This is a genomic window from Sneathiella limimaris (genome assembly GCF_012932565.1).
GTDB classification, from domain to species: Bacteria; Pseudomonadota; Alphaproteobacteria; order Sneathiellales; family Sneathiellaceae; genus Sneathiella; species Sneathiella limimaris.
This window is the reverse complement of record NZ_JABBYJ010000001.1, coordinates 2,590,311-2,703,167: the sequence shown is the minus strand read 5'-3', so window position 1 is coordinate 2,703,167 and position 112,857 is coordinate 2,590,311. Positions and strand designations below refer to the sequence as shown.

Annotated in this window: 114 protein-coding genes, 2 tRNA genes, 1 pseudogene and 3 riboswitches; of the genes and pseudogenes, 50 read left to right on the top strand and 67 right to left on the bottom strand. The window is 48.1% G+C overall.

The window, feature by feature from the left end; translation table 11 throughout:
- The first annotated feature begins 88 nt into the window (after positions 1-88).
- A riboswitch (cyclic di-GMP riboswitch) is annotated at positions 89-169 on the top strand.
- A 30-nt stretch (positions 170-199) separates the two neighbouring features.
- Positions 200-769: a VPLPA-CTERM sorting domain-containing protein gene (locus HH301_RS13130; RefSeq protein WP_206378300.1), complete on the top strand. Its 570-nt coding sequence runs from the start codon at positions 200-202 to the stop codon at positions 767-769.
- 72 nt (positions 770-841) lie between these two features.
- On the opposite strand, the gene HH301_RS13125 is transcribed toward HH301_RS13130, so the two are convergent.
- The 3 genes from HH301_RS13125 to HH301_RS13115 all read right to left on the bottom strand — a co-directional run bounded on the left by HH301_RS13125 (position 842) and on the right by HH301_RS13115 (position 3,261).
- Positions 842-1,468: a hypothetical protein gene (locus tag HH301_RS13125; protein ID WP_169569347.1), complete on the bottom strand. Its 627-nt coding sequence runs from the start codon at positions 1,466-1,468 to the stop codon at positions 842-844.
- A gap of 196 nt (positions 1,469-1,664) precedes the next feature.
- Positions 1,665-2,099 carry an acyl-CoA thioesterase gene (locus HH301_RS13120; RefSeq protein ID WP_169569346.1) on the bottom strand — a complete coding sequence of 145 codons (435 nt, stop codon included), beginning with the start codon at positions 2,097-2,099 and terminating at the stop codon, positions 1,665-1,667.
- 4 nt (positions 2,100-2,103) lie between these two features.
- Positions 2,104-3,261: an iron-containing alcohol dehydrogenase gene (locus HH301_RS13115; RefSeq protein WP_169569345.1), complete on the bottom strand. Its 1,158-nt coding sequence runs from the start codon at positions 3,259-3,261 to the stop codon at positions 2,104-2,106.
- A 451-nt stretch (positions 3,262-3,712) separates the two neighbouring features.
- On the opposite strand from HH301_RS13115, the gene HH301_RS13110 reads away from it, so the two are divergent.
- The 3 genes from HH301_RS13110 (at position 3,713) to HH301_RS13100 (ending at position 6,099) form a co-directional block, all read left to right on the top strand.
- A complete protein-coding gene (locus tag HH301_RS13110) occupies positions 3,713-4,273 on the top strand; it encodes a PAS domain-containing protein (protein ID WP_169569344.1) in 561 nt (186 codons plus the stop codon).
- Positions 4,257-5,384 (top strand): methyl-accepting chemotaxis protein, encoded by a 1,128-nt coding sequence (locus tag HH301_RS13105; protein ID WP_169569343.1) that lies wholly within the window; start codon positions 4,257-4,259, stop codon positions 5,382-5,384. The genes HH301_RS13110 and HH301_RS13105 overlap by 17 nt, the downstream gene beginning before the upstream one ends.
- 148 nt (positions 5,385-5,532) lie before the next feature.
- Positions 5,533-6,099 (top strand): hemerythrin domain-containing protein, encoded by a 567-nt coding sequence (locus HH301_RS13100; RefSeq protein WP_169569342.1) that lies wholly within the window; start codon positions 5,533-5,535, stop codon positions 6,097-6,099.
- Positions 6,100-6,107: 8 nt separating this feature from the next.
- Here the strand turns inward: HH301_RS13100 and betA are convergent, their stop codons facing one another.
- Positions 6,108-7,796: a choline dehydrogenase gene (gene betA, locus HH301_RS13095; RefSeq protein WP_169569341.1), complete on the bottom strand. Its 1,689-nt coding sequence runs from the start codon at positions 7,794-7,796 to the stop codon at positions 6,108-6,110.
- A gap of 186 nt (positions 7,797-7,982) precedes the next feature.
- On the opposite strand from betA, the gene HH301_RS13090 reads away from it, so the two are divergent.
- Both HH301_RS13090 and HH301_RS13085 read left to right on the top strand, forming a co-directional pair.
- The gene (locus tag HH301_RS13090; protein WP_169569340.1) at positions 7,983-10,844 is read left to right on the top strand and encodes an ATP-binding protein; all 2,862 of its coding nucleotides are present in this window, start codon (positions 7,983-7,985) and stop codon (positions 10,842-10,844) included.
- A 109-nt stretch (positions 10,845-10,953) separates the two neighbouring features.
- Positions 10,954-12,024, top strand: coding sequence for a carbohydrate kinase family protein (locus HH301_RS13085; protein ID WP_169569339.1), 1,071 nt, complete (start codon positions 10,954-10,956; stop codon positions 12,022-12,024).
- Here the strand turns inward: HH301_RS13085 and HH301_RS13080 are convergent, their stop codons facing one another.
- Positions 12,025-12,723, bottom strand: a complete 699-nt coding sequence (locus tag HH301_RS13080; protein WP_169569338.1) for a GntR family transcriptional regulator — start codon at positions 12,721-12,723, stop codon at positions 12,025-12,027.
- Positions 12,724-12,913: 190 nt separating this feature from the next.
- On the opposite strand from HH301_RS13080, the gene HH301_RS13075 reads away from it, so the two are divergent.
- From HH301_RS13075 to HH301_RS13060, 4 genes are all read left to right on the top strand, one after another.
- On the top strand, positions 12,914-13,999 hold the full coding sequence (locus tag HH301_RS13075) for a TRAP transporter substrate-binding protein (protein ID WP_169569337.1): 1,086 nt from the start codon (positions 12,914-12,916) through the stop codon (positions 13,997-13,999).
- Between the two features lie 62 nt (positions 14,000-14,061).
- The gene (locus tag HH301_RS13070; protein WP_169569336.1) at positions 14,062-14,565 is read left to right on the top strand and encodes a TRAP transporter small permease subunit; all 504 of its coding nucleotides are present in this window, start codon (positions 14,062-14,064) and stop codon (positions 14,563-14,565) included.
- Complete coding sequence (locus HH301_RS13065) at positions 14,565-16,115, top strand: TRAP transporter large permease (protein ID WP_169569335.1); 1,551 nt, start codon at positions 14,565-14,567, stop codon at positions 16,113-16,115. The genes HH301_RS13070 and HH301_RS13065 overlap by 1 nt, the downstream gene beginning before the upstream one ends.
- Before the next feature lie 62 nt (positions 16,116-16,177).
- Complete coding sequence (locus HH301_RS13060; RefSeq protein WP_169569334.1) at positions 16,178-17,383, top strand: CaiB/BaiF CoA transferase family protein; 1,206 nt, start codon at positions 16,178-16,180, stop codon at positions 17,381-17,383.
- Here the strand turns inward: HH301_RS13060 and HH301_RS13055 are convergent.
- Positions 17,380-18,384: a nickel/cobalt transporter gene (locus tag HH301_RS13055; RefSeq protein WP_169569333.1), complete on the bottom strand. Its 1,005-nt coding sequence runs from the start codon at positions 18,382-18,384 to the stop codon at positions 17,380-17,382. The two genes, HH301_RS13060 and HH301_RS13055, sit on opposite strands and share 4 nt — an antisense overlap.
- Positions 18,375-19,028, bottom strand: a complete 654-nt coding sequence (locus tag HH301_RS13050) for a DUF1007 family protein (protein WP_169569332.1) — start codon at positions 19,026-19,028, stop codon at positions 18,375-18,377. The genes HH301_RS13055 and HH301_RS13050 overlap by 10 nt, the downstream gene beginning before the upstream one ends.
- 167 nt (positions 19,029-19,195) lie before the next feature.
- Between HH301_RS13050 and HH301_RS13045 the strand changes: the two genes are divergently transcribed.
- Positions 19,196-19,726: a SixA phosphatase family protein gene (locus HH301_RS13045; protein WP_169569331.1), complete on the top strand. Its 531-nt coding sequence runs from the start codon at positions 19,196-19,198 to the stop codon at positions 19,724-19,726.
- Between the two features lie 77 nt (positions 19,727-19,803).
- Here the strand turns inward: HH301_RS13045 and HH301_RS13040 are convergent, their stop codons facing one another.
- The 5 genes from HH301_RS13040 to doeB form a co-directional block, all read right to left on the bottom strand.
- Positions 19,804-21,174 carry an aspartate aminotransferase family protein gene (locus HH301_RS13040; RefSeq protein WP_169569330.1) on the bottom strand — a complete coding sequence of 457 codons (1,371 nt, stop codon included), beginning with the start codon at positions 21,172-21,174 and terminating at the stop codon, positions 19,804-19,806.
- Between the two features lie 38 nt (positions 21,175-21,212).
- Complete coding sequence (locus HH301_RS13035) at positions 21,213-22,712, bottom strand: NAD-dependent succinate-semialdehyde dehydrogenase (protein ID WP_169569329.1); 1,500 nt, start codon at positions 22,710-22,712, stop codon at positions 21,213-21,215.
- A gap of 136 nt (positions 22,713-22,848) precedes the next feature.
- Positions 22,849-23,325, bottom strand: a complete 477-nt coding sequence (locus HH301_RS17905) for a winged helix-turn-helix transcriptional regulator (protein ID WP_169569328.1) — start codon at positions 23,323-23,325, stop codon at positions 22,849-22,851.
- Between the two features lie 5 nt (positions 23,326-23,330).
- Entirely contained in the window at positions 23,331-24,332 is a 1,002-nt protein-coding gene (locus HH301_RS13025) for a cyclodeaminase (protein ID WP_169569327.1), read from the bottom strand.
- Positions 24,333-24,349: 17 nt separating this feature from the next.
- Positions 24,350-25,369 (bottom strand): N(2)-acetyl-L-2,4-diaminobutanoate deacetylase DoeB, encoded by a 1,020-nt coding sequence (gene doeB / locus HH301_RS13020; RefSeq protein ID WP_169569326.1) that lies wholly within the window; start codon positions 25,367-25,369, stop codon positions 24,350-24,352.
- A 117-nt stretch (positions 25,370-25,486) separates the two neighbouring features.
- On the opposite strand from doeB, the gene eutB reads away from it, so the two are divergent.
- Positions 25,487-26,461, top strand: a complete 975-nt coding sequence (gene eutB, locus HH301_RS13015) for a hydroxyectoine utilization dehydratase EutB (RefSeq protein WP_169569325.1) — start codon at positions 25,487-25,489, stop codon at positions 26,459-26,461.
- An 18-nt stretch (positions 26,462-26,479) separates the two neighbouring features.
- Here the strand turns inward: eutB and HH301_RS13010 are convergent, their stop codons facing one another.
- From HH301_RS13010 to HH301_RS13000, 3 genes are all read right to left on the bottom strand, one after another.
- Positions 26,480-26,908, bottom strand: a complete 429-nt coding sequence (locus HH301_RS13010) for a hypothetical protein (RefSeq protein WP_169569324.1) — start codon at positions 26,906-26,908, stop codon at positions 26,480-26,482.
- Between the two features lie 187 nt (positions 26,909-27,095).
- Positions 27,096-27,341 (bottom strand): hypothetical protein, encoded by a 246-nt coding sequence (locus HH301_RS13005; RefSeq protein ID WP_169569323.1) that lies wholly within the window; start codon positions 27,339-27,341, stop codon positions 27,096-27,098.
- Positions 27,342-27,504: 163 nt separating this feature from the next.
- Complete coding sequence (locus tag HH301_RS13000; protein ID WP_169569322.1) at positions 27,505-28,683, bottom strand: M24 family metallopeptidase; 1,179 nt, start codon at positions 28,681-28,683, stop codon at positions 27,505-27,507.
- 340 nt (positions 28,684-29,023) lie between these two features.
- Here HH301_RS13000 and HH301_RS12995 point away from each other — a divergent pair, with 340 nt between their 5' ends.
- Positions 29,024-29,752, top strand: coding sequence for a GntR family transcriptional regulator (locus tag HH301_RS12995; protein WP_169569321.1), 729 nt, complete (start codon positions 29,024-29,026; stop codon positions 29,750-29,752).
- Positions 29,753-30,283: 531 nt separating this feature from the next.
- On the opposite strand, the gene HH301_RS12990 is transcribed toward HH301_RS12995, so the two are convergent.
- A complete protein-coding gene (locus tag HH301_RS12990; RefSeq protein WP_169569320.1) occupies positions 30,284-31,393 on the bottom strand; it encodes an MBL fold metallo-hydrolase in 1,110 nt (369 codons plus the stop codon).
- Positions 31,394-31,947: 554 nt separating this feature from the next.
- Between HH301_RS12990 and HH301_RS12985 the strand changes: the two genes are divergently transcribed.
- The 4 genes from HH301_RS12985 to HH301_RS12970 all read left to right on the top strand — a co-directional run bounded on the left by HH301_RS12985 (position 31,948) and on the right by HH301_RS12970 (position 36,030).
- Positions 31,948-34,029: a bifunctional diguanylate cyclase/phosphodiesterase gene (locus tag HH301_RS12985; RefSeq protein ID WP_169569319.1), complete on the top strand. Its 2,082-nt coding sequence runs from the start codon at positions 31,948-31,950 to the stop codon at positions 34,027-34,029.
- A gap of 108 nt (positions 34,030-34,137) precedes the next feature.
- Entirely contained in the window at positions 34,138-34,770 is a 633-nt protein-coding gene (locus HH301_RS12980; protein WP_169569318.1) for a hypothetical protein, read from the top strand.
- A 52-nt stretch (positions 34,771-34,822) separates the two neighbouring features.
- Complete coding sequence (locus HH301_RS12975; protein ID WP_169569317.1) at positions 34,823-35,164, top strand: hypothetical protein; 342 nt, start codon at positions 34,823-34,825, stop codon at positions 35,162-35,164.
- Positions 35,165-35,280: 116 nt separating this feature from the next.
- On the top strand, positions 35,281-36,030 hold the full coding sequence (locus HH301_RS12970) for a DODA-type extradiol aromatic ring-opening family dioxygenase (RefSeq protein ID WP_206378299.1): 750 nt from the start codon (positions 35,281-35,283) through the stop codon (positions 36,028-36,030).
- A gap of 9 nt (positions 36,031-36,039) precedes the next feature.
- Here the strand turns inward: HH301_RS12970 and HH301_RS12965 are convergent, their stop codons facing one another.
- From HH301_RS12965 to HH301_RS12945, 5 genes are read right to left on the bottom strand one after another with little or no spacing between them, the layout of a single operon-like run.
- The gene (locus HH301_RS12965) at positions 36,040-36,387 is read right to left on the bottom strand and encodes a 5-carboxymethyl-2-hydroxymuconate Delta-isomerase (RefSeq protein WP_169569315.1); all 348 of its coding nucleotides are present in this window, start codon (positions 36,385-36,387) and stop codon (positions 36,040-36,042) included.
- A gap of 10 nt (positions 36,388-36,397) precedes the next feature.
- Positions 36,398-37,861 carry a glutamine synthetase family protein gene (locus tag HH301_RS12960; protein ID WP_169569314.1) on the bottom strand — a complete coding sequence of 488 codons (1,464 nt, stop codon included), beginning with the start codon at positions 37,859-37,861 and terminating at the stop codon, positions 36,398-36,400.
- A 54-nt stretch (positions 37,862-37,915) separates the two neighbouring features.
- The gene (locus HH301_RS12955) at positions 37,916-39,244 is read right to left on the bottom strand and encodes a Rieske 2Fe-2S domain-containing protein (RefSeq protein ID WP_169569313.1); all 1,329 of its coding nucleotides are present in this window, start codon (positions 39,242-39,244) and stop codon (positions 37,916-37,918) included.
- Between the two features lie 48 nt (positions 39,245-39,292).
- Entirely contained in the window at positions 39,293-40,540 is a 1,248-nt protein-coding gene (locus HH301_RS12950; protein ID WP_169569312.1) for an NAD(P)/FAD-dependent oxidoreductase, read from the bottom strand.
- Positions 40,537-40,872, bottom strand: a complete 336-nt coding sequence (locus tag HH301_RS12945) for a 2Fe-2S iron-sulfur cluster-binding family protein (RefSeq protein WP_169569311.1) — start codon at positions 40,870-40,872, stop codon at positions 40,537-40,539. Before HH301_RS12945 ends, HH301_RS12950 begins: the two co-directional genes overlap by 4 nt.
- 241 nt (positions 40,873-41,113) lie before the next feature.
- On the opposite strand from HH301_RS12945, the gene HH301_RS12940 reads away from it, so the two are divergent.
- Complete coding sequence (locus HH301_RS12940) at positions 41,114-41,881, top strand: IclR family transcriptional regulator (protein ID WP_169569310.1); 768 nt, start codon at positions 41,114-41,116, stop codon at positions 41,879-41,881.
- A gap of 53 nt (positions 41,882-41,934) precedes the next feature.
- Here the strand turns inward: HH301_RS12940 and HH301_RS12935 are convergent, their stop codons facing one another.
- Positions 41,935-42,777 (bottom strand): ferredoxin--NADP reductase, encoded by an 843-nt coding sequence (locus tag HH301_RS12935; RefSeq protein ID WP_338091378.1) that lies wholly within the window; start codon positions 42,775-42,777, stop codon positions 41,935-41,937.
- Positions 42,778-42,979: 202 nt separating this feature from the next.
- Between HH301_RS12935 and HH301_RS12930 the strand changes: the two genes are divergently transcribed.
- A complete protein-coding gene (locus tag HH301_RS12930) occupies positions 42,980-43,525 on the top strand; it encodes a hypothetical protein (protein WP_169569308.1) in 546 nt (181 codons plus the stop codon).
- 190 nt (positions 43,526-43,715) lie between these two features.
- On the opposite strand, the gene HH301_RS12925 is transcribed toward HH301_RS12930, so the two are convergent.
- Complete coding sequence (locus HH301_RS12925) at positions 43,716-44,138, bottom strand: PaaI family thioesterase (RefSeq protein WP_169569307.1); 423 nt, start codon at positions 44,136-44,138, stop codon at positions 43,716-43,718.
- Between the two features lie 196 nt (positions 44,139-44,334).
- Between HH301_RS12925 and HH301_RS12920 the strand changes: the two genes are divergently transcribed.
- Together HH301_RS12920 and HH301_RS12915 are read left to right on the top strand one after the other, a co-directional pair.
- Entirely contained in the window at positions 44,335-45,981 is a 1,647-nt protein-coding gene (locus HH301_RS12920; protein WP_169569306.1) for a hypothetical protein, read from the top strand.
- 321 nt (positions 45,982-46,302) lie between these two features.
- Entirely contained in the window at positions 46,303-48,123 is a 1,821-nt protein-coding gene (locus tag HH301_RS12915) for a PAS domain-containing sensor histidine kinase (RefSeq protein WP_169569305.1), read from the top strand.
- Here the strand turns inward: HH301_RS12915 and bluB are convergent.
- Together bluB and HH301_RS12905 are read right to left on the bottom strand one after the other, a co-directional pair.
- Complete coding sequence (bluB, locus tag HH301_RS12910) at positions 48,120-48,806, bottom strand: 5,6-dimethylbenzimidazole synthase (RefSeq protein WP_169569304.1); 687 nt, start codon at positions 48,804-48,806, stop codon at positions 48,120-48,122. The genes HH301_RS12915 and bluB overlap by 4 nt on opposite strands.
- A gap of 49 nt (positions 48,807-48,855) precedes the next feature.
- A riboswitch (cobalamin riboswitch) is annotated at positions 48,856-49,035 on the bottom strand.
- 60 nt (positions 49,036-49,095) lie between these two features.
- Positions 49,096-50,016 carry a LysR family transcriptional regulator gene (locus tag HH301_RS12905; RefSeq protein WP_169569303.1) on the bottom strand — a complete coding sequence of 307 codons (921 nt, stop codon included), beginning with the start codon at positions 50,014-50,016 and terminating at the stop codon, positions 49,096-49,098.
- Positions 50,017-50,131: 115 nt separating this feature from the next.
- Between HH301_RS12905 and HH301_RS12900 the strand changes: the two genes are divergently transcribed.
- A complete protein-coding gene (locus HH301_RS12900) occupies positions 50,132-50,323 on the top strand; it encodes a hypothetical protein (RefSeq protein WP_169569302.1) in 192 nt (63 codons plus the stop codon).
- A gap of 92 nt (positions 50,324-50,415) precedes the next feature.
- On the top strand, positions 50,416-51,615 hold the full coding sequence (locus HH301_RS12895; RefSeq protein ID WP_206378298.1) for a serine hydrolase domain-containing protein: 1,200 nt from the start codon (positions 50,416-50,418) through the stop codon (positions 51,613-51,615).
- A 52-nt stretch (positions 51,616-51,667) separates the two neighbouring features.
- Here the strand turns inward: HH301_RS12895 and HH301_RS12890 are convergent, their stop codons facing one another.
- Positions 51,668-52,231 carry a hypothetical protein gene (locus HH301_RS12890; RefSeq protein ID WP_169569301.1) on the bottom strand — a complete coding sequence of 188 codons (564 nt, stop codon included), beginning with the start codon at positions 52,229-52,231 and terminating at the stop codon, positions 51,668-51,670.
- Between the two features lie 179 nt (positions 52,232-52,410).
- Positions 52,411-53,934 (bottom strand): hypothetical protein, encoded by a 1,524-nt coding sequence (locus HH301_RS12885; RefSeq protein ID WP_169569300.1) that lies wholly within the window; start codon positions 53,932-53,934, stop codon positions 52,411-52,413.
- A gap of 332 nt (positions 53,935-54,266) precedes the next feature.
- On the opposite strand from HH301_RS12885, the gene recA reads away from it, so the two are divergent.
- The 3 genes from recA to HH301_RS12870 all read left to right on the top strand — a co-directional run bounded on the left by recA (position 54,267) and on the right by HH301_RS12870 (position 56,277).
- Positions 54,267-55,346 (top strand): recombinase RecA, encoded by a 1,080-nt coding sequence (gene recA, locus HH301_RS12880; RefSeq protein ID WP_169569299.1) that lies wholly within the window; start codon positions 54,267-54,269, stop codon positions 55,344-55,346.
- Between the two features lie 121 nt (positions 55,347-55,467).
- Positions 55,468-55,884, top strand: a complete 417-nt coding sequence (locus HH301_RS12875) for a lipocalin-like domain-containing protein (RefSeq protein WP_169569298.1) — start codon at positions 55,468-55,470, stop codon at positions 55,882-55,884.
- A 12-nt stretch (positions 55,885-55,896) separates the two neighbouring features.
- A complete protein-coding gene (locus HH301_RS12870; RefSeq protein ID WP_169569297.1) occupies positions 55,897-56,277 on the top strand; it encodes a VOC family protein in 381 nt (126 codons plus the stop codon).
- Between the two features lie 15 nt (positions 56,278-56,292).
- Here HH301_RS12870 and HH301_RS12865 read toward each other — a convergent pair whose 3' ends face one another.
- The 3 genes from HH301_RS12865 to HH301_RS12855 form a co-directional block, all read right to left on the bottom strand.
- The gene (locus HH301_RS12865) at positions 56,293-56,910 is read right to left on the bottom strand and encodes a hypothetical protein (RefSeq protein WP_169569296.1); all 618 of its coding nucleotides are present in this window, start codon (positions 56,908-56,910) and stop codon (positions 56,293-56,295) included.
- 185 nt (positions 56,911-57,095) lie between these two features.
- Positions 57,096-58,310 carry an NADP-dependent isocitrate dehydrogenase gene (locus HH301_RS12860; protein ID WP_169569295.1) on the bottom strand — a complete coding sequence of 405 codons (1,215 nt, stop codon included), beginning with the start codon at positions 58,308-58,310 and terminating at the stop codon, positions 57,096-57,098.
- Positions 58,311-58,416: 106 nt separating this feature from the next.
- Positions 58,417-59,001, bottom strand: coding sequence for an LOG family protein (locus HH301_RS12855; RefSeq protein ID WP_169569294.1), 585 nt, complete (start codon positions 58,999-59,001; stop codon positions 58,417-58,419).
- Between HH301_RS12855 and HH301_RS12850 the strand changes: the two genes are divergently transcribed.
- From HH301_RS12850 to HH301_RS12835, 4 genes are all read left to right on the top strand, one after another.
- A complete protein-coding gene (locus HH301_RS12850; RefSeq protein WP_206378297.1) occupies positions 59,000-59,401 on the top strand; it encodes a hypothetical protein in 402 nt (133 codons plus the stop codon). The genes HH301_RS12855 and HH301_RS12850 overlap by 2 nt on opposite strands.
- A 63-nt stretch (positions 59,402-59,464) precedes the next feature.
- Entirely contained in the window at positions 59,465-59,932 is a 468-nt protein-coding gene (locus tag HH301_RS12845; protein WP_169569293.1) for a c-type cytochrome, read from the top strand.
- Between the two features lie 11 nt (positions 59,933-59,943).
- A complete protein-coding gene (locus HH301_RS12840) occupies positions 59,944-60,843 on the top strand; it encodes a c-type cytochrome (protein ID WP_169569292.1) in 900 nt (299 codons plus the stop codon).
- A 90-nt stretch (positions 60,844-60,933) separates the two neighbouring features.
- The gene (locus HH301_RS12835) at positions 60,934-62,103 is read left to right on the top strand and encodes a LysM peptidoglycan-binding domain-containing protein (RefSeq protein WP_169569291.1); all 1,170 of its coding nucleotides are present in this window, start codon (positions 60,934-60,936) and stop codon (positions 62,101-62,103) included.
- 14 nt (positions 62,104-62,117) lie between these two features.
- Here the strand turns inward: HH301_RS12835 and HH301_RS12830 are convergent, their stop codons facing one another.
- Entirely contained in the window at positions 62,118-62,609 is a 492-nt protein-coding gene (locus HH301_RS12830) for a hypothetical protein (protein WP_206378296.1), read from the bottom strand.
- A gap of 119 nt (positions 62,610-62,728) precedes the next feature.
- Between HH301_RS12830 and HH301_RS12825 the strand changes: the two genes are divergently transcribed.
- The 4 genes from HH301_RS12825 (at position 62,729) to HH301_RS12810 (ending at position 66,888) form a co-directional block, all read left to right on the top strand.
- Positions 62,729-64,570 (top strand): ABCB family ABC transporter ATP-binding protein/permease, encoded by a 1,842-nt coding sequence (locus HH301_RS12825; protein WP_169569289.1) that lies wholly within the window; start codon positions 62,729-62,731, stop codon positions 64,568-64,570.
- Positions 64,571-64,676: 106 nt separating this feature from the next.
- Entirely contained in the window at positions 64,677-65,375 is a 699-nt protein-coding gene (locus tag HH301_RS12820) for a phosphatidylserine decarboxylase (RefSeq protein ID WP_169569288.1), read from the top strand.
- Positions 65,375-66,187, top strand: coding sequence for a CDP-alcohol phosphatidyltransferase family protein (locus tag HH301_RS12815; protein ID WP_206378295.1), 813 nt, complete (start codon positions 65,375-65,377; stop codon positions 66,185-66,187). The genes HH301_RS12820 and HH301_RS12815 overlap by 1 nt, the downstream gene beginning before the upstream one ends.
- A gap of 68 nt (positions 66,188-66,255) precedes the next feature.
- Positions 66,256-66,888 (top strand): hypothetical protein, encoded by a 633-nt coding sequence (locus HH301_RS12810; RefSeq protein ID WP_169569287.1) that lies wholly within the window; start codon positions 66,256-66,258, stop codon positions 66,886-66,888.
- Between the two features lie 35 nt (positions 66,889-66,923).
- On the opposite strand, the gene HH301_RS12805 is transcribed toward HH301_RS12810, so the two are convergent.
- From HH301_RS12805 to HH301_RS12765, 9 genes and pseudogenes are all read right to left on the bottom strand, one after another.
- Entirely contained in the window at positions 66,924-70,106 is a 3,183-nt protein-coding gene (locus HH301_RS12805; RefSeq protein ID WP_169569286.1) for an efflux RND transporter permease subunit, read from the bottom strand.
- Positions 70,103-71,221, bottom strand: coding sequence for an efflux RND transporter periplasmic adaptor subunit (locus tag HH301_RS12800; RefSeq protein WP_169569285.1), 1,119 nt, complete (start codon positions 71,219-71,221; stop codon positions 70,103-70,105). Before HH301_RS12800 ends, HH301_RS12805 begins: the two co-directional genes overlap by 4 nt.
- Positions 71,222-71,256: 35 nt before the next feature.
- Positions 71,257-71,793 carry a PadR family transcriptional regulator gene (locus HH301_RS12795; protein ID WP_169569284.1) on the bottom strand — a complete coding sequence of 179 codons (537 nt, stop codon included), beginning with the start codon at positions 71,791-71,793 and terminating at the stop codon, positions 71,257-71,259.
- 190 nt (positions 71,794-71,983) lie between these two features.
- Entirely contained in the window at positions 71,984-72,163 is a 180-nt protein-coding gene (locus HH301_RS12790) for a hypothetical protein (protein ID WP_169569283.1), read from the bottom strand.
- A gap of 88 nt (positions 72,164-72,251) precedes the next feature.
- Complete coding sequence (locus HH301_RS12785; protein WP_169569282.1) at positions 72,252-72,464, bottom strand: DUF1289 domain-containing protein; 213 nt, start codon at positions 72,462-72,464, stop codon at positions 72,252-72,254.
- Between the two features lie 5 nt (positions 72,465-72,469).
- Complete coding sequence (locus tag HH301_RS12780; protein ID WP_169569281.1) at positions 72,470-72,895, bottom strand: iron-sulfur cluster assembly scaffold protein; 426 nt, start codon at positions 72,893-72,895, stop codon at positions 72,470-72,472.
- A 16-nt stretch (positions 72,896-72,911) separates the two neighbouring features.
- Positions 72,912-74,432 carry an NTP transferase domain-containing protein gene (locus HH301_RS12775; RefSeq protein ID WP_169569280.1) on the bottom strand — a complete coding sequence of 507 codons (1,521 nt, stop codon included), beginning with the start codon at positions 74,430-74,432 and terminating at the stop codon, positions 72,912-72,914.
- Between the two features lie 85 nt (positions 74,433-74,517).
- Complete coding sequence (locus HH301_RS12770; RefSeq protein ID WP_169569279.1) at positions 74,518-74,856, bottom strand: XdhC family protein; 339 nt, start codon at positions 74,854-74,856, stop codon at positions 74,518-74,520.
- A 132-nt stretch (positions 74,857-74,988) separates the two neighbouring features.
- Positions 74,989-75,315, bottom strand: a pseudogene (locus tag HH301_RS12765) ((2Fe-2S)-binding protein); the annotation flags it as partial.
- Positions 75,316-75,701: 386 nt separating this feature from the next.
- Here HH301_RS12765 and HH301_RS12760 point away from each other — a divergent pair.
- Positions 75,702-76,310, top strand: a complete 609-nt coding sequence (locus HH301_RS12760) for a Panacea domain-containing protein (protein WP_169569277.1) — start codon at positions 75,702-75,704, stop codon at positions 76,308-76,310.
- A gap of 8 nt (positions 76,311-76,318) precedes the next feature.
- Here HH301_RS12760 and HH301_RS12755 read toward each other — a convergent pair whose 3' ends face one another.
- From HH301_RS12755 to HH301_RS12710, 10 genes are read right to left on the bottom strand one after another with little or no spacing between them, the layout of a single operon-like run.
- Positions 76,319-77,188 carry a ChaN family lipoprotein gene (locus tag HH301_RS12755; protein WP_169569276.1) on the bottom strand — a complete coding sequence of 290 codons (870 nt, stop codon included), beginning with the start codon at positions 77,186-77,188 and terminating at the stop codon, positions 76,319-76,321.
- A 4-nt stretch (positions 77,189-77,192) separates the two neighbouring features.
- Complete coding sequence (locus tag HH301_RS12750) at positions 77,193-78,884, bottom strand: Na(+)/H(+) antiporter subunit D (protein WP_169569275.1); 1,692 nt, start codon at positions 78,882-78,884, stop codon at positions 77,193-77,195.
- Positions 78,877-79,146, bottom strand: a complete 270-nt coding sequence (locus HH301_RS12745; protein WP_169569274.1) for a hypothetical protein — start codon at positions 79,144-79,146, stop codon at positions 78,877-78,879. Before HH301_RS12745 ends, HH301_RS12750 begins: the two co-directional genes overlap by 8 nt.
- A gap of 10 nt (positions 79,147-79,156) precedes the next feature.
- Positions 79,157-80,662 (bottom strand): proton-conducting transporter transmembrane domain-containing protein, encoded by a 1,506-nt coding sequence (locus HH301_RS12740; protein ID WP_169569273.1) that lies wholly within the window; start codon positions 80,660-80,662, stop codon positions 79,157-79,159.
- Positions 80,662-82,161 (bottom strand): monovalent cation/H+ antiporter subunit D family protein, encoded by a 1,500-nt coding sequence (locus HH301_RS12735; RefSeq protein WP_206378293.1) that lies wholly within the window; start codon positions 82,159-82,161, stop codon positions 80,662-80,664. The genes HH301_RS12740 and HH301_RS12735 overlap by 1 nt, the downstream gene beginning before the upstream one ends.
- Positions 82,158-82,517 (bottom strand): cation:proton antiporter subunit C, encoded by a 360-nt coding sequence (locus HH301_RS12730; protein ID WP_169569272.1) that lies wholly within the window; start codon positions 82,515-82,517, stop codon positions 82,158-82,160. Before HH301_RS12730 ends, HH301_RS12735 begins: the two co-directional genes overlap by 4 nt.
- A gap of 3 nt (positions 82,518-82,520) precedes the next feature.
- A complete protein-coding gene (locus tag HH301_RS12725) occupies positions 82,521-83,564 on the bottom strand; it encodes a DUF4040 domain-containing protein (RefSeq protein ID WP_206378292.1) in 1,044 nt (347 codons plus the stop codon).
- Positions 83,561-83,944 (bottom strand): monovalent cation/H(+) antiporter subunit G, encoded by a 384-nt coding sequence (gene mnhG / locus HH301_RS12720; protein WP_169569271.1) that lies wholly within the window; start codon positions 83,942-83,944, stop codon positions 83,561-83,563. Before mnhG ends, HH301_RS12725 begins: the two co-directional genes overlap by 4 nt.
- A complete protein-coding gene (locus HH301_RS12715) occupies positions 83,944-84,237 on the bottom strand; it encodes an MrpF/PhaF family protein (protein WP_169569270.1) in 294 nt (97 codons plus the stop codon). Before HH301_RS12715 ends, mnhG begins: the two co-directional genes overlap by 1 nt.
- Positions 84,234-84,707: a Na+/H+ antiporter subunit E gene (locus HH301_RS12710; protein WP_169569269.1), complete on the bottom strand. Its 474-nt coding sequence runs from the start codon at positions 84,705-84,707 to the stop codon at positions 84,234-84,236. The genes HH301_RS12715 and HH301_RS12710 overlap by 4 nt, the downstream gene beginning before the upstream one ends.
- Before the next feature lie 355 nt (positions 84,708-85,062).
- Between HH301_RS12710 and HH301_RS12705 the strand changes: the two genes are divergently transcribed.
- A complete protein-coding gene (locus tag HH301_RS12705) occupies positions 85,063-85,626 on the top strand; it encodes a cold-shock protein (RefSeq protein ID WP_169569268.1) in 564 nt (187 codons plus the stop codon).
- A 140-nt stretch (positions 85,627-85,766) separates the two neighbouring features.
- On the opposite strand, the gene HH301_RS12700 is transcribed toward HH301_RS12705, so the two are convergent.
- The 3 genes from HH301_RS12700 to HH301_RS12690 form a co-directional block, all read right to left on the bottom strand.
- Positions 85,767-86,711 (bottom strand): ABC transporter substrate-binding protein, encoded by a 945-nt coding sequence (locus tag HH301_RS12700; protein ID WP_169569267.1) that lies wholly within the window; start codon positions 86,709-86,711, stop codon positions 85,767-85,769.
- Positions 86,712-86,748: 37 nt separating this feature from the next.
- Positions 86,749-87,507 (bottom strand): ABC transporter permease, encoded by a 759-nt coding sequence (locus tag HH301_RS12695; protein WP_169569266.1) that lies wholly within the window; start codon positions 87,505-87,507, stop codon positions 86,749-86,751.
- Positions 87,507-88,307, bottom strand: a complete 801-nt coding sequence (locus tag HH301_RS12690; protein WP_169569265.1) for an ABC transporter ATP-binding protein — start codon at positions 88,305-88,307, stop codon at positions 87,507-87,509. Before HH301_RS12690 ends, HH301_RS12695 begins: the two co-directional genes overlap by 1 nt.
- Positions 88,300-88,401: riboswitch (TPP riboswitch) on the bottom strand. It overlaps the preceding gene by 8 nt.
- 23 nt (positions 88,402-88,424) lie before the next feature.
- On the opposite strand from HH301_RS12690, the gene HH301_RS12685 reads away from it, so the two are divergent.
- The 6 genes from HH301_RS12685 (at position 88,425) to HH301_RS12660 (ending at position 90,710) form a co-directional block, all read left to right on the top strand.
- Positions 88,425-88,877 (top strand): DUF192 domain-containing protein, encoded by a 453-nt coding sequence (locus HH301_RS12685; RefSeq protein ID WP_169569264.1) that lies wholly within the window; start codon positions 88,425-88,427, stop codon positions 88,875-88,877.
- Between the two features lie 33 nt (positions 88,878-88,910).
- The gene (locus HH301_RS12680) at positions 88,911-89,369 is read left to right on the top strand and encodes a PaaI family thioesterase (protein ID WP_169569263.1); all 459 of its coding nucleotides are present in this window, start codon (positions 88,911-88,913) and stop codon (positions 89,367-89,369) included.
- Between the two features lie 80 nt (positions 89,370-89,449).
- Positions 89,450-89,526, top strand: a tRNA-Pro gene (locus HH301_RS12675).
- A gap of 154 nt (positions 89,527-89,680) precedes the next feature.
- A complete protein-coding gene (locus HH301_RS12670; protein WP_169569262.1) occupies positions 89,681-90,304 on the top strand; it encodes a PA14 domain-containing protein in 624 nt (207 codons plus the stop codon).
- A gap of 2 nt (positions 90,305-90,306) precedes the next feature.
- The gene (locus HH301_RS12665) at positions 90,307-90,609 is read left to right on the top strand and encodes an ETC complex I subunit (RefSeq protein ID WP_169569261.1); all 303 of its coding nucleotides are present in this window, start codon (positions 90,307-90,309) and stop codon (positions 90,607-90,609) included.
- A gap of 24 nt (positions 90,610-90,633) precedes the next feature.
- Positions 90,634-90,710, top strand: a tRNA-Arg gene (locus HH301_RS12660).
- A gap of 58 nt (positions 90,711-90,768) precedes the next feature.
- Here the strand turns inward: HH301_RS12660 and HH301_RS12655 are convergent.
- Positions 90,769-91,263 (bottom strand): thermonuclease family protein, encoded by a 495-nt coding sequence (locus HH301_RS12655; protein ID WP_169569260.1) that lies wholly within the window; start codon positions 91,261-91,263, stop codon positions 90,769-90,771.
- 147 nt (positions 91,264-91,410) lie between these two features.
- Between HH301_RS12655 and HH301_RS12650 the strand changes: the two genes are divergently transcribed.
- Complete coding sequence (locus HH301_RS12650) at positions 91,411-92,376, top strand: hypothetical protein (RefSeq protein ID WP_169569259.1); 966 nt, start codon at positions 91,411-91,413, stop codon at positions 92,374-92,376.
- Between the two features lie 12 nt (positions 92,377-92,388).
- Here the strand turns inward: HH301_RS12650 and HH301_RS12645 are convergent, their stop codons facing one another.
- Entirely contained in the window at positions 92,389-93,300 is a 912-nt protein-coding gene (locus HH301_RS12645; RefSeq protein ID WP_169569258.1) for a LysR family transcriptional regulator, read from the bottom strand.
- 120 nt (positions 93,301-93,420) lie between these two features.
- Between HH301_RS12645 and HH301_RS12640 the strand changes: the two genes are divergently transcribed.
- Positions 93,421-94,266 carry a pirin family protein gene (locus tag HH301_RS12640; protein WP_169569257.1) on the top strand — a complete coding sequence of 282 codons (846 nt, stop codon included), beginning with the start codon at positions 93,421-93,423 and terminating at the stop codon, positions 94,264-94,266.
- 10 nt (positions 94,267-94,276) lie between these two features.
- The gene (locus tag HH301_RS12635; protein ID WP_169569256.1) at positions 94,277-95,263 is read left to right on the top strand and encodes a glutathione S-transferase family protein; all 987 of its coding nucleotides are present in this window, start codon (positions 94,277-94,279) and stop codon (positions 95,261-95,263) included.
- A 2-nt stretch (positions 95,264-95,265) separates the two neighbouring features.
- Here the strand turns inward: HH301_RS12635 and HH301_RS12630 are convergent, their stop codons facing one another.
- Positions 95,266-96,156 carry a LysR family transcriptional regulator gene (locus tag HH301_RS12630; protein WP_169569255.1) on the bottom strand — a complete coding sequence of 297 codons (891 nt, stop codon included), beginning with the start codon at positions 96,154-96,156 and terminating at the stop codon, positions 95,266-95,268.
- Between the two features lie 255 nt (positions 96,157-96,411).
- Here HH301_RS12630 and HH301_RS12625 point away from each other — a divergent pair, with 255 nt between their 5' ends.
- Positions 96,412-97,464, top strand: coding sequence for an alcohol dehydrogenase (locus tag HH301_RS12625; RefSeq protein WP_169569254.1), 1,053 nt, complete (start codon positions 96,412-96,414; stop codon positions 97,462-97,464).
- A gap of 429 nt (positions 97,465-97,893) precedes the next feature.
- Positions 97,894-100,332, top strand: coding sequence for a PAS-domain containing protein (locus HH301_RS12620; protein ID WP_169569253.1), 2,439 nt, complete (start codon positions 97,894-97,896; stop codon positions 100,330-100,332).
- 62 nt (positions 100,333-100,394) lie between these two features.
- On the opposite strand, the gene HH301_RS12615 is transcribed toward HH301_RS12620, so the two are convergent.
- The 9 genes from HH301_RS12615 to HH301_RS12575 all read right to left on the bottom strand — a co-directional run bounded on the left by HH301_RS12615 (position 100,395) and on the right by HH301_RS12575 (position 108,564).
- Positions 100,395-100,616 carry a hypothetical protein gene (locus tag HH301_RS12615; RefSeq protein ID WP_169569252.1) on the bottom strand — a complete coding sequence of 74 codons (222 nt, stop codon included), beginning with the start codon at positions 100,614-100,616 and terminating at the stop codon, positions 100,395-100,397.
- Between the two features lie 114 nt (positions 100,617-100,730).
- Complete coding sequence (locus HH301_RS12610) at positions 100,731-101,426, bottom strand: DUF2461 domain-containing protein (protein WP_169569251.1); 696 nt, start codon at positions 101,424-101,426, stop codon at positions 100,731-100,733.
- Positions 101,427-101,444: 18 nt separating this feature from the next.
- Positions 101,445-102,746: a phenylacetate--CoA ligase PaaK gene (paaK, locus tag HH301_RS12605; protein WP_169569250.1), complete on the bottom strand. Its 1,302-nt coding sequence runs from the start codon at positions 102,744-102,746 to the stop codon at positions 101,445-101,447.
- Positions 102,747-102,790: 44 nt separating this feature from the next.
- Entirely contained in the window at positions 102,791-103,993 is a 1,203-nt protein-coding gene (gene pcaF / locus HH301_RS12600; protein ID WP_169569249.1) for a 3-oxoadipyl-CoA thiolase, read from the bottom strand.
- Positions 103,994-104,010: 17 nt separating this feature from the next.
- Positions 104,011-104,406 carry a hydroxyphenylacetyl-CoA thioesterase PaaI gene (gene paaI / locus HH301_RS12595; protein WP_277348908.1) on the bottom strand — a complete coding sequence of 132 codons (396 nt, stop codon included), beginning with the start codon at positions 104,404-104,406 and terminating at the stop codon, positions 104,011-104,013.
- 58 nt (positions 104,407-104,464) lie between these two features.
- Complete coding sequence (gene paaG, locus HH301_RS12590; protein WP_169569247.1) at positions 104,465-105,247, bottom strand: 2-(1,2-epoxy-1,2-dihydrophenyl)acetyl-CoA isomerase PaaG; 783 nt, start codon at positions 105,245-105,247, stop codon at positions 104,465-104,467.
- Positions 105,248-105,399: 152 nt separating this feature from the next.
- Positions 105,400-106,443 carry a diguanylate cyclase gene (locus HH301_RS17900; protein ID WP_169569246.1) on the bottom strand — a complete coding sequence of 348 codons (1,044 nt, stop codon included), beginning with the start codon at positions 106,441-106,443 and terminating at the stop codon, positions 105,400-105,402.
- A gap of 568 nt (positions 106,444-107,011) precedes the next feature.
- Positions 107,012-107,854: a TauD/TfdA dioxygenase family protein gene (locus HH301_RS12580; protein ID WP_338091383.1), complete on the bottom strand. Its 843-nt coding sequence runs from the start codon at positions 107,852-107,854 to the stop codon at positions 107,012-107,014.
- A gap of 65 nt (positions 107,855-107,919) precedes the next feature.
- Positions 107,920-108,564, bottom strand: coding sequence for a TetR/AcrR family transcriptional regulator (locus tag HH301_RS12575; RefSeq protein WP_169569244.1), 645 nt, complete (start codon positions 108,562-108,564; stop codon positions 107,920-107,922).
- A 318-nt stretch (positions 108,565-108,882) separates the two neighbouring features.
- Between HH301_RS12575 and HH301_RS12570 the strand changes: the two genes are divergently transcribed.
- Genes HH301_RS12570 through HH301_RS12560 form a run of 3 tightly spaced genes read left to right on the top strand, consistent with a single transcriptional unit; the run spans position 108,883 to position 111,675 of the window.
- Positions 108,883-109,878, top strand: a complete 996-nt coding sequence (locus HH301_RS12570) for a TRAP transporter substrate-binding protein (protein WP_169569243.1) — start codon at positions 108,883-108,885, stop codon at positions 109,876-109,878.
- A 29-nt stretch (positions 109,879-109,907) separates the two neighbouring features.
- Positions 109,908-110,423: a TRAP transporter small permease gene (locus HH301_RS12565; RefSeq protein WP_169569242.1), complete on the top strand. Its 516-nt coding sequence runs from the start codon at positions 109,908-109,910 to the stop codon at positions 110,421-110,423.
- Positions 110,416-111,675 (top strand): TRAP transporter large permease, encoded by a 1,260-nt coding sequence (locus HH301_RS12560; RefSeq protein WP_169569241.1) that lies wholly within the window; start codon positions 110,416-110,418, stop codon positions 111,673-111,675. Before HH301_RS12565 ends, HH301_RS12560 begins: the two co-directional genes overlap by 8 nt.
- On the opposite strand, the gene HH301_RS12555 is transcribed toward HH301_RS12560, so the two are convergent.
- Together HH301_RS12555 and HH301_RS12550 are read right to left on the bottom strand one after the other, a co-directional pair.
- Complete coding sequence (locus HH301_RS12555; protein ID WP_169569240.1) at positions 111,665-112,570, bottom strand: DMT family transporter; 906 nt, start codon at positions 112,568-112,570, stop codon at positions 111,665-111,667. The genes HH301_RS12560 and HH301_RS12555 overlap by 11 nt on opposite strands.
- 18 nt (positions 112,571-112,588) lie before the next feature.
- The gene (locus tag HH301_RS12550; protein WP_169569239.1) at positions 112,589-112,831 is read right to left on the bottom strand and encodes an Lrp/AsnC ligand binding domain-containing protein; all 243 of its coding nucleotides are present in this window, start codon (positions 112,829-112,831) and stop codon (positions 112,589-112,591) included.
- Positions 112,832-112,857: the final 26 nt, after the last annotated feature.

Here is a 112,857-nt window from a genome sequence, read left to right as displayed (position 1 = left end):
GTAAGTGATTAAAAAGTAGCTGTTTTTTCGGTTGTATTGCGCAAAATCCTTGCGCTCAGATACGATAATTCGGTCCAATAAGGTCAGTTGATGTTCTTGCCACACTATCAGTAATGGTAGGCCGGAAAGCCACAGATCTTTTTCAGCAGGAGATGGCTGGGCTGCGCTTATGAGTATTTAAAGAGCAAGGAACAGACCCATGAAACAGCTCAAAGTAATTTCCCTCCTTTTTGCCTTCTTGACCTTCGGCTTTTCCGCCCACGCGACAACCATAGATTTCCTGTCTATGGCAAACGGAAACGTCAGTACAATAGGCGACGCGACTTTTGCATTATCCGGTGCTGGTGAAGCTGGCGACCCTTATGTTTCCAGTTCTTATGGCGGCGGACTGTGGAACTCTTCTGATGCGGCAGCCTACCCGACCAATACAATTCTATCCGTCACTTTTGACACTACCGCGACCAACCTCTCCTGGTATTTCGATAATGAGGGCAGCAAGTCAACGACTTGGACATTGTTTGATAGCTCAAATTCAATTCTTGCCTCTGGCTTTAATAACACGAGCTCGGGTATGCAATTAAATGATCAGAGTTCCTATACAGGGGTTAAGCGGATCGAGTGGAATAACAACGGTAATAACTGGTTGTTTGCCCTTGGTAGCATTTCCTATCGCGCAGAACTCTCTACCGTTCCACTTCCTGCAGCAGCATGGCTATTTGGTGCGGCATTAATGGGTCTTGTTGGCTTCAAACGATACAGAAAAGCCTGACATTTCCCCTCCCTCCGTCCAGTAAAAAGCCCCGCAAAAACTGCGGGGCTTTTCACTAAATATCTAATACAGTTAGGCTGTTGCGTTCCGCTTTTTTCGCCATCCGAGGAAGCCAAGGATAGCCATACCCGCACCATAAAGAGGCAAGGCAGCCGGAAGTGGGACTGCTGAAACTTCAATTTCCAAAAGGCTATAGTCGATCGCGTAGCCTTCGGCTGCAGTATCTAGGTACACAAGGCTGATCTCGTCGCTGGTTCCGGTCAGAAGATCAAGGGCAACACTGAAGGTGTGGAGCGTCGAGAGCGTCGCTGAAGTATTTGAGATCGAACCGATCAAAGTACCGTTGAACAAAATGTTCCATGGCCCTCTGTTGTTTGCCATTCCGGATTCCATGATGCTCAAAGTCGCAGAAGTTGCGGTTCCTCCAGCAAGATCATAAGCGTGTGAATAATCGACAGGGGAGCTAGCAACTCCACCATCTTGCTCATAGAGCCAGACATCGGTGAACAATGGATCGCCGCTTCTGTTGTCAAAGCCAAACCCAGTATCGACCCCAACTGCACCTGGTGCGGTTGCACCACCAAAGCCATCGATATCACCAACAAGACTTGAAACTGTTGCGGCATTTGCAATTGCCACTGACGACAAGAAACTTACGCTTGCTGCGACAATAATTGTCTTAAAACTCTTTAACTTCATAACGCTACCCCTCGGATAATCTTTAGTTATGTGAAATTACATTTTACTAAAAATAAACTCATATACTTTTTTAGGGGAGCGGCGAGAATATTGTCAAATATTAATACATTATTAACCATAAAAAGATCTTCAGCGAAACTTTAGAAAATCACATCTTTAACTAAAAAAAAGCCCCGCAAAATCTACGGGGCTTTTTTTACATTATACCTTCCAGCACTTTTCGCATGTCGTCCGGTATCGAAACAGGACGGTTGGTGGCGCGGTCCACATAGACATGGATGAAGTATCCTTCGGCACAAGCCTGTTCGTCATCTCCTTTGAACAATCCAAGCTCATAGCGAACGGATGAGTTCCCCATATGGGCGACTTTCAGTCCAGCATGGACAAGATCGGGAAAGACGATGCTTTTGGCATAGCGGCAGCTTGTTTCGACAACAAGGCCGACAACCGGGCTGTGCTGGATATCCAGAACACCTTGATGGACCAGGAACTGGTTCACTGTGGTATCAAAATAACTGTAATACTGCACATTATTCACATGACCGTAGGCATCATTATCCATCCAGCGGGTTGGGATGGGCTGAAAGTGACGATAGTCGCTTCTCAGGCTCATTTCCTTTTTAGGGCTCATCGGGTCAGAGAACTTTCTTATAAATCAGGTAGGCATCTTCGCGGCTGACGTCGCGCGGATTGTTCACAAGTAGACGGGTCTGCTCCATGGCGGCATCTGCCAGTCTGTCCAGATCGTCTTCCGTTACGCCAACTTCGCGTAAGGTGGTTTCCAAGCCGAGATCCTTGCTGAAATCCGCTAACCGATCGATGAACTCCTGACAAGTGGCCTGCGCCCCCTGATCAGGATCGATATCCGGAAATACGATGGTCGCAAGCTCTGCATAGGCATCCGCGCAGATCGGCGCATTGAACCGCATCACTTCAGCAAGCACCAATGCATTGGAAAGGCCATGTGGTACATGAAAGATCCCACCAATGGGATAAGCTAGCGCGTGCACAGCTGCCACGGGGGAATTGGCAAACGCCTGCCCAGCAAGACAGGCGCCGAGAAGCATGTTAGAGCGGGCCTCAACATTGCTGCCGTCTTTCACAGCCGTGACCAGATTGCTGCCCAGCAGCCGAAGGGCCTCCTTGCCGAGGGTTGCGGACACTGGATTGTTGTTCGCACCCTTGGACGTATAAGCCTCAATCGCATGAACCATGGCATCAATACCCGTTGCCGCCGTTACATGCGGGGGTAGGCCAAGGGTCAGGTTTGCATCTAGAATGGCAAGATCCGGCAATAGCTTTGATGAAACGACGCCTTTCTTGGTTTCCGCACCAACCGTGATGATGGAAATTGGCGTTACTTCTGATCCGGTGCCGGCGGTTGTCGGGATCTGTATGAGAGGGAGGCGGGCTCCTTTGATCATCTCAATCCCGTAAATATCGTCGAGCTTTTCTTTCCCGAGGGCGAGAAGGGCGACCAGTTTCGCCACATCCATGGAGGAACCACCCCCAAAACCAATAATCACATCGGCTTCATGCGCTTTTGCTGCGTCGGTTGCGGCTAGCACAATGGCTTCTCTCGGATCCGCTTCTACATCGCTATAGACCGCAAGCTCGATCCCGGATTTCTCAAGAGAGGAGAGTGCCTCACTCGCGAGCCCGAGCTTGATGATACCAGGATCCGTAACAACCAGAACCCGGTTTCCATAAGGTTTAATAACCTCACCCAGTTCGCTCATGGAGCCTGGTTTGCAAATCAGTTTGGGAGTTGTATTAAATGTAAATTCGCGCATGGTTTTCTTCTTGTTTTGATTCTTATCCTAACCCTACATTTTTCGGCTCAAGCGGAAAACAGCTTTTTGAGAAAAATGGGAAATTCAGGATTTTTGCCTTTTCTTGCCTTCTAATAGAATTTTTTTAAATTTTTTTTGGATGAAGGCCTATTACTAAATACATATTAGTTTTGTTGTATTGAATACTGCGGCTAACTACTAAAAAGAGTAATATATAATATTGCTTTATAAGTAAATTAGGAAATTCCTTTTATGTGATAAACATCAAATACAATAAAAATCTTAATTTCATGTCTGCTGAATATTTTCAAATTCCTCTTAATATATGACTTTTAGTCTAATTCTTGGTTAAGGATTGCTTAAGGGGTCTCATAAAATAGTAACCCCCGACTTTGTCAAAGGGAGAAACGTCTGGAACTTATCTAGACTGATATCGGCAAGGAGCTGGGGGATGAACTATAGGGGACAGGAAGTCTTCTTCGATCGGAATGATCTGATCGTTAGTAAGACTGACTTAAAAGGCATTTTAACTTATGCCAATCATACATTTTTGGAAATTGCCGGTTATCGGGAAGATGAGGTAATTGGAAAACCGCACAATATGATCCGGCATGAGAACATGCCGCGTGGTGTGTTTGAATATTTCTGGCAGACCCTTAAGCAGGAGCAGGAAATCTTCGCTTATGTGGTCAATAAAACGAAATCTGGTGATCATTACTGGGTGTTGGCGCATGTCACGCCATCTTATCGGGATGGACACCATGTTGGGTATCATTCGACACGGCGAGTTCCGGATCCAAGGGTGATCAAAACTGTGATTGAGCCTCTCTACGATGAAATGAATGCGATTGAGGCGGCAACATCCGGTCACAAAGAGGGGACAGCGAAGTCACTGGCCCATCTCACTGAACTTATGAACAAGAAGCAAACAACCTATTCAGAGTTCATGTCTAGCCTGATGCTGGGCAAATCATTGATTGATGGGGAGGGACGTCATGAACATGCAGCCTGAGTTAAATAAGAATGCGTTCGACGAGACGGTTTCTGCAGGGCGTCTGCTTCAAATTCTGGAAGTTGTAACAGAGCTTTGTGAAGGGGATTTTGAAAGTCGGATAACGGATCTGCCGGTAGAGCAGGGTCTGGAAAGAGAGTTATGCCTGAAGATCAATGAAATGATTGATCGTGCTGACGCTTATGTACGTGAGTCAACTGCTTGCCTCACTTACATTTCTGAAAATAAATACCATCGTCGGATCGCGAGTGAAGGGCTCCCTGGTGCTTATGCAGTGGCTGCGCGCCGGATCAATCGGGCTGCGGATGGTGTCGCTGACAAGATTGAAAACTTCACATCATGCGTAGAGACAATTTCCGTCGCGGCTACTCAGCTTGAGGGAAGCTCTATGACCATGGCCGAGCAGATTGGCGAAGCCTCTAACAAGGCAACAGCCGTAGCTGCCGCCGCAGAGGAGGCGGGAACAAATACCCAGACAGTCGCTTCTGCAACCGAGCAGCTTAGTAACTCCATTCAGGAAATAAATCTGCAGGTCAATAACTCGACACAGGTGTCCGAGACGGCGGTTGCCCAATCTGATGAGGTTAATCATATGGTTAAACGCTTGTCTGAAGCTTCTGATCAGATCGGCGACGTGGTCAACCTGATTAACAACATTGCTAACCAGACAAAGTTGCTGGCGCTTAACGCAACAATTGAAGCAGCGCGTGCCGGAGAGGCCGGTAAGGGATTTGCCGTGGTTGCCAGTGAAGTCAAAAGCCTATCCGCTCAGACTGAAAAAGCGACAGAGGATATTCGCAGTCAAGTTGAGGAAATTCAGCATGTTGCCAGTACCGCTGTCGGGTCAATCGATGGCATCACCGGTTCCATTACCCAGATCAGTGAGGTAACCAAGCGAATTGCCGGTGCAATGGAAGAGCAGGATGCGGCTACCAAAGAAATATCCCGCAACATTCATGAAGCCGCAAGCGGCGTTGCGGATGTTACCAGCAATGTAACAGTGGTGAGTAACATTGTGCGGGACGTTAGTGACGGCTCTGATATGGTCAAGTCAGTTGCGTCCGACCTCAAATCTCAATCTGATCATCTGAAATCAGTGTTAAAGCAATAGTAGTGTGTTGACACCTGTGGAGGGTGTTTATGGTCTGCTGGCATGGGGGTGCTGGCAGGCCTTTTTTTTCGGCTGATCCAAATCAAAGCTTTTTCCAGATTTTCTAATATCCTTGTTGACGTGGGTGGCTAACAGAACGAGGTATATTATGTCAGATATCATTAAGACCTTGAAGGATGCTCATAAACGGATGGACATTGCGCTATCTGTTTTGGCTAAGGAAATTGACCAGTTCGCCGAGGGGAATTCGCTGGATTATACATTGGTTGAAAGCGTAATTGAGTATTTAAGACGAGCCACAGCTCTTAATCATCACGAAGTTGAGGATGAAATTTATAGGCGGATAGCGGCCAAGGATGCGAGTAGCGCCGACCTGATTTCCAATACGCATATTGATCACCAGAAACTTGCCTTTTTGGGAAATGCGCTTGTTGAAGCCGTCGAAAATGTCGAAAGCGATAGCGAGCTGCCCAGATACTGGTTGGTTTCAGTGGCGAAAGAATATCTGAACGCCCATATCCTGCATATGCGCAATGAGGAGAAGAGCCTCTTCCCCCTTGCTCTTAAGACGCTGACCGTTGCTGACTGGCAAGAAATTTCAGCCATGTTGGATGAAAAAGCCGCCCTGGATTTTATCCAGTTGGAAGTTGATGAGCTGGAGGATCTGCATCGGGACATTCGCAACTGGCGGGAAGCGCCCTACGTCGTGATGTAGGAATTGGCTTACATCATGGCGTTTTTCGGCTCTCTTGGTCGTTGGCGATTTTCCCAGTCTTCGTCAATCCAGTAGGGTGCATCAATGGGCGAAAGAAGGCCTTTGCCCAGGATATGGTCTGCCGCTTTTTCCGCAACCATGATTGTGGGGGCGTTCAAGTTGCCGTTGGGGATAGTTGGAAAAATTGAGCTGTCCACGACGCGCAAATTCTGAAGGCCCCTAACCGAACAATTGCTGTCGACAACTGCGAGCGTATCATCCCGATCGCCCATCTTGCAGGTGCAAGAGGGATGGTAGGCGCTTTCCACATTCTCCCGAACCCATTGATCGATTTGTTCATCGCTGGTGATGGAGAGACCCGGCTGGATTTCATCGCCCCGGTACCGGTCAAGGGCCGGTTGATTGAGAATTTCGCGGGTTAGGCGGATGACGTTTCGCCAATCCTCCACATCCTGATCAGTTGTTAGATAGTTGAACTGAATACGGGGCTTTTGGGCCGCTTTCGGTGACGTGATGGAGACGCTTCCCCGGCTGCTCGGTTTGTTGGGTCCCACATGCACCTGATATCCGTGCCCTTCAAATGCGGCTCTTCCATCATATCGCATGGCGGCAGGTAGGAAGTGATACTGCACGTCTGGCCATTTCAGACCCTTGCGGGATCGAATGAAACCGCAGGATTCAAAATGGTTTGTTGCCCCCAGTCCCGATTTGAACAGCATCCATTGCGTACCGATCATGCCTTTGCTGACAAGACCAAGGCGGCTATTGAGGGTGAGGGGCTCTTTGCACTTATATTGGAAATAGACCTCCAGATGATCTTGTAAATTCTGACCCACACCCGGAAGGTCGAGCACAGGCTCAACGCCTGCTGCTGACAGCGACGCTGCATCGCCAACACCGGATCGTTGCAGCAAGGTCGGGCTGCCAATAGAGCCCGCCGCAAGGATCACTTCCTTGCGCACTTTAATTGTCTCGCTTTTTCCGTCTTTTGAAGTGAGCTCAATCCCTCTGGCGACACCGTTTTCCAAAATTACCTTTTCGGCCATCATATCGGTCATGATGGTGAGGTTGGTGCGGTGTTTAACGGGATCCAGATAGGCCTTGGCGGTGGAGGCGCGAACGCCGCCATCCACAGTCATATGCATAGGCCCAAAGCCTTCCTGTTGAAAGCCGTTATAGTCACCAGTGATTGGATATCCTGCCTCATTGCCGGCCTTGATAAAGGCTTCATAGAGGGGGTTGAGCTTCATATTGTTGCCATTGTTGACCTTGACGGGACCACTGCCACCCCGATAGGTATCCTCACCACTCATCCAGCTTTCGGCTTTTTTGAAGTAAGGCAAGACATCGGCATATCCCCAGCCTGATGCGCCGGCTTCCCGCCATTCCTCAAAATCACAGGCGTGACCTCGCACATAAACCATACCGTTGATGGAGGAAGAGCCGCCCAGGACTTTGCCGCGCGGACAATCCATACGCCGACCGTTAAGTCCAGGCTCTTCAACGCTTTCAAAGCCCCAATTAAAGCGATCCATATTCATCGGGATCGAGAGAGCTGTTGGCATTTTGATAAAAATGCTCTGGTCACTGCCACCAAATTCGATTAGCCCAACGTTAAGCGACGGATCTGCACTGAGCCGGTTGGCCAGTACGCATCCTGCTGACCCCGCGCCAATAATCACATAATCGAATTCCATAGCCCCTCCATAACTCAAAGATTTCTTCTGTTTAATTCATTCAAAAGCAGGAGGCTAGGGCCTTCTAATTATCCCTTATTCTTATATACGTTATTAATTGATTAGTAACCAACTGGAACTACTGTGGAGGGTTAGTGAAAACCAGACGTAAACGACCTTTTTCCTTCTTCTGTTGCAGGTGCATTATTGTTAAAGCCGGAATTGCCAGATTATGAGGACAGCCGCCTGAGGGCGATGCAAAAGCTCAGATTATGGAAAACCTTCCCTGAAGAAGGCTTTGACCGAATTTGCCGTTTGGTTGCCAAACTGATGAAAGTCCCGGTCGTTCAGATCAATCTTGTCGGGGAAACTACGGTTTGGTCTAAGTCCAACATTGGGGTTCAAAAAACGGAACGTCCCCGCGAAGACAGTATCTGCGCCTACACAATTTTGCAGAATGATTTGATTTGTATCTCCGATGTTGAGCAGGATGATCGTTTCAAGCAAAACTCCTACGATATTCTTGGCAAGCCGCTTAAATATTATGTTGGGCTCCCCTTGAAGGCTTACGGCGGTTTTAATGTCGGAACCCTTTGCCTGATGGATAACAAGGCACGAACCCTGCAATATGATGAGTTTGAAGCCTTAAAGGATTTTGCAGAAGCCATTCAACAGCAGTTTAACCTCTCGCGTCTGGAACAGGACGGGCGGTTTCTTGTCTCGCAGACGTCACGGCTGAATACTCTTTTGGAAGCCCTTGCAGATGGCATTATGACCATCGATTCAGATGGGTTAGTTGAATCCGTAAACCAGTCAGCTGCATCTATTTTTGGATATGAACGCTCTGAGTTGTTGGGGCAGAATTTCAGCTTATTGCTTCCGGATCTTGGCAAAGGGGGGTGGGAAGGTTACCTCCAGTTTTTGCGGAAATCAGACATTCCGTTTCAGCCCAATGAGAAGCACGACATCTTTGGCCAGCGCAAAGATGGCTCCCTTTTCCCGATGGACCTGGTTATCCGTGAGATGCAGGTTGAGGGAAGTTTGCTTTACACCGGGATCATCCGGGATATCACCGAGCAGAAAAAATTTGAGGATGAAATCCTGAAAAGCCGCCAGGTGTTGGAGGCAACCAAGGAAAATATGCCGGCAGCCTTGGCTGTGTTTGATGATAAATTTAAGCTTTCTGTTTCCAACTCCAAATTGGCTGAGGTATTGGACCTGCCGCCAGAAGAAATTCAAATCGGGACGAGTTTCAAGTCCTTCGTGAACGCCATGTTTGATCGGGGATATTTTGGCGAATGGAGTGGAAAGCGACGTGAGACTGAATTTAGAAAGGTCCTGACAACCTATAAGTCTCCTTTATTCCTGCATTTGAAAAAGAAGGGCCGGTATGTGGAAATTATCACCCGCTATATGCCGGACGGCGGTTTTATTTCGACCTATATTGATATTACGGAACGCTTGAAGAATGAGGAAAAACTCGAAAAGCTGGTGAAACGGGCAAACGATGCCAACGAAGCGAAAACAAACTTCCTCTCCACAATCAGTCATGAGATCCGCACCCCATTAAACGGCGTTATCGGGGTTGCCCATATGCTCGAGGATACGGACCTGGATGACAGGCAGCAGGAGTTGCTTCAGACTATCCTGCATTCCGGGAATACGCTCCTCTCGTTGATCAATGACGTGCTGGATATGAACAAGATTGAATCAGGCAATCTGGAAATTGAAAAAATTCTCTGTGACATTGTTGAAGTGCTGGACTCTGTTCGCGCGCCCTTTGAATATCAGGCAGGACAGAAGGGGCTGAAATTCAACGTTGAGATTGGCGACGATGTTCTTTCCCATGTACTGTCAGATCCGACCCGGATCCGTCAGATCTTGATGAACTTGGTAGGTAATGCGCTGAAGTTTACAGATAAAGGCAGCATCACAATTTCTGTTCAGCGCCAAGAAGATATGAAAGATGGGCGCCAGATGCTTGCGATCTCCGTCATTGATACGGGTGCGGGTATCCCCGAAAATCGCCTAAATGCGATTTTTGACAGCTTTTCTCAAGCCGATAACACGATTAACCGTCGATTTGGTGGAACGGGCCTCGGGCTGACAATTGTTCGGAAACTGGTCGAATTGATGGGCGGGAACATTTCTGTAACCAGCAAAATGGGCAAGGGCTCTACCTTTACGGTGACCTTGCCGGTTGGTATTGCAACGAACCAGGAAATCCTGCAGACAGTTTCGGATATTGTTGCGGCAGATAGTGGAACGCTCGACAAATTGCATGTCCTGATCGCTGAAGACAACGCGGTTAATGCCATGATTACAAAGACATTCCTTGAAAATCTGGGGCACACGTCTGAAGTGGCTGAAAATGGCAAGATTGCCGTTGATCGCGTCGGGGAAACACATTTTGATATGATCCTCATGGATGTTCATATGCCGATTATGGACGGGATTGAAGCCACCAGCCTTATTCGAAAGCGCTTTGACTCTGAAGATCTTCCAATCATTGGGGTAACTGCAGAAGCCTTTACCGATCGTCATGCCTATATGAAAAAAATGGGAATGAATGACGTTCTGACCAAACCCTTCACCAAGCCACAATTACAGAAACTGGTTACCAAGTACCATGTCCAGCTTGAAAAACACCGGATGAAAAACGGGGTTCAGAAAAAAATTGACCGGGGCATCTTGGAAGGCACACAGAAGATCCAGATTGGAAATTCAGCGCAGCTGCAGCTGTATCGTGATCAGATGGGCGCAGAGACATTTGTATCCCTATTGAGGAAAAGCCCCTATTCGGTGAAAACGGAGCTTGAGGAGATGCAAAAGGGCCTCGAGGGCGAGGATCGGGCATTAATTAATCGATCAGCCCGCACCATTGCCAGCATTGCTCTGTCGTTACATTCAGATCGTCTTGCCGAACAAGCCTCTCTGATCGAACAGAACGCTAACGAGATCCCGGAAGTGAACAAGGTGCTCCCCATTCTGATTGATACCGCTGACGAAACCTTTGCCTGGTGGGACGCAATGGTTGATGAAGACGCGCCCCAGTCGCTGGAAAACTAAAGCAAAACCAGCAAACATAATCAGTCGCCGGTTGATTTCGAAAATCGGGCATTGCATTCTGTTACCATTAGCCAAACTGCCACAATCGATCCTTGAAAGAGTTTGAATAATGAAGGTGACTGTTATTGGTGGCGCGACTATCGATGTCATTGCCACAATCCACTCCCGCAATATTGAAAGCATCACAATGCGAAATGCGGCACACTCCTATTTGCTGATGGAGCAGGGAGCCAAAGTTGAAGCCACTCACATTGATACCCAAATGGGCGGCGGTGCGACCAATGCATCCGTCAGCTTTTCGCGCCTTGGGGCAGATGTGCAGGCAGTCCTGATGCTCGGTAAAGACCGGGATGGGGATCATGTAATGGATCGCCTTGTTTCTGAGAATGTGGCAACAGATTACGTTCTTCGCCACCCGACGGAGCCAACCGGTAAGTCCGTGATTATCTGCTCTCATGAGCGCAATGCGGGGGTCTTTGTCAACCGGGGATCTAACAGTTGTCTTTCGGCAGAAGATATCAAGCCTGAGATGTTTGACGGCGCTGAACTTGTTTATGTTTCTACACTCAGCTCCGGCTCTGCCGATGCTTTCCCCCATATCGTGGAATTGGCGAAAGCGGCAGGCGCATTCGTCGTTTGCAATCCAGGCATCCGGCAAATTCGCCTTCGTAAAGCCCAGGTTCTGGACGCTCTTAAATGGGTGGATCTCATTGCTATCAACCGGGATGAGGCAAAAGCGCTTGCCGAAGGCTCTGTTCCCATCTCAAATGCACCTCGGATGGAAAATGCGGACCAGCCTGAACTTCTGAAGGATGGCCTTGGGGATGTTGACGCGCCAATCCTACTGAAGGATCTGGCTAAGTTGGTAACGGGGGCGGGCTGTGCTCATCTTGTGGTGACAAATGGAGCTGAAGGCGCCTATCTGGCAACGGAGACGGACGTCACCTTCTGCCCGACAATACCCTGTCATTTGGAAAGCACCATCGGGGCAGGGGATGCTTTTAACTCAACTGTGTCCTATGCCCTTGCCGCCGGTAAATCAAAGTCAGCGGCGATGAAACTTGCGGTGACAAACGCGGCTTCGGTCGCTGGGTTCGTGGATGCGCAGACAGGTCTTTTGACGACCAATGATTTATTGGCCAAGGTGCCCGTGCTTGAGCTCTTTGAACAGAGTTGGTGATCAGAGCTTGCTGGTCATGCGGAAACCTTCTGGGTAATACATCCGCAAGGCCGTAATTGCACGGTCATTCATCCGTGTTGTTCTTTCAATCAGGAAAACCGGTGCGCCTTTCGGCACTTCTAAATGGGCTGCGACCCGCTCGCTGGCAGATGAAGCTGAAAAACTGATATCGCCATCAGAGTATGGGACTTCCTTCACCAGCCATTCATTAGGGCTGACATCTTTAAAATCAGCCTCAAGAATACCGGGCGCCTCTGCCGGGTTGACCCATCTTTCCTCATACATGAACGGAGTATTGTCAGAAAGGTGCAGAGTGTTCAGGTGCAGCAGTTTCTGGTTGGAAATTGTAAATTGGGCCTGGACAGATATGGGGGGCAGCGCCATTTCATTGACCAGGACATGATGGCTGTAAGTGCCGCCTCTGGCTGTGACTTCTTTTCGGATGATCGGAATTTCCAGGGTGGTTTTCGCAACGGGCATCGGCGTGATGCGCGTTCCGCGTTTGCGGCGGCGTTCAACCAACCCTTCCTCGGCCAGCTGTTGAAGGGCTCTGTTCACTGTCGTGCGAGAGCAGCCAAATTCGACGGCAAGATCAGCTTCACCGGGAATATAGGTGCCTGCAGTCCACTCGCCCTTATGGATCCGGTCCAATATGATCGCCCGGATGGATTGGTGGGTAACAGCTTGCTTCGTAATCATTGATTAGAAATCCAGTTGACTTTTATGTATACACATATAAACATAAAACATGCTCATAATACTAAAAGCCGATTATAAGTTAATCGTTAAGATCGGCAAGGGCTGATGCTTTTTGGGGAAGCGCGCTCGTCTTCGAAGGGTCTTAGGACAATTAACCCCTGAACTGGGGATCATGCGAGGAGATCAAAATATGAAACGCAGGGATTTTATGAAAGTTGCAGGGGCTGGCGCCGTTGCATCCACTTTGGCAACACCAGCAATTGCGCAAGGCAAAATGCAGTGGAAAATGGTCACCGCTTGGCCGAAAAACTTGCCTGGACCAGGGGTAGCCGCACAGAAACTCGCTGATCGTATCACTGCTTTGTCCGGTGGCCGGATTGAAGTTAAACTCTTTGCCGCTGGTGAGCTAGTTCCAGGCCGTGGTGTTTTTGATGCGGTCTCTCAGGGAACGGCAGAACTTTATCACGCTGTTCCAGCTTACTGGGGGTCAAAATCCAAAGGTATCCTGATGTTTGGCTCTCAGCCATTCGGTCTTCGGGGTGATGAACAGGTTGGCTGGCTCGCTCATGGCGGTGGCCAGGAACTTTACGATGAAATCTATGGCCGCTTTGGTCTGAAGCCTTTCCTTTGTGGTAACTCTGGCCCGCAATGGCAGGGTTGGTTCAAAACAGAAATCAATTCCGTCGATGATCTGAAAGGTCTTCGCTTCCGGACAACAGGTCTGGCGTCCGAAATGTGTGCCAAGCTCGGCATGGCTGTTCAGGCCATGGGTGGCCGCGACATGTTCCAGGCCCTGCAATCCGGTGCCTTGGATGCGGGTGAGTTTATCGGTCCTTGGACAGACAGTGCTCTTGGTTTCTATCAGGTTGCGAAAAACTATTACTGGCCAGGTGTGGGTGAACCATCATCCGCAGAGGAATGCGCCGTCAATCTGGAAGCCTTCAATGCACTTCCAGCAGACCTGCAGCAGGCCGTTAAATACGCTTGTGACAGTCTCTATAACGAAGTCTGGACCGAATACACAACCAAGCATGCCATCGCGCTTCAGAAGCTGGTTGCAGAGCAGGGCGTTCAGGTCAAAAAGCTTCCTGACAGTGTTGTTACAGCCATGGGCAATGCAGCGGGTGAAGTGATCGCTGACCTGCGCGAAGATGAAGATCCGCTGGTTCGGAAAATCGTTGAAAGCTTCATCTCCTACCGTTCACTGGTAGCAGGTTACATGCCTTACGCTGATAACGGCCAGATGAACGCGAGAGCGATGGACTACAAGTACTAATTGGTGTTTGATGGAAGCGGGCTCGCGTAGAGCCCGCTTTTTTTATGGCAAGGTAGAGAGTTATGGAGAAGTTTGCCGCTTTTCTGGACGGGATCAATAAAGGGGTTGGCAGTGTCATTCGTTGGGCCGCCCTGTTGATGGTTCTGCTGCAATTTACAATCGTTGTCCTTCGCTATGTGTTCGGGGTGAGCTTCATCTTCCTGAACGAAGGGGTGCTCTATTTGCACGGCTTCCTCTTTATGCTGGGGGCGGGCTATACCTATCTGGTTGATGGCCATGTGCGGGTCGATATCTTCTACGCGAAATTTGCCAGAATAGGACAGTCCCGTATTGATCTTTTCGGACATTTTGCTTTTCTCTTTCCGGCCATGATTATTTTGCTCTACTGGACATGGCCCACCGTTTCCACATCCTGGGCTATTCTGGAAGGGCCCATTTCAGTGGGCGGTATTCCAGCTTCTTTTCTTTTGAAATCCTTGATCCCGGGCTTTTGTATCCTGCTGCTGATCCAGGGTATCTCTCATATGTTGCGTGATCTCCTCCGTCTGAGAGGAGGGATGAATTAATGGCGCTTCCTCTTGATCTTTTGATGTTTGCGGCCCTGATCGCCGGTATTCTGCTGGGCTATCCCGTATCCTTTTCCATTGCCGGTGTCGCAACGCTGTTTGCCGGGCTTGGCTGGGCACTCGGCGTTTTTGACATTTCCTTGTTGGGGGCGCTTGGTCAGCGGGTTTTTGGCCTGCTCAGTAACGATGTGCTGATCGCTATTCCGCTCTTTGTTTTTATGGGTGTGATCCTTGAAAAATCCCGCATTGCGGAGGAGCTCCTGGAAACCATGGGGCGGCTTTTTGGCAATATCCGAGGTGGCCTTGGGGTTTCGGTTGTTCTTGTTGGCGCACTCCTTGCCGCATCGACCGGAATTGTCGGGGCAACGGTTGTTGCCATGGGAATGATTGCCCTGCCAACCATGCTGAGAAATGGCTATAGCCCCAAGCTCGCCTCCGGCATTGTTTGCACTTCGGGCACTTTGGGGCAGATCATTCCGCCGTCAACCTTGCTGATTATCCTTTCTGATGTGATGTCAAACGCCTATCAGCAGGCCCAGTTTGCGCAAGGAAAATTCACCATCGAAACCATTTCGGTAGGTCAGATTTTTGCGGCTGCCCTAGTGCCGGGACTGGTCCTGGTCGGGATCTATATCCTCTATTTGCTGATCCGGGCCTGGCTTTTGCCGAATGATGCCCCAGCCATGAGCGAGGAGGTATCAAAGCCGAGCCTGTCTGAAATCTCCCGCGCGATCCTGCCACCAGTGATCCTGATCCTTGCAGTATTGGGGGCGATCCTCGGCGGCGTTGCAACGCCAAGTGAGGCAGCTTCTGTTGGCGCCATTGGTGTCGTTCTGATGGCCGGTATCCGCAAAGGAGCGTCACCCGTTCTGATATTGGCCGGGGGGATTTCGCTTATTCTGCTGGCGGTTCTCTCAGGTCTTTTCCCCGTGCGCTTGCAACGCTCTGACATCGGGGCGTTTGAGATTTCCATGGCGGGTCTTTATATCCTGCTGACCCTGACCGGGGCACTGGCGATTGCACTTTCTCTTCGGCAGATTTTCAAAAATGACATCCTGAAACCGGCGCTCACATCGACCATGACAGTGACGGCCATGATCTTCGCGACCATTCTGACGGCTAGCGTGTTCAGCCTTGTATTTGTTGGACTGGGCGGTGAGGACCGGATTGCTGAAATCCTGCAATCCATGCCGGGCGGAGCAACCGGCGCGTTGATCTTCTGTATGCTGATTATCTTCGTTCTGGGCTTCTTCCTGGATTTTGTGGAAATCACAGTGATCCTGCTGCCACTTATTGCGCCTGCCCTGATCCTGATGGGGCATGATCCCATGTGGCTTGCCATCCTGATTGCCATCAACCTTCAAACCTCCTTCCTGACGCCCCCCTTTGGCTTCTCGCTCTTTTACTTGCGTGGGGCTGCACCAAAAGAGGTGACAACCGGACAGATTTATCTCGGCGTTGTGCCCTTTATCGGGTTGCAGATTTTGGGCGTGCTGGCGATCTGGCTGTTTTCAGATATTGCGACTTGGTTGCCGGGACTTCTTTACTAGGGTTCCGGCACACGCTACTCTGATCTCAGAATAAAAAGAAGAAGAACAACAAGGATAAGAAGATGAGAGCATTGGCAGGCGTTCGTGTGCTGGACCTGTCCCGGGTTCTGGCCGGTCCAATTTGTGCCCAGACCCTCGGCGATTTAGGGGCAGATGTTATCAAGATTGAAAATGTTGGCGGCGGGGATGATACTCGGACAATGGGAACCCCGGTTCATGCAAATGACACCAGTTTTTTCAACGCCGTAAACCGCAACAAGAAAAGCATTGCATTGGATCTGGCCTCTGAGGAGGGGCAAAAGATCGCCCGCGAACTGGCGGAGCAGGCTGATGTGATTGTGGAAAATTTCAAGCTGGGCGGCGCTGCCAAGTTTGGTCTTGATTATGAAACCCTGTCCAAGAAAAACCCGAAGCTGATTTACTGTTCGGTTTCTGGCTATGGACGGGAGAGCGATTTCAAGCATCGCCTTGGTTATGATCTGGTAATCCAGGCCCAATCCGGACTGATGATGCTCAATGGGGAGCCGGGGCAGGATCCCTTGCGTGCTCCTGTTGCCATCGTCGATCTGGTGACGGGTCATCATGCTGCGCAGGCATGTCTTGCGGCCCTTTTCGCGCGGGAGCGGACGGGCAAAGGTCAGGCCATTGATATTTGCCTGCTGGACTGCGGGCTTGCACTACTGTCCTATTATGCCAATAACAGCCTCTGGCTCGGCAAAAACCCCGATCGCTACGGCAATTCAAACCCGTTTGTTGCGCCTTATGGCATCTTTAAGGCTTCTGATGGGTTCGTCATCATGGCCATTGCCAATAACGGTCAATTCAAGCGTCTTTGCGAGGATGTGTTCGAAGCGCCGGAATTGGTCACCGATCCCCGGTTTGCCAGCAACACGGACCGGGCCAATAACCGCGAGGCTCTAGTGGAAGCCATGCAGCCTTATCTTAATAAATTCACGCGTTTGGAACTTTGCACGAAGATGGAGGAAAACAAGCTCCCCGGCGGTGAGGTTCGCTCTGTCCTGGAAGCCCTTCAGTCTGCCGAGGCCACGTCTCGCGGCATGGTGCATACGCTGCAGCATCCTGAGGCAGGCGAAATCTCCCTGATCGGCAGTCCGCTTCGGCTATCTGAGTCTGGTGTTGAGCCGGTGAACAGACCGCCGTCTCTTGGCGAAAACTCTGTCGAGGTTCTCAAATCCCTCGGTAAATCCGACGCGGAAATTGAAGCCCTTCTGGCGAGCGGCGTTGCCGAGCAGCTGAACCGATCCTAGATTAGTGGATGCTGCGTTCCCTGAACTGACAGGAACAGCATCACGCCTAACAGGGTGACGATCAATCCACCACTGAACATCACCCCAATAGAGGCGTATTTAAGGGCAGGGCTATCCTGCCGGGCCACAAGACGGCCAGCCAGCTTTCGTGAATAAACCGCGAGGGTGGCGAGGGCGCTTACCGTTATCGCTGTGCCAAGTGAGATGGCAAGCACAGAGAATATTCCCGCCCAGCGAAGGTTCAGGCTTTCAGCAAAAATCAGCACCAGTAAAGATCCGGTGCAGGGTCTTATCCCAATGGAGGCAATAATCCCGATCGCTTCGCGCAGTCGAACCTTGCCGCTTAACAGGCTCGGATCCGGTGCATGAACATGCCCGCAATCGCTGCAGGCCTCATCATGCGCATGGCTGTGATGAGGGGAGTGGTCGTGGGTATGGGTATGGGAGTGAGGTTTGGCGATGAGCTGTTGCTCTTCCCTTGATAGTCGCCTGTATTTCAGGAAACTGGTGAGGGCCCGTTTCATCAAAAAGATCCCAATAAGGGTAACAAGACCGAAGCTCACCATTTCCAATAGGGGAACCGCATCGGTTGCCTGCCGCCGGGTGAACCCGATCAGGTGGACGAGAACCAGGATTAGGCTGAGCGCTGTTATCCCTTGCAAGAGGGCAGAGAGGAAAGCCAGCAGAATGCCGCGTTTCAGCTCGCTTTCATTACTCAATAAATAAGTGCTGATCACCGCTTTGCCATGTCCGGGTCCGGCCGCGTGAAAAACACCATAGAGGAAACTTAAGCTGACCAGCGACCAGGTCGCAATCCAGCCGCCATCCCGGATGGATTTGAGGACGCTCGCCAGCTCCCGGTGATAGGCGCTTTGTTTCTGCTGGATGGTCATCAACCATTGATCCAGTAGCGACAGATCCGCCGCCAGCGCGAGTTTCGGCATGACGAGCGTGAAGATCAGCACAGCCAGCCCAGCCTTAATGAACGGTGTCATTTGCATGAAAGCTTGACCCACTCCGCGAAGTAATCACCCAAGTTGAAGTTTGGCTTTTCTGTCCGGTCGAGGGAATAGGCCATAATACTCATTTCCTCTGGTGGGTTCGGGGGGATTAGGGTCGACTTGCAGCGATCCCTCTGGCTTGCCGGCAATAGGGTCGAGGGGGCCTTATCGTCATGCAGGATCTCAATATAATAGGTGGGGTCATAGACGGAATAGCGAATGCCATCCTGAACCGGGTCGAGCGGGGTTTTCAGATCAATCTGATACTTCATCCATAGCCGGTAGTCGGTGATCCCGGTTGTGAATTTCGGATGAAGGGTAAAGGCTTGATCCTCTCCATCCTTGGTGATCTTGGTGTAATAGTTATATTCCGCCAGATTGGTCAGGTTCCCCGCAGCAAGCTCCCTTAAAGCTTCCGCGTTTGGCGTGCCATCCGCATCCTTTGGAATTTCTTCCATGATAAAGGCAGAGTAAAAGTCTCCAAACAGCCAGTAAATCTCCAGCCCGGTCATCTCTCCCGCTTCATTAAACAGCGGCTCTGTCTTCATATCGATCCATACGTGGGGATGGGCTTCCGGCTTTAACGGCATAAGCAGGAGGAACAATAGGGTGAGGGCGGCAAATCGCATGGGCTTGGGCATCATCAGACGTTCGTTAGGGTACAGGCTATTGTTATTCTATAACATCTTATCGGGCAAGAGATGTTTCAAGGGCGCTGTCTCAAAAAATTCACGGGATCAGGGCTGGAAATTAGCGCATACCACACCTACCTCTTTTGTGAAGCGGAGTGGGATAAAGTTAAGGGGAACAGATGCCAAAGCAAGTGACATTGATGCGCCACGCCAAATCCAGTTGGGAGGATTATTCCTTGAGCGACTACGACCGACCGCTCGCCCCGCGGGGTAAAAAGGCTGCGCCGCGGATGGGCAAATATATGTTGGAAAACAAAATCTCCCCCGATGTTGTTCTCTGCTCACCGGCGCAAAGAACCAAGGAAACTCTGGCTCGGGTGCAGACGGCTTTTGGTGGTGATTTCAATATCTGCTATGACAAGATGATCTATTCCGCCGGGATGGGGCATGGACTGATAGAGCTCCTCCATCAGTTGGAGGATAGCTATGATCATGCCCTGATCGTCGGCCACAACCCGGCCATGCAGGAACTGGCGCTGTCATTGGTCAACTGGATCGCCAGCCGGGAATCCGAGGTCCAGCATTTCATCCGCCGTAAATTTTCGACCGGCGCTATAGCCAGCATGCAATTCAACTCAGATAACTGGAAAGACGTGGGCCTCGCCCGCGGCCATCTCACCCACTTCATGACCCCGAAATTGCTGGGGTGAGGGGGCTGTTCCAAACCATCACATAAAAAAAAGCCCTCAGGTTTCCCTGAGGGCTTTGGTGTGCTGGACGCCCTGTCTTATCCCAGCACTTCCGTGACGGCTTCCGCGGCAGCATCGACGACGATTTTGGCTTCGTCTTCGGTGATGCAGAGCGGCGGAGCAAAGCCGAGGATATCCCCTTGCGGCATCGCCCTAGCGATTACACCGCGTTTGAGGAGCGCTGCGGCAACTTTGGCGCCGATGGTTTTGGCGGGGTCAAAGAATTTGCGCGCTTCTGGATCTTCGGCGAGTTCCAATGCAATCAGCAGGCCTTCGCCGCGGATTTCAGCGACGTTTTTGTGATCGCCGAGTGCATCCTGCATCATGGCTTTCATGGCGGCTCCGGTTTTACCGGCGTTCTCAACAAGCCCGAGCTTGTCCACCAGTTCCAGATTGGCAACGCCTGCTGCAGCGCCAATTGGGTGGGCAGAGTAAGTCCAGCCGTGCCCGATCGGACCATTTTCATCCGTGCCCTGCATCAGGACGTCCCACATTTTATCCCCGACGATGGAGCCGGAGAGCGGCGCGTAGGCAGAAGTGAGACCCTTGGCAATGGTGATGAGATCTGGCTTAAGGCCATAATGCTCACTGCCGAACATGCTGCCGAGGCGACCAAAACCAGTGACTACTTCGTCCGCAATCAGCAGGATATCGTATTTATTGAGGACTTCCTGAATAGCCGCCCAATATCCGGCAGGGGGTGGAACCAGTCCACCAGTACCAAGGGCAGGCTCCCCAATAAAGGCGGCAACGGTATCCGGTCCTTCGGCGAGGATCAGCTCTTCCAGCTTTTTCGCGCAATCAGCGGAGAATTCTTCTTCGCTCATGGCGGCGTCACTGCGGCGGAGGTAGTAAGGCGCTTCTGTATGAATAACTTGCGCCAGGGGCAGATCGAACTTCTTGTGGAATAGCTCAAGCCCGGTCAAGGAGCCTGTCATCAGGCCCGAGCCATGATAGCCCCGCCAGCGGGAGATGATCTTCTTCTTCTCTGGCCGTCCGAGAATATTGTTATAGTACCAGACCAGCTTGATATTGGTCTCGTTCGCGTCCGAGCCGGAGAGACCAAAGTAAACCTTGCTCATGTGATCCGGTGCGCGGTCGAGGATCATTTTGGACAGGGTGATGGACGCTTCTGTGCCATGCCCCACATAGGCATGGTAATAGGCAAGCTCTTTTGCCTGCGTTGCAATGGCATCGGCAATTTCTGTCCGGCCATAGCCCACATTCACGCAGTAAAGTCCTGCGAAGGCATCAAGCAGCTTATTGTCGTTCCGATCCTGGATATACACACCCTTACCACCGGTAACAATCCGGTTAGGGGCTTCACCGCGGGCAAACTGCCCCAGATGTGTGGACGGATGGAAAAAATTCTCGCGGTCCCATTTGTCGAGTTGATCGTTGGTTTTCATTGTCTTCCTTTCTTTTAATAGTGCTGTCTGGGGCCTACTCACATCACGTCGTAGTCGCGGCAAACATACTTAATCTCTGTAAATTCTTCCATGCCCTGACGGGCGCCTTCACGGCCCATGCCGGACTGCTTCACGCCGCCAAAGGGGATCGGGGCGCCAGTCACCTTGGTGCGGTTGACGGCGACCATGCCAAACTGCAAATCCCGCGTTGCCCGGTAAATGCGACGGGCATTTTTGGTATGCACATAGGCGATCAGGCCGTATTCGGTTTCGTTCGCCTTGGCGATGATGTCGTCACGCTCCGGATCGAAGGACGTAATGGCGGCAACAGGGCCAAAGGTTTCTTCGTGCAGGATCCTAGCATGATCGGGCACATTGGCGAGCACTGTTGGCTCATAATAGAGCGGACCCAGAAAATGGCGCTTACCCCCAAGCAGAAGGCGTGCTCCCTTGAATAGGGCATCCTCCACATGCTCTTCCTGTTTCTGGATTGCCTTTTCATTCATCAGGGGGCCGATATCCCTGTCTTCAATGCCAGGACCGATTGTCAGGGCACGGGTGGCTTCGGTGAAGGCTTCGCAAAAAGCTGCATATAACGGCTCAGCCACGAAAAACCGGTTGGCGGCGAGGCAATCCTGGCCGGAAGTTGCAAACTTGGCAGAGATGGCGCATTTCACGGCAAGGTCCAGATCCGCATCCTCATAAACGATGAACGGCGCATGCCCGCCCAATTCCATGACCAGTTTTTTGACCGTGTTCGCTGACAGCCGATACAGCAGGCGTCCGATCTCGGTTGAGCCGGTGAAGGAGAGAACACGAACGCGCGGATCATCTGTCCAGGCTTTGACAATCTCCGGGGCCTCTCCGGTGACTACGTTAAAGACACCCGGCGGAAAGCCTGCCCGTTCCGCAAGCTCAGCAAGGGCGAGGGCAGAATAGGGTGTTTCCTTGGAGGGATGAACAACAACCGGACAGCCGGCAGCAAGGGCCGCGGCGGCTTTTCGGGTGATCATGGCGCTTGGGAAGTTCCACGGGGTGACAAGGGCCGCAATACCGGCAGGTTCCCGCCAGAGTTCAATTTCAGCGCCTTTCAGATGAGAGGTAACGCTTTCAATATTGGGGCGCTTGGCTTCTTCGGCATAAAATTCGATAAAATCAGCCGCATAGTCGATTTCCCCGCGGCATTCGGAAAGTGGCTTTCCCTGTTCACGGGTCATAATAAGGGCGAGATCCTCCTTATGGGCTCTCATCAGATCAAACCATCTTCTCAGAAAAACCGCCCGCTCCTGTGGCAGGGAAGCGGCCCAATCATCAAATGCCGCTTCTGCAGCGCTCACCGCTTTTTGCGCATCGCCAGCGCTTAAAGACGGGACTACCCCCAAAACTTGTCCGGTAGCTGGATCCGTAACGTCCAGTACAGCACCACTCGTTGAGTTGGTCCATTCCCCACCAACGTAGGAAAACCCCTTGAAGAGGGATGGATCAGCCAAATCCAGTGGATCGGATGGTGTCAGTTTTTCTGCATAGACTTGTGACATGGAGTATCTCCCAATAATCCCGTGTGTTGAGATTGAGAGTAACGATCCTTGTGAAGAATGTGCTTTTGAACTGAACCCTGTTTGCAGACCAAACTATCGATATTGGCACTCTAAACAGACCATTCTTCTGCAGCGCTTAGGGAAGCTCGCTCGGAATGGGGGGGAAGGGAGAGATTTTGACTGGTTTGGTTACCACATAGGTGTAGTAGCGCCGAAGCCCGATTTTGTCATTGAGCATCCGATCTACCAGTCTCTGATAGGTATCCACATCCTTGGTGGCGATTTTGAGGAAATAATCAACGCCGCCGCCAACCGCCCAGCATTCAACAATTTCCGGGATCTGCTGAACGGCTTCTTCAAAGATTTCAAAATCTTCGGCCTTATGGCTATCCAGCTCAGCCTGCATGAAAATGACTGATAAGGGGCCAAAGGCATTCATTTTGACGAATGCGCCATAGCCTTCAATTATACCTTCTTTTTCGAGCCGTTTGAGGCGCTCCCAACAGGGGGTGGGAGAGAGGGCAATCTTTTCGGCAAGGGCGGCCTTCGTGATCCGCCCCTCCCGCTGCAGGATAGACAGGATTTTCAAATCCCGATCATCAAGCTTAAGCACGTATTCTATCCCCCTGTTGCATCAATGCTTTGACCTTTGCCAAGCCGGGCGGCTGCCGTCAAGGCATAACTGGCAATCGCCGTATCCTGCGCGCCCGTGCCGGTTAGATCGCAAATGGTGATCTGGCTGTCATCTGTTCGGCCCGGATGTGATTTCTGAATGATCTGGCCGAGTTCCGGAATACCGTCTTTTGAGATTACCCCAGCTTTAAGCGCAGATCGAAGTTCTCCCATCAACTCGCACTGACTGACCCGGTCCGCCACATATAGATCAGCCTTGCCAAGGGCGCTCGCCTCAATTTCATTCTTGCCGGCCTGATCGGATCCCATTGCGGTGATATGCAGCCCCGGATGAAGCCAGTTTGATTTGAAAATTGGCGTCTCTGCTGGCGTGGTGGTAATCACCAGTTGGCTTTGAGATATGGCATCCTCAGGCTCTGCCGCAGCCATGACCGGGATCTTTATGTCAGCGGATAACCGGTTGGCCAGTTCCTTGGTCTTTTCTTCATTCCGACCCCAGACATATGCCTTTTCAAAAGGGCGGGCGAGGTAAGCGGCTTTCAGTTGCAGCTCCGCCTGAACACCTGTGCCCATAACCGTTGCGACCTTCACAGTCTTTGGGGCGAGGTGACGGGCGGCAACTCCGCCTGCGGCGGCTGTTCGAACATTTGTCAGATACCCATTATCCAATAAAACCGCCCTTGCAAGTCCGGTTTTGGCATCCAGAACCATCATCAAGCCGTTAAGGCTGGCAAGTCCGAGGCTTGGATTGTTGAAAAAACCGGGACTGACCTTGATGGCAAAACCTTCAAACCCTTCAATATAGGCGGTCTTTATATCGACTTCCCCATTTTGAGCCGGCAGATCCATGGAGAGAACCGGTGGCATGACAACCTTGCCATCAGCGAGCAGTCCAAAAGCCTGTTCCACCGTATCAAGGGCAGTCTGATCGAGCTCGACAAACTCTCTCAAGTCTTTCTCGGTTAGGATTTTGACAGGATTTGACATGCGTCCTCCTTCACAGGTTAGCTGAAGTTGTCAGTTTCCTGTCCCATCACAGCCAGGCAGTCGCCCCGGTTAATCTGTCCCATAAGGTGCCGGTGAATGACAATGCCATCACACGGCGCACGGTACTCAGCTGGCGCTGCCGTCGGGTTATCCAGATCATAAATACGAGCCACAATATGGCCTTTTTCAACTCTCTCACCGAGCTCAGCGGTGAACTCAAACAGACCGGTTTTATCCGCAATTACAAAGGCTTCTGCTGGGGTTCCCAGGAACCGTGTTTTGCCGGGACCTTTAGGTGCCTCATCCAGAATGCCCAGATGCACCAGAACATCATGGATACCGGTTTCTGCGATGCGGACAGTTTCGGGACGGTTGCTGCCGCCGCCCCCTAATTCCGTGGATATAAATATCTTACCCATTTCTTCAACCGCTGTATCCAGCATACCCGCTGCATCCAGTTCTTCCAGCACGAGGCAGTTGGGCGCCCCAAATGCTCTCGCAGCGGCCAAAGTACGCTCCATATGATCAGGGTCTGGCAGGTTATGAATAACAGCGGTTGGCAGAAAGCTCATGATTTTGCCGCCGGCATGAATATCAACGACCGCATCAACACGGGTGAGGATAAACCGCTGAACAAAATCGGCAATCATCTGGGTGATGGTGCCGTCTGCATCCCCAGGGAATGACCGGTTCATGTTCCCTCCATCCAAAGGGGAGAGGCGGGTGCCTGCCTTCACAGCCGGATAGTTCAAGGCCGGCAGGATGATGACGCGCCCCTTCACTTTGTCAATCTCAAGTGACTGGATCAATTTGATCAGCGCAATCGGACCTTCATATTCATCGCCATGGTTGCCACCCGTGAGCAGGACGGTCGGGCCCTCACCGTTTTTGAAGACCGAAAGAGGCATAAGCAGAGAGCCCCAGGGGCTGTCGTTTCGGGAATGGGGAATGATCAGATGACCATGCTGAACCCCATCCTTATCAAGATCAATCTGGGTGCTGATCTTACTTCTTTTTTCAAGCGCTGTATTCGTCATTGAGCTGTCAATTTCTTATGATGTATACAAATAGGCGTAAATTATCCAGTATTCGGAATTATATGGTAGGTCAACTGCTCATTTTCGAAAATGATGTACACAACAGAAGGAGTTTTCATGTTATCGCTTCAATCTGTGCTGAAAGCGAGGCAATCGGTAGGCGAAGTTGCCATCCGAACAAGTCTGATGCCTTCGACCAGTCTGTCGACGGAAACCCGTGCAGTTCGCCTGAAACTGGAAACGCTTCAACCCACCGGCTCCTTCAAAATTCGCGGGGCAACAAACGCTATCGCCAATTTAACTGCTGAGGGGGCGAAAAGGGGGGTCGTCTGTGCGTCGACGGGTAATCATGGACGGGCGCTGACCTATGCGGCAAAGGCCCGTGGAGTTCGAACAACCGTCTGTATGTCAGAGCTGGTCCCGGAAAACAAGGTCGCTGCCATTCGGGATTTGGGAGCAGAGGTTCGGATCGTCGGTCAAAGCCAGGATGATGCTCAACTGGAGGTAAACCGGCTGGTTGCAGAAGAAGGGATGATTGAAATTCCGCCTTTTGATCATCAGGATGTCATTACCGGCCAGGGGACAATTGGTCTGGAAATTGTTGAAGATTGGCCGGAGGTGGATACGGTGCTGGTGCCCTTGTCCGGCGGCGGGCTGATTGCCGGAATTGCCCTTGCCATTAAATCGGTTTGTTTTGACATCAAGGTGATCGGTGTTTCGATGCAGCGAGGGGCGGCAATGAAGGAAAGCCTGCAGCGAGGTTATCCGGTTGAAGTGACGGAGGAGCCTTCGCTCGCGGATTCCCTGGGCGGTGGTATTGGGCTTAAAAACCAGTTCACCTTCGATATTGCCCAAGAGCTGATCGACGATGTCATCCTGCTGGATGAAGGGCAAATTGCAGACGGAATGCGCCATCTTTATCGCAAGGAAGGGATCGTGGCGGAGGGCGCCGCAGCGGTAGGTGTTTCAGTTCTTCTGGGGGAGCTGAGTGAGCAGCTCGGTGAGAATGTGGCGGTGGTTGTCTCCGGCCGGAATGTAGATATGCCCCTTTTCGAGGAAGTGATGAAGGGCGCGCTGCCTTTTGGGAAGTGAGAGTTTGAGAGGTGGTTCTTAGTGTCTGCCAGTCTGAGCAGAAATTCCAAAGTGACTTTTTATGGCGGTGGAGCGCAGCAGATAGGTCGAAAGTCCGATATATACGCTGAACTCCACGAGCATAATCAGAACGCCAGTTGATCCGCCGCCAAATGCCCCGAAGTCGATTGTTTCAACAAAACAGAGTGTTGCCAGAACAGCATACATGGTGATTGTGGCATAGACCGTGTGAGGCCATCTCTTGAGATACCCCAATAGGAAGATGACCCCTGTCAGCAGGATGCCCAAGAAATGCAAAAACTGTAGGCCAGACGGAAATTTCTCGTTTTGCAGCCCTAGTGACAGGCTCGGCGCTGCATATTCCAGAAGACCCAATAGACCCCAGCAGAGCAATCCTGCCGAAACGGCAAGCAGGAATTTTGGAAGAAATTTGTCGAGTGTATCCATCAGATGACCTTCACCGACGGGAGATCAATGCCCATTGCTTTGAATGTGATTTAATCCCAACCATAGCATGTTTTGTTTAATCGAGCACTTGGAAGATCGATGAAGATCAATGAGGTTTATTCGCCGGCAAAAAGGCAAAAAAGAAGCCCCGTTAGGAGGGGCGGGGCTTCTCAGGGAGTTGCCAGCTTCAGGACTGCTGGCGGGGGAAACAATCGCGGGCTGTAACACTGATCAGTGCCAGGAAAACGATAGGGACAAGGGATAGAGCCGTAATAATCAGGGCCGGATATCCAAACAGGTAAGTTGCCAGGATCCAGAGCAGCACAAAGTTCACGATAAACAGGATCTTGTTGATATCGGGACCATTTTGGGCGTCCTTGATAAACCAGCCAAGGACCGGGAACCGAGCGGCAATTGAGACAGCAAAATTCATCAGAATACTCTTCTAACGTATATGGGGGCTTTGATTGTAATCAATGACCGAAACGTAATAACCGGCCCTTGCTTTTCACAGATGGCAAATTGTCACAGGGCGATTGTGCCCAAAAAAAAGCCCCCGGATTTTCCGAGGGCTTTTCTGTCAGATGTTTTGACTTTTAGTGTTTAACGAACAATTCGCGTGGAACACTGGCAAGGCAGGCGCCGCCATTGGCCGTCACCTGCAGGCTTTCCGTCATTTCAAAGCCCCAATCCTCAAACCAGAGGCCCGGCATGAAATGGAACGTCATCCCTTCTTCAAGAACTGTTCTGTCTTCACCTCGAAGGCTCATGGTCCGCTCACCCCAATCCGGCGGGTAGCTGAGGCCAATTGGATAGCCGCAGCGATTGTCTTTCTCATAGCCGTGCTTTTTCAGGTTTTCGTAAAAGACGTTGGCAACCTCACCGCAGGTATTTCCTGGCTTGAAATAATCCAGGGTTTTTTCGATGCATTCCTGAATGGTCCCTTCAACCCGGCGATATTGTTCGGTTGGTTCCCCGAAATAAATCGTGCGGGATACAGGGCAGTGATAGCGGTGATAGGCCCCGGCAATTTCCATGAACGCACCGGTGTCACGCTCTAATCGGCCATCGTCCCATGTCATATGGCTGGCGGCTGCCTCAGGTCCACTGCCGATCAGCGGGACAATCGCAGTATAATCACCGTAGAACTCATCTGTTCCCTTGATGGAGGCATGGTAGATTTCCGCAACCAGATCGTTTTTCCGCATGCCCGGCTCGGCAACTTCCAAGATCCGCTCATAGGTTTTCTCGATCACCCGCGCTGCGCGGTTCATATATTCCAGTTCCATCGGGGATTTGACAGCCCGTTGCCAGTTCACCAGGCTGGTGGCCCCAATGAATTCAGCGTTTGGCAAATTTTCCTGCAAGGATTGCATGGCCCGTGCACTAAAATAGTAATTGTCAGATTCGACACCGATCTTGGCGCTTGCGAAGCTTTTCTCAATCAGAATGCCGGACAGGTAATCCATCGGATGGGCATCCGGGTTCTGAACATAAAAGTCTGGATAGGCGATGATGTTTTCAGGCGGCAGGGTGGTGGTCATGCGCGCCCCAGGGGCATCAATACCCCGTCCGTACCAATAGACCTCGCCATCCTCGGTCAGGATAACGCATTGGTGAACATAAAAGGACCAACCGTCATACCCGGTTAGCCAGGCCATATTGGATGGGTCAGTGACGATCAGAACGTCAATCCCCTGTTTCTGCATGGCGTGCAGGGTTTTGGTTTTACGGGCAGTGTATTCTTCACTAGAAAAGCGAATGCGTGCGTTCATATGAGCCCCTTTCTCAGAAAACAGAGGTGACTGGGGATGGAATGCGGAGGACCCCATTAAGGCCGGTACTTGTCATTGCATTTGGATTTGCTGTCTCATTTGATGGGGTCTTCATGATTTCTTCCTCTTAAATCAAATAAAATACGAGTTGTGTACAACTTGCATCCGTTATAAGATTTTTCTGCTAAAAATTGGTAAAATACAACCAAAAAATTCTGCTGTTGTATATCTCTTTGGAAAAAACTGCTTTTTTGCGGTAAATTGAACCCGCTTTTTAGGATGGAATTCCTGACCTAACAGGAGGCTTTTTGCCTCTGCTTGAGAGATTAAAGTGACTAAGGTGCTGAAAAATTTAAAAAAATCGGATGCGGACACAGATTTGCATGCTGGCAGTAAGTCCCATGACCGTCAAATTGCGATTTATGAGACGATTAAAGAACGAATTGCGCTTTTGGATTATGCGCCAGGCGCCCGCCTGTCAGAATCAAAACTGGCGGCCGAGTTTGGGGTTAGTCGGACACCGCTGAGATCGGCCCTCATGCGTCTTGAGGTGGAAGGATTGCTGGAGAGCAAGCATGGAGTGGGGACATTTGTGACTTCACTGGATATGACTGAACTCGAAGCGTTATATCAGTACAGAAAAGAGCTTAGCAGTCTTATTGCAGTTCTGGATCCGATCTTACCCTCTCCGGATTTGCTAAAACGAATGCAGGATCTCAGTGAGCGCTGCCGTCAGGTCGCGGACGCACCAGAGCCTGCAAGGCTGTTTGCCCGGATTAATATTGATTTCTTTAAATGCCTGATGGAACTGGTGGGTAATCCGGCCTTAAAGGAAACGATGGAGCGACTTTTTTATCAGACAAACCGGATGTGGCCTGCCTTGTCCTGCCTGGAAGAAGTTATCGAAGAGGCGACTATTTTTGAGAAGGAAATCGCTGACACCCTGGCAGCCCTGGAGGTCGAGGATATGGACACGGTTGCCAGTCTCAATCGAACACATGTCTCCCTGGCATTTAAACGGCTGGAGATTTATCAGGAGCAAAGTCACCGCAAAGATGAAGCATCCTAAAAAACCTCGCAAAGCGAATGGCTTGGCAAGGGGCGTTCAGATTTAGGGTTAAGGCTGGAGGATTGCATATCAGTCCAGCAAATTTCAGATTTTTTCATCACAATAATGGCTAAGATGCCGGTGATGCGGGGACTTGCCCCTTACTTTGGTTCCCGTTGGGAACCTTTTTCTCAATTTTTGTTCAAGAGTTCATACAAGTCTGCATCACCGGCGATAGATCGATATCGTTGGTATTGCAATTGCGATTGTTTTGAAGATCGGCTGGTAGGGTCCACTTCTTTTATCGCCAAAAGACGTGTGAGAAGAGAACAATTCCACCAGAAAACGACCAACACAGTCCCTTGAGGTCACCAAGGTCGATAGCTCCTTGGCTTGGTCAACGGACAGAGTTGCCGCTTGAGGAGTGGTCCCCTCGATTTTCTGGATGCGTTTCCCCAGGAGGTTTTCTCCCCCAACTTCCTGCAAGAACAAGGCAGATGGGGAGAGGGGAATTGCAATTCAACCTTTTTATGAGAAAAAAGTTATAAAATACTATTTATTTGCCGTTGTAAGCGGATTTCTGGGGTTTTCTATGGGGTCGAGCTGCTTCATTCCCCCGATTGGTAGGGTAATAAATGCATCTTCTGGCAATCCGGCTTCCTTAACAGCTTGCTTCAAGGCGACAGGCGGCTCAGTGACTTTTTCAGTTGTCAGAACAAACGTCCCCCAGTGAATACCGATAGAGGATTGGGAGCGAATATCCTGATGGATCTGGACAGCTTCGGCCGGGTTCACATGGGATTTTTTCATGAACCAACGGGGCTCATAGGCGCCAACTGGAATGAAGGAGAGGTTAAAGGGGCCCAGTCTGTTCCCGATCTGCTTGAACTGGACATCGTTATACCCGGTATCCCCGCCAAACCACAAATTGACATCGGCCTTTGGAAACTGGATGGCCCAGGAGCCCCACAAAGTTTCAAATCGGTCGAAAAGGCCCCGGCCTGACCAGTGTTGAGTTGGAGTAAGGGTGAGGGTCACATCCCGAAGAGTTGCTTTTTGCCACCAGTCCAGTTCGGTGACATTGGTGACCCCATTGGTTTCCAGTAAAGCCTTATTACCAAGCGGGACCAGCCAATGCGCAGAATTGCCAATGGCAGCGATGGTGTCTTCATCCATATGGTCATAATGGTTGTGGCTGATGACAATCGCATCAATGGGCGGCAGGTCCTCAATGGAGATGGCGGGATCCGTATAGCGCAACGGACCGGCAAAGGAGACAGGTGATGCCCGGTCCGAGAACATGGGGTCGGTCAAGACATTTAGGCCGTCATACTGAATAAGCAGAGTAGAATGGCCAATCCAGGTGACCTGCAAGAGATCGGCCGGCGGATCTTTGAGTTTGCTTAAGTCAACTTCGGTCCGGGCGATGGGTGGATTTTCTTTGAGGAGATCCTCATCGGGCCAATCTTCAGCAAAGCGAACTTTAAATAAAAAATCAAAAAAACCGGATTTTTGACTGTCATCTACATAGAGGTTCCGAAATCCCGTCGGCGTGTGATGGGCATTCGGAGCCGTTGGATCAAATTCAGCTGTTTCCTTCATGCCAGAACAGGCACTGAGGATCAGGGCAAGCCCTATCACCAGAGATTTCAGAATCTTCATCACCAACCTCCACTCCAATCGCATTAATAGAACGTCAAAACGGCCCTGTTTGGCAAGGATCAGCATCACAAAAGCAGTTGTTTTCAAATTTTTTCAAATTTTTTTCGAAGCTAAAAGTCCCAGAATTCAAGGCTTTTGAGAGACGGAAAACATTTGCCTAAAATTGTATTTTTATTTTTACGAGTTTTTGGCAAAACCCCCGCTATAACTCCCCTCAGTTGAGTAATCAGTAGCGTAAAAGAGTTGCTTAATCAGTTCGCGTTTATTGCATACCGGTATGCCTAGTTTGTTGCGTAATTAGTTCTGATTTCGTTGAGTTCCCCGTAAATATTTGTTGCGTGATCAGTTTTTGTTTCGTTGCGTTTTTAGTCGCGTTCGTTGCGTAATTCGTAAAATTTGCCAACATTTTTTTGCGTTATTTAACCTTTAGCTTACCACTTTTGGGATAGGTTGGACGGATGGATGTCTGACGATTTCAGAAGCGTGATGTGCTTGAGAGTGATTACTTGATAATCCGATCCAGGCAGTAACAGAGTGGTTGATTTGAGTGTAGTATGATTGAAGTTCTTTCTTGCCTGGCGAATGAGCACAACTATTACTTCGTAGCATTAGCAGTTCTTGTGTGCGCGATCGGCTCCACTGTCACCATGCGGCTTTACAGTCGGACCCGCTTCAGCGAAGGCGCCAAAAAATTTCACTGGATTTTTATTTCAGGCGTGACAGGTGGCTGCACCATCTGGACAACCCATTTTGTTGCCATGATCGGTTTCAATCCGCCGCTTTATCACGGGTATGAGCCGATTTTGACGGCAGCCTCCCTGTTTCTTTCCGTTGTTGTTTGTATGTTTGGTTTTGCGCTGTCTTCATGGACGCGCAAAAGCGTTCTCATCGAAATTGGCGGCGCCGTTGTTGGTCTTGGCATTATCTCCATGCATTATCTGGGGATGAAAGCCTACCTTATTGCGGGGACCATCAACTGGGACCCTACGCTAGTTGCCTGGTCCGTTATTTTGGGTATGGGATTTGGCGCTCTTGCTTTCAACCGGGTTGCCCGGCCAGTTACCCGCTATTGTAAGTATTTCGGCCCGGTTACATTAAGTCTGGCAATTGCCACCATGCATTTCACCGCCATGGGTGCCATGCAGATTGTCCCTGATCCAACCATTTTTGTGCCGCAGAGTTCATTCTCTGACATCACACTGGCATTTGGTGTCGTTGGCTTGATGGCATTGGTCCTGGGCTCTGGCTTTTCCATCAATATGCTGGATAACAAGACCAAAGCCGAAAATGAGGAATATTTTCACCATCTGTCCCACCATGACAGCCTGACGGGCCTTCCAAGCTATGATTTCCTTCTGCAGTCGCAAAGCTCCAAACTGGTGCTGGCTGAGGAAAATGGCTTGAAACTGGCCTTGTTGATGGTCGAGTTGGATGGACTTTGGGAAATTCGCAATGTTCATGGTCAAGCCGTAAGCGACTCTGTTTTAAAAACCATGGCGAGCCGCCTTGCAACCATCACTGGCGAGGGATATTACCTGGCCAAGGGCCGGGGAGACAGCCTGTTGATTGCCATGACTAAGGTCAGCAATAAAAAACAGGTGATGGAATTCGTTAGCCGTATGGAAGAAGAGTTCAAGCGTCCATACTTTGCAAATGACCGCGAGTTTACAGTGGATTTCCGCTGTGGGGTTGCTCTTCACCCGATGTCCAACCATACGCCGCAGGATCTTTTGGTTCAGGCTGAGCTGGCGCTTGGTCGGGCGGAGCAGGCGAAAACCCGGAAGATTGTTTTCTATGATCCATCAATTGATGAAAATAATCGCTCTCGCAGCATTCTCTCAATGGATCTGCGGTATGCGATTGAACGGAACGAACTGGATCTTTTCTACCAGCCACAGATTGATGTTCCGACCGGTAACCTTATCGGTTTTGAGGTCCTGATCCGCTGGCATCATCCAGAACGGGGCATGGTACCGCCGGATCAGTTCATCCCGATTGCAGAGGAAACAGGTCTGATTGTGCCAATTGGTGAATGGGTTCTGCGCACAGCGTGTGAAGCCGCCAGCCAGTGGAAACGGCCCTATAAGATTGCTGTGAACGTTGCAACAGCACAGCTGGCCTCAAACGAGTTACCAATTACAATTCTGGACATTCTGGGCCGGACGGGTCTTGATGCCAAACGGCTAGAGCTGGAAATTACGGAAACCAGTATCATTGATGATCATCATCATACGCTGAATATCGTTCGTCAGTTGAAGCAGCTCGGCATTTCCATTGCCATGGATGACTTCGGTACGGGCTATTCTTCTTTGTCCATGTTGCAAACCTTCCCGTTTGACAAGATCAAGATCGATCGATCCTTCATTAGTGGCGTCTCTGCCAATGAGCAATCCTCCGCTATCGCGCGCGCCACCATCGTTCTAGCACACGGCTTGAAAATGAAAGCCCTCGCCGAAGGGGTTGAGGATGATGAAGATCTGGCTTTTCTTCGTCAGTATGGCTGTCAGGAAGCGCAAGGATATTTCTTCGGAAAACCAGTTCCGCACGCTGAAATAGAGCATATTGTGAATGCGGATTTTGTGCCGGAAGAAGAGGCATCGGTAAATGTCTTCCAGTTGAGCACCGCTAGCGGCTAAGTCATAGCAGTTCAAAAATTTCTGGTAGAATAATAATATTAAATACAATTTAAGATTGTATTTGACGGAGGTCACGCCATATCCAGACTTTTGAGTAAGGATATGGACATGGTCAATCTGTCAGAAGCTGCAAGATTTAGAGATCAAGCCTGGTTCGACCAAATAAACTGGCAAAGTATATTTCTTTCGGAACAGCAATACCAACTGTCGCGTCAGGCGTTAAAAACCTACCTCGATGGCCAAAGGGTCCTCCCTCCTGAGTTATTTAACCCAAATAGTAACGATTTCATGCTCGCTGCATATGGACATGCAACCTCATTGGCTGTGGATTTTTCTGAGGAGTTTGCAGAGGACGTGGCAGCCCAACCTCTGGGAACTGTGGCAATGCCCGGTGTTGAATTCCAGTTTGCAAGGATGATTTCAAACGGGTTTCCCGTTCTTGATGGGTTAAAAATTCTCAATAGCGCAAATTTGGTAAACCGTCCGCAACCCGCAAAAGACTTTACAAGAAAGGTCGCGCTGACGCTCCTGGATAATTTGACGAGCTGGGCCCAGAGACTCATGCGGCTTGATCCTAAATGTCTGTTTTTCTTGTTTATGTCTGACGCCAGGCATGATCCTTTTATGCGGATCGGTGACCTTTCTTTTATTTCCTCAGATCTCAGGAGAGTTGAACTGGAGATCATTGAGCTTAGCGATTTAAGAAGCAGGGCTCAGGCACAGATAACGCTATCCAACTAATCTGAGAGCGAGATTACCAGGGTTCTAAGGGAACTCGAAGGCCTTAGGGGGCTTGGTCAATTATCCGCGTTTGACCTGCTCTTTGGATTATTTATACCAACTCTTGATTTATCTATCTGAATTCAGACAAACAGTTGCAACCAGTTGGAATTCGCAACCTGTTACTGATGCCAGCACTCAAGCTCATGGGACTATTTCACGCCTTGCTAAAATTATCTTGAGTGAGGCAAGTCATCATGCAGAACAAGTAATCCGCAGAAGCCGACGGAATGTTGGAATACCAAATGTTTGGAGCTCAATCGATCTGACAGGTGTTACGCTTATGGATCTGCATGAGTTTGGTATCCGGCAAATGGCCTTGCGTGACTTTATTGCCCCAGAAAAGTATTTGTAATCCTGACCCTTTAACTGGCCTTCGAAAACATGTACCGTTTGAAGTTGAGCAAATGGGGCGCCAGTAAAGAGGAATGCGATATGAGGGTTTTGTATCTTTCGCATGGGGGTGGCCCCTTGCCAGTATTAGGAGAGCCATCCCATCAGGAAATGGTCGCCTGCTTGCAAGAGATAGCGGGAAAACTTGAAAAGCCCAAAGCCATTCTTGTGGTCAGCGCCCATTGGGAAGAGGAAAACCCAACTCTGTTAAGCGCGCCACACCCTGATCTTTTCTATGACTATTACGGCTTTCCAGAGGAGAGCTACAGGCTGACATATCCCGCAGCGGGCAACCCGGCTCTTGCGGCTGAACTCAAGACTGCCCTGGAAGAGGAGGGCTTTACGGTAGGCGAGGATAGAGAACGCGGTTTTGATCATGGGATGTTTATCCCGCTCAAAATCATGTATCCGGATGCGGATATCCCTGTACTGCAACTGTCCCAATTGTCCAGCCTAGACCCCGAAGATCATATCCGGCTGGGACAGGCAATCGCACGTTTGGAAACCGAAGGGCTGCTGGTGATCGGATCGGGCTTTTCCTTTCATAATATGAGGGCTTTTGGGGCAGGGGCTACCAGCGAGGTTGCCACCATGAACCAGACTTTCGAAGCCTGGCTCAAAGAGACCTGTACAAGTCCTGAATTGAGCGAGGCAGAACGGCGGGATCGGCTGATCAATTGGGATGAAGCGCCCTACGCCCGGTTTTGCCATCCACGTGAAGAGCATCTGCTGCCACTTCAGGTTTGCTATGGCGCCGCGGGACGGGCGGCGACAGAGGCAATTTCCCTCTCCATACTCGGGGTCCAGTCCAGCATGTATCTGTGGTAACAGAGGGCGTTATCCCTCCAAGACCCGTTTTTTATATGCTGTCCGGTTCATGTCGCAGATATCAATGCTGACGCTGCTGACCGAAGGGAGTTTCTCCGCCAGCCGTTCCCTCAGCAAAAGGGCGAGATTTTCTTTCACTTCATCCGTTCGACCATCCAGCAGAAAAACGGTGACATGCAGGAATGTCTGCCCATCCTCAACCAGTTTGAAAAAGTCATAGGGGCGGGCGCGCACCTTGATATCCTTGGCATTCATGATGCCGCTATCCAGGCCTGCCTGAAAGGTGACATCCATAATGTCGACCATGTCGGCCTGATTTTCGACTTCCCGCGAATATTCGATTACGAAATGGGGCATTTAAGTCTCCCTAGAAGAGTGAAAAATATTCCCGTTCCTCCCATTCGGAAACGGTTGTGAGATAGCGGGTCCATTCTGCCTGTTTTAAGGTGGAAAGGTAACTGACAAAATCAGCTCCCAGCTGATTGGCATAAAAATTTCCATCCCGGAACGCGTTCAGCGCATCGATCAGACTGGCAGGCAGGGTTTCCGCATCAGATGAATAGGGGTTGGTAACCGGCGCCGGTGCTTGCAGGTTTTGCTCAATCCCATCCATCCCGCTTAAAATTTGAGAGGCGAGATAAAGATAAGGGTTGGCAGCAGGCTCCCCAATTCGGTTTTCAATTCGGCTTGCCTGATCACCTGGCCGAGCAAGGCAGCGGATCATGGCCCCGCGATTGTCACGACCCCACTGGATCCTGTCTGGCGCAAGAGTGAAAGGCCGGTAGCGTTTATATCCATTGATTGTGGGGGTCGAAAGAAGACAGCTTTCACGCGCATGGGCAAGCAGGCCAGCAATCCAGTTGAGCCCAAGTTCGGAGATATCAGAGCCTTCGTTGGGCATGAATTTATTCTCGCCGGTTTTCACATCGACAAGCGATTGATGCAGGTGCCAGCCGCTGGCCATGCTATCTGCAAAGCGGGGACGGCACATGAAGGTGGCATGAAGCCCGTTGCGATGGCAGACCTGCTTCACCATGGATCGGAAAGTGACCATATTGTCTGCCTGTTGCAGGGCCGGGGCCGGATCAAACGTCACTTCGCACTGGCTCGGGCCGAATTCCACTTCAAGGGAGCGCACAGGCAGACCAAGGCCTTCGGCATTGCGCCTCACAAGATCAAAAATATCTTCCATCTGATCGTAACGATCTTCTGTAAGATACTGATAACCTTGAGAAATCAGGCTGGTTTTAGGCGGTGTTCCAGGTTGTCCTGCGTCGCTTAAATCCATGGGAACTTCATCCATGTTAAAGACATGGAATTCAACCTCCAGCCCGGCAATGAAATCATATCCCATGCTATTGAGGCGCGCTTGTGCCTTCTTCAGGATCGAGCGGGTTGAGAGGCGAACAGGTTCACCATCCGCCATATGAAGATCAGCCATGATCCAACCGGTATGAGGTGACCAGGGCAGAATCCGGAAGGTTGTCGGATCGGGCAGCATCAGGACATCGCTGGCCCCGGTCAATTGGCCTGCGCCAAAACCTGCATCATCTGTCCAGACCGGAAATACAGTCCGATGAGATGTATCTTTGAGGAGCATGGTTGAGGTCATCGTGACGCCGTTTTTAAGGGCGGCCTCTAACCCGCTGATGACGATGGTTTTTCCCCGCAAAATCCCATGCTGGTCAGGAAAGGATACGCGGATCACTTCAAGATTGTTGTCTTTTGCTGACTTGAGGAGTTTCTCAGCGGCAGCAAACTGCTCATCCGACCAGAGGCCATGCTGATGAGCGAACCCGTCAGTCCTGATATTCCCGGAAGATTTTGTCATTCTATATAACCCCCTGTTGATGGGTTGGCAGGCGATACCTGCCATTCCCGGGCTTTAGTTACTGATTTCAGCATCCCAGCTGCAAGCTTTGCGGCGAGCGTCATCCCGCTCTTTCCAGCAGCTTTGCCAGTCATCTGTCGGACCGATGGCATCTACGGCAATGGGCCCTTGAATGGTTTTTGCCTCATTATCCGAAACCTGAAGCGGAAGTTCGCTCCGATCTCCGCCCTCTGCAATAACCTTCATGGCTTTGCGAAGTTTCCGCCGGTGTTGCATGATCGCTTTGTCGGTGGTGCCCAGATGTTCATTTGTCCGGTCCTGAATGGCCCCCATGGACTCGCACGCCCATTGGTCATGGACGTTGATGTCCAAGCCCATGCCAGTCCAGGTTACTGTTTCCTGTTCTTCGCGGTTATAGCCATAGTTATTGCGCTTGTTCCGAATGGGGGCGTAGTCGGGCAGGGTATGCTCTTTCAGACGTTGTTCCCGCATTTTTTCCTTGTCCACTGGGTCAGTGTAGGAGGTGAACATGGAAACCCAATAACAATTTTCATCATCCACGGGAACATGCCACTGGGTGATGTTCATTTCGTTCGACATCGGAATGGTAATGGCACAGGGAAATACCTGATTGGTCAGGCGCACATGGCTGCTGCCATTTTTCAAATCCCGAAGGGCAATCAGGCGCATCCCGTAATCCGTATCTTCGACGATGATTTCTGGCTGATCAAACTCCCTTAGGACCTTGGTCATGGGCATGTCCGTGTCAGCAGCGGTATCGCGAAATTGTTTTCCGTAGCTATCTTTTGGATCCTCATCTTGCAAAAAGCGATGAAGGAAGGATGCGTGGGCCGGATCAATGCCAACTTCCAATGCCTGCAGCCAGTTACATTCCCATAGTCCCTTAAAGGCAAAAACATGGGTTGCCGGCGCGCGGAAGCAGTCAAAATCTGGAAAGGCAGGTGGCTCTCCGGAACCCAAATAGGCAAAGATAAGCCCGTTCACTTCCTTTACCGGATAGGAGTTGACCTTGATTTTCTCGAACATGCGAGAGCCTTCAGGCTCGCCCGGTTGTTCCACACATTGACCGGTCTCATCGAACTTCCAGCCATGAAAGGGGCACCGAATGCCGCCATTTTCTTTGCGCCCAAAGCACAAATCAGCGCCCCGGTGCGGGCAGTGACGATCCATGAGAACCAGCTTGTCCTCTTCATTCCGATAAAGGGCCAGTTTTTCACCGAGCAGATTTACCGGGACAACGGGACGTTCGCCCTTTAGCTCCTCGCTCAAAGCCGCTGGCATCCAGTATTGACGAAGCAGCTCACCACCGGGTGTTCCTTTGCCAACCCGGGTGAGTTCATCGTTTTTCTCTTGGCTCATCATGGTTCTGTTCCTCCAGAAACTCTATGCTTCAGACTTTTTCAATTGAGTTCAAACAAAATTTTTCAGTTTAACGCCGATATCGGCGGTGGCATCCTTTGGCACCGATGTTCGATTGGTCACCAGTTTGCGGGCTGCGATGTGATCAATGGCCCGGTTAACACTATCGACCCGAACTAATGCGTCTCCCTGGTAGTAAAGGAGGGAGAACTTGGCCTCTTCCATTGAGCCGCGAATGACGATGTCATCAAATTCCAGGGCATCACCAACCATTTGCAGCTTAATATCCAACTGGTCAGACCAGAACCAGGGCGCTACCTGAACCGGGATTTCAGTGCCAGTAAGGCGGGCTGCAATGATCTTGGCTTGATCAACAGCGTTTTGAACACTTTCGGTGCGGGAATAGCGGCTGGAACCCAAAAGCTTCCAGGCGGCGCAATCCCCGGCTGCAGAGATATCCGGATTTGAAGTCAGGCAGGTTTCATCTACCAGGATACCGTTGCCGCATTTCAATCCAGCAGCCCGTCCGAGGGTATCATTCACCTCGGCCCCGATCCCGACAACAACCAGATCAGCTGTTATCTGATCCCCGCCAGAGAGGGAAATCTGTTTTCCCCCATTTTCCATTTCAATCACCTGATCAATCGTGGCGTTAAAGCGGAAACGGGTTCCTGCCTCCTGATGGCGGCGGGTTATGAAGTCCGACATGATCGGCGGGAAAAGACGGGCAAGGACGCGGTCCTGGGCTTCGATAACGGTTACGGTTTTGCCCAGTTTGCGTGCCGTCGCTGCCACTTCAAGGCCAATGAAGCCGGCTCCCGCAATGGCAAGACTTTCTGCGGCGGCCAAGGCTGTCTTCAGTGCGTTTGCTTCCGCCATATCCCTCAGTTTTAAAACGCCAGGCAGATCACCACCCGGAACAGGTAAGGTCCGTGCATCTGCGCCTGTTGCCAGCACAAGGTGATCGTATGAAAGGGTGGTTGGCGCGTTTTGCGCTGCAGGGGCACCGGGTAGAGTTTCAAGGGATAAGGTTTTGTCTTCTGGCGAGATGGCAGTCACGCGCACCCCGCTGAGCAGGGTGATCGCCTTGTCCCCATAATAAGAAGGACTTCGAAGAACCAGCCCATCTGCATCCGTCTGCCCGGCCAGAAAGGCCTTGGAAAGGGGCGGGCGCTGATAGGGGGTCGGCAATTCTCCGTGGATCAAGGTGATCGGCTGATCATATCCCAGATCTTTAAGTGATGCGGCAACCTGAACCCCGGCGTGAGAGGCCCCAACGATGACGACCCCGCGGCTCATGATTGGCAGTCTGGCACGTCAAAAACCTTGCCGTTCATATCCTCAACAACCGTGATTTGGCAGCTGAGGCGGCTGCTGGGCCGGCGTTCTGCTGCAGTCTCCTCCAACATTTCATTTTCTTCTTCGTTAGCCTCACCGGCGATGGCTTGCAGATCATCACTCAGGTAGATGTGACAGGTCGCGCACATGCAGCTGCCGCCGCATTCTGCTTCAATCCCGTCAACGTTATTGAAGATAGCCGCCTGCATAACGGATTGACCGATTGGGGCGTCGATTTCCTGGATCTCTCCATCCGGCTGACGAAAGCCGATTTTTACAGTGCTTTTGCTCATCATGTCCTTCAGTAAGGGCGGAGGGGGTAACCTGAAGTCCTGCCCTTTATCTCTCTGCTCAAGATGGTCTCAATTTTTAAGTTGATCGATTATCGATCATATGTTTTATAATCGATCACCATTTAACGGGAGACGGATACCTAAAGTCAAGGGGTGGAGTTGGATCGATTATGAAATTCAGTCCTCCTCAGACAGGTGAGTGCGCCTCGATTGAGAGCTGAAAGGCAAGGGATAGCAGGACATGCCTGAAGACTTAAATGCGAAGGATATATCGCTGACATTTGCCAAGGGGCTTGAAGTGTTGGCGGCTTTTGATGCGACTGATCGGGAAATGACGATCCCCGCACTTGCCCGAAAGACGAATCTGAACCGGACAGTCACACGCCGACTTGTTTTGACGCTAGAGCATTTGAATTATCTGGAGTGCCGGAACCGGGTCTATCGGTTGACCCCCCGTATCTTGAGATTGGCGGGCGGTTTCCTGCAAGGGAGGGATATTGGCAAGCATGTGACCCCGATCCTGACCACCTGTTCCGAAGCCTTAAAGGAAAGCGTGTCGTTTGCCATGATTGATGGGTTGGAAGCGGTTTATGTGGCCCATTCACCGGGGGATCCGACAATGATCACGATCGGCTTTACGGTTGGATCGCGACTTCCGCTGAACGCAACAGCAATTGGCCGGACGCTGGTAGCTTTTTCCGCGCCAGGTAAGCGGGAGTATCTTTTAACGCATGCACCAAGAGAAGCGCATACAAACGCGACAAAAACAGAAATTGAGGATTTAAGAGCGGATCTGCAGACAACTGCTTTTCAAGGATTTGCGTTTGTCAGTGATGAGTTTGAGCAAGGCGTGTCGTCTCTTGCGGTGCCGGTTTTACAAAATGATGGGGAACTGGTTGGTGCCCTTGGGATTGTGGGGCCAAACCCCCGGTTTGCAGATGAGGAGCAGCAGAAGAAAAGACTGGCGCTACTGCGTGAGTGCGCCAGTTCGATTGCCATGATTGTTTAAACGGGTGTCATTGGCGACCGTCTGATCATAAAGCCGCCAACTCAAAAGTGCCTTTAAGCGACAAACGCTTTTTCCACCACAAATTCTGCAGGTTTTGCATTGGATCCTTCGGAAAGTCCGGCGGCTTCCAGAATATCTTTGGTATCTGCAATCATAGGGGTCGATCCGCAAATCATGGCCCGATCTGTTCTTGGGTCAAGGGCAGGTATTTCAAGATCCTCGTAGAATTTACCGGACGCAATGAGATGTGTAATCCGTCCCTTATAGGCGAAATCCTCGCGTGTTGTGGTTGCATAATATTTCACACGCCCCGGAGCCACATCCCCAACCAGTGGATCCTCGCTCAGGTTCTCAACGACGCTGCGGCTGTAATCCAGATCGGCAACATTACGGCAGGTATGAGTGACGATGACTTCATCGAATTTTTCATAGGTTTCAGGCTCTTTCAGGATACTGGCAAAAGGCGCCATGCCGGTGCCGGTGGAGAAAAGAAAAAGCCGTTTGCCAGGAATTAGGGCATCCAGAACCAGAGTGCCAGTGGGTTTGCGACCCAGCAGGATCTTATCGCCCTTCTGAATATGCTGAAGGCGGGAGGTGAGGGGGCCATCCTTGACCTTGATGGAATAAAAATCCAGTTCCTCATCCCAAGAAGGGCTGGCGATAGAGTAAGCTCGTAGCAGGGGCTTTGAACCATCCATCAAGCCAAGCATCACAAATTCACCGGAGCGGAAGCGAAATTCAGGTGGCCGGGTGATGCGAAAGGAGAAAAGCTCGTCCGTCCAATGATGAATGTTGGTGACGGTCTGCTCAGAAACGGGTTTGGGGAGTTTTACTCCCTCAGTCTCGGTACTTTCCTGATCCAGGATTGTCCCGGTTTCAGATACGTTGTAAGTCACTCTGCTTGCCTTTCCAGTTGCGCGCATGTTTTAAAACTGCCGGACCGAAATTGGATATTGATCGGCCTGACCTTTCACCCTTGAAAGAGGTCATATCCTGATCCGTCAAGTATTGCAATTAATAATTATTTGCAAAAAGTTTTGATTATTCTTATGCTCCAAATCCGTTCCATTTGGATTTGCGTTGGTAAAAGAGTATTTCATGAAACAGCCTGAAAAGATTGACACAACCGTTGATTTCACAAAAGCCACTGCCTATCAGCAGACCATCAAGAAGCCAGCCACAACCGAGGAGTGGATGGCTGTCATGAAGGCCGGTAATGAAGCCTTTTTGGCATCAGATATTCCACTGGCCCGTCTTAAGTTTCAACAAGCGGCAAATCTGGCTGAGGGGATGATGGCATTTGCCCTTACATATGACGTGATCCCAGATCAGGCGATTATTTGTCTCGAGCAATCCTATCAAAATTCCAGCGAAGTCTGTTTTCGAACCGGACAGTTTGCGGAAGGGGTAGCGGTCCTGCATGCGCGTTTGGATCGTCTGGGACATTATGCCCTCATTCAAAACCTGTCCGCCAGCGTTAGGGCGGAACTTCTCAGCCGGTTGGATCTGGCGCTTGAGACATTAAGCCAGCTGATGTTTGAGCTTGGATACCGGCCCGATGATATTGATGCGATCCGACAAGTCGTCGCTAGTATTCAGAAACAGGGGATACAATTGATGGGAGCTGAGGAAAAGAATGTTTAAAACATGTTCCTTTTACCCATGTGATCGCCAGATATATTAGCGGCAGGTAAGTTTCTCTTTTGTTTTCATGTTGTTAAGCATAAAAATCGCCGAAAATTAGGATAAAATTTGCGTTAATCATATTCCTTAACCACGATGATATTTTTGGGACAAAGAGTGAACGTGAGATTGGGTTGTCCTTAGTAATGCGTTAGCCTCTTTTTGTATCGCGGCTGCCCACATTGCTAAAGATGCCTTGAGCGCGCGCGATAATTTGATCATCCGCAGTAATTACACAATTTGCAAAGCAGAGGGTTTTTCCGGTTTTGGCAACATGGGCGTCAAACAGAATCCATTGGCCAATACGACCACTGGAGAGAAAATCTGTTGTCAGGTTGACGGTGACGAGCCCCGACTGATCTTTTAAGGCTACATGGCAGGACAATCCCATTACGTTATCAGCCAGCGTTGCAAGCAGACCCCCATGAACAAACCCCCGACTGTTGGTATGGGCTTCACTGGCCATCAGTCCCATCTGCACCCGATCCTCCAACACCCGGGAATAAAGCGGCTCCCATGGGTCCGTCAGTGGGCTTTTGCGAAAATGAGGCGAAAATCCATCGGGGATAGTCATTCGATGTCTTCCTTATTCTTATTATTTATCGAGAATATTGTAATGTAATGGAATAAGAGCATGCAAGCCGTGGTTGCTCTGGTTTTCGAAGAGCTCAACTTTTGTCTGAGCGATTAATAATCGTCACTGAAGAACGCTTGTTTATTGGAGTTTAAGGTGACAATATAAATAAAATCTAATAAATGAGGCGGGTTCGATGGCGACTTTTGATCTGGGCGTTTATTCACGGGATATCACGGTTCATTCTGCTGAAGCGAAGGCGGAATTTGATAGCGGACTGAATTGGCTGTTTGGCTATAACCATGAAGCAGCTGCCGCCTGTTTTGAAAAGGCCGTTGAACTGGATCCCAAATGCGGTTTCGCCTATTGGGGGATCACATATGCAATTGGACCCAACTACAATAAACCATGGGAGTTTTTCGACGCAGCGGAACGGGTTGCGACCCTTGATAAAGCACGAAAAGCCCTTGAAACGGCGAAGTCGATCAGTTCTTCGCTAAAACCGCTGGAAGCCATGATGATCGAGGCTTTGGCAGATCGCTTCCCTGATGATCCAGAGATCGAGGATTATGGCCCCTGGAACGACGCCTTTTCAGATGCCATGCGTAAAGTCCATGCAGCCCACCCAGATGATCTGGATGTGACCTCTATTTTTGTTGAGGCATTGATGAACCGGACCCCGTGGCAGCTATGGGATCTTAACCTTGGGCAACCAAAAGAGGGGGCCTCGACCGCGGAAGCACAAAGAGTACTGGAAGCGGCGTTCGAGAACTTACCAGGTGCCTGGGATCATCCGGGTCTATTACATCTTTATATTCATTTGATGGAGATGTCTCCAACCCCTGAAAAAGCTCTTAAACATGGGGATCGACTTGTGGATCTGGTGCCAGACAGCGGACATCTGGTGCATATGGCAACCCATATTGATGTGCTTTGCGGTGAGTATCAAAACGTGGTCTGGCGAAACCACCGGGCTGCCCAAATCGACAAGAAATATGAAGCGATTGCCGGCGGAGAGAATTTCTATACCCTTTATCGGATCCACAATGTGCATTTCGAGGCATATGGCGCCATGTTCCTGGGACAGCCAGAAAAAGCCCTTGCCGCTTCAGAAGAGCTGATGCGCATGCTGCCAGAGCCGGTTGTCCGGTTTATGCCGGAACTTTTTGAATCCTTTTATGGCAAGAAAATTCACGTGATGGTCCGCTTTGGCCAGTGGCAGGAGATACTGGATGAGCCTTTCCCGGAAGATCAGGAACTTTACAGTTATACAACGGCAGCCATGTATCAGGCGCGCGCAATCGCTCTTGCCAATCTTGGTCGGGCCGATGAAGCTGTCGCCGAGCGGGGACTGGCAATCGCCGCGCAAAATGCAGTGCAGGAAGGACGTATGGTTTTTAACAATACGGCCCAGGATGTGCTCGCTGTTGGGGAGGCCATGATGGATGGCGAGATTGCCTTCAAATCGGGACGGATTGAAGACGGGTTGGATCATTTGCGCCGATCAGTAACTCTTGATGATAACCTTCTTTATGACGAACCCTGGGGATGGATGCAGCCAACCCGTCACGCGCTAGGGGCCCTGTTGATGGAAGCGGATCAGTATGAGGAAGCTGAAGCCATATACCGGGCGGATCTCGGTTTAGAGAATGTCTTGCCGCGCCCGTGCCAGCATCCGAGAAACGTTTGGAGCCTTCATGGCTTGCATGAATGCCTTGTCAAAAGAGGGGAGCGGGTAGAGGCCAGACACATCCGTCTCATGCTTGATCAAGCCATCGCCCGTGCCACGGTGCCAATACATGCGTCTTGCTATTGCCGGAGCAAGGCAATCGCGGCTGAATAAATATCGTAATTTTTCTTCTGAAAAACTTCAGATCTTGATGAAGTTGGTTGAATTCTGATTTAAGACGCCAGTCAAATGACCAGCGCAGATCAGGGTCTCCCCTCGATAAGTAATTCTAAAATCGATTAGATTCAGCAGTTTACAGAGTTCGACTATCAGTAAATTCGAGGTGATCACGTCCTCGGCTAATGTATCTAAGTTATTAAAAAATAACAGTTTAGGTCGATAGTTGAATAAAATTGAATCTAAACTCTTACCATTCGTTAATTATATTAGAATATATGGAATATGGGTACATTTTTGAGGGGAAATGATTATTTCATGGTTACGAGCGCACAACCAGTTCGGGCAATAAAGCCGCTTGCAGTGGCCGCGCTTCTTGCCGTCCTCGTAATGGCGTTGCTCCTTTCCTTTTATACGATTTCCGTGAATAAGGTTTATCAGCAGGTCGACCAGGAATGGACGGACTATTCAGAAATTCCTGCCCAAAAAGGCTTTCTGCTCAGCTCATTACGGCAGCAAATCGGCTATGGCGGTTTCATCCACAACTTCAAGAATTACGTGCTTCGGGGGCGGGAAGAGTATCATCAACTAGCCCAAAGCCAGCATGCCGAAGCCCTGTCAATTGTCGAAAAATATTGGCAGCTTCCGGTCACAGACAGTGAGATGCTGGATTTGCAATTGATCGAAGCCACGCTCAATGACTATTTGAAACAGCTTAGTGTCGCGGCGGATATGGTAAGTCAGGGGAAATCCCCCTTTGAAGTCGATCAAGTCGTTAAGGTTTCCGACGTTGATATGATCAACGCCCTTGATGATCTTGAAAAACATTGGTTGGAGTTGAACGTCACAGGTCGGGATCAGTTAAACAATACCCTTACCCAGGCGCAAGGGGTTAGCAATTATGTTTTAGGAAGTTTGCTGATCCTAATCGTCCTATCCGTTGGATTATTTTTCTGGGCAATACGGCTAAATAAGGTGCTGTTTGAGTCCGTTGAGAAATTGCGTGCGAGTGAAGTGCGGTTTAGGGAAATGGTCAATCATAGCGCCGATGCCGTCATTGGACTTGATGAACAGGGGCGTATATTGCTGTTCAGTCCTGCTGCCTGCCATATGTTTGGATATAAAGAAGAGGAAGTCAGGGGCAGGGGCGCAGAAATTCTGCTTCAGCACGCAGCACAGCATAAACATCATCTGTTGCAGGAAATGTTGTCTCATTTCGAGACAAAAGAATATGGAGAACCGGAGACCGTTCCAGCGCGCCGAAAAGATGGACAGGAATTTCCGCTGGAACTGAATATTTCCTCTTACTCATTGGAGGGAAAGATACGATATATTGCTATTGCCCGTGATATTTCGATCCGTCGGAAAGTTCACGACTCACTCCTTAAAGCGAAAATGGAAGCTGAAAGTGCGTTAGATACACGTCGGCGTTTTTTTGCCAATGTTAGTCATGAACTTCGGACACCGTTAAATGCGATAATTGGCTTTTCTGATATCATTGATAAAGAGTTGCATGGCCAGGTTACACCGCCAAAATATCGGGAATATGCTGAGGATATTAAGACGGCTGGTACCCATCTATTATCGATTATCACGGACATCCTCGATTTTTCAAAGATTGAGGAAGGGCGCTTCGATCTACAACTGAAAAGATGTGATATTCGCGAGGATCTCAAACAGGCTATTTCCCTCCTGCATCTGAAGGCAAGTTCCAAACAGATTGAGATCCGCGAACATCTGCCAGATTTTCCGATTTGGCTGGATTGTGATTGTGTGCGCCTGAAGCAGGTTTTCGTCAATATTATTGGCAATGCTGTCAAATTCACACCGAATGGCGGGCACATTGAGGTTCGCGCTCAAGTGGTTGAAGGCCGTTATGTTGAAATCGAGATCGAGGATAACGGCGTGGGCGTTCGAGCAGATCAGCTTGAAGCTGTCCTGAACCCTTATGAGCAGGTGACCAATATCGCAACACCAACAAGTGAAGGAACCGGACTTGGGGTGCCTCTATCCAAGCATCTTGTAGAACTGCATGGCGGCGAGTTTATCTTCTCCAGCCAGTTTGCAGAAGGGACTTGCGTGACAATTCGCCTTCCTTATCAACACCACATTATAGATCTGGATCGTGAAGCGGGCTAGGTCGGTACTTCCGGTTTCCATTTTTCCTGGAAAATAAGGTCTTCAAGGGGAAGCCGTTTTCGCCAGCCCTTGGCTTGCAGTTCAGGCTCCTGATAGAGTTCATCCACATAACCAAGGCATAGGTAACCGACAATTTCAATATTGGGGGGGATATCCAGCAGGGATTTCAGGTCATCGTCATTAAAGATGCTGACCCAACCCATACCAATCCCCTCCGCCCGGGCAGCGAGCCACAAGTTTTGGATTGCACAGACAGTGCTGTAAACATCCATATTGGTGTTGTGAGTGCGGCCAAGGATGACCTTGCCACCCCGCGAACGATCGCAGGTGATACAGAGATTGACCGGCGCTTTTCGAATACCTTCCAGTTTAAGAGAGCGATATTTGGATTGCTGATCCCCCTCAAACATTTGCGCAGCCTCCTCATTCGCAGATGAAAAAGCTTTCCAGATCTTATCCCGCATTTGCTGCGTGCGGATGATAATAAAATTCCAGGGCTGCATGAAACCAACAGAGGGTGCGTGATGGGCCGCCTCAAGCAATCGGTTCTGGACGTCTTCTGGAATAGGAGTTGGCAGGAATTGATCCCGCACATCCCGGCGGGTGTGAATGGCTTTGTAAACGGCATCCCGTTCGTCTTTGGTAAAAGGCTGGGCTGGTGCCAGGACTGATGTTTCTGTCATTGTTAATCCCCAACAACGTCAAAATACGCCCATCCTGCCGTCCACGCGGGTAGGGCTATTTTGTCCAGCCGGTCTTCTGACTGAGGATCATTTGATCAGAGCGCCTTCCCGGTTTACACCAGTGACGTAAATACCCTGACCATCACCATCACAGCGTTGGGCACGTTCCGGAATGACACCGGATTCCCGATTATCCTGCTTAGCAGGCACTCGACCCGAGCATAAGGGCATGAGCGAAACGGGATGACAAGGAAAACTTTTAGATGGGAAGTTATGAGACAGTCGCTGGTTACTTTCTATGTGGATTTGAAAGCGGATAAGCGTCCAATTCTTTGAATTTATCAGCTATGAAATCAATAAAGGCACGAACACGGGCCGGGACCATTTGGCCCGGAGGCCGGACGGCCCAGAGGCTCCATTCCGGGACTATTGTGTGGTCGTCCAGAAGCGGGACAAGCTTGCCATCAGTAACGAGTTGATGAATATCCCACTGGGATCTCAAGGCAATGCCTCCGCCTGCAATGGCAACTTCTGTGACCACATCGCTATAGTTGGTGGTGAGATTGCCATTGACCCGAACCTCATGTTCAATTCCTTCCGGGTCCCGCAGTTTCCAGTTTCGATTATTCCCAAGGATAATGCAGTTATGTGCGGATAAATCCTCCGGCTTTTCAATAGGGCCAGCAGTTTTCAGATAGCCGGGTGAGGCCGTCAATAAGCGTGGAATTTCAGCCAGCTTCCTTGCGACAAGAGTGGATGATGCCAACTGACCGATCCTGAGTGCCAGATCAAATCCTTGATCCACGATATCGACAAGACCATCACTGAAATCAAGGCGTACACGAACGTCGGGATATTCTTTCAAAAACTCTGTGACATAGGGCGCGATATGCCGCCGTCCGAAGGAGGCTGGCGCCGCTACGCGAAGTTCGCCCTTGATATTCTTTGCTGTCGTTGAGAGGTCAGAGCGAGCATCCTCAATTGCCGTAATGATCTTTCTGGCATGATTGAGAAACACCTCACCGTCAGAGGTGAGGGCGACTTTTCGCGTGGTCCGGTTAAAGAGCTTCACGCCGAGTTCATCTTCAAGCCCTTGAATTCGTTGGGTAGTCGCGGTGGGAGACAGTCCAAATTCACGTCCGGCCTTACCAATAGCACCAAGAGATGCAATGCGTATAAAGAGGTCGAGACTGGTCGGATCAAATGACATTATTTGATTTTACCAAATAATATTACCTAATCAAGCCTGATTATTTATGCTGAGAAAACTTTTATAACCGATCATCAGAAACAGGGAACACTCCCTGTAAAGAGGAGATCGAGTTATGAAAATGCAGACATTAAATGGCCAGACCTATCGTCATCAGATCCAAAAAGATGTTGAATTGCAGGCTCATGTCTTGCGTTCACAGGCCTTTAGGCAAACTGGTTCCCTTGCCAAAAGTGCAATCGCCCGGCTGTTGAACAGTATTCCAATGGCTACGGGCCGCAAAACCATGCTGTCAGTTGGTCGCTGATTTCAAAACTCCCTCATGACAGTGGCGGAAAAGTGCGCTAGGGATAAATCCTGAAACAAATGCGCATAAGAACGCGAGTGAGGGAGTTTTTCATGACAGACATGTCCATCATTGAAAGCCAGTATGATTTCACCGACTTGCATCAGGGGATGCAACACTATGTGGATCAGGACCTTTTTGCGGGGATCTCCTCCGCTGTATTGGTGGGGCAGGATCTGGTTGATGTGCATTTGGCTGGGATGAGCGATCGGGAAGCGGAGATACCGCTTCGGACTGATCATATCTTCCGGATCTTTTCAAATACGAAACTGATCACGTCATTGTCTGTTCTGCTCCTCATGGAAGAGGGGCTGCTGGCGCTTGACGATCCGATTGAAAAATTTATTCCTGAGCTCGGAAATCGCCGCGTTCTTCTGGCAGATGCAAAATCTGAAAAAGACACGGAGCCCACAAAAAGTTCGATCACTATTCGAAATCTGATGTCTCATACAGCAGGTTTAAGCTATGGACTGTTTGATCCAGGTACCCTGATTAACCGGCTATACGTTGAGAAAAAAGTCATGAGTTCTCGGACAACGCTGGCCGAGATGATCACGGCTTTATCTGAAATCCCCCTCACATATCACCCTGGAACATCATGGGAATATTCCATCGCAACAGATGTCTTGGGTCGCTTGATCGAAGTTATCAGCGGACAGCGCTTGGATCTGTTCTTCAAAACGCGCATTTTCGACCCTTTGGACATGAACGACACAGGCTTTATTTGTCCAGAGGACAAGTTGGATCGTTTGACGGCCTATTATCAGGGAGCTGATATCATGCGTCCGGCAAAACCGGGTCTTACCCGCGTTGATGAGTTACCTTATCGGGGTGCATACATAGAACCTAGCGCGCGCCTCTCTGGCGGTGGTGGCCTGGTTTCAACGTTGGAAGATATGATTGCCCTGATCCGGAGCCTGGTCCCGGGTGGTATGGATCTGTTGCAGCCGGAAACCCGTGCATTGCTTGGACAAAACCAGTTGCCAGCAGGTAAAAACATTCAGTTCGCAGGTATGGGCGCCATTCCCGGACGCGGATACGGTCTTGTCGGTTCTGTGGTGGTCGAGCCAACAGCGAAAGATCCAGAAGGTGTTGCCGGTGAAATTTGGTGGGGCGGTGTTGCGGGTACCCAATGGTGGATATCACCTGAAACAAATTCAGCTGGGTTGTTGATGACCCAGCGGGTCATGGCGTTCACGCATCCATTTGCTTTGGATTTGAAACGGCGGGTTTATAGGGCATTGGCCAGCTGATCGCAGATTGGCGAAGGACGGCGCGGTAAGTTTGCTACCGCGCCGGTCGAAATCAAACTGGATTTGTGTCTTCCTCAGAAGAACTGAATAAATCCACCAAGCTGTCCTCACTCGTTTCCTGAAGACCTGCAAGGGCGATCTCTGCATCTGAGTTTACTGGATCATTTTCGGTGGTTGGTGCTGCGAGTGCTTCACCGGCTTCCTCCTCAGAGGGAGTTTCCTCCGTCGTTGCAGCAGTTTCCAAAGGTGCGGCGTCACTTGTTTCTTCAGTAGTCTCATCAGGACTGGCAATATCTCCAATAACACTCTCATCAACGCCATCCGGTGACGGAGCAGGATCCTCAGATGGAGGGGGAGCGGTCACGCTGGCAGCCAAAGACTGGGCGCCTTCCAGGTCCCCATGTGCAATTAAGGAAACTAAATTGCCGAGTGCGAACCCAGGTGGTCGTGTACCACCCAGCATTTCTTTAGCCAATTGGCCGGGGGCGCCCGCCTTGCCTTTACCCGGATGGGTCGGCGTGGCTTCGGCCGTTTCTTCTGAATTTGTGACTTGTGGGGTGGGGGATACAAATCTAGCGGCATGGCCATGTCCGTTCCCGTGAACAGAATTTACCATATGCGGTTTCTCCTCATAGCTGGTGTTTATGTTTAACAAATATAGTTAAGCAAAAACCGGACCAAGTATTATGAGTTGCTAAAGTTCTGATTTAGCTGCCGTATTTGGGATCCGTTGTTAGAACATGTTTTTCCCTTAGGCAGGTTTTGCCGGACCGAAATACAGAATTTTCCGAGGAGCTAGTTGTCACAGCTTTGGAACCGGACATATCCAAAACTGACCTGATCCGTTTTCTGGTAGTTTCCGCCGCCAACATATTGCTCGGTCTGGGTGTAGCGTTTCAATTGACAATGCGGATCTTCCTCCAGCTTGAAGAGGATATAACCGGGGCGGGTTCGGCGGAGGATGACGCCCAATGCATTTCGATGAATTTTCCAGCTTTCCCGACTGAGCCAGGCGTCCACAATCTCTGCATCTTCATGAAAGCTTTTGATTTGCTTTGCTGCGAGATCCCCGCTGTAATCACTATCCTTGTTGGATGGTAACTGCCAGTCACCAGCCGTTTGATCTACCAGTTTTCGGAGTGTTTCCAGACGGACTTTTTGTTCATCCCACACTTTTTCTGTGTTTTCTTCACCTGACGCTACCAGGAGTTTCTCAACTGCGCCTCTTTGATTGCTCAGTTTTTCCGGTGAAAAGGTAAGGCGGCTCTCATAGGTGACAGGTCCTTCGAAAGTTAGAAACCCATTGCGTTGTTTAAACTCTTCAGGTGACTGAATAAGTGACGAGCCGAGTGACCCTACAAGTCGTTTCGCCCCGTTAAGCGCCATTGCTTTTACCAGAGGTTCGCCTTGAGCCGCGGCTTCACACCATTTTGCCGGATCATATTCGAAAGTGGTTGTTGTGTAGTAACATTTCCGGGCTGTTAGAGCTTGCATATCCGTGGCTTCACAGATGGCTTGCACTTTACCGGCAACGTTACGCGTTTCACTGATCTGCTCTGCCGAGGTAAGGGAAATGTCACCCTGGGCGACTTGCAGCATCAGGTTCAGCATAGGATTGCGATTTTTGGCCGTCATGGCGGCCGTCTTAAACTGATTACATAGTTTGGCATGCTCTCTCTGGGCTTCTTTCTTTTCGCGCTGTTTTTGTTTTTTGGCTTCCTGTGCAGCGCGTTGGGCCTCAAACTGTGCCCGGGCTTTTTCCTTGGCTGCCTTGCTGGCTGCTGCCTTTTCCAGTTGTTCTTTCTCATAAGCTGACATGCCAGAGGTCTGTTCAGTTGCCGGTGTTGTTTTTTCGGCTGTTCCCTCAGTTGTGTTACTGGTTTCAGAAGATTCGGGACTGGTCTTCGCTGGTTTCTGTTCTTCAGCTACGGTTGGTGCAATTTCTTTTGGGGTGCGGGAGAGGGCCGAGCGCATTTTTTTGGAGGTCAACTGACCTTCCTGCAGCATTTTTAAGAGCTTCTTTCCCTCATCTGACAGCTTTGCGTCATTACTCAGGCCATTATATGTGGAGATGGAGGAATTTAACGCACGGATATAATCATTCACGTGCCGCTGGGCTGTTGACTGATCAATGGTTGGTCCAAAATTATTGCCGTCAAATACGTCTTCATCCAGCTTCAACTTATCGCTGTTGAGTGCAGCATTGATTTTTTCAAGCTCATACGTGCTGACTGCAGTCGCGTTAGTCGGTTGAAAAATCATTGCGACAAGCACAGTGAGGAGTGCAATCGCCGCCGACCGATGAAATATATTGACCATCTTTTCCCCCAAGAACCCACATTAGAGCAATAGATATTAGGGTAAAATTATATGAATAGAAATAATTATTGATGTGTTTTTCCTGAAATTTACCCAAAATTCCAATTATTCTCTGATCCAACTCCAGTTTTTGCCTGATCGACCGTCGAATAAAATTTGCTAACTATTTCAACCTATTTGACTAAGCACTGTCCTATGTGGGAACAAAAATCGAACAGGTTAAAATAATACAATTTAAACAGTATGTTAAAAAACGCTTGCGCATGAGAACAAAGCATGTACATTAATGTCATTGCATCTGTCGCGGACCTATGAAATAACAGGGGATCACTATGGGACAAACAGCATTTAAACTTGTTGAAGCAGGCGGTATGGATAAGAAAAAAGCACTAGAAGCGGCAATGGGCCAGATTGAACGAGCTTTTGGCAAAGGCTCGGTTATGAAGCTCGGGCAACAGGAAGCCCTTGATATTGAAGCGATCTCCACAGGGTCTCTTGGACTTGATATCGCCCTTGGCATCGGTGGATTGCCAAAAGGCCGTATTATTGAGGTTTATGGACCTGAAAGTTCCGGTAAGACAACATTGGCTCTGCAAGTTGTCGCAGAAGCCCAGAAAGCAGGCGGCACATGCGCTTTTGTGGATGCTGAACATGCTCTGGATCCTGTATACGCCCGAAAGCTTGGTGTTGATATCGATGAGTTGTTGATTTCTCAGCCAGATACAGGTGAACAGTCCCTTGAGATTGCCGATACTCTGGTGCGCTCTGGTGCGGTTGATGTCTTGGTCGTTGACAGTGTTGCTGCCCTTGTCCCGCAAGCGGAGTTGGAAGGCGAGATGGGCGATACCCACGTGGGTTTGCAAGCCCGCTTGATGAGCCAAGCCTTACGGAAACTAACAGGCTCTATCTCTCGGTCCAACTGTATGGTCATTTTCATCAACCAGATCCGCATGAAAATTGGGGTGATGTTTGGAAGCCCTGAAACGACAACAGGTGGTAACGCTCTGAAATTTTATGCTTCTGTTCGTTTGGATATTCGCCGGATTGGTCAGATCAAAAATAAGGATGAGATTGTAGGTAACCAGACCCGGGTTAAGGTGGTGAAAAACAAGGTTGCCCCGCCATTCAAGGTTGTTGAGTTTGACATCATGTATGGGGAAGGGATTTCTAAAATGGGTGAGATCCTGGATCTGGGCGTCAAAGCGGATATCGTTGAAAAATCCGGCTCCTGGTATTCATATGATAGCCAACGGATTGGACAAGGTCGTGAGCAGGCGAAGCAGTTCCTGAAGGAAAATCCTGACCTTACCAAAGAAATTGAACATAAGATCCGTGAAAATGCGGGTATTCTTGGAGAGGCGCTTCAAGGGAATCCGGGCGATCAGGATGGCGTTGTCGAAGAGGACGCATAATAAGACAAGTGAATTTGAAAAGATAAGCCGGCGGGGTTGTTTCTGCCGGCTTTTTTATTTGCGAAAATCCAATTCCTCCCGCACCATAGTGAAAATGAAAAACAAGGGCAGGAGAACTGACATGACTACAGAACGTGACTTATTGGGAACCTGGGAGTTAAAGGATTGGCGCGTCTACCGAAATGGCGAATTTTATAAATTCCCCATGGGAGAGGATGCTAAAGGACAGTTGATTTATACTGCGGCCGGGGTCATGTCTGGTTTTTTAATGCGGGCAGATTTTCAGTCTGAGCCAGCCCGGTCAGACACTCAAGCCTCCAAATGCCTGTCTTATGCCGGGACATTCCATATTAAAGGGGAGGATGTGCATCATGATGTGTTCTTGTCCACCATACCGGAATGGATTGGGGGCCCGCTTATTCGGACAATTGAATGGCGGGGTGAAGATTTGCTACTCAAAACGTCTCCTGAAGTTGGCAAAGATGGTAATGCTTATTCCAATGAACTCCTCTGGCAGCGAAGAGAGGAAATTCTGTAAGAGGAGAATAGAATGATTGATCATGTGTCTATTGCAGTTAAAGATCTAATCTTAGCCACAAAATTCTATGAAGCCGTTTTGGGAGCTATCGGATATAAAAAAATAGTCGACCGACAATCCATGGTTGGATTTGGCAAGAAATACCCAGAATTTTGGCTCAATTCTCGCCCAGATATGAATGGGGTGGCAAGTGACACTGGTGTTCATATTTGCCTAAGAGCAAAGAATGCCGAAGCAGTTACGGAATTTCATCGTATCGCACTTCAGAATGGCGGCACGGATGAGGGTGCCCCTGGACCTCGGCAAGCTGCCATGACCACCTATTTCGGGGCCTTTATAAAAGACAAAGACGGCAACAAAATTGAAGCCGTCTCATTTCCATCCTTAAATTAGATAGTAGTTAGGGAGCTAACTTTTACGGCGTCTCCAACCCTTATAGCCCAGCAACGCCAGCGCCGCCCCAAACATCGGAAGTGCAGCGGGAAGAGGCGTCGCAACAACATTTGATTCTGCGTAGTCAAAGGAGAAATCTTGATATAGAAAACCGCCACTATCCTTTGTACTATTGTTTTGCAGGAAGATAAAATCCACAATTCCTAAAGATGCAAAATTATAAATCCCACCATTTCTTATAGTGATTTCAGTAGCTTTTTTTGAATTGTTAAGCCAGCCAGATACGATTACCTCTTCATCCTCTTCAAGGTCATCTCCAGCAAATCCAATATACAGGTTTTCAATCGCGCCTCCAAATGAGATACCCATACTTCCTAAGCATTGTGGTCCAACCAACGCGCAAATCGAGCCCTTGTCATTGAGGCTATTGAATTCAAAGCCAGGAAAATCCTGAGTAACCAGGAAACCACCAAATGGAGTATTGTGTGTAATATTTGCGTTAGATAGATTTATAACAGAGGCATTTGAAGGATAGCCAGCAACTTCGTTAAAATCCAGAGTTGCAGCAGACGCAAGACTGGTAAATGAAACTAATAATGTGAGGCCCAATAAAGCCTTTTTGAACAAAATCATTTAAACACCCCCCAAAGCTACTTCGCTTTGTAATTGATTTGATAATATAGCGATTTACGGTTTATGAGAAGGTTAAAAAAACGTTAATTTCTGAAATAACTTAATTTGGGTGTGTTTCGTGACAATTCTGCAAACAAAAAAGCCGGCCCAAAGAGGACCGGCTTTTCTTTAGAGTAACCGACTATTCAGCCAAGCGCTTTTTGAAGGTTTGCGTCGATAGCTTCCAGGAACTGGTTTGTTGTCAGCCAGGACTGATCTGGTCCAACCAGCAACGCCAGGTCTTTGGTCATTTGACCGCCTTCAACGGTTGCAACACAGACTTTTTCCAATGTTTCCGCAAAGTTTTTAAGCTCCGCATTGTTATCGAGCTTGGCCCGATGCAGCAGGCCCCGTGTCCATGCGAAAATGGATGCGATTGGGTTTGTGGATGTTTCATTGCCTTTCTGATGCTCCCGATAGTGACGGGTCACAGTGCCATGAGCTGCTTCGGCTTCCACTGTTTGTCCATCTGGTGTCATCAAAACAGAAGTCATCAGACCCAATGAACCAAAGCCTTGTGCCACTGTGTCAGACTGAACGTCGCCATCGTAGTTTTTACAAGCCCAAACGAATTTACCAGACCATTTAATTGCGCAAGCAACCATATCGTCGATCAGGCGATGCTCGTATGTAATACCGGCTTTATCAAATTCAGCTTTAAACTCGTTCTGATAAACTTCTTCAAAGAGGTCTTTAAAGCGGCCATCATATTTTTTCATGATGGTGTTTTTCGTGGAGAGGTAAACAGGCCATCCACGAGCAAGTCCATAATTCATACAAGCGCGTGCAAAACCCCGGATAGACTCGTCCAGATTGTACATGCCCATGGCAACACCAGAGCTTGGGAAATCAAAAATTTCAAATTCTTGCTCTTCACCACCATCTGCAGGTGTGTATTTCATAGTCAGCTTACCAGGACCAGGGATCAGCAGATCTGTTGCCCGATATTGGTCGCCAAAAGCATGACGGCCAATGACGATTGGGTCAGTCCAGCCAGGAACAAGGCGCGGAACATTCTCACAGATAATGGGTTCGCGGAATACGGTTCCGCCCAGGATGTTCCGGATTGTTCCGTTGGGAGAGCGATACATTTCTTTCAGATTGAACTCTTCAACCCGTTGCTCATCAGGCGTAATGGTCGCACATTTTACGCCGACGCCGTATTTCTTGATGGCATTTGCTGCGTCAACAGTGATCTGGTCGTTGGTGGCATCCCGGGATTCCATGCCAAGGTCATAGTATTTAAGATCAATGTCCAAATATGGAAGGATGAGTTTCTGTTTGATGAAATCCCAGATGATCCGGGTCATTTCATCCCCGTCCAGTTCAACAACTGGATTAGCGACTTGTATCTTTGGCATTCTTAGATCCTTCTTAGCCTAGATGTGTATCGGTAAAACTAGTGGGCGCAATGTACCACCGCTTGCGATTGGTGCAAGTTTCTCCTGAATAAAAATGTGGAATTTCCTACATTTTACTCAGATCAGGCTGTATTTCGGCAGATTTGGCCTGTTCAATGGTGGGTAGGACGTCCTCCATGCGCTCAACAACTGTAAAAAGTTCCTTCGCAGAACTTTCAGCAAAGCCTGCTGAAATTAGGTGATCGATCATATCCAAGAAGGGTTGCCAGTAGTTTTTATAGTTTACCAAAACAATCGGTTTGTCATGCAGCTTCAGCTGTCGCCAGGTGATCATTTCGAAGGTTTCATCCAACGTGCCCAGGCCGCCAGGCAAAACAACAAAGGCGTCAGCGCGGTCAAACATCATCATTTTTCGAGTATGCATGCTGTCAACCACATGCAATTCAGTCAAATCCTCGTGACTGACTTCAATATCATGTAGATGGCCGGGAATAATCCCGATAACCTGTCCACCAGCTTGCAAGGTGGCATCTGCTGTAATCCCCATAAGACCTACATGCCCGCCGCCATAAACGAGCTGAATGTCTTTTTGACCAAGTTCAAGCCCCAGGTTGTGGGCTGCTTTTTTAAAGTCTTCATCTGCCGGCATTCTGGAGCCGCAATAGACGCAAAGAGAAGATATAGTCGCCATGAAAATGTTTACCGATCTGAAAAATCTTTTTGGAATTTTTATCTATCTGCTTATTTGCGGGACCTTTGTGCTAACGTCAAGTCCTGTCTGGGCAGGGGAGGCCGATGTACTGGATGTCAAGATTGCAAAAACAGATGCAGACATGTTTCGGTTTTCAGTAACCGTGCGCCATGAAGATCAAGGCTGGGATCATTATGCAGATAAATGGGACGTGTTGGACATGGATGGAAATGTTCTTGGTACACGCGTCTTGATGCATCCTCACGACAATGAGCAACCGTTTACTAGATCGATGAAAATCTCCATTCCCATGCACGTAAAGAAGGTGACTGTTCGGGCTCATGATAAGGTTCATGGTTATGGGGGGGCTGAAATTGTCTTAAAATTACCTAATTCATAAAAGAGTATAACGTTAAACACGAATTAAAAGAGTTACAGGGTTAGTCTGAGCAAGGAGAGCTATATGAAAATCAAGACATTAAAATATGCGGCTGCGGTGATGGTGCTGGGTACTATTGGTGTTACTGCTGTAAGTGCCCATTCCATGAGCACAGGCAATGCGGACGCTGATAAGCGCATTACAATGATGAAAGAACTTGGAATGCACATGAAGAAGATCGCAGCTGTTGCTAAGGGAGAAGCAAAATACTCTGCGGCTCTTAAAAAGGATGCAGCTGGGATTTCAGAAATTTCTGCAGCAATGCCTGATTTGTTTCCTGAGGGATCAGGTGGGGAGAAAACTCGATCAAAGCCTGAAATCTGGAGTGATGCAGCCGGTTTTGATAAAGCTGTGAAAGATTTTCAAATGGCAGCTGCTGGTCTGGTCGCTGCCGTAGAGAGTGGGGATCAGGGACAAATTGGTGCTGCCCTGGGTGCCACAGGGAAAACATGTGGTGGATGCCATAAACCTTACCGAAAACCAGAGCATTAATCAGGTAAATAGTGAATAATAAAAAACGAATAAAGACCCTTGGATTGGCGGTTGCATTGGCAATTGCCAATTCAGTTTTTTTGTCTGCTTACGGTTCAGCAAGTGATCTTGAGCGGGGCAGGTATCTAACCGGGCTTGCTGGTTGCGAAAGTTGTCATACTGCTTTGGGTTCCGATGCAGTGCCTTTTGCTGGTGGACATGAACTGGCGACTCCTTTTGGGACTTTCTATACCCCTAACATTACACCGGACACGATCACCGGCATTGGAGCCTGGACAGAGCATCAGTTTATTAAGGCTGTAAAGCATGGGGTGCGGCCAGATGGAAAGTATTATTTTCCTGCCTTTCCCTATACAAGCTATACAGCCATGACAGATGAAGATGCCGCCCTTATTTTTGGCTATCTGAAATCGTTAAAGCCAGTTCGAAGTGTTGTGCCAATGCATGACTTGTCTGCTCCTTTTTCCTGGCGATGGCTGCAAATTGGGTGGAGGCTGTTATATTTTAATGAAGGCCAGGGTACACGGACATACCCAATGGATAATGAGCAGGTTCAAAGGGGTGACTATCTTGTAAACGCCCTTGGGCACTGCGGGGAATGTCACACGCCGCGAAATGAAATAGGCGGTTTGGATATGGAGCGTCCGATGGCAGGAAATCCCAAAGATAGCGCCGTTGGCCGGGTACCTAACCTGACCCCGGATGTCGAAACAGGCCTTGGAGACTGGAGTGAGAGTGATCTTGAGAGTTTTTTCCAGTCCGGGATGAAACCAAACTTCGATGACGTTCAGGGTGCAATGGCTGATGTCATTTCTCATGGGACATCAAAAATGACGGATGAGGATTTATCTGCGATGATTTCTTATCTGAAGAACCTGAAAGCCGTTTCAAACAATGTGAACCTTCGATAATCTTCACATGCTTCGCCAAATTTTCGGGATTTGTTGCGCTAAATCACGCAAGGGTTCATACTGCTGAAAATGGGCAAGGGGAGTATAGTCGTGCGCGTTCTGTTGATCTTGGTGGTTTTGATACTTGCTGCTGCTGGTCTGATGTTCTTCTTCTGGACGGATCAGCAACCGGAACAGGTAGCTAATCAGTCTGTTCCGACAACAGAAAATAAATCATCTGCGGCAGCGACTAAAGATAACCAAACGCAGACTGCAAATTCTTCTTCTACTGATACTGAGACATCTAAAGCGGTCTCTGAAGAGACTGCAAAGCTAACGGATACAGATAAGCCTGTAATTCTGGAAAAAGATAATCCCAATGAACAAATCAAACAGTCAGGGATTCTGCCAATGCTGCCCCCTCGTTTCGATGTGGTACGGGTGGATCAGAATTGTGGAATTCTAGTTGCGGGAAGGGCAGAGCCGACCTCTGTTGTGACAATCTATGCCAATGAAAAAGAACTTGGTTCCGCGCTTTCATCACGCCGTGGGGAATGGGTTTTCGTTGGGACTGATCCGCTTCCTGCAGGAGCCCAGAAGATCAATGCGAAGGCGTTGAATCCAGATAAAAATGTGATGGAAACACCGCGTATGGTGGTGATGAATGTTCCTGACTGTTCCAAGGCAACAGAGGAACGTGAACCGGCTATTGCAGTCTTGACACCTAAAGAAGGCGCTGCAAAAACTGAGGTGGAACAAAGGGTTAGTAAACTTCTTCAAAGTCCGGAGCCAGAAGGAAACCTTGAGGCGGCCGAAGAGTTGAACGTTGCAAGTATCGACTATGATGATCAGGGCAATGTTGCGCTTGCTGGCAAAGGTAAGCGTGGAGGACAAGTCCGCGTTTATTTGAAAAACAAGCATATCGGTACAGCCAAAATTGATGAAGATGGCAATTGGAGGCTGGCTCCCGAGATGGAGATTGTGCCAGGCACTTATGACTTGCGCGTTGATCAACTGGATGCCGACGGCAACGTAATTTCAAGAGTTGAGATCCCGTTTAAGCGTGAAGCGGCCGAAGATGTTATTCTGGCTAAAGGTGGATTAGAGATTAGAGCCGTGGTCCAACCCGGAAATAGCCTTTGGCGAATTGCCCGAAGAATTTATGGGGAAGGCTTAAAATATACGTTGATCTATCAGGCTAATGAAACCCAGATCAAAGATCCTGACCTGATTTATCCCGGGCAGATTTTTACTCTGCCTTCCGAAGAAGACAATGGCTGAAGGCTGATAGAGCTTTAGTTTTCAATGACTTTTTTATGAATCACATTGGGCTTGGGTGCAGGAATTTCTGAAGGGTGGCGCCACCCGACTTCCTTAGCCAATTCAATAAATGGTCTTGCATGGAACAGGGAAGCTACAGCAGATGCGATAAGCCCGGTACCTGTCAATTCACCGTTCAGGATATCGTCAATCATGATGTAGATTCGTTGACGCTGAGGCTCTAAAACAAAATGGATCCGCTCTTCGGGTTTCCATGAAACCAGTTTTAGCAATCGTTCTCTAAAACCCGGATCTTCGGCTGAGAAAGGCAAGGGTCCCATATCGCCGAGAAGCAAAAACCGGTGCTGATCACCTGATCCACTGAGTTTTGCCGTAAACTGCACTTTCTCCCAGGTGAATTGGAAGGCAAGGGGAGCTTTGGGCGTAATCCAAACCAGCTTTTCTGTGCCTTCGTTGAGAAGTTCCTGAAACGTATCAGCGTTTTCCATGTTATTTTCAGCAGACATTGCACTCAATGTGACAAAAACTATTGTTGTCCCAACCAGGAGATCAGTATGGTGTGCAGTGGTTAAGAAATTGGTAACCCAACTTGATCCTTTGAAAATATTTTTTGGCTAGGTCCCCGATGAGCTCGACAGATTTTAACAGTCATGAAACGGCGAAAACAAGCAACCATCTGTCGACCATACTAACTCTTGGGAAATATCTATGGGCTGATGGCAGGCAAGACCTGAAAGTCAGAATTATCCTTGCCGTAGCCTGTCTAATCGCTGCAGAAGTTTCCCTCATTTACTCGCCATATATTCTCAAATTTCTGGTCGATGATCTGACTACTCGTGAAGGTAATCTTCAGACCTGGGCCTATGTGCCAGTGGGATTAGCCGTTGCCTATGGTTTGGCTAGATTGATGCAGCAGGTTTTTGGCGAGATCCGAGACGCTATCTTTGCCAAGGTGGGGCAAAATGCAATACGGCAGGTTGCCCTTTCCACCTTTCGCCACCTGCATCGTTTGTCTCTGCGCTTCCATCTGGATCGCCAGACAGGCGGTCTTAGCCGGGTCATAGAGCGGGGCACCAAAGGGATTGATTTCCTGCTCCGATTTATGCTGTTCAACATCATCCCAACCTTGCTGAAGATCACCATTATTTCTGCCATCATGTGGGTTGAGTATGGTGTGCTGATGTCAGTCATAACCATGGTCACTCTATTTGGATATGTCGCATTTACCCTTATTGTGACTGAATGGCGGTTGAAATATCGCCGGCGGATGAACGAGAAGGACAGCGAAGCTAATACCAAGGCCATCGACAGTCTGTTGAATTTCGAAACAGTCAAATATTTTGTGAATGAAGAGCATGAAAGCAAGCGGTTCGATAAAGCCATCGCTGGATATGAAAAAGCGGCCATCAAAAGCCAGACAACCTTAGCTTATCTAAATATCGGGCAAGGATTGATCGTCGCAATCGGTCTGGTGTTGATCATGATCCTCTCTATCAACGGAGTTGCTTCCGGGGCGATGACCGTAGGCGATTTTGTCGCTGCCCATGCGTTTCTGATGCTGTTGGTCCAACCGTTGAACTTCCTGGGTTTTGTCTATCGGGAGATCAAACAAAGCTTGGTGGACATGGAAAAGATGTTCGAGCTTTTGAACGTCAACCGGGAAATAGATGACAAGGCAAATGCGACGGAGCTGCCAAAAGGTCAGGGGGAAATTGTCTTTTCCAATGTTGATTTTGGTTATGAAAGTAATCGGCAGATCCTCCATGACGTTAGTTTTCGGGTCAAGGCAGGTCAAAAAGTAGCCATTGTCGGTCCGTCAGGAGCGGGTAAATCGACAATTTCCCGTATTCTGTTCCGTTTTTATGACGTGAATTCCGGATCGGTCACCATCGATGGCGTGGATATACGGGATGTAACTCAATCCTCCCTGAGAGGCGCTATCGGTATCGTGCCTCAGGACACTGTCCTCTTTAACGATACGATCCTTTACAATATTGGCTATGGTAGACCTTCAGCGAACCGGGATGAAATTGAAGAGGCGGCGAAACTTGCCAGTATTGACAGTTTTATCGAAAAGCTTCCGGAAGGATATGATACAATTGTCGGGGAGAGGGGCCTTAAACTTTCAGGTGGTGAGAAGCAAAGGGTTGCTATTGCCCGTACCATCTTGAAAGGTCCCAGAATATTGTTATTTGATGAAGCAACATCTGCGCTTGATACACGTACTGAACGAGATATTCAGGCGAGTTTGCGGGAAGTGTCAAAGGATCGAACAACTTTGGTTATTGCGCATCGCTTGTCCACTGTGATTGATGCTGATGAAATCCTGGTTCTGGATAACGGACGCATTGTGGAGCGGGGGACACACCAATCCCTGCTCGAGCATCAAGGGCAGTATGCAGAAATGTGGCAGCGGCAGCAGGAAGTTCAGGACTATGAAGAGAAATTGCTGCAAGCGCGCGAGTAGGGTAGATTCCATCTTATTTATTCTTTACGGTTCTTTTTGTTGAAGCAATCGGGTATAGGGCTAGTTCAAAGCCACTTGCTCAGAAAAGCGATTGAGAGACTAAAACATGGATACATTGAAATCAGTGCTGGTTCCCATTAACAAGGAAGGCTATCGCTTCATTGCGATCTTTGCCGTAATTACCCTCCTGCTGTTTTTGTTTACGGGTGCCTTTCTTGGCTGGATTGGTGTGGTTCTGACCCTTTGGTGTGTCTATTTCTTTCGCGATCCAGACCGTCATGTACCAACTCGTGAAGGGCTGATGGTCAGCCCGGCAGATGGTGTTGTTCAAATGATTGAACGCGCTGTCCCGCCAGAAGAGCTAGGCCTTGGCAATGATCCAATGCTTCGTATCAGTGTGTTCCTGAACGTGTTTAATGTTCACGTGAACCGGGTACCCTTGGGCGGTAAGGTCATCAAACAGGTATATCGGCCTGGAAAATTCTTGAATGCTGCGCTTGATAAAGCGTCCGAAGAAAATGAACGTCACGCTGTACATCTGCAGACTGAAGACGGAAAAGATATCGTTTTCGTACAGATTGCAGGCTTGGTAGCACGACGTATCATTTGCGATCTCGTAGATGGTCAAGAAGTTCGCACAGGTGAGCGCTTTGGCCTGATCCGGTTTGGGAGCCGGACTGACATTTATTTGCCAGATGGAGTTGAGCCGTTAATCGGTGTTGGACAGACAATGGTCGGCGGTGAAACCGTGATTGCGGATTTAAAGGGTGAAAACAAACTTGGCATTGCCGTGGAGGTTCGCTAATGCCTATGGGGCGTCGCAACTTTCGGGAACTTCCAATCAATTCCCTGATACCGAATATGCTGACAACACTGGCTCTTTGTGCCGGTTTAACGTCCGTTCGCTTTGCACTGGAAGGTCGTTGGGAAATGTCGGTAGCTGCTATTTTGGCTGCGGGTGTTTTGGACGGACTTGATGGTCGGATGGCAAGGTTATTAAAAGGGAGTTCCAAGTTTGGCGCAGAGCTTGATAGCTTATCGGATTTTGTCAGCTTTGGAGTGGCGCCAGCACTCGTTCTTTATCTTTGGACATTGAATACGGGGCTTGGCGGTTTGGGCTGGATTATTGCCTTGATTTTCACAGTCTCATGCGGCCTTCGCTTGGCCCGGTTTAATGCAATGATGGATGACGACGTTCCCGAATGGGAAGGCCGGTATTTTACAGGCATAGCAGCACCTGCAGGAGCATCTATTTCCTTGCTGTTCATGGTAATCAGTTTTTATGCAGATACTGATTTCTTCCGCTCTGACATTCTAAATGCAGGCTGGCTGCTTTTTATGGCTTTCCTGATGGCAAGTCGCATCCCGACATTCTCAATTAAACGGGTCCGTATTCCTCGAAAATATATTATCGCCATGCTTATGGTTGTGGGTGGACTTGCGGCGGTGATGGCCAGTTACCCCTGGGAACTTCTAACCGTGATTGCGCTCGTCTATTTGGGGACTATTCCTTTTGCCATTGCGACCCATAAAAGGCTTGCAAAAGAAGAAGCAACGAAGGAAGCCAGAAAGAGTGAAAACGTCACTGATCTTGAGAGTAGTGACGCCAAGAAGTGATTGAGGGAAAAACTTCCTGCTCTTTACTGCAATCTGCAGTTCAGCTGAATCTTAATTGGTGCAAGTTGATGTGGGAATTGGCCGGGACATCCGTATTTTCCGAGCCCAATTTTATCCACTGTGAAGGGGGCGCACCCCTTTATTACCCGGACCTTCAAACCATCACTTGCAGTCAGGCAAATCTGGAAGAGGAAATTGGGCGATTAGCTGACCAAGTTCCATCACGAGATTATTTTGTAAAAGACAGTTTTGCTTGCCTGGATTTCAGATCATACGGTTTTGAAATCCTGTTTGAGGCTTTCTGGATTGGACGAGAGGCTAATCCAGAAAAATCAGAATACTGGCTTCCCTTGGTTCAAGATCCCTTTCAACTAAATGAATGGACAGTAAAATTTCTTGGACGGGAATTGCAGGAAACTGATGCTAACTTATTTCCGCAAGCGTTATTGGATCATTCCGAGATTTCCCTTATCGACAACGGGAATAGAGGCTGTCTAGTGAACTATCAAAAGGGTCTTGGATTTGGTGTTTCAAACTGTTTTGGAGAGGAAATCCAAGTCTACGCGGATCTTGTTTCAAGTCAGTATGGCAATCAGCGCCTGTTTGGTTATGAAGACAGCGATCAGGCCAAGGAACTTATTTCCTTAGGGTTCAAGACCCTTGGACCGCTTACTGTCTGGAGACGTCCGGCAAAGCCTTAAAAAAGGCGACCAAAAGGCCGCCTTTTTTTAAGAGTTTATTCTGCGGGTGCCACAGACCCTTTCACTGTAATTTTTGCTTTCTTCTGCTTTCTCCGTTCGCGTCTTCGGTCACGGAAGGCTGTAACATTGGCCCCAACCATCAACAGGCAGGGTGTTACAATCAGTGTCAGTGCCGTTGCGAAAGTCAGACCAAAGGCAACCGCGGTTGATAGCTGCACCCACCATTGAGAGGAGGGGGCACCTGTCTGGATTTCGCGGGTGATGAAATCGATATTCACCTGCATGGCCATTGGTAGCAAACCAAAGATGGTTGTGACGGTTGTCAGCATTACAGGGCGAAGCCTTTGAGCGCCAGTTCTCAGAATGGCTTCTAGTGCATCCATGCCCTGTTTTCGAAGATGGGCAAAGGTATCAATCAAGACGATATTATTATTCACCACAATACCGGCAAGGGAGATAACCCCAACCCCGGTCATGACAATACCAAAGGGTTGGCCCGTGACGATCAAGCCAACAAAAACCCCGATTGTGGACATGATAACGGCCGTCAGGATCAGGAAGGCGTGATAGAAACTATTGAACTGGGTTACCAGAATAATGGCCATCATGAACAGGGCGACACCAAAAGCTTTGCCAAGGAACGCCTGAGCTTTCTTCTGTTCTTCGTCCTCACCCTTAAAGCGGAAGTTGACCGCAGGATCAATTCCGGCTTCATTCACAAGCCAGCTTTCAATCTCCTTCACCTTGCTATCCACCAGGATGCCCGGTTTCACATTCGCTTTGATTGTCAGGACCCGGCGGCTATCAACCCGCTTGATGGTGCCCACTTTCTGCTGTGGTGTTCGGGTAGCGAAGTTAGATAGGGGCACCATTCCCATTTCCGTGCTGACCCGAAGGTTGTCGATCTGGTCCAGGCTCCGATAGCTTTCCGGATAGCGAACGCGAATTTCCACCTCATCGTCCACTTCGGATGGACGATATTCGTGAGCTTTGATGCCGTTGGTCACCAGCTGAATGGTTTTACCGACCGTGGTTACATCAGCGCCGTATTTACCGGCCTGAGTTCGGTCAACTTCCACTTCCCAATCAATACCCGGTATTGGTCGGCTATCCTCAAGATCGATGAGGTCGTCCACGTTATCTTCAAGATATTTACGGATTTTGGCTACTTCCGGCGTTAGCTTTTCAGGAAAACGCGATGACAGTTCAATTTGAATGTCCTTGCCAGTTGGCGGACCTGTATCGGGCTCCCGCGTTTCGACGGAAATACCGGCGATATGTTTTGTGCGGGCACGGATATCATCAAACACAACATCAGCCGGCCGTCTCTCAAACCAGTCCTTAAACTCGGTTTGGATCACGCCGATGACATCTTCAGAGATATCCTGTCCATCACTGCCGCCACCGGTTTTGGCGTAGACAGACGAGAAATCATCCAGCTTTAGAACTTCTCTCTCAACAGAGCGCACAAGCTGGTCTTTTTCCAACGTGGACATATTTCCTCGGGCATGCACATAGACGAGCGCCATTTCCGGCTCTACATCCGGGAAGAACTCCACGCCATTACCATGGGTCGCGTAATACATTTGCACACCAACCAGGGCAGCTACGGCGACCATGACAATCTTAAACGGATGACGTAGGCAAAAGGCGAGGGAGCGGACATATAAACCGGTTCCGCCGCCAATCGTCCGGATGTCACCTGATTCAGCTGCGGCCAATGCGCCCAGTGTTTTGGAGTTAACACTCCCTGCTTTTCCAAAAACAGAGCCGAGGGTTGGCACAAAGATCAGAGCCATCAGAAGTGATCCGGTCAAAGTCGTGATCAGCGTGATGGGGAGGAACTTCATAAATTCGCCCACAACGCCTGGCCAGAACAGAAGCGGCATAAACACAGCCAATGTTGTTGCAGTTGACGCGATAATCGGCCAAGCCATACGTTTGGCGGCCAGGCTATAGGCTTCCACTTTGTCGTAGCCTTCTGCCATTTTCCGGTCAGCAAATTCGGTAACCACGATCGCGCCATCCACAAGCATACCAACCGCAAGGATCAAGCCAAAGAGAACAACAATATTAATGGTGAAGCCAAAGAGGTACAGGTACAAAATCCCGATCAGAAAAGAGCCTGGGATAGACAGACCTACAAGACCAGCGGTTCGCATTCCAAGCGCGCTAATGACAACAATCATCACCAGAATAATCGCACTGATGATATTATTCTGCAGATCATTGAGCATAATCCGAATGTCTTTGGATTTGTCCTGACTGAAGGTCACTTCAAGTCCTTCGGGCCAGACCTGCTGTTCCTCAGCGACCATGGATTTAACATCCTCGATGGTATCGATGATGTTTTCGCCAAGCCGCTTTTTGATTTCCAGGACAACTGCGGGCTTACCGTTCAAGCGCGCATAACTCTCCGCATCCTTAAATGTCCGGCGAATATCGGTTACATCACCCAATGTGACAACAGCATCGCCATTGACTTTTAGGGGAATGGAAAAGACATCTTTTGCAGTCTCAAAAAGACCCGGAACCTTGATGGAGAAACGGCCTTTGCCTGTATCCATGGAACCGGCAGCCACCAGTTTGTTATTCAACTGGACCGCGTTGATAAGTTCTGTGTTGGAGATCCGATAGCTTTCCAGTTTCACTGGATCGATAATAACCTCCAGAACTTCTTCCCGGTCGCCGCCGATATCTGCTGAGAGAACACCAGGTAATCCTTCCAGATCATCCTGGAGATCTTTGGCAATTCGGATGAGGGACCGCATGGGAATATCACCGGATAGGGTGACAACAAGGACCGGGAACAGGCCAACATTGACCTCGTGAACGCTAGGATCGTCTGTTTCGTCCGGAAGTTCCAGTTTGGCAATATCAACTTTTTCCCGAACATCATCCAAGGCACTATCGGAGTCAAAACCTGCTTCAAACTCCATAAGGACAGAGGCATGCCCTTCGCCCGCCGTGGAACGCATCTCCTTGATGCCTTCAATTCCCCTAAGTTCAATTTCCATAGGGCGGACCAATAGACGCTCAGCGTCCTCAGGCGAAATACCTTCATGGGTCATGGAGACATAGATGATCGGAATATTGACGTCGGGATCAGCCTCTTTAGCAATATCCACATACGCCGTGAAACCCGCGACCAGGATCAGAACTAATGCACTGATGACTGTTCTGGAGCGGTGAATAGCGGCATCAATGATCGCATTCATTTCTCAACTCCAGCAGTGGATGTCTGTGGGATCACTTTTTCCCCATCCTTCACGAATTCCTGACCCACCTTAATCAGTCTCAACTGATCAGGAAGCCCTGTTACCCATGCACCGCTAGCTGTATCCGCAAGTACATTCACAGGATGGAAATGAACAATGTCCTGATCATCTACGGAACGGACACCAAGCACACCTTCGTCATTCAAAGTTAGGATAGCTGGGGTGATAAAGTGGGCCATGACTTTATCAGTCTCAAAGACAGTTTCTGCCGTGACACCGGAACGAATGCTAAGATTTGGATTGTCTACAAGCAGTTCAACCCGAAAGGTACGAGTTGCTGCGTCAGCAGTCTTACCAATGAAGCGCACTTGTCCATTAACGATTTCACCAGTAATCAGTTTGGCAGTACCGTTGTCACCCACATGGATTTTGTTGACATCAAGCTCAGATACCTGACCGACAATCAGAACAGGGTTTTCGTCAACGATGGTCGCAACCAAATTGCCATCTTTAATATAATCGCCAATTTCTGCGTGGCGTTCTTCGATGATCCCGTCGAACGGAGCCCGGATTTTCAAATCTTCCAATGAAATGCGGACGCTTTCTGCCTGGGCAAGCGCGCTATCCAGCAGTGCTTTGGTTCCAGCGAGAGTTGTTTTCGCGCTAAACCCCTTTTTATTCAGGGACTTGGCTGCATCATATTCGATCTGCCGTTGACGGACGAGGGCCTCTGCTTCTGCAAGCTGAGCCATCCGATCTTTTAAGGCAAATTTGACAAGCAAATCACCTTCTTTAACTCGCTGACCGCGTTCCACCATAATTTCGGTAACCCGTCCTGGGGTCTCAGCTTTCAGCTCAACAATCCGAATGGCTTCAGTGACGCCGCGAACAACAACCGGCTCGGAACGAGATTGGGCTGAAGACATCTGGACCTCAACCTGGATTGGATCGTGTTTCTTGCTCTGCAGTGCTTTGGCAATGTCCTGCTGATCGGAAGCTGTTGCTTCCACCATGGGTTCAGAGGCTTCTGTCTTAGGTTCCTCAAATTGACCTGACAGAATCCAGCCAACTGCCGCGATGGCAATGACGATTGCAATAATGACTGAACGGTTCACCTTAATGTACCTCTTCCCTAAATAATCCCCTCATCCTATTCCGCTGCTGTGTCAACTTGCTGAGCTTCAGCTTCAATAAGATGCCTGTTTTCTTTCAAGTAGTTTATGGCGGCGGAGCGAACAGCAACGCCAAACCCACATAAGAACTGTTCCGCTGGCGATCCCTTGAGATCGCACCCAGTTGAAAGTGCATTTATATTTTCTTCGTAATACTGAATATACTCATCCAGCATGCGGGTGATCTGATCCCGCGATAGAAAATGCGTGAATATCATTGTTGCCAGTGTGTCGGACCGGAACTTGTCTGGTAACGGATCCTTTTGCAGTTCCTTGATAAACGCTGCTTTGCCGGCTTCAGTGATTGAATAAACTTTTTTATCTGGACGTTTGGTTTGTGTTTCCGCACGGCAAGAGACCAGTTTTTCTTCGGTCAGCTTGTTTAGAGCAGGGTAAATGGACCCGAAACTGGCGTCATATAGAAGGTTCAGGCGATCCTGAAAGGCCTTCTTGATTTCATATCCTGTCGCATCCCCCAGTGTGAGAATGCCAAGACAGAGGTTTCGTACATCCATAGTCAATTACCATTATGCCGTTGGAAAAATGCGCCCAACATCAAGACATATATTGCTTCGATATATATCAGGCTGGCATAATAGGGATGGAATACGAAAAGTATGTGATTAAAATCACGCAATAGGAGAGATCAGCCGCAAAATGTGGTGCAGCGCACAAAAACAACGAAAAATTGTAGCTGTTACCGCCTTAGATATGCCGTTTATGGCTAAAAGCGGTCAAATCCACGCTTGGACATTCAGCATGCATTAGAATCGGCTCTATTGACTTCTGTTCCCAGGCAATGGTCTGCGGAACGGTATTTGCCATGACCAGATAGGTCAGACTAAGAAATGAGAAGGTGAGTGCTGCCAAAAGCTTGAGGTACATGATCTATCTCCCCAATAGAACGGATAATTGCAGCTTTACAACGAACTTGGCAACTTTAATGGCAGAATTGGGGCATGTTTAAGGCATCTTATTTGCCGGTTGCTTCCCTGCGACGTGTTCTTAATTCCTTGATGACCCGGAGTTTTTCATCATTGTCCAGATGGATCCATCCCCCGATTTCTAAACGGGTCCGAAAGCACCCGATGCAATATTCATTTTTAAGATCCATGGTACACACCCCAGTACATGGAGAGGGGATGGTCAGGTTCTTGGGCGCAGCTTTTATCACTTTTCGGTGCATTCTTTTTAGTTGTCCTTGTCCGATAATAATTTCTTCAAAGCTCTGAATGGCAATAGAACACAAATATGACGACTTTTATGATCCTTTACGGGCGTGAAAAATTCAAGTTTTTCCCAAGGCGGATTTTCAGTCTCTGTAGTACCATTGAGAATATGCTGAACCTTCTCTATGGCTTGATCAAGACTTTCCGCATCCATGCCAATGGCCTGTTCTGCGAGTAATGAGGCAGATGCCTGACATAAAAGACAAGCTCTGTTTTCTTGTGCGAACTCAACAATTTTACCATTTTCGAGACGGACCTGAATGGTAATCCTGTCACCACAAGTTGGATTATCCAGGGTTTCTTCCCGATCAGGGTGATCCAGCTTTCCTGATCCTGTGGCATTGGCAGCAAGACGCATCAGGTTTTTCTGGTACAATTCTTCAATCACAACAACATTACCTAACTTAGTTTATCTGATCGGTGTAAGTCGCCAGAGTTTCGGGGGTATCTATATCCGTGAAGATGGTTTGCGTGTCAATTTCCACTTGCTCCACTGAATGTTCATGGGCAGAAATAATAGCCTTTGCACCTAAGTCACCCGTGATCGACTGTATTTCATCCCAATACTGACTGGAGAGAAGTACTGGGTTTCCCCTTTTTCCGTTGAAAGTTGGGATGACAATCGATTTACCCTTGTCTGGATCAAAGGCGGCAATCAGTTTATTGAGGATTTCAGGCGTCACAAAGGGCATATCCCCGAGACAGACAATAATGCCATCCACCTTTGGTGATAAGGTCTCAAAGCCTACTTTTAAAGTTGTTGATAACCCATTGGAATAGTTGGGGTTATGACAAGTATTGATTCCAAGGTCCCAGACTGTTTTTATAACTTCGTCAGCTTCATGCCCGGTTACCATCAGGATTGGGGATAATCCGGAAACTTTCAGAGTTTCCGCCACATGGCGAACCATTGGTTTGCCATCAATTACGGCCAACAGTTTATTGTCTTTGCCCATCCGTCGTGATTGACCTGCCGCCAGAAGAAGAGCACCAATTTTGTAGGATTTTTGCTTCTCCGCTCTGGGTTTACGGGAACGCGGTTGGGGCCTACTTGCAATTTCTTTGAGTAAGCCGCCTTCGCCAAGTTCGGTGATATCGTCAGCGGTCACAGGTATATCTGCCAATATTCTTTCCAACACCCAGTCAAAGCCGTTAAATTTAGGGGACCGAGTGCAGCCTGGCAGGCCTATCACAATACTGGAACCCAGCTTTCCAAGGAGAAGTAGATTGCCAGGGTCAACCGGCATGCCAAAGTGATCAATTTGGCCCCCTGCCTCTTTCACGGCAGCCGGGACGACATCGCGAATGTCCGTAATGGCAGACGCCCCAAAAATCAAAATCAGATCTGCACCGCCTTCGGCAACCGAACGGATAAGCGGAGCAAGCTTGGCTTCATGATGCTCCACCTCGTGTCGGCTTAGGATCTGGTTCTGACAGGCTTTCAGGCGATCTTCCAGGACCTGCTCTGATTTTTGAATGAGTTTATCACTGGTTTGCGGCAGGCGTGTTGAGATAACAGCGATTTTTTTCTGCTGAAATGGCACGATCGAAATTAAATGTTGGTCAGCTTTCCCTGTTTTTAGGAGGGCCTGCTCTATAAAATCGGCCGAAGTGGAAAAAGGAATAATTTTGACCGTTCCAACCATTTGACCTTTGGTAACCTTCTCAAAATTTTTGAGGGTTGCCAGTGTAATAGACGGATCAATTCGATTGATTTCCTTCAAAAGGGACCTGTTGAGGCAAACAACACCGTCACTATCTGCGATTAAGTTGGACCTGCCTGTGAAAGGCGCTTCAGCATTTACATATGGCCCTTTAAAGGATCGAGCCAACGTATCGGCGGCTTCATCTTCTGGGATGTCTGTTTTTTCCAACCGGGCTGCCAAGATTTCAGTGACATTTTGGTCTTTCAGTGCGGAAAGCATGTCGCTGGTCAGAAAAGTACCTTTTTTGATCAGGCCAAGAGGGCCAGCATCAACGGCATGGGCGAGAATGGCTCCATGTTCCGCCTCAGGTCATGCTTTCCACGAAAATCCGGATCCGCCCGCCGCAGGCAAGGCCAACCTCCCAGGCTTCATCATCGGTTACCCCAAACTCAAGCGTTTTAAATCCACCGGATTGCATCAACTCAATCGCTTCTTGCACCACAGCGCCCTCAACACAGCCCCCACTGACGGAGCCTACCATGTTACCTTTTTCATCAATAGCAAGTTGGCTTCCCATGGGGCGAGGGGCAGAGCCCCATGTTTGGATAACAGTTGCGAGGGCTACTTTTCGGCCACTGTTCTGCCACTCCAGAGCGTGCGCAATGACGTCATCTTTAGCTGCAATATCAAGGTCTGTTGTCATGCGGCAAAACTAGAGCCGAGCATACAAGATCGTTATTTCGACCACAATAAGGGTACTGTTCACTTGTACAGGAATTCATAAAAAAGGAAGGGGAAGATATTTGACTTCCCCTTCCATAGCAGGGTGTGGCCCACTCATTATCATGCCAGGTGTACAAAAACCGCACTGTAGACCATGATTTTCTTTAAAGGCTGTTTGCATGGGATGAAGATCATCGCCATTTGCAAGTCCTTCAATTGTCGTAACATCCGCGCCATCTGCCTGAACGGCCAGCATGGTGCAGGATTTTACACTGTCGCCATTCACATGAATGGTGCAGGCGCCGCATTGGCTTGTATCACAGCCAACATGAGTACCTGTTAGTCGTAAGTGTTCACGGAGAAACTGAACAAGCAGCGTGTTTGGTTCAACATCTGCTGTCACTTTATTCCCGTTAACCGTCATTGAAACGGATGTCATTGATTATCCTCCCTAGTCAGACATACCAGTCTTGGTTGACTGGATTTATTACGCATACTCTCAACGATATCGAAAATGCGAATTTCGTTATTTACAGTTTTGACTTGTTTGACCATCTGGTCAAGTCAAAGAAATATGAATTTTAAGGCTCTGGATACCTCAATCATTTGTGTTCTTTATTAACCTAAATCTAGCGGAAGATACGTCATCGCTGCAAGCGTTATAGATATTGAATTTGGAAGTGACTGAATTGGACAACATGAAACCCAAAAACCGTAGGTTCAAAAATTGCAATATCTGGATGCAAACTGGGAAGAGGGTTGGTTAATGCCTGATTAACCATTACTGTTTATTTTAAGCTGTATCTATTTGATTAGGGGGACAGTATGCGTCCGGCAATTCGATCAACTTTTGACGTGGTTTCCTGGCTACAGAGCCAGGCGGAGCAGACAGAGATAGACCTTTCACCGTCTGTGTTGATGAAGCTCCTTTACCTGTCCCAGGCTGTCTTTGCGGCTGAAAATAAAAAGGCCAAGTTGATACCTGCGACATTTCTTGCGACTGACGTAGGGCCTATTGAACCTGATCTTTTTATTGCCCTTGAACAAGGTATAGCTGTTGATGGTGCGGTTGATCCGTCACCCGCTGTTGAGGAAGTCCTCGGTGGAGTATGGGAAAGCTATTCCGGAATGACCGATGAAATGCTCAGTGATATTCTGAACAATGATGTGGCTATTAAGACCGCCCGCCAGAAAGGCCGGAATTCAGAAATTCTGATTGAGGATATGGTCTCTGCCTATCCTGGAGGGTTGAAAGCACTTCTAGGGATGTCTCAGGTGAGTACATTTCCGGATGGATCGCCTTACAATGTGGATCATTCAAATCTGGAAGCAGCGCCGCCTGCCTCTCAGGAAGTTCGCTTCACCGCAGATGGTCGTTCAGTAACGCGTTGGGTTCCAAAGAAGCGGATGCGGTCTAAAGATCTCAAGAAATAAGAGAAAGTTCAGTTTTTCTTGTGTGAAGAGAACCGCTTCTTCAACCCTTTACAGTAGTCTTCATGGGTTTTTCCAATGCCCTCTGTAATCCAGATAGCATTGTATGTTGTAAACAGCTCCCATTCAGCAGGCTCAGCTTCTTCTTCAATAAGGCCAAGCACAAAGATGTTGTCTTCTCCTTTTTTCTGGAGATGCAGAGGAACGCCCCGGTCCATCCGAGTATGACCATTTCCTGCGATTAGAAAAGCCTGAGCGCCATCTTTTTTCTGGCGGAGTTGTGTGGCCATCAGATCATCTTTGATGACTTGTAGATTACTCATGGGGCGGACCATATTCTCTGGTAGCATTTTGCAATGGGAATACCTGATTTCCTGATCCAGTTCCGCCATTTGTTCATCGCTGAGAACCTTAGGGCGCGCGATTTTCAGCATGCCTTGTTTCATCAGCTTTTGGCGGGGGAAACTTCCATATAGGATTTGTGCACCGGCGTCCTTGCTGACTTTAAAAAGGGGGCCATAATATTCCCAACCTGGCCAGCCGCCTTCGCTCCAGTTTAATTCAGTGGCTAGATCTTCATACGCAATTTTGTTTGCCAAAAATTGATCAATCACTGGCTGCTGGAGTTCGTTGATCATTTCAAAAACGACCAGATCTCCTGGCTTCAGAAATGTTTGTAGAAGTTCAGCCTGGATTTTATGATGTGCAGGATTATCGTGCTTTTCACCAATCATGACATACTCAGCCGAGCTGATATTTTTTGCCAACTGAGTACTGTTGACAGTATCAAACACACTTGCACTCGGATAAGGATCAGGTGCCGTGCACCCGACTAGAAGAGATCCCATCAGTACGATTAAAGAGAGCGCTATTTTGGTCATAGTCTCAGTTATAGAAAACAATTGTGAAAACACTGAGGATCAACAGAATTAAAAAGACAGCAGTGCTGGATGCCATTGTCCGTGACATGGCACCGCCAAGCCCATGTGTTTGTGTCGCTCTTTCAATAATGTATCGAATAACGGATTGCAGCCAGGAAAGTAATCCAGACCAAACCTGGCCAATCCAACTTCCAACCGCAAGACAAATACGTTTGAGTAATCTGCGATAGACCCAGTCGAAATCCAGATTGATCCCCTCTGTTACCTTTGGATAAACACCAAAGCGGATAGCCGCTGCAAAGCCAAGAGCCGTAAAGGCAATGAGTTGCAGCTGGGTAACAACATGGCTGGCCGTATAAACGTGATAATCCATTTCATACGGCAGAAGCGAAAAGAAGCTGGACGGCGCAATCCCAATAGCGATTGCTGAGGCCGCGAGGATCGCCATCGCAATCAGCATATGCTTGGGCGCTTCTTTGAGTTCTGTTCCATTATCTTTGCCAAAGAAACCGAGTGCTGGAATTTTTAGGCCCACATTGTCGATCACAGCTACAGCACCGAATAACATCACCAGCCACAGGATTACCATTTTTTCATCCAGCGCAGCGGAAAGGATCAGGCTTTTAGTTGCGAAGGCCCCTGTGAGTGGAAAAGCAATGATGGTGAGTGATCCAATAATGACAAAAAATGTGGTCACCGGCATGGATTTATATACAGCACCGAGTTCTGTTATTTTTGCAGTACCAGCGCGATAGAGAACGGCACCTGTCGCCATGAAGATCAGGCAGGTATAGAGGATACTGATCACCGCGTGGGCAGCAACGCCATTAAGTGCCAACTCACTGCCAATCCCAATGGCGATAACCATAAAGCCCTGTTGACTGTTTAGTGAATAGGCCATGGTCCGGCGAAGATCATTTTCAAGCGTGGCGTGGATGATTGGGAAAATCACCATGATTGCCCCGATCCAGAGAAGAAGGTCTTCTCCTGCAAAGGCACGGGCCAGAGCATATATTGCCAGTTTAGTTGTGAAGGCAGAAAGGATAACAGTTCCGCTAACCGTTGCTTCCGGATAGGCGTCCTGCACCCAGTTATGCAGAAGCGGGAAGGCAGCCTTAATCCCGAATGCGATCAGGAACAACCAGGCAGCTAAATTGTCCAACTGCATGGCAGTAAAGGCAACTGAACCTGACTGATTTACATAGAGGATGATCCCGCCCAACAGAATTACACCGCTGGTCACTTGAATGATTAGGTAGCGGATACCGGCGCGATAAGAGCGTTCTGTTCTGCTTGCGAAAATCAGGAAGACAGACGAAATGGCAGTCAATTCCCAATAGGAAAACAGGCTAATTAAATCACCTGAGAAAACTGCGGCAATTGAGGCACCCGCATAGATGAGGGTAGCAACCTGTTGAATTGTATCTCTGACATGCAGTGCATAAAGAAGACCTGCGAATGCTGCTAGTAGAAAGATCAGCCCAAACACCCGCGAAAAAGCATCGATTTTAGTTAATGTGAGCGTCATGCCCATCATCTCAACCTCGCCCCAGCTTCCAAGTCCCAGAGACATCAGTTGGGCAAAGGCAAGAATAGGTAATCCCAATAGCAAGCCACTTCGAATAAAGCTGCTGGTAAAAGGAACGATCAGGGCACCAAGGATCAGGATCAGGCCAGGGTTCAAGCCATCAATCATAATAGTCCTCCTTGGCAGCGACCAATTTCTGAACAGCTTTCGCAACTGCAATCAGGGTCAAAAATGCAATCAGGCCATAAAGACCATAAAAAGCAGGAATCTTTTCGATCTCCGTGTAGGGGTGCATTTCATAGACGATATGAAAAAGCGATAAGAGATCAGGAAGGGCAACCAGAATTGCAACGACGACCAGTCCCCAATAAAGGCGATTTTTCATGTTTGGTTTTTCGAGCCAGCTTTGGTTTGAATTTTCTGATGACATACCGAACCCTCTAATTCCCGATTGCTGGAAGCAACAGCTGGTAAATGGGATCAACTGCGAAGAAAAGAATAATACAGCCGATTGCCGTCAGGACAGGTGGCAATACACAAAGCACAGGAGCTTCTTTTAGTGCGCTCCAGTCAATGAAGCTCTTTTCAGACCCGACAGGTTTTACTTCATCCGACTTACCGAGCGGGGCAAAGAAGAAGCCTCTAATAACAATCGGCATCAGATAGCCAATATTTAGAAGTGAACTGACTAGAAGAACAATCAGCACAAAGAGCTGATCTGCCTCTACGGCACCAAACATAATGTAAAATTTTGCCCAGCTTCCACCAAGCGGAGGAATCCCGATGATGCTGAGAGCGCCGATCAGAAACGCGCCAAATGTAAATGGCATTAGCCGGCCCAAACCCCGCATATCTGAAATTTCAGTTTTCTTCGTCGCAGTGTAAATCGCACCTGCACAGAAGAAGAGGGTGATCTTACCAAAGGCATGCATCACGATTTGAAGCGCGCCGCCAGCGATCGCTAGTGGCGTTACAAGTGAAGCGGCAAGAACGATATAAGCCAACTGACTAATCGTGGAATAGGCAAGTCGGGCTTTCAGGTTGTCTTTGGTCATTGCTACGACTGAGGCAGCTATCAGTGTGAAGGAAGCCACCCATGTCAGCCATTCAGAAGCACCGGTTTGTGCGAGAAAATCAATTCCGAAAATATAGACAACGACTTTGAGAACTGAAAAGACGCCTGCTTTCACAACAGCAACCGCGTGCAAAAGGGCACTAACTGGTGTGGGGGCAACCATGGCAGACGGTAACCAGCGATGGATTGGCATCAAGGCAGCTTTACCAATACCATACATGAACAGGAACAGCATAATACCGGTCACCGTGGCACTGACACTTCCGGCCAAAATACCGCCTTCAGTAAATGAAGTGGTGCCTGTTATTGTCCACACCCAAATAATGGCTGGCAAGAAAAGCCCGATTGAAGTTCCCAGCAGGATACCGAGATAAATCCGGCCCCCTTTAAGGGCAGCATCATTTCCTTTGTGGGTCACCAATGGATAAGTGGATAAGCTGAGTACCTCATAAAAGATAAAGAGGGTCAGCAGATTTTCCGCAAATGCAATACCCATAGCGGCGGAAATGGCAATGGTGAAGCAAATGTAGAAACGGGTTTGTTTATTTTCCTTATTCCCACGCATATAGCCAATGGAATAAAGGGAATTGATTATCCACAGGGATGAGGCCACACAGGCAAAAATCATCCCAAGAGGTTCAACTTTCAGAGCAATATCCAGACCCGGAAGTGTTGAAATCAATGAAGCTTCTGGATAGATGCCACCAAGTGCAGCCTGCAAAATGACCATGACATTCAGGAATAAAAGTCCTGCGGTTGTCAGGGTTGCTGTCTCACGCAAGTTTGGCATACTGCCAAGGGCCGCGACAAAGACACCGCCGATCAACGGGATGAATAGAGACAGGATCAGGTGTGTTTCAAGGGTAAACATTAGTTCGCTCCTCCCATAAGGAAGGCAGCTGCTGCCTCGGCAAATCCAACATTCATGGAAGTTTCAATACCAAAATAGAACATGGCGGCGATAAAGAGCCAGCTGGGGATTAGCAGGCTCATAGGGGCTTCGCCTTTTGGCGCATTATCAGGGGATGGTTTAAAGTAAGCTACCTCCACAACGCGCCATACATAAATCACGGCAAACAAAGAGGAGATGAGCATCGTGATAGCAAGGCCATAACCCAGCATATCGCCTCGTTCCAGAACAGCCTGAACCAGATACCATTTGCTTATAAATCCTGGTGTTAAAGGTACGCCGATCAGAGCAAGTCCCCCAAGGACAAATCCAAAGGTGGTCAACGGCATTCGTTGTCCGATGCCGGCAAGATCCTTCAGATAAGTACTGCCGGTAACAAAGAACATGGCGCCGACGGAGAGGAATAGACCTGTCTTGACAATCGCGTGGTTGAAGATGTGCAGAATACCAGCGGTCAGGCCCGTTTCTGAAGCCAGTGCAATGCCTAACGTCATGTATCCGAGCTGAGCCACACTTGAAAATGCGAGAAGCCGCTTGAGGTTATCCTGGAAAATGGCGACGACTGACATGCTGAGGTACGCCAAAACAGCAAACGGAATTAGGAGCTGTGTCAGGGGCAGGTCACCAAATGCAAAGTCCCAACCGAACATGGTGAAGATAAACCGGATCAGCAGATAGACAGAAACTTTGGTGGCTGTTCCAGCAAAGAATGCAGTAATGATCGTCGGCGCATAAGAGTATGCGTTCGGAAGCCAACTATGGAATGGAAACATGGCTAGCTTAATGGCAATTCCGACGACCAGGAAGCCAACAGCAGCCCTAATGGGACGGGTGTCTTCAATGCTATCGAACTGGCTCGCAATATCCGCGATATTTAGCGTTCCCGTCATCAGATACAGCAGACCAACACCGATCAGGATAAAGGTCGCACCAATTGTTCCCAAGATCAGGTATTGAAATGCCGCGGTAAGGGCACGTTTATCGTTCTTTTCTCCCATGGAAATAAGCACGTAGGAGGAAAGGGAAGTGATCTCGAGGAAAACGAAAATATTAAATGCATCGCCTGTTGCGGTGATGCCCATCATTCCCGCTAACGACAAAAGATATGCTGAGAAAAACAGACCATGTCGGCTTGGTGCAACTTCTTTGCAAATGCTTTCCCGGGCATAAATGAGCACGCCTGTGCTAATTCCACTGATGATGAGCAGGACAAAAGCACTCAATGGGTCAATGACATATTCAATACCCCAAGGTGCCGCCCATCCGCCGAGCTCATATGAAATCGGTCCGGATTGATTGACCAGAAAAAGAAGATCGATGCTGATCCAAAAAGACAGTGCGCTTAAGATAGTTGTAAACGCCCAAGGAACGACACCGCCACGTAATAACGCACAAAGGGGAGACCCCAGGAGCGGCAGTATAATGGCAAGAATTGGGGCCTGAGAGATAATGGAACTCATTTACTGTCTTCCTCCTGGCGGAGAATCTCTTCTTCATCAATAGTGCCAAAAGATTCTTTGATCCGAACAACCAGTGAAAGGCCCAGTGCTGTTGTGGCAACGCCCACAACAATAGCGGTGAGGATCAAGACGTGAGGCAGTGGGTTGGAATAAACCGCATTGGGATCATCCACAAAAATCGGAGCAGTACCTCCTTCGATTTTACCCATAGTGATGTAAAACAGAAATACGGCAATCTGGAACAAGCTGAGGCCGATCATTTTCTTGATCAGGTTTGTCCGGCTCATAATTGTGTAAAGACCGATGACAAACAAGATGACAAAGATCCAGTAATTATAGTGATCGAAGAATGACATGATTTAGTTTTCTCCGGTCTGCTTGTTAAATTCGGACCGGTTGGCAAAACCGTAAAAAATGGAAAGCATAGCGGCGGTCACTGTGATCCCAACACCTAACTCAACCAACAAAATCCCAAGATGCTGGCCGGCGATTGGGTTGCTGGCCAAGACATTATAATCAAGGAAATTCGCTCCAAGTAGCATGCTGACAACGCCAACGCCTCCGTAAAGAAGAACGCCCAAAGCGAGCAGTAACTGAACGACCCATAGAGGAAGAAGTTTTTGTGTATATTCCATGCCGAAAACAAGGGAATAGAGAATAATGCCCGCAGCGAAAATGACGCCTGCCTGGAAGCCGCCGCCGGGGCCGAAGTCACCATGGAACTGCACATAAAGTCCAAAAAGCAGGATAAATGGAATTAAAAGCTTGGCGACCACATGTGGGACTAGATCATGGATATTGGGCGTTACTCGCTGATCACTCGCCGTTTCTGGGAGTTCAGGTTGAGCATCTTCTAGTGGTTCAGTCTCAGGGCGGCGACGCAACTGACGCAGGATTAGCAGTACCGCAATTCCGGCAGTAAAGATAACTGTCACCTCACCAAAAGTATCATATCCCCTGTAGCTGGCCAAAACAGCAGTTACCACATTCGGGACATCTATCTCGTTAGGGCTTTGCTGTAAAAACCGCTCGGTCAAGCGACTACTTTGAACCGGTGTGTCTGGATGACCAACTTTGGGCATATCAAATGTTGCATAAAAGAGGGCACCGCCAACGATTAAAGACACCAACAATGGAAGAACTGTTTTCTTCTTGCTTTCTTTTTCTTCTGCTCCAACCAGCGATAGTGTTCCCAAAAACAACACCGTACTGATCCCGGCACCAACCGCAGCCTCGGTAAAGGCGACGTCAACGGCATCGAGAATGACAAAAATTAACGCCATCAGGAAACTGACTGCTGCAAGAAGCATTGTTGCAACAAAGAGGTTTCGAACGTAAAGGACGCCCAGTGCCCCGGCAACGAGCAGGATCATGAGAAAGACATTCGTAAATTCTTCCATCATTGTTTGGCTCCCTCTGCTTGGGCGTCTTGATCGCTTTCTTTGCCATCCTTGTCTTCATGATCATCATCGTCGCCAAAGCCAGTTGTTTTGGGCTTGAGCCCTGCAACAAATGTCGCTTGCGCCAATGCATATGTTGAGGTTGGGCTGGTGATAAAAAGAAATGCCACTATGAAGAGCAGCTTTACGGTCACCAGAGAAAACCCACTTTGCAAAGCAAGGCCACCACAGATTAAGAAAGAAGCCAAGGTATCGGCCATCCCGCCTGCATGAATTCGGGTATAGAGGTCAGGAAGCTTTAAGAGGCCATAGCCGGTAATCAATACGAAGAAACAGCCCAGCATCATTAAAATCCAGGTGCTGATATCAAGAAATAGCTCCATTAGTCGTCTCCTCCCTTAGCGCGAGAGAAGCCCCGGCGGAGGGTGCCAAACTTGAAGTATTTCAATACAGCCAAAGTGCCAATGAAGTTCATCAAGGCGTATACGATTGCAAGATCCAGAAAATCAGGTCGGCCGTTCATGAAGCCGACAACTGCAATTAATAGCACCGTCTTTGTGCCAATCGCGTTGACTGCCAGAATTCGATCATAGGCTGTTGGGCCAAGCAAAGCTCGACCAAGAGCCATGGCAACGCTTACCAGGATTGCGATTGCGGAAACTGTAAAGACACTCATGCTTCACCCATTACACGAGTCACACGTTGATCCATATCGCCACTTTTGACACCTTCAGCTGATGCTTCGGTCAGTGCGTGAACCAAAATATTATCTTCATATAGGTCAACAGTCACTGTGCCGGGGGTCAGGGTGACAGAATTTGCATAAATCACTTTACCAAGGTCACTTTTCTGGGAAATTCGGGAAACAAATAGGCTGGGTCTCAGATGTTTTTTGGGGAACAGAACGCATTTGGCAACATCGATGTTTGCTTTCACGATCTCAACGATTAACCAAACCCAGTACAAAACGATTTGATATCCGAGTTGTACTGGAAGGCCTTCGTGGTCAATGACATCCATACGTCGAGCTATCAGCGCCACCAATATGCAGGAGCCAATACCAAATCCAATGATCAACGGGGTATAAATACCAGACAATAACAGCCATACGGCCATAAGAACCAATATCAAGCTGACAGTTCTCAAGCTCTTACCCCTTAAATTGCGACATACGATCCCAAAATTTTTGTAAGTGTATGCCACGTGCAGGCGGGACCTGCAAGACGCATCACTGATTTTGAGGGTACATAGGAACTCAAAATTAGAATCTCAAGTTAAAAAGGGGCGATTCTTAAGATTCTGACCAATCAGAAGAAATTAAATGGGATTTTATTCAATTTTTTAATTCATTTAGTGATAATTTTCGTTTTTATTCTCAAGAAATGGCTTATACTGGGAGACTTACATAAAATTAAGGTTAATCTAATATTGATATAGGATTAACTTGAGGGTAGGTTCGTAGTCGGGGGGTAGTTGTTCACCATTTAGTGGGAGTAACCCGATGTCAGGCAAGGTTGAGCAGTTGCATAAGAGTGCTGAAGTGGGTACACAGTTTAATAGCGAAGAAGAAACCTTTGAGAAGAAAGGCCGGGTTAAATGGTTTAACACGGTGAAGGGTTTTGGGTTTCTTGTCCCTGAGGACGATCAGGGAGATATTTTTCTGCATCTCTCCTGTTTGAGGGAAAGCGGACATGAATATGTTGCTGAAGGTGTGACCATCAGTTGCCAAGTTGCGCGGCGCGGTAAAGGACTTCAAGCAATCAAGATCCTTGATATCGATACGTCCACTGCTGTTCCTTTTCAGCCAAGCCCAGTGAAAGCTTCCAATGTCGAACGCCATCCGTCCTTAAAAGCCGAGGGTGATTTTGTTGATACCGTTGTTAAATGGTTTGATCCTGTGAAGGGCTATGGTTTTCTGACAAGAGGTGAAGGGACACAGGATATCTTTATTCATATGGAGACAATCCGAAGTGAAGGTGTGATGCCAATTCAGGCGGGTCAAACGCTTCGGGTACGCGTTGGGGATAGTGATAAAGGTCCGCAAGTCGCCGAAATCGAAAAATAAAACGAGATTGATCCTTCAAAATTCGAGGCAGGCTCTTTAGCCTGTCTTTTTATTTCTGCCTCAGTTGAATGGGGAGATGGGATCAATAAAAAGGAGGGTTCAGGGACCCTCCTTTCTTTTTGGGATTAGAAATAGAGGCTTTACTTGATCTCGATAGCGTAGTCTGAAACTGGTTTCACATTTTTGATCAAGCCTGACTTTTTTAAGAACTCTGCAAATCGGACATAGCGATTTGTATCCAAGGCAGCAGGACGGAGAGCAAATCGGGGAAGGGTATCAGCCCATGCCCTTTTGTTTAGCTCATCATCTAGATCCGGATAGGCCTTGAGGAAAAGCTGATAAGCTTCTTCAGGATGATTTACCAGGTACTGAACGGCTTCCTCCAATGCACTTAAGAAAGGTTGGAAGCGGGGATCATCCAGAGTGTTCGTATTGGCAACAAGGATGAGCTCGTCATAGGCAGGAACGCCTTCTTCTTCAGGATAAAAGGCACGGCCTGGATTTCCCTCAATATCCATCTGATTTAGTTCAAAATTTCGAAATGCGCCAATGACAGCATCTACCTTACCTGCAAGGATGGACGGGGACAGGCTAAAGTTCACGTTGATAAGTTCAATATCAGCCAGGGTCAGGCCATGTTTTTGAAGCATAGCTTGAAGCAGGGCGTCTTCGAACCCGCCAACAGAGTAACCGACCTTTTTTCCTTTTAGATCTTTAACAGTTTTTATGGGTCCATTCTCCAGAACAACAAGGCTGTTCAGTGGTGTTGCAACCAAAGTTCCGATCCGTTTTAAGGGTAGGCCTTCTCCGACCTGGACATGTAGCTGCGGTTGATAGGAAACAGCGATCTCTGCTTTTCCAGCTGCGACGAGTTTTGGAGGATCATTCGGGTCGGCTGGTGCCTTCAGGTCAACTTCCAGACCATGTTTTTGAAAGAAACCTTTTTCTTTGGCAATGACCAAAGTTGCATGGTCAGGATTGACGAACCAATCCAATAGGACAGTTAATTTTTCCGCCTGGGCCAGTGACGGGGCTCCGGCAAATAGAAGAGCGGAAATTAGAACCGTCGTAAAGTTTTTGATCATTAACACACTCCGTTCAAGTCAAGTGTTTGTTTTAAATTCAGATCCAGGAAATCGCACGTCTTAGCAGATAATCCACGAGGTAATACAAAGAGATAGCGATCAACGCTAACGTAAAGAGGCTGGCAAACATAAGGTCCGTTTGCATCCGCCCATTGGCATGAAGCATGAGATATCCAAGACCAGCTGAAGAACCAACCCATTCGCCAACAACAGCTCCAATAGGGGCGACAGCAGCTGCAACCCGTATCCCTGAAGCCAGAGAGGGGAGCGCAAACGGGATTTTCAAAGTTCGGTAGAGACGAATAGTTTGCAGAAACCGACCGCTGGAGCTGGTTTCTTGTTGAAGCTTCGCCAAATCCAGCCAGTCGTGTGGTGTTCGGTTTAGGCCATCAACAAAGGCAACAGTGACCGGGAAATAAATGATTAAGGTTGCCATAACAACTTTGGAGGTGATGCCATAGTCAAACCAAAGGACTAAGAGAGGCGCAATGGCAAAAACGGGGATTGCCTGACTTGCAATCAAAACAGGCAAGACCCAACGTCGCACAGATGCATGAAGGGAAACAGTAAGACCTGTAACAAGCCCTAAAATTGTTCCGATCAACAGACCCAAAATAATTTCCAGTGTGGTGATGGACGCATGATAAGACAGCGTTGAGTATTTTTCCTTAAATTGCAGAAGCACTTCGGCTGGATTGGGAAGGATGAACTTGGGGACATCCGTAACCCAGACAATGAATAGCCAAATAGCTAACAGGCCAAACAGCGTGACCGCGGTTTGAAAAAGGGAACGCATCAGGCCTGTTCCTCGGTCATGCCCAGAAGGCTTAGAATTTTTGATTGCGGGGTCAGTAGCTCTGGATCGTTGATGTTGCGAGGTGGGTACCCAGGCAAGCTTTCAATTTGGGACAATTCTACTGGCTCACCGCCCAAGACATAAACATAATCCCCAAGGCGTGAAGCTTCCATCGGATCATGTGTAACCATTAAAACCGTTTTGTTCCGCGTTAATTCACTAAACAAAGACTGAAGACGGTGCCGGGTGATAGCGTCCAACGCTGAAAAAGGTTCATCTGCCAAAAGGACCGGCGCTTCCTCTAATAGGGTTCGGGCAAGAGAAAGGCGCTGCCGCATACCACCGGAAAGCTTGCCCGGTTTTTCATATACTTTGTCTTTAAGCCCAACCTGATTAAGTAGGTTCAGAGCTTCACTTTTGGGAAAAACGCTACCTTTTAGCTGGCTAGAGACACTCATGTTTTCCAAAGCGGTTGCCCATGGAAGGAGCAGGTCATTTTGGGGCATGTAAGAGATGCGCCCTTTTAAAGGTTTTTCATCGTCTGCAGTTACGAAAGCCCCTTCATCCAAAGGCAGCAGGCCTGCTATAGATTTGAGAATTGTGGTTTTCCCAACTCCGCTTGGACCCAATAAGCAGGTCGTTTTTCCGGCTTCAAGTTTCAGGCTGAAATCTGTCAATATAACGGAGTTCCCATATCTCAATTTGGGAAAACTAAGAAAGATGGAAGGTGCCTCATCAGCTGAGGTTTCCGTATCCTTCATTGCAGCCAGGTTGGCTAATGTTGTATCGTCTACGACCATAATTCCTCGTTCCTACGCAGGTTTTAACCTGATCAGGTCCAGGGGTCGTTCCGAAACAGAACCTCTCAGCAGCTAGGCTCCCCCCGAGTGAAGGGCACTATAGGAAATAATTTGTTCATGGGAAAGCGAAAAGACGTTTTGAGAAAAAGCTTAAAAATGCTTCTGCTGTTATGGGTTTTATTGCCCGTGCAAATGGCTTTTTCAGATGAACTAATTCTCAAAACTTCAATTGATCGCCACGTCGTGCAAATAGAACTCGCTGATACACCTGAAAAAAGAACCCGTGGATTGATGCATCGCACCGAAATGGATGCTGATGCGGGAATGCTGTTTGATTTCAAATTGGAAAAACGGGTTGCCATGTGGATGAAAAACACTCTGATTGGCCTTGATATGCTGTTCGCCAAAGAAGATGGTACGATTATTTTTATCAAGGAAAATGCAAATCCGGGAGATTTAACAACAATCATGCCGGACGAACCGGTTCGATGGGTTCTGGAGCTCAACGCAGGATATGTGAAGCGCAATCAAGTTCGGACTGGTGATCGACTGATTTTTCCGCCACAATGAGCAAAAATTATAAACCACAGCGCGCCACTAAATATGTCTCAATCAAAAGAAAAAGAATTTAAAATCCCTGAAGGGTTTGAAGAAGTTCACGGTCATGCGGCTTTTGCGACCCGTAACGGTCCTTACTTTGAAAAAATTGTCGACGATCGAATCTTGATCAGGGCGTTTGTTGCTGACCAGCGCCATTTGAACGGATTACAGTTTGTTCATGGCGGCATGTTGATGACCTTTGCCGACAGTTCCTTAGCAAGAGCAATGAATCATGCGACTGGAAAGCGGGGCGTGACCCTTAAAATGAACTCAGAATTTCTGCGACCCGTCAAAAAAGGTGATTTTGTTGAAGCTCATTGTGAAGTGACACGTGATACCCGGAGCCTCGCCTTTGTGAGGGGGGTTTTAAAGGTTGGCCAGCATGTCGTCTTTAAAACCGATGCTATTTTTCAGTATGTCAGAGTGGAAAAAATCGCAGAAAAGAACAAAGAGAATTCCTGAATTTTCAATTTTTCAAAAAAAATGCAATAAATCGCTTGCAGGGTTGCGATCAAAAGTGTAATTCATCGCCCACACCCGATCGGGGCATAGCACAGCCTGGTAGTGCGCTCGCTTTGGGAGCGAGAGGTCGCAAGTTCGAATCTTGCTGCCCCGACCATCAAAAAGCCTTTCAAGTGAACCGCTTGAGAGGCTTTTTTGCTATCTCGCCTTTACAATTATGTGAAAAGTTTAGCAAAAGCCCTCGAAAGTCTTCCTTTTCATTGTTTCAAATCGTAAAATACCCACCTCACTTTTTGGGAGGTGAAGACGGTATGAAATTGGGAGTAATTTGCAGCAGGATCAGGTTTGGGGACCTGAAGCCTGTTTGTGCAGCAATTGGGTTTTTTATTACAGTTGGTATTGGTTCCGCAAATGCCATGGGCGGGGCGAAACCATTATCGCCACAACCCGCAGCAGATAGTTTGAAGCCTGGGCTTGCGGTCACCTATTATGGGGTGAAGCTGAACAGCATCCAGCAGTTTATCGAGTGGATGGAATATGAGAAGGGCAAACCTGGTGAGCCCATTCCGATGCTGAATTATCAAGTTGGACAAGGAGCGGTGCTCACGCACTCTGCAACAGATCTTGTTGGGGCGGATATCAAAGGGCTTCTGCACTTTGAGAAAACCGGTACTTATACCTTTATGGTGCATTCCAATGATGGCGTTAGGGTCACTATTGGTGGTGTCATGATTCATGAGGATCCTGATGTTCACGCAGATCGGTTTTCCGATGAAATAAAGCTTGAGATTTCCGAGCCGGGCTGGTATCCGGTCCATATTCTTTACTTCGAAAAGAAAAACACAGCGACTTTGGAGCTCTATTGGGATCCTCCAGGGCCTGAGGAAATCGATTATGTGCCGGCTACGGCATTTGCACATACCGGGAATGAATGAGCATGAGTGAAATTGCCAGAATTTACCGACCCGCCAAGAATGCGATGCAATCAGGACGGGGTAAGTTGAAAAAATGGGTGTTGGAGTATTCACCATCAGCGGCCCGTTTTGCGGACCCTTTGATGGGATGGACCGGCTCTTCTGACATGAACTCTCAGGTTACGCTGAAGTTTGATGATAAGGAAAGCGCCATTGCCTTTTGTGAGGCAAAAGGGATCGAATTCCAGGTTATTGAACCAAAAGAGCGGAAACTGAATATTAAAGCCTATGCGGACAATTTTGCGTCCAACCGCGTCATAGGCTAATCAACCGGTCCAAGAGCCGGTTACGGCCCCTTAGCTCAGCTGGATAGAGCAACAGACTTCTAATCTGTAGGTCGCACGTTCGAATCGTGCAGGGGTCGCCAGATTTAAGAAAAGGCAGCGAGATTTAAAATCTTGCTGCCTTTTTTCGTTCCCAGCCACTTATTCAATATCACACCAGCCTTTTCGTTTGCCACCGGTGTAGGGTCGGGCATGTCCGGCTTCAAGAATGGTTAGCGCGACATCCTTGTCATTATGATAAACATCAGCGAGGACTCTGCCCGCAAATTTCCCAAGGTTCACATTTTTAAGGGTCACGCGTGCCATAGGCTTTCCGAGGACTGCACCTCTATAGGGGCTATCAAACAGATCCATCAAAAATTCTGTAGCAGCCTTTCCTGCAGTTTCCTCTTTGTCGCATTTAGGTCGCCAACTTTCCGGAGTATCGATCCCTTTGATCCTAATGCTGACGTCTGTATGTAAACCAGGCCATAAATGGACCCTTGCAAAGAAGGTATCACCGTCGGTGATGTAATAAACTTCCGCGATGTAAGGCCCTGAGTAGGTTTCTTTTGCAAATGGTTGGTCTGTTTGTGCTCCTAGGCAAAAGATGGAAAACAATAATATTTTCAGAGAGTTATTTACAGATTTCAACATGTTGTATCAGGACCGTTTCTGAGCAGATTTACTAATCATAACAAAAGAGAAGGGAAGTCCTATCCCTTTTGGCAAGCTTGCACCTCTTATCAGTTTCCTCTAATCTTTATGCAGGGAGTAACTGTCACAAATAAAGGAAAATGAATAATGACGGCTCTAACAGAACGGTTGGTGCGTTCAAAATCACTGCTGGCCCCGCCCGTCAAATTGGAAAAGGCCTTTGATGATCCAGATGGGATCTTGAAACTTATTGCTAAGGGGAGCCCTTACAAAACATTGGCTGCCGTGCATCGAAACAAGGGGGAGACCAGTGGCGGCTGGTTTCGTAATTTTTGGGCATTAGGTGAAAAAGTCGTTTTTGAAGGGGCTGAACCTTTCTTCTATAATCAACGCTTTATAGACGCCGCCAAATACTCTTTTCAGGCAGAAATCATTCGTCCAGTGGCCATGATGACCAATCTGAACCTTCCGGCACCTGGGGCACCTTTTCACCTGGATTTACCCTTTTTTCGGGGAGCACAGAACAGAGAGGTGCCTAGCTGGATGTTGGCACCCATGGGATATTCAGGACTTTTTCATGAATGGGCGATTCCGGTGGCATCTGCAATTACCTGGTTTTATGACGGGGTTGGCGGTGAGTTTGAATATTGGCCAGAAGGTTTAAACGCACCTTCCCGCACAGAAAGTCCACCATATTCCAACATGTGCGTTCTGGCTGACAATGAATATATGTATCACCGCGTAGGCGGTATCGGCCCAGAAGATCAGCAAAAAACCTATGAGAATATCGGTTACGATGCCACCTTGGTTTTAACAGATGAAAACCGGTGGAATGTTGTCGAAGATGAAAAAGTCACAGCTGACTTCGCCTATGGCGATGTTCGGATATCTGTTCTTTGGAAGGGCTATTGTTTTAAAAATGAACGGGAAGCTGCTTCCTATGATGATCATAGCCATGATTTGACCCCGGAGTTAGTCGCCAACATTTTTTCAGCGGACTTAAAACGTCGGGGGATTGCGCATATGACCCCGGGTGATTTTGTGACTGATATGGATTGGAAGAAGGTAATTACCGAAACCTACAGCGCGCCTGATGGCGGCGCGAGTTACTAGCCAGAACAGGCCTTAAAACAGTCCCTCATCCCAGTAAGGATGCTGCGAGAAACTGTTGGTAACATGATCAATAAATGTCCGAACACGCGATGATAGGTAGCGTGTTCGGGGGTAGAGAATATAGGCGCCAAGTTCTGTCGCGCTGAATTCTGGAAGTAGCCGCATCAACTGACCGGATTTTAACTCTTCGTAGCAGATGAAGCTGGGGCAGAAATATATGCCAAGTCCATCCTTTGCGGCCTGGCGGAGAAAATCGCCATTATTGGAAATCAAAGCCGTCTTTCCGGTTAGGTCAAATGACTGTCCATTCGCATCTTTTAATTGATGGGCAAGGCCTGAAGGACTTTTGTATCTAAGGATCCGATGCTGATCTAAATCTTTTGGGTGTTTGGGGGCTGGATGCTTCTCCAGATATGTTGGACTGGCGCATAGTATATGGCGAATAGTTGTGAACCGTTTTGCAATCAAGCTGGAGCTTTCTAACTCAGCTATCCGAATAGCGACGTCAAATCCTTCTTCTACCAAGTTGACTTGTCTGTCTGCAAAATCAAGGTCAACAGTTAGGCCCGGATGATTAGCGGCAAATCGGCTTACAACAGGGGAAAGGTGCTTAATCCCAAAGGACAGGGGAGCCGCAATTCGCAAATTACCGGTAAGAGATGTACCCTCTTGCCCGATTTCGTTTAGCATCTCATCCGTATCCGCCAGGATTTTTTGAGATTGTGTATAGAAGCGTTGTCCTGCTTCTGTGAGGCTCGATTTGCGGGTCGTTCGGTTTAGAAGCTGGACACCTAAGGATTCTTCAAGATCCGATAGGCGTTTGCTGACCGCGGATTTTGCAAGTCCAAGATGGTCGGCGGCTCCTGTGATACTGCCGCTTTCAACAATTTTGGCAAATAGAGCCATGTCTTCCAGCTGTCCCATTTAATTGTTCTAAAATATCGAACAGTTTTTTTCAATATTGGATCTTTATTCGCAATTCAGAAAATATACATTCTAAGGATAGAAATACGCAGGTTTCTGATATCTGAAGAGGTCATACCTATGAGCAAAGAAGCAAGACCGGTCCTTGGCCTTACCAAGGGAATGGAAGGGTCAGATGGTGCAGATGTTAAATTGCGCCGATATGTTGGAACACCAGAACTTAATATCCTGGATCCTTTCTTGATGCTGGATGTTTTCGGAACAGATGAGCCGCAGGACTATATCGGTGGCTTTCCTTCTCATCCGCATCGGGGTTTTGAAACCGTCACCTACATGCTGGCGGGACAAATGCGCCACAAAGACAATGCTGGTCATGAAGGTGTGATTGTGCCTGGGGGCGTTCAATGGATGTCTGCAGGGCGCGGAATAGTTCATTCGGAAATGCCAGAGCAGGAAGAAGGCCTGATGAAAGGGTTTCAGCTTTGGATCAATTTGCCTGCTAAAGCGAAAATGGGGGAGCCCGGGTACCAGGAATTTCCTCCGGAAGAAATGCCGATAGAAGAGTTACCTGATGGCGGGTCGATCAACGTTGTGGCGGGAACGACAAACGCAGGGACAACCGGTCCTGTGAAAAACCCCTACACGGACCCGATATATATGGATGTTCGCCTGGCAGCCGGTCAGAAATTTATCCAAGACGTACCATCAGACCACAACGCCTTTATTTATATCACTGAAGGCCAAGCCAAAATTGCGGATGAAGACCATGTGTTCGTGGAAGGTGATCTGGCCGTGTTGGGTGATGGAGATGAAGTTCGAGTAGAAAGTCAAGACGGGCCAGTGAGAATCCTGTTGGTGACAGGAAAACCATTGAATGAACCCGTTGCCCGGGGTGGCCCCTTTGTCATGAATACACGTGAGGAAGTAATTCAGGCATTTCACGATTATCAAAGTGGGAAATTTTGAGGCTTAGGTCATGGGACAATTGATTGATGGTAAATGGAGCAAGGAAAACCTTGTTCGAACAGCGGAAGACGGGAAGTTCGTTCGAAAAGAATCCAGTTTTAGAAACTGGGTTACCCAGGACGGTTCTGCCGGGCCAACAGGTCAGGCAGGGTTTAAGGCAGAGGCTGGTCGTTATCACCTATATATATCCCATGCTTGTCCTTGGGCTCATCGAACCGCAATATTTCGCAAACTGAAAGGTCTTGAAGACTTAATCAGCCTTTCTGCTACTCATTGGTATATGGGCGATATGGGCTGGAACTTTGAGGTAGGAGAGGGGGTTATCCCGGATCCGCTGAATGACGTGAAATACGTGCATCAGCTCTATCAATTGGCTGATCCGGATTATACGGGGCGAGCAACAGTTCCAATTCTCTGGGATAAGCATCAGAATACGATCGTTAGTAACGAATCCGCTGAAATTATTCGGATGCTGAATTCGGCATTTGATAACATTGGTGCCAAACCCGGCGATTACTATCCCGATGTGTTGAAAGAGGAAATTGATGCTGTTAATGATCGGATCTATAATTGTGTAAACAATGGAGTTTACCGGTCAGGTTTTGCGCAAAGCCAAAGTGCTTATGAAGAGGCTGTGACCTCTTTATTTGAAACACTTGATTGGCTGGAAGACAAATTAAGTGCTGGCCGGTATTTGCTGGGCGATCGTTTGACTGAAGCTGACTGGCGCCTTTTTACTACGTTACTCAGGTTCGATCCTGTCTATCATGGACATTTTAAATGTAACCTGCGCCGGATCGTGGATTATCCAAATCTCTATAACTACCTGAAAGAGCTTTATCAGATCCCAGGTGTTCAAGAGACAGTCAATATGTCACATATCAAGTCACATTATTATGGTAGCCATGCCCAAATAAACCCGACTGGAATTGTGCCGTTGGGCCCAGACCTTGATCTGGGAGCCCCACATAATCGTTCTCGATTAAAAGCAGCCTGAGGTTAAAGCAAGGATTTCACATAATGAACGATGCGTTCTGCAATCTTCCGATCTGGAGTATTCAAGAAGCATCCCAAGAAATTCATCGGTGCAGGCGTCCAGTCAGTCAGTAATTGGAAAAACTGTCCGTCAGCTTCTCGCTCAGGAAATAACCGTCTTGGAATCAGTGCAACGCCTCCCTTGAGGCACAGCAATTTCACTGACAAGTGGTAACTTGCGCAATGAATGATATCGGGTATGGGAGCTGATTTGGACTTCAGATGAGAAAGTAGCTCTCGATGCGTTATTGAGCCTGCCTGATTGATAATGAACGTTGTTTTGGCGGTTAAGTCTTCGATGGAGTAGAGGGTTTGAGGGGAAAAGCGACTATTTGTGGGCGCTATCCAACAATATTCGTAGGTTGCGAACTTGACGCTTTGAATTCTTTCGTCATGGGCAGGCCCTAAGACAAAGATAAGATCCAACGCCTTTGAGAGAAGGAGCTTTTCCAGGTTTGGGCTGGTGTCTACATATAAAGTGACTTTAAGACCGGGAAAGATATTGTTGATGTTACTGAGAAAGCTTTCAAGCCAAGTTTCTACGGCGAATTCAGTAACCCCAATACGAACGACGCCATTTAGGGAAGTATCCCCCTTTACATATTCAATCAGATTATCCGAAATCCGGACTATGTTTTCCGCATGGGGTTTTAACGCTTCTCCTGCTTCAGTTAAATTGATATGCCCTGTTGATCGATCAAACAGGCGCACCCCCAAAGTTGCTTCCAGTTTTGCAATTCGGGCCGATATTGCGGGCTGAGTGGTGTTCATACGATCTGCTGTTTGCCGAAAACTCCTTAAGGTGGAAACCCAAAGAAAGGTGCGCAGCAGATTAATGCTTAAATTTTGTGTCATGCCCTACAACCTTATTGAGAAAAATATTTTATATAACACTTAATGGTTATTATTCTCAGGCGGTGACAAAGTGGCAAGTGAAGAGAGCTATTAATCCTATTTTATACTTCTATTTTTCATATAGCTGCGTGCAAAAAAACTCAGACAGCGACTTCTTTTTATGGAACTGATTGGCTATGCTGGGAAAGAAACGGGGAGTTTCTCTGATTCCGGGGATCTTGGCCTTGGAATTGAGCAAAATAAGGAAGAATAAGAATGAAAAGCTATCAATTTGAAGAATATGGGGCAGATCTTGTTTGTAATGAGATGGAGCCTCCCAAAGTTTCCGGAAAACAGGTTCTACTTAAAATATCGGCTTGCGGTGTTTGTCACAGTGACGTTCATCTGTGGGAAGGCTATTTTGATATGGGCGGCGGGAATAAGCTGGATATTACAGGAGGCAGAAAACTGCCATTTACCCTTGGGCATGAAATCGTCGGAGAGGTCGTCGCAATTGGGGATGATGTGACTGATTGCAAGATTGGGGATCGCCGCGTTGCTTACCCATGGATAGGTTGCGAACAATGTTCCATATGTAAATCAGGCAATGGACATCTGTGTAATCGCCCACAGGCTCTGGGTGTTGACGTAGATGGTGGCTACAGTGACCATGTGCTTGTACCGAATGAAAAATATCTATTGGATTACGGGAACTTGCCAACTGAGCTGGCCTGTACCTATACCTGTTCCGGTCTAACGGCCTATGGCGCTTTGAAGAAGGTTCAGCGGCGGGCTGAGAACGGAACCCTCATGATCATTGGTTGTGGTGGTGTAGGTCTTGCCGCAATGTCTATGGTCAAATCCGTCACAAATGCGAAAATTTATGTTGCAGATATTGATCCGGAAAAACGTCAATTGGGTCTTGCTGCAGGTGCCGAAAAGGCTTTTGACCCCTCAGACAGAGCACAGTTTAAGGAACTTATGGCGCTCACAAATGGGGGGGTGAATGCAGCCATAGATTTCGTTGGGGCAGAAAGCAGCGCTAAATTTGGAACCAGCATTTTGGCCAAAGGGGGCAAGCTAGTGATCGTTGGCCTCTTTGGAGGTGGTTTCTCGATGCCTGTACCACTGTTCCCGATGAAAGCAATAGCGGTTGAAGGATCCTTCGTTGGTTCACTTCAAGAAATGAATGAACTGCTTGATCTGGCAAAAGCGGGTAAGTTGCAAGGCTTGAAACTGGATCAACGGCCGATGAGTGAAGCTGATGCTGCTTTGAAGGATTTAGCTAATGGCCGAGTAATGGGGCGGGTTGTTCTGCAAAACAGCTGATTTTCCCTCCACCTCTATTTTAAAAAACCCGCTTTTAGCGGGTTTTTTTATGTCATCTGTTGCCCTCGACCACTTTAAGCAATCTTTAGCTTTAATGACTTAAGCTTCGATTTTGGAAACTTGTTATATTCAAATAGGCATGAAGTGCAATTTCGAATGGTAGGTAAAAACAAGATTAGCCCTTTAACTCTGGGTCCAATCCTCTTTTTGGGGTTGCTGAGTTTTTATCTCTATTCGGTCTTAAGCAATTTTGTAAACACGTTTGAGTTTATAATCCTATTAGGGCCTCTGAATTTCGTTATATGCCTGACAGTTGCCGTCATTTGCTTTCTCATTTTTAACTATGGAAAATCGGTAAAATTTTTACTGATAGGCCTTGGTTTCAGTTATATAGGCCTGCTAGAGGGGAGCCTTTCATACTTTTCTCTTATGGCGGTGGTTGAACCATCCGGTGACCTCGCGACCACCTCACACTGGATTTGGGCAACCACAAACGCTTTTCTTGCCATATTATTTCTCTTTCTGACACCTTATGAAGATGAAAGGGTTATTGGCCGTAAAGCTTTAAGGTCAATTGTGGTATCGGCTGTGATAGCCCTTTCTGTTCTTGTGTTTATATTGGTTGCACCACTTCCATCATTTGCTGATCACATAATTCCCAAGGTCAGTATCCTAAATGTATTAATTGTTGGGATGTTTGGGGCCGCCATCGCTTTATTCCTGACAACTTCCAGAAAAAAATCCCGACTTGATTGGTTTCTTTATTATGCACTGTCAGCTCTTTCTGTGCCGAGTGTTGCCAGTTTTGTCATGGAAAAGAAATTTCTATTGGCGGTGTTGCCAGAGGCCTATTTACTCAAACTATTTGCCTATTTGTTTGTGTTAATCGGTGTTCTGCTGACCGTTTACAAGAAATTCGGTGAAGATCGTAGAATGATTTCTAGATTGCAAAACCAACGCCGGGCACTGGATGAGCATTCAATGGTTATTTTTACGGATATGGACGGAACCATTGAATATTGTAATCAGAATTTCCTTAACGTAAGTGGCTATAGCGAAAGAGATCTTATTGGGCAAAATCAGCGTGTCTTGCGATCCCCAGACATGAGTGATGACGAATATGATAAGATTTGGGAGAATTTGCGGGCAGGTAAGATCTGGAAAGGTGAAATCCAGACACTTCGTAAAACAGGTGAGCCCTATTGGTCGATGGCGACCATTGTCCCTATCGTGGATGAGGAAGGCCGCCCGATACAGCTTGTGACTATTCGCACAGACATCACTGATCAAAAGCAGGCTTCTGTTGAATTACAAACAGAGCGGCAACTGTTGGCGACTACCACTGAAACGATGAGCCAGGGCCTCTCGGTTTTTAACAAGGACTTGGTACTTATTGTCACCAATAAACACTTCGGTGAGATCCTCGATCTTCCCGAACATTTAAATCAGGTGGGAACTCGTTATGAAGATATCATTCGATATAATGCAAAGCGTGGTGAATATGGCCCCGGTGATATCGAGGCATTAGTCCAAGAGCGCGTTCTTCTTGCGCAAAATCCTGTTCCGCACAGTTTCGATCGCACACTTAACGATGGGAAAACCATTCAGATCGTTGGCAGGCCTATGCAGGGCGGTGGTTTTGTCACGACTTATTCTGACATCACGGAACGTAAACAACTTGAAGAGCAACTTATTGAAGCAAAGGATAAAGCTGAGGCAGCGAATAAAGCAAAATCAAGTTTTCTTGCGACAATGAGCCATGAAATTAGAACGCCATTAAACGGCATCCTTGGAATGGCGGAACTGCTTATCGGAACGGAATTGGAAGATGAGCAGGAAAAACGGGTTGGTAATATTCTATCTTCTGGTCGAGCATTGCTGGAAATCGTAAACGATGTCCTGGACATGTCGAAGATTGAATCCGGAAATATCCTGATTGAAGAAAATGTGTTTGATTTAAAGGAGTTGATTACTTCTATTTCCGCTCCTTTTGAGACACTTTCTGAGCAAAAGGGAATTCAGTATAGCATAGAATATCTCAATGAAGATTCCCGTTTCTATGTTGGGGATCAAACACGAATTCGCCAAATTGTTCAAAATCTCTTGAGTAACGCCTTCAAATTTACGGACGAGGGAACTGTCAGCATACGCGTGAGAAATAATGACGATCTGCCCAGTTCAAATCCTGGTTTAAGAGAAATTCAGATTGATGTCATCGATACGGGTACCGGAATTGCTGCGGATCGACTTGATACTATCTTTGAGGTGTTCGTTCAGGCTGACAATAGTATCACCCGAAAGTTTGGCGGTTCAGGTCTTGGCCTTTCCATCGTCAAAAGCCTCGCGCAGCTGATGGGCGGGGATGTATTTGTCATGAGTGAATTAGGGCGAGGTTCCTGTTTCAGCTTTAAGATTACACTCCCTCTTGCCAGTGATAGTCAGATAGAGGGATATGGAAAGCAACGCCAGAGAAAGATTATTACGGATATCCATCCTCTCAGGATTTTGGTCGCAGAAGATAATCAGGTGAATGCCCTGATTGCCAAAACCATGTTGGAACAGCAGGGCCATAAGGTTGCTTTTGCTGTAAATGGCAAGGAAGCTGTTTCTTGTTTCAAGGCTAATGCTGTTGATATGGTGCTAATGGACATACATATGCCGGAAATGAGCGGCATCGAAGCGACTGAAATAATTCGAAAAACGCACTCTAAGGAGGATCTACCAATCATTGGTGTGACGGCAGAAGCTTTTAACGATCGGATTATCGAGTTTCGTAAAGTTGGAATGAACGATGTCTTGACGAAACCTTTTACCAAAGAACAGTTGATGATAATGCTAGCAAAGTATGGAAAGGTTATCTCCGAATAGATGCAGCATAAAAAAAAGGCCTCGAAAATCCGAAGCCTTTGGTGTGTGGAGAAGACCCTGTATTAGTGGATTGGTCCTTTATATTCCATATCGATAAGTTCTCTGACTACGCGTAATAGGTCCAGACAAACATAAAGTTCATCGGTTGCCCCTTTTTGGCGGAGAGACTGTGCTTCTTTGTCCAATAAATCGATCGCCTGTTCACCTTGCTGCATAATCATGAAATGTGCAGTGCTATAAAGGTCAACAGTGGAGTCTGGTTGAAACTCAATTACATTCATCATGGAACAGCTCCTTACAGGAAACTCACTACTTACTGTCTTCATCATATCCAGAATGTATTAAGATCTAGTTAGTCTACTAAACCAACTTTAAGCGCCGCTATAGTTAGGGGACTGTTAGTAAGGTAGATCCACAGCAGTTGTCATAAACTTCATAAAGGGGCTCGCTGTACGATAACTGTTCGCGACAACCTCCAAAAAGTCAGGCTGGAATATTGTTTCAACTGGCACTCGTTTCATTAAAAAGAATGTTTTGCGGCGAAGATCGATAATATCTGGATGATCTTTCGCATAACCTTTCGGTGCTGTTTTTAGGCCGTCACCTTGTACGGATCCAAATTCTTGCATAATGCTCGGCTCGCTCGTAATCGCGTGCCATTGATCCGGTTTTTCATCAATTGCAGCACGAATTTTGGCAAGTTTAGGGGCAGGTGGAAGCCAGAGGCCGCCGCCGAAGCGAACACCTTCCAGATCAATGTGCAGATAAAAACCGGGCGCATGGGCATCTTTTCCAGCCTGATGTCGAAATTGACATGCCAGATGTTCTTTATAGGGTTTTTTATCCCTTGAAAAACGGACATCTCGGTGAATCCTGAAAACGGAGCCACCATTAGGCCTTGGATCAGCTATGTAGTAGGGGGCAATATCTTCAAGGTATGGCGCAAAAGCTTCAATAAAGTCACACATCGGGAGCAGGGCTACCTCACGATAGCGCTGCTTGTTTTTTTGAAACCAATCCCGATTGTTATTCTGGACTAAGTCTTCGTAGAACTTAATCAGGTCTTTTGAAAAACCGCTAAATGACGCGTTCATTGATCCCCCAACTCATTATTAGAGTTTGCGATGATCAATCACCCTTTTTGCTTTCCCGGCAGAACGTTCCAAATCACCAGGTTCACAAACGATGACCTTTGAAGTCACGCCGAGAACTGACTTAATTCTTTTTTGGAGTTCATGGCCAACAGACTCATCGCGATCGCCAATTGGATCACGCTCAACCTTAACAGTCAATTCGTCCATGACACCTTCGCGTGTGACTTCTAGCACATAATGAGCTGTTAAGCCTGATGTCGCGACGGCCAAGTCTTCAACATGGCTTGGGAAAAGGTTTACGCCCCGGATAATCAGCATATCATCCACGCGCCCTGTAATTTTTTCGATCCGGCGCATGGAACGTGCTGTGCCAGGAAGTAATCGTGTTAAATCGCCTGTCCGATAGCGGATGACAGGGAAGGCTTCCTTGGCAAGGGTTGTGAAAACCAATTCTCCAGTTTCTCCATCCGGCAGGACTTCGCCTGTTTCTGGATTAATGATTTCTGGATAGAAATGATCCTCCCAAACCGTAAGGCCGTCTTTGGTTTCGATGCATTCGTTTGCAACGCCAGGCCCCATGACTTCGGACAACCCATAAATGTCCAACGCATCCATATCGAACACGGCTTCGATTTGTTGGCGCATAGCTTCAGTCCAGGGCTCAGCACCAAAGATACCGCCTTTCAATGAGCTTGCGGCGGGATCCAAACCCTGCCGTTTAAACTCTTCTGCGATTGCCATCATATAAGAAGGGGTTACCATAATAATATCAGGCTTGAAGTCCGTGATCAGTTGAACCTGCCTTTCCGTTTGACCTCCGCCAAAAGGAACAACAGTACAACCCAGTCTTTCAGCTCCATAATGAGCACCAAGACCACCTGTAAACAATCCATATCCATAAGTGACATGAACCATATGTTCAGGTCGACCACCAGATGCCCGAATGCTGCGGGCAACCATATCAGCCCAATTATCTATATCGTTCTTTGTGTAGGCGACAACAGTTGCCCTGCCTGTCGTGCCAGAGGAAGCATGAAGTCGAACGATATCTTTTTGAGGAACTGCAAACATTCCAAATGGATAGTTATCCCGAAGATCTTGTTTATAGCAAAAAGGCAACTTTCCAAGATCTTCGAGAGCTTTCAGATCAGACGGATGAACACCAGCTTCATCAAACCGCTTTTTAAAGAGTGGGACATTGTCATAGGCATGCTTCACGGACCATTTCATACGATCCAGCTGCAGTGCCGAAATTTCGTCCCGACTAGCGATCTCAATTGGGTCCAGCTCTTCCTTTTTTGGGGGGGTTAAGCGAGACATGTTTCCTCCGTCTATCTATACTTGTTACTGGTCTGCCGTTTTGGTCAGACCTTTTCGATTATCATGGCAATCCCTTGGCCAACACCAATACACATGGTGCAGAGAGCATATTTGCCGCCTGTTCTTTGAAGTTGGTAGGTGGCTGTAGTTGCCAGACGCGCACCCGACATTCCAAGAGGGTGGCCTAGTGCTATTGCGCCGCCTTGGGGATTAACTCGTGGATCATCGTCGGCAATGCCGAGTTCCCGTGTCACTGCCAGTCCTTGTGCCGCAAAAGCCTCGTTTAGCTCAATCACATCCATGTCATCGATGCTGAGGCCCGTTAGGGCGAGAACTTTTTTGGTCGCTGGGGCAGGGCCGATACCCATGATCCTGGGTGGGACACCTGCAACAGCGGTCGCCACAACCCGTGCTTTTGGCGTTAAGTTGTATGTCTTAATGGCTTCATCAGATGCAAGGAGTAGGGCGCAGGCGCCGTCATTCACGCCAGATGCATTGCCCGCTGTAACGGTCCCATCCGCCCTAACAATTGGGCGAAGTGCTGAAAGTTTGTCGATTGAAGTCGCCCGAGGGTGTTCATCTTTTTCAACGACAATGGCATCGCCTTTACGCTGCGGGATAGTGACGGCAACAATTTCTTCCGCCAGGTTGCCATTTGCCTGAGCAGCTGCCGCTTTGTCCTGACTGCGAAGTGCGAACAGGTCCTGATCTTCACGATTGACACCATAGTCGTCTGCCACATTTTCAGCTGTCTCTGGCATGCTGTCAGTGCCATATTGTTCCTTCATCAGCTTGTTGACAAAACGCCAGCCGATGGTCGTGTCAAAAATTTCAGCATTGCGGGAGAATGCGGTTGTAGCTTTGCCTATCACGAAGGGAGCACGGCTCATGCTTTCAACGCCACCTGAGATGGTCAGTTGAGCTTCTCCAGTCATGATCTGACGGGCAGCTGAGCCTGTTGCATCCAGGCCGGATCCGCATAGCCGATTGACAGTGGAGCCTGGAACGGCATCCGGAAGACCCGCAAGCAGGGCACTCATGCGCGCTACGTTTCGATTGTCTTCGCCAGCCTGGTTAGCGTTGCCATAAATAACATCATCAACTTTTGTCCAGTCGACGCCGGCATTTCGCTCCATAAGCGCCTTTATTGGAATTGCACCCAAATCATCTGTTCTGACAGCAGAAAGGGCGCCGCCATATCGGCCAATTGGGGTTCTGATTGCGTCACAGATATATGCGTTTTTCATAGGTCTAGTTCTTTTTCTTAGTCATTGAGATCAGGTATTATCTGACCTTTGATTGTGTGTGAATTTCCGCGGAAAGAGGCGACAAGCGCGCCCTCTTCGTTGGTGACATCTATATTGTAGAGGCCAGTTCGACCAGTTCTACTGACTTCAGTAGCTGTCGCGGTCAGCAAGGTACCAACAGATACCGGTTTAAGAAAGTTGATTTGTGCTGCCTGCGCTACTGTACTTTGGTTATAGGAATTGCAGGCAAAGGCAAACGCGGAGTCGGCGAGCAGGAACATATAACCTCCGTGGCAGGTTTTATGCCCATTTAACATATAGTCCTGGACCCGCATGGTCATTATTGCAGTTCCTGGGGTGACTTCGACGAGTGTCATGCCGAGATGCTGGCTGGCTTCGTCTTCAGCATACATTTTTGCTCCAACTTGTGAGGCCAGTTCCTCTGGAGACAATTTTGAAGGGTCGGACACGTTACTTTCCTTTAAAAACAGGCTTACGTTTCTCAGCGAAAGCTGAAACTCCTTCTGCGAAATCTTCTGATTTTGCGGCCTCTCGCTGCAGGTCACGTTCAACATCAAGCTGTGCTTTTAAGTCATTGGAAAGGCTAGCATTCATCGCTTTTTTGATTTTTCCAAGACCGGCGGTTGGTCCCTTTGCCATGTTGCGCGCAAGTGAAGTTGCGGTTGACATTAATTCCTCATCATCCACCACGGACCAGATTAAGCCCATTTTCTCAGCTTCCTCTGCGGGGATTTTGTCACCGAGCATGGCAAGTCCCATGGCTTTTCCTGAGCCGACAAGTCTTGGCAGGAAGTAGGTGCTGCCTGCATCTGGAATAAGGCCGATGTGGCAAAAAGCCTGTAGGAAATAGGAAGATCGGGCCGCGATACATATATCAGCTGCTAGCGCGAGGCTCATACTGGCACCCGCGGCAACACCATTAACAGCGGAGATAACAGGTTTCTCTAGGTTTCTGATTAACAGAATAAGAGGGTTGTAATTTTTCTCTAGTGTTTCACCAGCGTCAAAATTACCACTTTCAGCGGAACTTTCTGATAGATCTGCACCTGCTCCAAACGCGCGTCCAGCACCGGTAATCAGTACAGCCCGCACAGCATCGCTTTCAAGTTCCGGCATGATTGCTCTTAACTCTTCGTGCATTTTTTCACTAAAAGAGTTCATTTTATCCGGACGGTTCAAGGTGATGGTCGCGACACTATCGGTAATGTCGAATAAAATGGTTTCGTAAGCCATGGCGCTGCCTCCCAGCATCTGTTTCTTATATTTGCGGTTAAAGTAACACAAAAATTTTCAATTAATAGGAAAATTTGTATCGCTTGTTAAAGGGCCAAAAAAAATCAGCCACAAAAGAGTAGCTGATTTTCAAGAAAATTGAAGGTTTAGTCTTAAACGGCTGCTGCCATTTCCTGTGTTTCCATGCGCACTTGATCACGGCCGTTTTCTTTAGCGGAGTAGAGAACCGCATCAGCTCGTTCGATGAAAGCATCTACATTTTCGCCAGGTGTATATTGAGCGATGCCGAAAGACATGGTGATCTTTCCGACTTCGTCACCTGTATTTCTGTTGACCAGGCTTTTTGAGGATACTGTTTTCCGGATTTTATCGGAAAGCTGGAAAGCAGCGGAGAGAGAAGTCTTTGGCAAAATCAAACCAAATTCTTCTCCTCCGTACCGAGCCGCAAGGGCTCCCCCCCTCATGTTGTTTTCCAAAATTCGAGCGACCAGTTTTAGAACTTGATCGCCAAACAGATGGCCATGAGTATCATTAAATTTCTTGAAATGATCTATGTCAGACATCACAAGGCAAAGCTTGTTATTTTCGGCTTGAGCGCTTGAGATGGCATTCATCAACTCAATATCAAATTTCTTGCGATTGGCAATTTGGGTAAGAGGATCTGTTAAGCTTTCGTTTTCCACCAACTCCAAACGCTTCTTTAAATCTTCAATTTCATCAGAAGCCTTCTTCAAATTCTCATTCAAATGCTGAGATTGAGAGGCCATGGTTTGTGTCTCTTGGATAATATCCCGGACTGTGTTTTGAAGATCCGCAACACTTAGGCCGTCAGCTTTCCCAGCGAAGTTTTCCAATTTTTCGCCATAGTTTGTTAGACCTTTGGAAGAGTTTCTCAGCTCTCTAAGAACAGCTTCCATCGACTGCTGAACCAAGAGATTGGTTTCACGTATTTCTTTGCTTTCCCGATCGTGGCTGAAAAACTCGTTGTAGATTTGCTTAGAAACACTTTCCGAAAATTTTCCATGTTCAGAAAGCAGCCGATTGACCAGCTTGATGATAGCGGGGTTGTCTCCGCTCAAATATTCATACCAAATGGTAAAGTTCTGTGGGATCGATTTAATCTTGCGATCCTGCAGTAACGCCATTGTCTTTTGGGCATTCAGAGATGCTTTTTCAAAGCTATCATCTTTGCTCACAGCTGAACCTCACTTCTATCCAAATGGGCATATATCGTGCTAATGGCTCGCATCATTGATTGAAAAACTTACAAATAAGTTAATGTTTAACAACTAATATAACAAAATATTACAATTTCAGGATCTTCTGTCGTTGAAACTCCATTCATTTAACTAGTAATGGGGGAAATTCTACGGTTAATTATTTCTTTAATATTATTATATTCGTAATATAATGCTTAAATATTGGTTCAATTACTTAAGGTTAGTTGGAAGAGATGAATAATGTTTTTATTCTCAGTGCCTTAGATTTATTTCTTCAGCTCAGAAGGGCAGAAAACAGATCTTTTTATAAACCGTGACTTTCCTAGAAAGTTTGAATTTGAAAGGATGAAAAGAACTTTAGAGCCTGCCCAAGCCGTAAAACCAAAATAATTAATTGATCAGTCGTGAAAGTTATAAAAAATAAATAGCATAGTTAGAATTTTGACCGATTATTTTAGGTTTCAGACATGAAAACCGTTTAATAATTCAGGGAATCAAAAGTCCTTTTCATCCTTTTCTGAGACTAAAATGTAATAATTTTGTTTCAATTGGTGGCATAGGCGTTAAGTGGTACACCATCTACAATCATTCTATTCATCACACGGTTATATTGGTAGTCTCCGAGCGCATAGTGCTGGGTGGCGATATTATCCCAAATGGCCACTGAGTTAATATCCCATCGAAAACGAACCTGAAACTCTGGTTTTTTGACATGTTCATACAGCAGTTGAAGAAGGGCCTGACTTTCTTCTCTGGACAAATCTTTGATCGCGTTAGTCCAAATGGAATTGATAAAAAGGTGAGGGGCCCCGGTCATGGGATGGGCAATGACAGCGGGATGTGTATGAGGAGGATTTTCACTCACTGTCCTCTCGACTGTTTTGTTGTCCAGGTATCCCGTCATTCCAAATCGGATGTCATGAACGCCCTCCAGTACAAGCAGCAGCTTCTGAATGGGTTTGGACAAGTTTTCATAAGCTGCATTCGTGCAAAGCCACATTGTATCTCCGCCGCCTTCTGGGGGAATATCAATGGCTCTAAGTATACTTGCCGAGGAGGGGCGCTCTCTGAATGTCACGTCAGTGTGCCAGCGATCGGTTCCAGTATTCCCTCCAGTTGTGCTGATGACTTGTATTTCCGGGAATCCTTCTTTGGTGGGAAAAAACTCATGTACTTCAAGGACCCCAAAACTCTGTCCAAGTTTTAGAAATTTTTCGTCGGACATGTCTTGATCGCGAAAAAATATGACTTTGTAATCCGTTAGAGCTCTTCTCAGAGCCTGATAGGCTTCAGGCGGATTATTTTTTGTCAAATCTATTCCGCTAATCATTGCTCCCAAGGTGGGAGTAAGGGGGGTGGCCGTAAAATGGCTGTAGTCTTTAGTTATTGTTTCCTCTAACTATAATTATGGTTATATAAAAAGACATAGTTTTCAGTTGGGGGCCTCGTTTGTCAGGTTTTATCAGGCTCCAGAATAATATAAGTGAGAAACATACGTGTTAGGTTTTGTCGCATTTCAGGGTCGGTTAGGCGAACTGGTCCTGGATCATTCAGGATGGCCTGCACTGCGGTTCCAAAAAACATCTGCAAGGCAAACTCTATACTCTTAATGGATTTATCTGGATCTGACTTTAAATACCGTTCTTCAAGTAAGCCCAAGATCATTTTTCGAATGTGAATGCCGGCCTCATGGATAGGTTTCCACATTTCTGGGTCAGAACCTGACAAAACGATGGAGGCTCTAACAACACCTTTGTGGGGGCCAGCTATGAGTTCAAAAAGAGTGTTGACTAGCTTGGTGAAGATTTCCTCAAGAGAAGCTGTTTTCCAAAAAGGTTTAGAAAATTCCTCTTCAAGCTGGGCTCGTGTCGAGGCCGTTGCTGCTTCTTGAACAGCTTTGAAAAAACTTTCCTTATCCTCAAATCGGCTATAGAAGGTGCCAACTGAATATCCGCAATGAGCCGTCAGGTCGATAATAGATATATCAGCGAAACTCTTATCTTGCATAAGGATCATGCCGGCGTTGATCAGTTCATCTCTTCGTTGCCGACTTCTGCCTTGCAATGCTGGTTTTACACCCTTTGCTTGAATTTCCATTATAACACTGCCTGATACTTGTTCTTTTTCTACTTAATTTCCTTACGTCAATAAAAGTCTAGTAGCAATTATAACGTTAGTAAACAAACTATCTTCATAAGAAAAACCTTGTGCAGTCCAAAATTATAACTATAATTATAATTTATAAAAGATGTAAATTTTGAAATGCCAGTATTAATGTCAAGAATGATGCAAGCGAACGCTGATAGTGTGTGGTGATGGGCGTTTGTGGGGTGGATAATTGCACTGATTAAGTGTTTTTGTCTAAAATAATGTGCTGCTTTTTGGTGTGTACCAACTGATGGGGAGGGCGGTCTTATGGGGCGAATGTTTTTTCTAATATTTTTGATGGTTTTTACTGTCGGGGGCAGTTCCGTTAGGGCAGAAACGGAAATTCGGTTCAGTACAGCTGCTCCAGAAAAAACTCCCTGGGCGATATACGCTCATCAAATCGCGGAATCAGTTAAAAAAGATACTTCCGGGACAATAAAAGTTCAGGTTTTTTCAGGGAGCCAATTAGGAAATGAGCAGGACGTTATCCGGCAGGTGGCTAGAGGGCGTATCCATATGGGCTCTTTTTCCAACACCGCTGCCAGCCTTATGGTTCCGGAGATAGCGTTATTGGCGGCTCCTTATATTTGGGACAGCTTGGAGCAAGCGGATTGTGCTTTGGATAATCATCTATTTTCTATTTTCCAAAATAAGTTTGAAGAAAAAGGATTAATAATTCTTGGGTGGACGGAAGTTGGCAATAGGGGTTACGCCTTCACCAGCCCTGTGAATGGATTGGCAGATTTAGCTGGCAAAAAAATGCGTGTTGCGCCGACAAAAGCTTCTTCACTGACGGCTGACGGGTTTGGGGCAAACGCGGTAGTTCTTCCTATAACGGAAGTCGCTTCAGCACTTCAAACGGGTTTGGTTGAAGGAGCTGATCTGCCGGGCTTAGTTTACACAGCGCTTGGGTTTTCAAAAATAGCTCCCAACTGGATTGCTTCCAATCATTCTCACCAGGTTGGAATGGTGCTCATGAGTCAAAAAGTTTGGAAACGATTGAGTGACGAACAGCAATCAGCTTTTCTCAAAGCAAGGCAAAGTCCAGTGAAACTCCGCCAAATGGTAAGGGGTGCTGAAAAAAGCTCTCTTGCAAAGTTTTCTGAGAATGGGGGACGTGTCATCGAACTTAATGCAGACCAGATGGCGAATTGGCGAAGGACAGCCAAGGCCGCACGAGATAGTTTGATTGAAGATCTTGGGGGCGACGCCAAACCTATTTATGCACAAATCGAGGAAGCGAAACGGGCCTGTACCAATTAATAAGCTCACTTTTGCAATAGTATACTCCGATGGTGCTTAGATTTCTCATTTTTCACTTCCGTCTGGAGGCTTGGATTGCAACCTTCGCGTATGGTGCCGCAACCTTAAGCCTCGTCATTGACATTACTGGTCGTGAACTCATTGGGAGCGGCGTGTGGGGCGCGCCAAGATTTGCGGTATATGCTGCAATAAGTGCTGGTTTTTTGGGTATGTCCCTATCTTCAGCAAGTGGGGAGCAAATAAGACCTCAACTCCTTGATAAAGTGGTTTCTGTTCGGTTCAGTTGGGCCGTGGATAGAATGTCAGATTTTGTCGCAGCTCTTTTATACGGAGCATTGGGTGTTCTTGCGATTTCGTTTGTCCAAAGCACTTATTTAAATGGAGAGACGGCGGCTGTTCTTGAGTGGCCGTTATGGCCAATTCAATTGGTGCTGCCTTATAGCTTCTTTGCTCTTACACTAAGGTATGTCATTTTTGCTTGTTATCCCTCGGACAAAGAACACTTCCAGCTTTTAGCGAAAAGTGAAGGGCGCGGCCATGAGTGAGCTTGGCTTAATTGCGCTCCCGATACTTTTGCTGATCCTCCGGCAAAACCTGATTCTGATCCTTTTCGCCATGGCTGCTTATATCCACTTCTTTTATGGCGATGGTGTTCTTGAATATATCATTGAAGACATGTGGATTGGACTGGATAAGGAAGTTCTCCTATCTGTTCCTTTGTTTATTCTTTGCGGCAATGTCATGACCAAGGGGCAGATCGCGTTCCGCCTCATTAATATTATGAAGGAACTGACCGCAGGACTACCTGGTGGCCTTGCAATTGCAACAATTTTATCCTGCGCTGTTTTCGCTGCGATCTCGGGATCATCCGCTGTTACTCTATTATCAGTTGGTGCTATTCTCTATCCTGCGCTTTGTGAGGCTGGGTATAGCCGTAAATTCGCGCTTGGCGCACTGACTTCAGGCGGCACATTGGGGGTTGTTATCCCGCCTTCAATCCCCATGATCCTCTTTGGGATTGTGACAGAAACATCGATCACTGACCTTTTTAAGGCTGGGATCCTACCAGGCATTATCATGACTATTCTCATGTCTATTTATGCTTTAAGGGTCAACTGGGCTCTACCAAAAGCTGGTTTTAGCTTTAGAAAGTTAGGAGCTTCAGTCCAATCGGGTTTTTGGTCACTGATGATGCCAGTCATTCTTCTTGGAGGAATTTATTCAGGCTATTTTACACCAACTGAATCCGCCGCAGTGGCGTTCTGCTACGCCATAGTTGTTGAGGTTGCTGTTCATAGGGAGATGACGCTCAAGGATCTTTACGGCATCTCGATTGAGACGGCGAAGCTTTTAGGAGCCTTGTTTCCTTTACTTGCAATTGCCATGAGCCTGAATTTGCTTCTTACGACTGAGCAGGTCCCTCAAAACCTTACGTCGTGGGTCGCCAGCTTTGTCGAGAGTGACATCGCCTTTTTGCTCGCAATTAATATTCTGCTGCTTCTCATTGGTTGTTTTTTGGATATTAATGCCGGAATTCTCATTCTTGCCCCCATTCTTTTGCCACTGGCCTTAAATTTTGGCATCGATCCGGTTCATTTGGGAATTATTATGGTGATCAATCTCGAGGTCGGTTTTTTGACGCCGCCAGTTGGTATCAATCTTCTTGTGGCGATGTCAGCCTTTAAGGAAAAGCTGGGCTTGATCTGTAGATCAGTGCTTCCCTTCATGGGCATAATCCTTGTTGTTTTATTGATTGTGACTTTCTTGCCAGAGGTCGCCCTGATCTCTAATCAATAACGATAGGTCCTTGTGGCTTGGAGAGTTTACGCTCCCGATAGAATACATAAAAACCAGCCCCAATAATGATAACAGTTCCAAGCCAGGTCATTGGGTCCGGAAATTCGTTGAAGACTAGCCAGCCTAATATGGTCGCGGAGATGATTTCCAGGTACTGCAAGGGAGCCAAAACGCCAGCCTCAGTCCTTGAGAAGGCAAGAGCGATCATCCAGTGTCCAACACCTGCCAATGCTCCCATACCAAGTACATAAAAAAACTGATGTCCTGTCGGCAAGTCGAATGCAAAAATATCAATTTCAAATAGGGTTCCAGGTATTAATGCAAGGCCAAGAACTGAGGCTGCAAAAAAGCCAGTCCAGAAATTAAGAGAGACACGGCTGCCTTTTTGCGAGAGAAAACGCGTGATCAGAAGATAACAAGAAAAACAAAGGGCGGTGATAAGCGGAAAGATGGACGCAATGCCGAAGGCCTGAAAATTAGGTCGTAAAACGACAATCGCACCTATAAGGCCGAGGAAAACAGCAATCATTCGCCGCCATCCAAACCCCTCTTTTAAGATAACCGCAGATAAAATTGTTAAAAACAGGGGTTCTACAAAGAAGATAACAAGGGCATTGGCGATCGGCATTGCTTTCAATGCCGTGTTAAGGGCGACCAATGCACTTCCCAGGAAAAGACCCGCCAAGAGATGAAGAAGAGTAGGGCGCCCTTGTTGTCCTGAAATAAACAGGAAAGGAAGCATAATGAGGGACTGAGCAAAGAAGCGGGCAAAAGCGACGGACCCAGGGGACATGGTTTCGGTCAGTAGCTTGGCAAATAGATCCATGACAGGAAGAGCCAGCATAGCCATGGCCATAATCAGCACGCCGCTTTGTTGCTGCTGCGGGGCACTCATTTTTTGATTAAATCCTCATCAGGCAAAAGCCTTGAAGGTAATCATCGTAAAGGTGTCTTTAATATGGGGAAGGGTCTGGATCTGCTCGTTGACAAAGTGACCAATGTCTTGATCTTCACTCAGATAGCATTTCATCATCAGATCATATTTGCCTGAGATGGAATAAACTTCGGAAACTTTTTCGACATTTTCGACAGCTTCGTTGGCGACGACATAGGCTTTGCCAAGTTCACATTTAACCAGAATAAAAATTGTCTGCATCTGAAGAGGCCCTTAGCTGATGATTA

Excerpts from the sequence above, each read along its gene's own strand:
- HH301_RS13010 (WP_169569324.1), bottom strand. The coding sequence starts at position 26,908 with ATGGATACACTCGACAAATTTCTTCCAAAATTCCTGCTTGCCGTTTCG.
- HH301_RS12680 (WP_169569263.1), top strand. The coding sequence starts at position 88,911 with ATGTCTCAATCAAAAGAAAAAGAATTTAAAATCCCTGAAGGGTTTGAA.
- HH301_RS12770 (WP_169569279.1), bottom strand. The coding sequence starts at position 74,856 with ATGACAACAGACCTTGATATTGCAGCTAAAGATGACGTCATTGCGCAC.
- HH301_RS12775 (WP_169569280.1), bottom strand. The coding sequence starts at position 74,432 with ATGCTTTCCGCACTGAAAGACCAAAATGTCACTGAAATCTTGGCAGCC.
- HH301_RS12980 (WP_169569318.1), top strand. The coding sequence starts at position 34,138 with ATGGTCAATCTGTCAGAAGCTGCAAGATTTAGAGATCAAGCCTGGTTC.
- HH301_RS12990 (WP_169569320.1), bottom strand. The coding sequence starts at position 31,393 with ATGAAGATTCTGAAATCTCTGGTGATAGGGCTTGCCCTGATCCTCAGT.
- HH301_RS13120 (WP_169569346.1), bottom strand. The coding sequence starts at position 2,099 with ATGAGCCCTAAAAAGGAAATGAGCCTGAGAAGCGACTATCGTCACTTT.
- HH301_RS12730 (WP_169569272.1), bottom strand. The coding sequence starts at position 82,517 with ATGTCATTCTTCGATCACTATAATTACTGGATCTTTGTCATCTTGTTT.
- HH301_RS12740 (WP_169569273.1), bottom strand. The coding sequence starts at position 80,662 with ATGTTTACCCTTGAAACACACCTGATCCTGTCTCTATTCATCCCGTTG.
- HH301_RS12940 (WP_169569310.1), top strand. The coding sequence starts at position 41,114 with ATGCCTGAAGACTTAAATGCGAAGGATATATCGCTGACATTTGCCAAG.
- HH301_RS12930 (WP_169569308.1), top strand. The coding sequence starts at position 42,980 with ATGAAACAGCCTGAAAAGATTGACACAACCGTTGATTTCACAAAAGCC.
- HH301_RS12655 (WP_169569260.1), bottom strand. The coding sequence starts at position 91,263 with ATGTTGAAATCTGTAAATAACTCTCTGAAAATATTATTGTTTTCCATC.
- HH301_RS12735 (WP_206378293.1), bottom strand. The coding sequence starts at position 82,161 with ATGAGTTCCATTATCTCTCAGGCCCCAATTCTTGCCATTATACTGCCG.
- bluB (WP_169569304.1), bottom strand. The coding sequence starts at position 48,806 with ATGACAGAAACATCAGTCCTGGCACCAGCCCAGCCTTTTACCAAAGAC.
- HH301_RS13025 (WP_169569327.1), bottom strand. The coding sequence starts at position 24,332 with ATGTCAAATCCTGTCAAAATCCTAACCGAGAAAGACTTGAGAGAGTTT.
- HH301_RS12700 (WP_169569267.1), bottom strand. The coding sequence starts at position 86,711 with ATGATCAAAAACTTTACGACGGTTCTAATTTCCGCTCTTCTATTTGCC.
- HH301_RS12745 (WP_169569274.1), bottom strand. The coding sequence starts at position 79,146 with ATGTCATCAGAAAATTCAAACCAAAGCTGGCTCGAAAAACCAAACATG.
- HH301_RS12965 (WP_169569315.1), bottom strand. The coding sequence starts at position 36,387 with ATGCCCCATTTCGTAATCGAATATTCGCGGGAAGTCGAAAATCAGGCC.
- HH301_RS12960 (WP_169569314.1), bottom strand. The coding sequence starts at position 37,861 with ATGACAAAATCTTCCGGGAATATCAGGACTGACGGGTTCGCTCATCAG.
- HH301_RS12905 (WP_169569303.1), bottom strand. The coding sequence starts at position 50,016 with ATGTCATTTGATCCGACCAGTCTCGACCTCTTTATACGCATTGCATCT.
- HH301_RS13115 (WP_169569345.1), bottom strand. The coding sequence starts at position 3,261 with ATGCGCGAATTTACATTTAATACAACTCCCAAACTGATTTGCAAACCA.
- HH301_RS12920 (WP_169569306.1), top strand. The coding sequence starts at position 44,335 with ATGGCGACTTTTGATCTGGGCGTTTATTCACGGGATATCACGGTTCAT.
- HH301_RS12850 (WP_206378297.1), top strand. The coding sequence starts at position 59,000 with ATGAAAATGTTTACCGATCTGAAAAATCTTTTTGGAATTTTTATCTAT.
- HH301_RS12855 (WP_169569294.1), bottom strand. The coding sequence starts at position 59,001 with ATGGCGACTATATCTTCTCTTTGCGTCTATTGCGGCTCCAGAATGCCG.
- HH301_RS13000 (WP_169569322.1), bottom strand. The coding sequence starts at position 28,683 with ATGAACGCACGCATTCGCTTTTCTAGTGAAGAATACACTGCCCGTAAA.
- HH301_RS12570 (WP_169569243.1), top strand. The coding sequence starts at position 108,883 with ATGGGGCGAATGTTTTTTCTAATATTTTTGATGGTTTTTACTGTCGGG.
- doeB (WP_169569326.1), bottom strand. The coding sequence starts at position 25,369 with ATGACGAATACAGCGCTTGAAAAAAGAAGTAAGATCAGCACCCAGATT.
- HH301_RS12950 (WP_169569312.1), bottom strand. The coding sequence starts at position 40,540 with ATGAGCCGCGGGGTCGTCATCGTTGGGGCCTCTCACGCCGGGGTTCAG.
- HH301_RS12640 (WP_169569257.1), top strand. The coding sequence starts at position 93,421 with ATGAGCAAAGAAGCAAGACCGGTCCTTGGCCTTACCAAGGGAATGGAA.
- HH301_RS12645 (WP_169569258.1), bottom strand. The coding sequence starts at position 93,300 with ATGGGACAGCTGGAAGACATGGCTCTATTTGCCAAAATTGTTGAAAGC.
- HH301_RS12815 (WP_206378295.1), top strand. The coding sequence starts at position 65,375 with ATGCCTATGGGGCGTCGCAACTTTCGGGAACTTCCAATCAATTCCCTG.
- HH301_RS13050 (WP_169569332.1), bottom strand. The coding sequence starts at position 19,028 with ATGATGCCCAAGCCCATGCGATTTGCCGCCCTCACCCTATTGTTCCTC.
- HH301_RS12685 (WP_169569264.1), top strand. The coding sequence starts at position 88,425 with ATGGGAAAGCGAAAAGACGTTTTGAGAAAAAGCTTAAAAATGCTTCTG.
- HH301_RS12900 (WP_169569302.1), top strand. The coding sequence starts at position 50,132 with ATGAAAATGCAGACATTAAATGGCCAGACCTATCGTCATCAGATCCAA.
- HH301_RS12715 (WP_169569270.1), bottom strand. The coding sequence starts at position 84,237 with ATGAGTGTCTTTACAGTTTCCGCAATCGCAATCCTGGTAAGCGTTGCC.
- HH301_RS13110 (WP_169569344.1), top strand. The coding sequence starts at position 3,713 with ATGAACTATAGGGGACAGGAAGTCTTCTTCGATCGGAATGATCTGATC.
- HH301_RS12810 (WP_169569287.1), top strand. The coding sequence starts at position 66,256 with ATGTGGGAATTGGCCGGGACATCCGTATTTTCCGAGCCCAATTTTATC.
- HH301_RS12825 (WP_169569289.1), top strand. The coding sequence starts at position 62,729 with ATGAGCTCGACAGATTTTAACAGTCATGAAACGGCGAAAACAAGCAAC.
- HH301_RS12665 (WP_169569261.1), top strand. The coding sequence starts at position 90,307 with ATGAGTGAAATTGCCAGAATTTACCGACCCGCCAAGAATGCGATGCAA.
- HH301_RS12610 (WP_169569251.1), bottom strand. The coding sequence starts at position 101,426 with ATGAACGCGTCATTTAGCGGTTTTTCAAAAGACCTGATTAAGTTCTAC.
- HH301_RS12690 (WP_169569265.1), bottom strand. The coding sequence starts at position 88,307 with ATGGTCGTAGACGATACAACATTAGCCAACCTGGCTGCAATGAAGGAT.
- HH301_RS12895 (WP_206378298.1), top strand. The coding sequence starts at position 50,416 with ATGACAGACATGTCCATCATTGAAAGCCAGTATGATTTCACCGACTTG.
- eutB (WP_169569325.1), top strand. The coding sequence starts at position 25,487 with ATGTTATCGCTTCAATCTGTGCTGAAAGCGAGGCAATCGGTAGGCGAA.
- mnhG (WP_169569271.1), bottom strand. The coding sequence starts at position 83,944 with ATGGAGCTATTTCTTGATATCAGCACCTGGATTTTAATGATGCTGGGC.
- HH301_RS13045 (WP_169569331.1), top strand. The coding sequence starts at position 19,196 with ATGCCAAAGCAAGTGACATTGATGCGCCACGCCAAATCCAGTTGGGAG.
- HH301_RS13080 (WP_169569338.1), bottom strand. The coding sequence starts at position 12,723 with ATGATTACGAAGCAAGCTGTTACCCACCAATCCATCCGGGCGATCATA.
- HH301_RS13105 (WP_169569343.1), top strand. The coding sequence starts at position 4,257 with ATGAACATGCAGCCTGAGTTAAATAAGAATGCGTTCGACGAGACGGTT.
- HH301_RS12915 (WP_169569305.1), top strand. The coding sequence starts at position 46,303 with ATGGTTACGAGCGCACAACCAGTTCGGGCAATAAAGCCGCTTGCAGTG.
- HH301_RS12670 (WP_169569262.1), top strand. The coding sequence starts at position 89,681 with ATGAAATTGGGAGTAATTTGCAGCAGGATCAGGTTTGGGGACCTGAAG.
- paaK (WP_169569250.1), bottom strand. The coding sequence starts at position 102,746 with ATGTCTCGCTTAACCCCCCCAAAAAAGGAAGAGCTGGACCCAATTGAG.
- HH301_RS12760 (WP_169569277.1), top strand. The coding sequence starts at position 75,702 with ATGCGTCCGGCAATTCGATCAACTTTTGACGTGGTTTCCTGGCTACAG.
- HH301_RS12875 (WP_169569298.1), top strand. The coding sequence starts at position 55,468 with ATGACTACAGAACGTGACTTATTGGGAACCTGGGAGTTAAAGGATTGG.
- HH301_RS12555 (WP_169569240.1), bottom strand. The coding sequence starts at position 112,570 with ATGAGTGCCCCGCAGCAGCAACAAAGCGGCGTGCTGATTATGGCCATG.
- HH301_RS12885 (WP_169569300.1), bottom strand. The coding sequence starts at position 53,934 with ATGGTCAATATATTTCATCGGTCGGCGGCGATTGCACTCCTCACTGTG.
- HH301_RS12925 (WP_169569307.1), bottom strand. The coding sequence starts at position 44,138 with ATGACTATCCCCGATGGATTTTCGCCTCATTTTCGCAAAAGCCCACTG.
- HH301_RS12560 (WP_169569241.1), top strand. The coding sequence starts at position 110,416 with ATGAGTGAGCTTGGCTTAATTGCGCTCCCGATACTTTTGCTGATCCTC.
- HH301_RS12945 (WP_169569311.1), bottom strand. The coding sequence starts at position 40,872 with ATGAGCAAAAGCACTGTAAAAATCGGCTTTCGTCAGCCGGATGGAGAG.
- HH301_RS12820 (WP_169569288.1), top strand. The coding sequence starts at position 64,677 with ATGGATACATTGAAATCAGTGCTGGTTCCCATTAACAAGGAAGGCTAT.
- HH301_RS13130 (WP_206378300.1), top strand. The coding sequence starts at position 200 with ATGAAACAGCTCAAAGTAATTTCCCTCCTTTTTGCCTTCTTGACCTTC.
- HH301_RS12615 (WP_169569252.1), bottom strand. The coding sequence starts at position 100,616 with ATGATGAATGTAATTGAGTTTCAACCAGACTCCACTGTTGACCTTTAT.
- paaI (WP_277348908.1), bottom strand. The coding sequence starts at position 104,406 with ATGTATGCTGAAGACGAAGCCAGCCAGCATCTCGGCATGACACTCGTC.
- HH301_RS12705 (WP_169569268.1), top strand. The coding sequence starts at position 85,063 with ATGTCAGGCAAGGTTGAGCAGTTGCATAAGAGTGCTGAAGTGGGTACA.
- HH301_RS12845 (WP_169569293.1), top strand. The coding sequence starts at position 59,465 with ATGAAAATCAAGACATTAAAATATGCGGCTGCGGTGATGGTGCTGGGT.
- HH301_RS13005 (WP_169569323.1), bottom strand. The coding sequence starts at position 27,341 with ATGAATTTTGCTGTCTCAATTGCCGCTCGGTTCCCGGTCCTTGGCTGG.
- HH301_RS12870 (WP_169569297.1), top strand. The coding sequence starts at position 55,897 with ATGATTGATCATGTGTCTATTGCAGTTAAAGATCTAATCTTAGCCACA.
- HH301_RS12830 (WP_206378296.1), bottom strand. The coding sequence starts at position 62,609 with ATGTCTGCTGAAAATAACATGGAAAACGCTGATACGTTTCAGGAACTT.
- HH301_RS12795 (WP_169569284.1), bottom strand. The coding sequence starts at position 71,793 with ATGGATGTACGAAACCTCTGTCTTGGCATTCTCACACTGGGGGATGCG.
- pcaF (WP_169569249.1), bottom strand. The coding sequence starts at position 103,993 with ATGAAAAACGCATATATCTGTGACGCAATCAGAACCCCAATTGGCCGA.
- HH301_RS12860 (WP_169569295.1), bottom strand. The coding sequence starts at position 58,310 with ATGCCAAAGATACAAGTCGCTAATCCAGTTGTTGAACTGGACGGGGAT.
- betA (WP_169569341.1), bottom strand. The coding sequence starts at position 7,796 with ATGGAATTCGATTATGTGATTATTGGCGCGGGGTCAGCAGGATGCGTA.
- HH301_RS12890 (WP_169569301.1), bottom strand. The coding sequence starts at position 52,231 with ATGGTAAATTCTGTTCACGGGAACGGACATGGCCATGCCGCTAGATTT.
- HH301_RS13060 (WP_169569334.1), top strand. The coding sequence starts at position 16,178 with ATGAGAGCATTGGCAGGCGTTCGTGTGCTGGACCTGTCCCGGGTTCTG.
- HH301_RS13125 (WP_169569347.1), bottom strand. The coding sequence starts at position 1,468 with ATGAAGTTAAAGAGTTTTAAGACAATTATTGTCGCAGCAAGCGTAAGT.
- HH301_RS12755 (WP_169569276.1), bottom strand. The coding sequence starts at position 77,188 with ATGACCAAAATAGCGCTCTCTTTAATCGTACTGATGGGATCTCTTCTA.
- HH301_RS13065 (WP_169569335.1), top strand. The coding sequence starts at position 14,565 with ATGGCGCTTCCTCTTGATCTTTTGATGTTTGCGGCCCTGATCGCCGGT.
- HH301_RS12805 (WP_169569286.1), bottom strand. The coding sequence starts at position 70,106 with ATGAATGCGATCATTGATGCCGCTATTCACCGCTCCAGAACAGTCATC.
- HH301_RS12565 (WP_169569242.1), top strand. The coding sequence starts at position 109,908 with ATGGTGCTTAGATTTCTCATTTTTCACTTCCGTCTGGAGGCTTGGATT.
- HH301_RS12695 (WP_169569266.1), bottom strand. The coding sequence starts at position 87,507 with ATGCGTTCCCTTTTTCAAACCGCGGTCACGCTGTTTGGCCTGTTAGCT.
- HH301_RS12955 (WP_169569313.1), bottom strand. The coding sequence starts at position 39,244 with ATGATGAGCCAAGAGAAAAACGATGAACTCACCCGGGTTGGCAAAGGA.
- HH301_RS13070 (WP_169569336.1), top strand. The coding sequence starts at position 14,062 with ATGGAGAAGTTTGCCGCTTTTCTGGACGGGATCAATAAAGGGGTTGGC.
- HH301_RS13075 (WP_169569337.1), top strand. The coding sequence starts at position 12,914 with ATGAAACGCAGGGATTTTATGAAAGTTGCAGGGGCTGGCGCCGTTGCA.
- recA (WP_169569299.1), top strand. The coding sequence starts at position 54,267 with ATGGGACAAACAGCATTTAAACTTGTTGAAGCAGGCGGTATGGATAAG.
- HH301_RS13035 (WP_169569329.1), bottom strand. The coding sequence starts at position 22,712 with ATGTCACAAGTCTATGCAGAAAAACTGACACCATCCGATCCACTGGAT.
- HH301_RS12785 (WP_169569282.1), bottom strand. The coding sequence starts at position 72,464 with ATGCACCGAAAAGTGATAAAAGCTGCGCCCAAGAACCTGACCATCCCC.
- HH301_RS12550 (WP_169569239.1), bottom strand. The coding sequence starts at position 112,831 with ATGCAGACAATTTTTATTCTGGTTAAATGTGAACTTGGCAAAGCCTAT.
- HH301_RS12635 (WP_169569256.1), top strand. The coding sequence starts at position 94,277 with ATGGGACAATTGATTGATGGTAAATGGAGCAAGGAAAACCTTGTTCGA.
- HH301_RS12985 (WP_169569319.1), top strand. The coding sequence starts at position 31,948 with ATGATTGAAGTTCTTTCTTGCCTGGCGAATGAGCACAACTATTACTTC.
- HH301_RS12750 (WP_169569275.1), bottom strand. The coding sequence starts at position 78,884 with ATGATTGATGGCTTGAACCCTGGCCTGATCCTGATCCTTGGTGCCCTG.
- HH301_RS12865 (WP_169569296.1), bottom strand. The coding sequence starts at position 56,910 with ATGATTTTGTTCAAAAAGGCTTTATTGGGCCTCACATTATTAGTTTCA.
- HH301_RS12790 (WP_169569283.1), bottom strand. The coding sequence starts at position 72,163 with ATGTACCTCAAGCTTTTGGCAGCACTCACCTTCTCATTTCTTAGTCTG.
- HH301_RS13040 (WP_169569330.1), bottom strand. The coding sequence starts at position 21,174 with ATGAAAACCAACGATCAACTCGACAAATGGGACCGCGAGAATTTTTTC.
- paaG (WP_169569247.1), bottom strand. The coding sequence starts at position 105,247 with ATGGCTTACGAAACCATTTTATTCGACATTACCGATAGTGTCGCGACC.
- HH301_RS12725 (WP_206378292.1), bottom strand. The coding sequence starts at position 83,564 with ATGATGGAAGAATTTACGAATGTCTTTCTCATGATCCTGCTCGTTGCC.
- HH301_RS13085 (WP_169569339.1), top strand. The coding sequence starts at position 10,954 with ATGAAGGTGACTGTTATTGGTGGCGCGACTATCGATGTCATTGCCACA.
- HH301_RS12575 (WP_169569244.1), bottom strand. The coding sequence starts at position 108,564 with ATGGAAATTCAAGCAAAGGGTGTAAAACCAGCATTGCAAGGCAGAAGT.
- HH301_RS13100 (WP_169569342.1), top strand. The coding sequence starts at position 5,533 with ATGTCAGATATCATTAAGACCTTGAAGGATGCTCATAAACGGATGGAC.
- HH301_RS12625 (WP_169569254.1), top strand. The coding sequence starts at position 96,412 with ATGAAAAGCTATCAATTTGAAGAATATGGGGCAGATCTTGTTTGTAAT.
- HH301_RS12620 (WP_169569253.1), top strand. The coding sequence starts at position 97,894 with ATGGCGGTGGTTGAACCATCCGGTGACCTCGCGACCACCTCACACTGG.
- HH301_RS12650 (WP_169569259.1), top strand. The coding sequence starts at position 91,411 with ATGACGGCTCTAACAGAACGGTTGGTGCGTTCAAAATCACTGCTGGCC.
- HH301_RS12630 (WP_169569255.1), bottom strand. The coding sequence starts at position 96,156 with ATGACACAAAATTTAAGCATTAATCTGCTGCGCACCTTTCTTTGGGTT.
- HH301_RS13055 (WP_169569333.1), bottom strand. The coding sequence starts at position 18,384 with ATGCAAATGACACCGTTCATTAAGGCTGGGCTGGCTGTGCTGATCTTC.